This is a genomic window from Psychrobacter sp. NPDC077938 (genome assembly GCF_044542635.1).
In the GTDB taxonomy this organism is placed as follows: Bacteria; Pseudomonadota; Gammaproteobacteria; order Pseudomonadales; family Moraxellaceae; genus Psychrobacter.
On record NZ_JBITUW010000001.1, the window covers coordinates 634,386 to 749,728 of the forward strand.

Annotated in this window: 101 protein-coding genes, 2 tRNA genes and 1 riboswitch (2 of these 104 cut by a window edge); of the genes, 49 read left to right on the plus strand and 54 right to left on the minus strand. The window is 42.4% G+C overall.

Translation table 11 applies throughout. The features are described from left to right. From odhB to sdhC, 6 genes are all read right to left on the minus strand, one after another. Positions 1-390, minus strand: the beginning of a protein-coding gene (gene odhB, locus ACIGBM_RS02700) for a 2-oxoglutarate dehydrogenase complex dihydrolipoyllysine-residue succinyltransferase (protein WP_101204629.1). It extends 858 nt beyond the left edge of the window; the window shows 390 of its 1,248 coding nt (coding positions 1-390); it begins with the start codon at positions 388-390; its stop codon lies off the left edge, out of view. Between the two features lie 155 nt (positions 391-545). Beyond that, positions 546-3,422, minus strand: a complete 2,877-nt coding sequence (locus ACIGBM_RS02705) for a 2-oxoglutarate dehydrogenase E1 component (protein WP_397476666.1) — start codon at positions 3,420-3,422, stop codon at positions 546-548. Between the two features lie 913 nt (positions 3,423-4,335). Next, entirely contained in the window at positions 4,336-5,046 is a 711-nt protein-coding gene (locus ACIGBM_RS02710) for a succinate dehydrogenase iron-sulfur subunit (protein WP_055123743.1), read from the minus strand. 223 nt (positions 5,047-5,269) lie between these two features. Further along, entirely contained in the window at positions 5,270-7,120 is a 1,851-nt protein-coding gene (sdhA, locus tag ACIGBM_RS02715) for a succinate dehydrogenase flavoprotein subunit (protein ID WP_057757857.1), read from the minus strand. A 331-nt stretch (positions 7,121-7,451) separates the two neighbouring features. Continuing rightward, positions 7,452-7,856: a succinate dehydrogenase, hydrophobic membrane anchor protein gene (gene sdhD / locus ACIGBM_RS02720; RefSeq protein ID WP_057762261.1), complete on the minus strand. Its 405-nt coding sequence runs from the start codon at positions 7,854-7,856 to the stop codon at positions 7,452-7,454. Positions 7,857-7,858: 2 nt separating this feature from the next. Beyond that, positions 7,859-8,245, minus strand: a complete 387-nt coding sequence (gene sdhC / locus ACIGBM_RS02725) for a succinate dehydrogenase, cytochrome b556 subunit (RefSeq protein ID WP_082624524.1) — start codon at positions 8,243-8,245, stop codon at positions 7,859-7,861. Between the two features lie 1,016 nt (positions 8,246-9,261). Here sdhC and gltA point away from each other — a divergent pair. Then, a complete protein-coding gene (gltA, locus tag ACIGBM_RS02730) occupies positions 9,262-10,542 on the plus strand; it encodes a citrate synthase (RefSeq protein WP_057757851.1) in 1,281 nt (426 codons plus the stop codon). 132 nt (positions 10,543-10,674) lie between these two features. Here gltA and ACIGBM_RS02735 read toward each other — a convergent pair whose 3' ends face one another. Both ACIGBM_RS02735 and ACIGBM_RS02740 read right to left on the minus strand, forming a co-directional pair. Continuing rightward, on the minus strand, positions 10,675-11,598 hold the full coding sequence (locus tag ACIGBM_RS02735; protein WP_397476667.1) for a hypothetical protein: 924 nt from the start codon (positions 11,596-11,598) through the stop codon (positions 10,675-10,677). Between the two features lie 219 nt (positions 11,599-11,817). Further along, positions 11,818-12,351, minus strand: a complete 534-nt coding sequence (locus tag ACIGBM_RS02740) for a type IV secretion protein Rhs (RefSeq protein ID WP_397476668.1) — start codon at positions 12,349-12,351, stop codon at positions 11,818-11,820. Between the two features lie 451 nt (positions 12,352-12,802). Between ACIGBM_RS02740 and ACIGBM_RS02745 the strand changes: the two genes are divergently transcribed. Then, complete coding sequence (locus tag ACIGBM_RS02745) at positions 12,803-14,092, plus strand: replication-associated recombination protein A (protein ID WP_397476669.1); 1,290 nt, start codon at positions 12,803-12,805, stop codon at positions 14,090-14,092. Between the two features lie 366 nt (positions 14,093-14,458). Continuing rightward, positions 14,459-15,571 (plus strand): bifunctional 3,4-dihydroxy-2-butanone-4-phosphate synthase/GTP cyclohydrolase II, encoded by a 1,113-nt coding sequence (ribBA, locus tag ACIGBM_RS02750; RefSeq protein WP_397476670.1) that lies wholly within the window; start codon positions 14,459-14,461, stop codon positions 15,569-15,571. Positions 15,572-15,713: 142 nt separating this feature from the next. On the opposite strand, the gene ACIGBM_RS02755 is transcribed toward ribBA, so the two are convergent. The 6 genes from ACIGBM_RS02755 to ACIGBM_RS02780 form a co-directional block, all read right to left on the minus strand. Then, the gene (locus ACIGBM_RS02755; protein WP_397476671.1) at positions 15,714-16,205 is read right to left on the minus strand and encodes an acyl-CoA thioesterase; all 492 of its coding nucleotides are present in this window, start codon (positions 16,203-16,205) and stop codon (positions 15,714-15,716) included. Between the two features lie 52 nt (positions 16,206-16,257). After that, on the minus strand, positions 16,258-17,292 hold the full coding sequence (locus ACIGBM_RS02760; protein ID WP_397476672.1) for a hypothetical protein: 1,035 nt from the start codon (positions 17,290-17,292) through the stop codon (positions 16,258-16,260). Between the two features lie 60 nt (positions 17,293-17,352). Continuing rightward, the gene (locus ACIGBM_RS02765; RefSeq protein WP_397476782.1) at positions 17,353-18,345 is read right to left on the minus strand and encodes a uroporphyrinogen-III synthase; all 993 of its coding nucleotides are present in this window, start codon (positions 18,343-18,345) and stop codon (positions 17,353-17,355) included. 119 nt (positions 18,346-18,464) lie between these two features. After that, positions 18,465-19,499 (minus strand): hydroxymethylbilane synthase, encoded by a 1,035-nt coding sequence (gene hemC / locus ACIGBM_RS02770; protein ID WP_397476673.1) that lies wholly within the window; start codon positions 19,497-19,499, stop codon positions 18,465-18,467. A gap of 228 nt (positions 19,500-19,727) precedes the next feature. Next, on the minus strand, positions 19,728-20,465 hold the full coding sequence (locus ACIGBM_RS02775) for a LytTR family DNA-binding domain-containing protein (protein ID WP_102078269.1): 738 nt from the start codon (positions 20,463-20,465) through the stop codon (positions 19,728-19,730). Positions 20,466-20,794: 329 nt separating this feature from the next. Next, positions 20,795-21,727, minus strand: coding sequence for a histidine kinase (locus ACIGBM_RS02780; protein ID WP_397476674.1), 933 nt, complete (start codon positions 21,725-21,727; stop codon positions 20,795-20,797). 332 nt (positions 21,728-22,059) lie between these two features. Between ACIGBM_RS02780 and argH the strand changes: the two genes are divergently transcribed. Together argH and ACIGBM_RS02790 are read left to right on the plus strand one after the other, a co-directional pair. After that, positions 22,060-23,433, plus strand: a complete 1,374-nt coding sequence (gene argH, locus ACIGBM_RS02785; RefSeq protein ID WP_290178316.1) for an argininosuccinate lyase — start codon at positions 22,060-22,062, stop codon at positions 23,431-23,433. A 317-nt stretch (positions 23,434-23,750) separates the two neighbouring features. Beyond that, the gene (locus ACIGBM_RS02790) at positions 23,751-24,041 is read left to right on the plus strand and encodes an oxidative damage protection protein (RefSeq protein ID WP_057757820.1); all 291 of its coding nucleotides are present in this window, start codon (positions 23,751-23,753) and stop codon (positions 24,039-24,041) included. Positions 24,042-24,140: 99 nt separating this feature from the next. Here ACIGBM_RS02790 and phoU read toward each other — a convergent pair whose 3' ends face one another. The 5 genes from phoU to pstS form a co-directional block, all read right to left on the minus strand. Further along, entirely contained in the window at positions 24,141-24,923 is a 783-nt protein-coding gene (phoU, locus tag ACIGBM_RS02795) for a phosphate signaling complex protein PhoU (RefSeq protein WP_397476675.1), read from the minus strand. Between the two features lie 119 nt (positions 24,924-25,042). Then, a complete protein-coding gene (gene pstB, locus ACIGBM_RS02800; protein ID WP_101204716.1) occupies positions 25,043-25,879 on the minus strand; it encodes a phosphate ABC transporter ATP-binding protein PstB in 837 nt (278 codons plus the stop codon). 172 nt (positions 25,880-26,051) lie between these two features. After that, a complete protein-coding gene (pstA, locus tag ACIGBM_RS02805) occupies positions 26,052-26,957 on the minus strand; it encodes a phosphate ABC transporter permease PstA (RefSeq protein WP_102078265.1) in 906 nt (301 codons plus the stop codon). 61 nt (positions 26,958-27,018) lie between these two features. Further along, positions 27,019-27,972: a phosphate ABC transporter permease subunit PstC gene (gene pstC, locus ACIGBM_RS02810; RefSeq protein ID WP_191114511.1), complete on the minus strand. Its 954-nt coding sequence runs from the start codon at positions 27,970-27,972 to the stop codon at positions 27,019-27,021. 209 nt (positions 27,973-28,181) lie between these two features. After that, positions 28,182-29,348, minus strand: a complete 1,167-nt coding sequence (gene pstS, locus ACIGBM_RS02815) for a phosphate ABC transporter substrate-binding protein PstS (protein WP_397476676.1) — start codon at positions 29,346-29,348, stop codon at positions 28,182-28,184. 292 nt (positions 29,349-29,640) lie between these two features. After that, positions 29,641-29,785, plus strand: a riboswitch (TPP riboswitch). Positions 29,786-30,033: 248 nt separating this feature from the next. Between pstS and thiC the strand changes: the two genes are divergently transcribed. Further along, a complete protein-coding gene (gene thiC / locus ACIGBM_RS02820) occupies positions 30,034-32,148 on the plus strand; it encodes a phosphomethylpyrimidine synthase ThiC (RefSeq protein ID WP_397476677.1) in 2,115 nt (704 codons plus the stop codon). A gap of 124 nt (positions 32,149-32,272) precedes the next feature. Here thiC and ACIGBM_RS02825 read toward each other — a convergent pair whose 3' ends face one another. Together ACIGBM_RS02825 and ACIGBM_RS02830 are read right to left on the minus strand one after the other, a co-directional pair. Next, positions 32,273-33,163, minus strand: a complete 891-nt coding sequence (locus ACIGBM_RS02825) for a fructose bisphosphate aldolase (RefSeq protein WP_397476678.1) — start codon at positions 33,161-33,163, stop codon at positions 32,273-32,275. Positions 33,164-33,340: 177 nt separating this feature from the next. Next, complete coding sequence (locus tag ACIGBM_RS02830) at positions 33,341-34,189, minus strand: EamA/RhaT family transporter (RefSeq protein WP_397476679.1); 849 nt, start codon at positions 34,187-34,189, stop codon at positions 33,341-33,343. A gap of 369 nt (positions 34,190-34,558) precedes the next feature. Here ACIGBM_RS02830 and ACIGBM_RS02835 point away from each other — a divergent pair, with 369 nt between their 5' ends. From ACIGBM_RS02835 to ACIGBM_RS02845, 3 genes are all read left to right on the plus strand, one after another. Further along, on the plus strand, positions 34,559-36,475 hold the full coding sequence (locus tag ACIGBM_RS02835; protein WP_397476680.1) for an ABC transporter ATP-binding protein: 1,917 nt from the start codon (positions 34,559-34,561) through the stop codon (positions 36,473-36,475). Between the two features lie 81 nt (positions 36,476-36,556). After that, positions 36,557-37,447: an alpha/beta fold hydrolase gene (locus ACIGBM_RS02840; RefSeq protein WP_397476681.1), complete on the plus strand. Its 891-nt coding sequence runs from the start codon at positions 36,557-36,559 to the stop codon at positions 37,445-37,447. 20 nt (positions 37,448-37,467) lie between these two features. Continuing rightward, on the plus strand, positions 37,468-38,085 hold the full coding sequence (locus ACIGBM_RS02845) for an alpha-ketoglutarate-dependent dioxygenase AlkB family protein (protein WP_397476682.1): 618 nt from the start codon (positions 37,468-37,470) through the stop codon (positions 38,083-38,085). A gap of 32 nt (positions 38,086-38,117) precedes the next feature. Here the strand turns inward: ACIGBM_RS02845 and ACIGBM_RS02850 are convergent, their stop codons facing one another. From ACIGBM_RS02850 to ACIGBM_RS02865, 4 genes are all read right to left on the minus strand, one after another. Continuing rightward, positions 38,118-38,990, minus strand: a complete 873-nt coding sequence (locus tag ACIGBM_RS02850; RefSeq protein ID WP_397476683.1) for an EcsC family protein — start codon at positions 38,988-38,990, stop codon at positions 38,118-38,120. Positions 38,991-39,185: 195 nt separating this feature from the next. Then, the gene (locus ACIGBM_RS02855; protein ID WP_397476684.1) at positions 39,186-40,217 is read right to left on the minus strand and encodes an NADP-dependent oxidoreductase; all 1,032 of its coding nucleotides are present in this window, start codon (positions 40,215-40,217) and stop codon (positions 39,186-39,188) included. A gap of 186 nt (positions 40,218-40,403) precedes the next feature. Beyond that, positions 40,404-41,159, minus strand: coding sequence for an endonuclease/exonuclease/phosphatase family protein (locus ACIGBM_RS02860; protein WP_201568151.1), 756 nt, complete (start codon positions 41,157-41,159; stop codon positions 40,404-40,406). 193 nt (positions 41,160-41,352) lie between these two features. Beyond that, positions 41,353-42,465, minus strand: coding sequence for a hypothetical protein (locus tag ACIGBM_RS02865; protein ID WP_191114503.1), 1,113 nt, complete (start codon positions 42,463-42,465; stop codon positions 41,353-41,355). A 496-nt stretch (positions 42,466-42,961) separates the two neighbouring features. Here ACIGBM_RS02865 and ACIGBM_RS02870 point away from each other — a divergent pair, with 496 nt between their 5' ends. The 4 genes from ACIGBM_RS02870 to ACIGBM_RS02885 all read left to right on the plus strand — a co-directional run bounded on the left by ACIGBM_RS02870 (position 42,962) and on the right by ACIGBM_RS02885 (position 46,704). Then, positions 42,962-45,157 carry a M3 family metallopeptidase gene (locus tag ACIGBM_RS02870; protein ID WP_397476685.1) on the plus strand — a complete coding sequence of 732 codons (2,196 nt, stop codon included), beginning with the start codon at positions 42,962-42,964 and terminating at the stop codon, positions 45,155-45,157. Then, the gene (locus ACIGBM_RS02875) at positions 45,158-45,415 is read left to right on the plus strand and encodes a YheV family putative metal-binding protein (protein WP_397476686.1); all 258 of its coding nucleotides are present in this window, start codon (positions 45,158-45,160) and stop codon (positions 45,413-45,415) included. Between the two features lie 142 nt (positions 45,416-45,557). Continuing rightward, positions 45,558-46,106 carry a hypothetical protein gene (locus ACIGBM_RS02880; protein WP_397476687.1) on the plus strand — a complete coding sequence of 183 codons (549 nt, stop codon included), beginning with the start codon at positions 45,558-45,560 and terminating at the stop codon, positions 46,104-46,106. A gap of 34 nt (positions 46,107-46,140) precedes the next feature. Continuing rightward, a complete protein-coding gene (locus tag ACIGBM_RS02885; protein ID WP_160023631.1) occupies positions 46,141-46,704 on the plus strand; it encodes a hypothetical protein in 564 nt (187 codons plus the stop codon). Between the two features lie 119 nt (positions 46,705-46,823). Here ACIGBM_RS02885 and pnp read toward each other — a convergent pair whose 3' ends face one another. The 14 genes from pnp to tpiA form a co-directional block, all read right to left on the minus strand. Continuing rightward, the gene (gene pnp, locus ACIGBM_RS02890) at positions 46,824-48,926 is read right to left on the minus strand and encodes a polyribonucleotide nucleotidyltransferase (protein WP_201547499.1); all 2,103 of its coding nucleotides are present in this window, start codon (positions 48,924-48,926) and stop codon (positions 46,824-46,826) included. 689 nt (positions 48,927-49,615) lie between these two features. Further along, entirely contained in the window at positions 49,616-49,882 is a 267-nt protein-coding gene (gene rpsO, locus ACIGBM_RS02895) for a 30S ribosomal protein S15 (RefSeq protein WP_045443035.1), read from the minus strand. A gap of 379 nt (positions 49,883-50,261) precedes the next feature. Next, the gene (locus ACIGBM_RS02900) at positions 50,262-50,438 is read right to left on the minus strand and encodes a hypothetical protein (protein ID WP_185156578.1); all 177 of its coding nucleotides are present in this window, start codon (positions 50,436-50,438) and stop codon (positions 50,262-50,264) included. A 113-nt stretch (positions 50,439-50,551) separates the two neighbouring features. After that, complete coding sequence (locus ACIGBM_RS02905) at positions 50,552-50,713, minus strand: hypothetical protein (RefSeq protein WP_397476688.1); 162 nt, start codon at positions 50,711-50,713, stop codon at positions 50,552-50,554. A gap of 97 nt (positions 50,714-50,810) precedes the next feature. Next, on the minus strand, positions 50,811-51,335 hold the full coding sequence (locus ACIGBM_RS02910; protein ID WP_397476689.1) for a type 1 glutamine amidotransferase domain-containing protein: 525 nt from the start codon (positions 51,333-51,335) through the stop codon (positions 50,811-50,813). A 400-nt stretch (positions 51,336-51,735) separates the two neighbouring features. After that, positions 51,736-52,827 (minus strand): tRNA pseudouridine(55) synthase TruB, encoded by a 1,092-nt coding sequence (truB, locus tag ACIGBM_RS02915; protein ID WP_397476690.1) that lies wholly within the window; start codon positions 52,825-52,827, stop codon positions 51,736-51,738. A 9-nt stretch (positions 52,828-52,836) separates the two neighbouring features. Next, a complete protein-coding gene (locus ACIGBM_RS02920; protein ID WP_102078739.1) occupies positions 52,837-53,226 on the minus strand; it encodes a ribosome-binding factor A in 390 nt (129 codons plus the stop codon). 201 nt (positions 53,227-53,427) lie between these two features. After that, the gene (gene infB / locus ACIGBM_RS02925; RefSeq protein ID WP_057757754.1) at positions 53,428-56,154 is read right to left on the minus strand and encodes a translation initiation factor IF-2; all 2,727 of its coding nucleotides are present in this window, start codon (positions 56,152-56,154) and stop codon (positions 53,428-53,430) included. A gap of 148 nt (positions 56,155-56,302) precedes the next feature. Continuing rightward, positions 56,303-57,787, minus strand: a complete 1,485-nt coding sequence (nusA, locus tag ACIGBM_RS02930; protein WP_057757751.1) for a transcription termination factor NusA — start codon at positions 57,785-57,787, stop codon at positions 56,303-56,305. A gap of 134 nt (positions 57,788-57,921) precedes the next feature. Next, positions 57,922-58,422 carry a ribosome maturation factor RimP gene (rimP, locus tag ACIGBM_RS02935; RefSeq protein ID WP_102092655.1) on the minus strand — a complete coding sequence of 167 codons (501 nt, stop codon included), beginning with the start codon at positions 58,420-58,422 and terminating at the stop codon, positions 57,922-57,924. Positions 58,423-58,874: 452 nt separating this feature from the next. After that, positions 58,875-58,951 (minus strand) — tRNA-Met (locus tag ACIGBM_RS02940). Positions 58,952-59,074: 123 nt separating this feature from the next. Beyond that, positions 59,075-59,158, minus strand: a tRNA-Leu gene (locus tag ACIGBM_RS02945). Positions 59,159-59,299: 141 nt separating this feature from the next. Further along, positions 59,300-59,608 carry a preprotein translocase subunit SecG gene (gene secG, locus ACIGBM_RS02950; protein ID WP_191114493.1) on the minus strand — a complete coding sequence of 103 codons (309 nt, stop codon included), beginning with the start codon at positions 59,606-59,608 and terminating at the stop codon, positions 59,300-59,302. Between the two features lie 214 nt (positions 59,609-59,822). Further along, complete coding sequence (gene tpiA, locus ACIGBM_RS02955; protein WP_397476691.1) at positions 59,823-60,635, minus strand: triose-phosphate isomerase; 813 nt, start codon at positions 60,633-60,635, stop codon at positions 59,823-59,825. 384 nt (positions 60,636-61,019) lie between these two features. Between tpiA and pilB the strand changes: the two genes are divergently transcribed. The 4 genes from pilB to coaE all read left to right on the plus strand — a co-directional run bounded on the left by pilB (position 61,020) and on the right by coaE (position 65,900). After that, positions 61,020-62,735 carry a type IV-A pilus assembly ATPase PilB gene (gene pilB, locus ACIGBM_RS02960; RefSeq protein WP_397476692.1) on the plus strand — a complete coding sequence of 572 codons (1,716 nt, stop codon included), beginning with the start codon at positions 61,020-61,022 and terminating at the stop codon, positions 62,733-62,735. Between the two features lie 222 nt (positions 62,736-62,957). Beyond that, entirely contained in the window at positions 62,958-64,181 is a 1,224-nt protein-coding gene (locus ACIGBM_RS02965; protein WP_134292256.1) for a type II secretion system F family protein, read from the plus strand. Positions 64,182-64,188: 7 nt separating this feature from the next. After that, on the plus strand, positions 64,189-65,088 hold the full coding sequence (locus tag ACIGBM_RS02970; protein ID WP_296209785.1) for an A24 family peptidase: 900 nt from the start codon (positions 64,189-64,191) through the stop codon (positions 65,086-65,088). A 125-nt stretch (positions 65,089-65,213) separates the two neighbouring features. Next, entirely contained in the window at positions 65,214-65,900 is a 687-nt protein-coding gene (gene coaE / locus ACIGBM_RS02975; RefSeq protein WP_394124653.1) for a dephospho-CoA kinase, read from the plus strand. Here coaE and rlmB read toward each other — a convergent pair. Both rlmB and ACIGBM_RS02985 read right to left on the minus strand, forming a co-directional pair. Next, a complete protein-coding gene (gene rlmB / locus ACIGBM_RS02980) occupies positions 65,863-66,633 on the minus strand; it encodes a 23S rRNA (guanosine(2251)-2'-O)-methyltransferase RlmB (RefSeq protein WP_102078746.1) in 771 nt (256 codons plus the stop codon). The genes coaE and rlmB overlap by 38 nt on opposite strands. Before the next feature lie 221 nt (positions 66,634-66,854). Continuing rightward, positions 66,855-67,190 (minus strand): pyrimidine/purine nucleoside phosphorylase, encoded by a 336-nt coding sequence (locus ACIGBM_RS02985; protein WP_057757729.1) that lies wholly within the window; start codon positions 67,188-67,190, stop codon positions 66,855-66,857. 765 nt (positions 67,191-67,955) lie between these two features. Between ACIGBM_RS02985 and recN the strand changes: the two genes are divergently transcribed. The 7 genes from recN to ACIGBM_RS03020 all read left to right on the plus strand — a co-directional run bounded on the left by recN (position 67,956) and on the right by ACIGBM_RS03020 (position 73,410). Beyond that, on the plus strand, positions 67,956-69,635 hold the full coding sequence (gene recN, locus ACIGBM_RS02990; protein ID WP_201568133.1) for a DNA repair protein RecN: 1,680 nt from the start codon (positions 67,956-67,958) through the stop codon (positions 69,633-69,635). 167 nt (positions 69,636-69,802) lie between these two features. After that, positions 69,803-70,366, plus strand: a complete 564-nt coding sequence (locus ACIGBM_RS02995; RefSeq protein WP_101204671.1) for a YqgE/AlgH family protein — start codon at positions 69,803-69,805, stop codon at positions 70,364-70,366. A gap of 50 nt (positions 70,367-70,416) precedes the next feature. Continuing rightward, on the plus strand, positions 70,417-70,998 hold the full coding sequence (ruvX, locus tag ACIGBM_RS03000) for a Holliday junction resolvase RuvX (RefSeq protein ID WP_397476693.1): 582 nt from the start codon (positions 70,417-70,419) through the stop codon (positions 70,996-70,998). Between the two features lie 86 nt (positions 70,999-71,084). Then, entirely contained in the window at positions 71,085-71,579 is a 495-nt protein-coding gene (locus ACIGBM_RS03005) for a hypothetical protein (protein ID WP_298809005.1), read from the plus strand. Between the two features lie 83 nt (positions 71,580-71,662). After that, positions 71,663-72,007, plus strand: coding sequence for a sulfurtransferase TusA (tusA, locus tag ACIGBM_RS03010; protein WP_397476694.1), 345 nt, complete (start codon positions 71,663-71,665; stop codon positions 72,005-72,007). 66 nt (positions 72,008-72,073) lie between these two features. Further along, on the plus strand, positions 72,074-73,012 hold the full coding sequence (gene xerD / locus ACIGBM_RS03015) for a site-specific tyrosine recombinase XerD (protein WP_114701433.1): 939 nt from the start codon (positions 72,074-72,076) through the stop codon (positions 73,010-73,012). Positions 73,013-73,080: 68 nt separating this feature from the next. Then, positions 73,081-73,410 carry a DUF3817 domain-containing protein gene (locus ACIGBM_RS03020; RefSeq protein WP_397476695.1) on the plus strand — a complete coding sequence of 110 codons (330 nt, stop codon included), beginning with the start codon at positions 73,081-73,083 and terminating at the stop codon, positions 73,408-73,410. Positions 73,411-73,474: 64 nt separating this feature from the next. Here the strand turns inward: ACIGBM_RS03020 and ACIGBM_RS03025 are convergent, their stop codons facing one another. Then, positions 73,475-73,918, minus strand: coding sequence for a PH domain-containing protein (locus ACIGBM_RS03025; protein WP_397476696.1), 444 nt, complete (start codon positions 73,916-73,918; stop codon positions 73,475-73,477). A 241-nt stretch (positions 73,919-74,159) separates the two neighbouring features. On the opposite strand from ACIGBM_RS03025, the gene ACIGBM_RS03030 reads away from it, so the two are divergent. Continuing rightward, complete coding sequence (locus ACIGBM_RS03030; RefSeq protein ID WP_101204678.1) at positions 74,160-74,768, plus strand: class I SAM-dependent methyltransferase; 609 nt, start codon at positions 74,160-74,162, stop codon at positions 74,766-74,768. 119 nt (positions 74,769-74,887) lie between these two features. Here ACIGBM_RS03030 and lptG read toward each other — a convergent pair whose 3' ends face one another. Both lptG and lptF read right to left on the minus strand, forming a co-directional pair. Further along, entirely contained in the window at positions 74,888-76,096 is a 1,209-nt protein-coding gene (lptG, locus tag ACIGBM_RS03035) for an LPS export ABC transporter permease LptG (protein WP_397476697.1), read from the minus strand. Further along, complete coding sequence (lptF, locus tag ACIGBM_RS03040) at positions 76,096-77,412, minus strand: LPS export ABC transporter permease LptF (protein ID WP_397476698.1); 1,317 nt, start codon at positions 77,410-77,412, stop codon at positions 76,096-76,098. The genes lptG and lptF overlap by 1 nt, the downstream gene beginning before the upstream one ends. Before the next feature lie 493 nt (positions 77,413-77,905). Here lptF and ACIGBM_RS03045 point away from each other — a divergent pair, with 493 nt between their 5' ends. The 4 genes from ACIGBM_RS03045 to sstT all read left to right on the plus strand — a co-directional run bounded on the left by ACIGBM_RS03045 (position 77,906) and on the right by sstT (position 82,441). Continuing rightward, complete coding sequence (locus ACIGBM_RS03045; protein ID WP_397476699.1) at positions 77,906-78,523, plus strand: cysteine hydrolase family protein; 618 nt, start codon at positions 77,906-77,908, stop codon at positions 78,521-78,523. Between the two features lie 225 nt (positions 78,524-78,748). Next, the gene (locus tag ACIGBM_RS03050; protein ID WP_397476700.1) at positions 78,749-80,404 is read left to right on the plus strand and encodes a leucyl aminopeptidase; all 1,656 of its coding nucleotides are present in this window, start codon (positions 78,749-78,751) and stop codon (positions 80,402-80,404) included. A 7-nt stretch (positions 80,405-80,411) separates the two neighbouring features. Beyond that, on the plus strand, positions 80,412-80,909 hold the full coding sequence (locus ACIGBM_RS03055) for a DNA polymerase III subunit chi (protein WP_397476701.1): 498 nt from the start codon (positions 80,412-80,414) through the stop codon (positions 80,907-80,909). Between the two features lie 329 nt (positions 80,910-81,238). Continuing rightward, on the plus strand, positions 81,239-82,441 hold the full coding sequence (gene sstT, locus ACIGBM_RS03060; RefSeq protein WP_057757687.1) for a serine/threonine transporter SstT: 1,203 nt from the start codon (positions 81,239-81,241) through the stop codon (positions 82,439-82,441). Between the two features lie 81 nt (positions 82,442-82,522). On the opposite strand, the gene ACIGBM_RS03065 is transcribed toward sstT, so the two are convergent. Both ACIGBM_RS03065 and ACIGBM_RS03070 read right to left on the minus strand, forming a co-directional pair. Next, positions 82,523-82,846 (minus strand): chaperone modulator CbpM, encoded by a 324-nt coding sequence (locus ACIGBM_RS03065; protein WP_102083164.1) that lies wholly within the window; start codon positions 82,844-82,846, stop codon positions 82,523-82,525. Positions 82,847-82,946: 100 nt separating this feature from the next. Further along, positions 82,947-83,972 carry a DnaJ C-terminal domain-containing protein gene (locus tag ACIGBM_RS03070; protein WP_397476702.1) on the minus strand — a complete coding sequence of 342 codons (1,026 nt, stop codon included), beginning with the start codon at positions 83,970-83,972 and terminating at the stop codon, positions 82,947-82,949. Positions 83,973-84,656: 684 nt separating this feature from the next. Between ACIGBM_RS03070 and ACIGBM_RS03075 the strand changes: the two genes are divergently transcribed. After that, positions 84,657-85,019, plus strand: coding sequence for a septal ring lytic transglycosylase RlpA family protein (locus ACIGBM_RS03075; RefSeq protein ID WP_057757673.1), 363 nt, complete (start codon positions 84,657-84,659; stop codon positions 85,017-85,019). A gap of 72 nt (positions 85,020-85,091) precedes the next feature. Here the strand turns inward: ACIGBM_RS03075 and ACIGBM_RS03080 are convergent, their stop codons facing one another. After that, entirely contained in the window at positions 85,092-87,113 is a 2,022-nt protein-coding gene (locus ACIGBM_RS03080) for an ATP-binding cassette domain-containing protein (protein ID WP_397476703.1), read from the minus strand. 660 nt (positions 87,114-87,773) lie between these two features. On the opposite strand from ACIGBM_RS03080, the gene erpA reads away from it, so the two are divergent. From erpA to ACIGBM_RS03120, 8 genes are all read left to right on the plus strand, one after another. Beyond that, positions 87,774-88,154 (plus strand): iron-sulfur cluster insertion protein ErpA, encoded by a 381-nt coding sequence (erpA, locus tag ACIGBM_RS03085; protein ID WP_057757666.1) that lies wholly within the window; start codon positions 87,774-87,776, stop codon positions 88,152-88,154. Between the two features lie 353 nt (positions 88,155-88,507). Further along, complete coding sequence (gene gshA, locus ACIGBM_RS03090) at positions 88,508-90,082, plus strand: glutamate--cysteine ligase (RefSeq protein WP_397476704.1); 1,575 nt, start codon at positions 88,508-88,510, stop codon at positions 90,080-90,082. 105 nt (positions 90,083-90,187) lie between these two features. Further along, positions 90,188-90,700: a disulfide bond formation protein B gene (locus ACIGBM_RS03095; RefSeq protein WP_057757661.1), complete on the plus strand. Its 513-nt coding sequence runs from the start codon at positions 90,188-90,190 to the stop codon at positions 90,698-90,700. Positions 90,701-91,142: 442 nt separating this feature from the next. Next, entirely contained in the window at positions 91,143-91,781 is a 639-nt protein-coding gene (locus ACIGBM_RS03100) for a copper resistance protein NlpE N-terminal domain-containing protein (protein ID WP_397476705.1), read from the plus strand. Between the two features lie 261 nt (positions 91,782-92,042). Continuing rightward, positions 92,043-93,524, plus strand: a complete 1,482-nt coding sequence (mpl, locus tag ACIGBM_RS03105; RefSeq protein ID WP_397476706.1) for a UDP-N-acetylmuramate:L-alanyl-gamma-D-glutamyl-meso-diaminopimelate ligase — start codon at positions 92,043-92,045, stop codon at positions 93,522-93,524. A 375-nt stretch (positions 93,525-93,899) separates the two neighbouring features. After that, on the plus strand, positions 93,900-94,154 hold the full coding sequence (locus ACIGBM_RS03110; protein WP_057757652.1) for a GlsB/YeaQ/YmgE family stress response membrane protein: 255 nt from the start codon (positions 93,900-93,902) through the stop codon (positions 94,152-94,154). Between the two features lie 254 nt (positions 94,155-94,408). Continuing rightward, the gene (gene def / locus ACIGBM_RS03115; protein ID WP_057757649.1) at positions 94,409-94,963 is read left to right on the plus strand and encodes a peptide deformylase; all 555 of its coding nucleotides are present in this window, start codon (positions 94,409-94,411) and stop codon (positions 94,961-94,963) included. A gap of 147 nt (positions 94,964-95,110) precedes the next feature. Next, the gene (locus ACIGBM_RS03120; protein WP_397476783.1) at positions 95,111-96,286 is read left to right on the plus strand and encodes a type III PLP-dependent enzyme; all 1,176 of its coding nucleotides are present in this window, start codon (positions 95,111-95,113) and stop codon (positions 96,284-96,286) included. 83 nt (positions 96,287-96,369) lie between these two features. Here ACIGBM_RS03120 and ACIGBM_RS03125 read toward each other — a convergent pair whose 3' ends face one another. From ACIGBM_RS03125 to dnaJ, 3 genes are all read right to left on the minus strand, one after another. Further along, the gene (locus ACIGBM_RS03125; protein WP_397476707.1) at positions 96,370-97,305 is read right to left on the minus strand and encodes a hypothetical protein; all 936 of its coding nucleotides are present in this window, start codon (positions 97,303-97,305) and stop codon (positions 96,370-96,372) included. 69 nt (positions 97,306-97,374) lie between these two features. After that, a complete protein-coding gene (gene dapB, locus ACIGBM_RS03130; protein ID WP_397476708.1) occupies positions 97,375-98,205 on the minus strand; it encodes a 4-hydroxy-tetrahydrodipicolinate reductase in 831 nt (276 codons plus the stop codon). A 173-nt stretch (positions 98,206-98,378) separates the two neighbouring features. After that, entirely contained in the window at positions 98,379-99,515 is a 1,137-nt protein-coding gene (gene dnaJ / locus ACIGBM_RS03135; protein ID WP_057757637.1) for a molecular chaperone DnaJ, read from the minus strand. Positions 99,516-99,770: 255 nt separating this feature from the next. Between dnaJ and ACIGBM_RS03140 the strand changes: the two genes are divergently transcribed. After that, positions 99,771-100,589 (plus strand): DUF2939 domain-containing protein, encoded by an 819-nt coding sequence (locus ACIGBM_RS03140; RefSeq protein WP_397476709.1) that lies wholly within the window; start codon positions 99,771-99,773, stop codon positions 100,587-100,589. 153 nt (positions 100,590-100,742) lie between these two features. On the opposite strand, the gene ACIGBM_RS03145 is transcribed toward ACIGBM_RS03140, so the two are convergent. Beyond that, on the minus strand, positions 100,743-101,807 hold the full coding sequence (locus tag ACIGBM_RS03145) for a disulfide isomerase DsbC N-terminal domain-containing protein (protein WP_397476710.1): 1,065 nt from the start codon (positions 101,805-101,807) through the stop codon (positions 100,743-100,745). Between the two features lie 377 nt (positions 101,808-102,184). Continuing rightward, a complete protein-coding gene (locus ACIGBM_RS03150; RefSeq protein WP_057757631.1) occupies positions 102,185-102,889 on the minus strand; it encodes a pseudouridine synthase in 705 nt (234 codons plus the stop codon). A gap of 197 nt (positions 102,890-103,086) precedes the next feature. On the opposite strand from ACIGBM_RS03150, the gene ACIGBM_RS03155 reads away from it, so the two are divergent. From ACIGBM_RS03155 to ACIGBM_RS03170, 4 genes are all read left to right on the plus strand, one after another. Further along, positions 103,087-103,689 carry a YigZ family protein gene (locus ACIGBM_RS03155; protein ID WP_397476711.1) on the plus strand — a complete coding sequence of 201 codons (603 nt, stop codon included), beginning with the start codon at positions 103,087-103,089 and terminating at the stop codon, positions 103,687-103,689. 259 nt (positions 103,690-103,948) lie between these two features. Further along, positions 103,949-105,034 carry a YheT family hydrolase gene (locus ACIGBM_RS03160; RefSeq protein ID WP_397476712.1) on the plus strand — a complete coding sequence of 362 codons (1,086 nt, stop codon included), beginning with the start codon at positions 103,949-103,951 and terminating at the stop codon, positions 105,032-105,034. A 243-nt stretch (positions 105,035-105,277) separates the two neighbouring features. Then, the gene (locus ACIGBM_RS03165) at positions 105,278-105,829 is read left to right on the plus strand and encodes an acyl-CoA thioesterase (protein WP_057757622.1); all 552 of its coding nucleotides are present in this window, start codon (positions 105,278-105,280) and stop codon (positions 105,827-105,829) included. Between the two features lie 177 nt (positions 105,830-106,006). After that, positions 106,007-106,384: a DsrE family protein gene (locus ACIGBM_RS03170; protein WP_102078217.1), complete on the plus strand. Its 378-nt coding sequence runs from the start codon at positions 106,007-106,009 to the stop codon at positions 106,382-106,384. 157 nt (positions 106,385-106,541) lie between these two features. Here the strand turns inward: ACIGBM_RS03170 and ACIGBM_RS03175 are convergent, their stop codons facing one another. Continuing rightward, entirely contained in the window at positions 106,542-107,297 is a 756-nt protein-coding gene (locus ACIGBM_RS03175; RefSeq protein WP_397476713.1) for an HNH endonuclease, read from the minus strand. A 224-nt stretch (positions 107,298-107,521) separates the two neighbouring features. Between ACIGBM_RS03175 and ACIGBM_RS03180 the strand changes: the two genes are divergently transcribed. Next, the gene (locus tag ACIGBM_RS03180; RefSeq protein ID WP_397476714.1) at positions 107,522-108,565 is read left to right on the plus strand and encodes an NAD(P)H-dependent flavin oxidoreductase; all 1,044 of its coding nucleotides are present in this window, start codon (positions 107,522-107,524) and stop codon (positions 108,563-108,565) included. Positions 108,566-108,590: 25 nt separating this feature from the next. Here ACIGBM_RS03180 and ACIGBM_RS03185 read toward each other — a convergent pair whose 3' ends face one another. Beyond that, positions 108,591-109,310 carry an aspartate/glutamate racemase family protein gene (locus ACIGBM_RS03185; RefSeq protein ID WP_397476715.1) on the minus strand — a complete coding sequence of 240 codons (720 nt, stop codon included), beginning with the start codon at positions 109,308-109,310 and terminating at the stop codon, positions 108,591-108,593. 340 nt (positions 109,311-109,650) lie between these two features. On the opposite strand from ACIGBM_RS03185, the gene ACIGBM_RS03190 reads away from it, so the two are divergent. From ACIGBM_RS03190 to ACIGBM_RS03210, 5 genes are all read left to right on the plus strand, one after another. Further along, positions 109,651-109,905 carry a DUF2798 domain-containing protein gene (locus ACIGBM_RS03190; protein ID WP_102078218.1) on the plus strand — a complete coding sequence of 85 codons (255 nt, stop codon included), beginning with the start codon at positions 109,651-109,653 and terminating at the stop codon, positions 109,903-109,905. A 402-nt stretch (positions 109,906-110,307) separates the two neighbouring features. Beyond that, positions 110,308-111,285 (plus strand): zinc-binding dehydrogenase, encoded by a 978-nt coding sequence (locus ACIGBM_RS03195; protein ID WP_397476716.1) that lies wholly within the window; start codon positions 110,308-110,310, stop codon positions 111,283-111,285. 174 nt (positions 111,286-111,459) lie between these two features. Further along, positions 111,460-112,464 carry a YhdH/YhfP family quinone oxidoreductase gene (locus ACIGBM_RS03200; RefSeq protein WP_397476717.1) on the plus strand — a complete coding sequence of 335 codons (1,005 nt, stop codon included), beginning with the start codon at positions 111,460-111,462 and terminating at the stop codon, positions 112,462-112,464. Between the two features lie 215 nt (positions 112,465-112,679). Then, entirely contained in the window at positions 112,680-114,332 is a 1,653-nt protein-coding gene (locus ACIGBM_RS03205) for a site-specific DNA-methyltransferase (RefSeq protein WP_397476718.1), read from the plus strand. Then, a protein-coding gene (locus ACIGBM_RS03210; protein ID WP_397476719.1) for a DEAD/DEAH box helicase crosses the window boundary here: on the plus strand, positions 114,323-115,343 show its beginning. It continues 1,628 nt past the right edge of the window; only the first 1,021 of its 2,649 coding nucleotides appear in the window; it begins with the start codon at positions 114,323-114,325; its stop codon lies off the right edge, out of view. Before ACIGBM_RS03205 ends, ACIGBM_RS03210 begins: the two co-directional genes overlap by 10 nt.

Consider the following 115,343-nt stretch of genomic DNA (forward strand, 5'->3'; position numbering starts at 1 on the left):
AACTGCTGGGCTTTGATCTTTATGATCAGCTTCGCCTTTTTTATCTGTTGCTTGAACAGGCTCGCCACCATCAGCAGCTTGCTTTGCTTGAACTGGCGCAGCTGGTTGGTCTGGATCTACTGCTGGCGCTTCTTCTGCGCTAGCACCAGCACTTGCACCGGCTTCAAACTGAGCGATAAGCTCATCAGACAATACAGTATCGTCAACTTGCTTTACGATTTTGGTCAATACACCATCATCAGGTGCTACAACTTCTAATACAACTTTATCAGTTTCAATTTCAGCCAATAGGTCATCACGATTAACTTGTTGACCTTCAGTGACATGCCACTCAACGATTGTGCCATCGGCAACCGATTCTGGAAAAACGGGGGCTTTGATGTCAGCCATCGATATACTCCTTAGATTTGGATATTCATACTTATTATTAAGTCGTGATAGGCAGTCAGTAGTTTTCTAATAACTTTGCTTATATTTTATTAAAAAGCACTGACTGTCATCGCCTGATTCATCTATCTTCTATAATCTTTTGATTAGACAAGGTGTTACTGAGCTAATTCATCAACACTTATGCCAAGGCCACCAGCAATGAGTGCTTGCTGTTGTTGAGCGTGCAGTTTCGGTGATCCTGTTGCAGGGGCTGCACTAGGAGGACGCGCTACTGGCTCCATGACTTTTGCTTTGGTTGGATGCGGTACGACAATACGGAACATATGCGGTGCTAAATAGTACCAAGCGCCTTGGTTCAATGGCTCTTCTTGCGTCCATACGATTTCAGTTAAGTTGCTGTATTTTTCGATTTCAGCGATTAAGCGAGTCTCTGGTAATGGATACAATTGCTCAATACGAACGATAGCCACATGATCAAGACCTAATGCGCGGCGCTGCTCTAACAAATCATAATAAACCTTACCACCACACAGAACCATACGGGTCACTTTATCTGCGTTGTGATCGTCCATCTCTGACAATACCGTCTCAAACTTACCATTCGCAAGCTCTTCTAAATTAGAAGTTGCTAGCTTATGACGTAATAAGCTCTTTGGTGACATGACAATCAATGGCTTACGAATAGGACGTACTGCCTGACGACGTAATGCATGATAAATTTGCGCAGGAGTCGTTGGCGTAATAACCTGCATATTGTCTTCAGCACATAGCTGTAAGAAACGTTCTAAACGTGCAGATGAATGCTCAGGGCCTTGACCTTCAAAGCCATGTGGTAACAACATTGTCAAACCACAAACACGCTGCCATTTGGTCTCACCGCTTGAGATGAACTGGTCAATCACAACTTGAGCACCGTTAACGAAATCACCAAACTGTGCTTCCCAAACGATCAATGCGTTCGGTACGGTGGTCGCGTAACCATATTCAAAGGCTAGTACCGCTTCTTCTGATAACAATGAGTTGTAAGTAGCAAAGCGTGCTTGGTTCTCACTTAAATGAGACAACGGTACATACATGCTACCATCATTGACATTGTATATTTCGCTATGACGATGTGAGAAAGTACCACGGCCAACATCTTCACCAGTAATACGTACTAATACGCCGTCGTTATCGACCAATGATGCATAAGCCAATGTCTCAGCTGCACCCCAGTTAAGAGGCTCTTCGCCAGTTTGCATCGCTAGACGCTGCTCAACGACTTTTTGAACCTGACGTTGTAACTTGTAGCCCTCTGGCATTTCGGCCATACGGCGTCCATAACCTTTGAGCTTTTCGATATCAACACTGGTATCCCAGTCATCAACCAAGTCATGACCTAGATAAGGTTTCCAATCTACGAACAACTGCTCGTTAGGCTCTTGAACCAATGAGCTAACAACATAATCACCACGGTCTAACGACTCACGATAATCATCTTCGTACTGTTTCTCTTCTTCGGCATTCAAGATACCTTCTGCGATAAGTTTTTGCGCATACAGAGTACGAGTAGTCGGAAGCTTCTTAATAACAGCATACATCAATGGCTGAGTTGCAGATGGCTCATCTGCCTCATTATGGCCATTACGGCGATAGCAGAACAAATCAATGATGATGTCTTTGTCAAACTTATGACGATAATCTAATGCTAACTGAGCGGCAAATACGACTGCTTCAGGATCATCACCGTTTACATGTAGGATAGGAGCATGAACCATTTTAGCAACGTCAGTACAATATTCAGTTGAACGAACATCTTCTTGACGGCTAGTAGTAAAGCCAACTTGGTTATTAATCACGATATGCACAGTACCGCCAGTGGTATAAGCACGGGTCTGTGACATTTGGAAAGTTTCTTGAACCACACCTTGACCAGCAAAAGCAGCATCACCATGAATCACAATAGGTAATACTGAGTTGCCACCAGTATTGTCTAGTAGTGGCTGATCGTTACGGCGTACTTGACGGGCGCGTACTGAGCCTTGTAGTACTGGCGCGACAATTTCAAGATGCGATGGGTTAAATGCTAAAGCCAAATGCGCTTCGCCACCCGGTGTCATCACATTAGATGAAAAACCATTGTGGTATTTAACGTCACCTGAACCTTTTTCTGGCTGTACTTTACCATCAAACTCGTCAAATAAGTCTGCAGGATTTTTACCTAAGATGTTGACTAGTAGGTTTAAGCGGCCACGGTGAGCCATACCAATAACCATTTCTTTTGTGCCATATCCGCCAGCACGTTGAATGATTTCATTGATAGCAGGAATGAAGCTCTCACCACCTTCCAAACCAAAACGCTTAACACCCGTGTATTTACGAGCAAGGTATTTTTCTAGACCTTCAGCAGCCGTCAAGCGCTCAAGAATAGATAAACGTTTTTCTTTATCGAATTTGATATAGCCTAGATTAGTCTCTAGGTATTCTTCCATCCAGCGTTTTTCTGTACTGGTGGTAACATGCATGTACTCGACACCGATATGGCCACAGTAAACACGTTCCATGATTTCGATGATTTCGCGCAATGTCGCTTCATCTTTACCAATAACTAAATCATTGGTTGGGAATACGGTATCGAGATCAGCTTCTGACAAATTATGATAAGCAAGCGTCAAATCTTCTACTTCTGCACGTGGATGCAAATTTAAAGGATCAAGTTTGGCACGGCGATGACCGCGACGACGATATGCTGAGATTAGTTGCTGCACGCCCATCTGCTTAGGATCACAGTTGGCAGAGCTGCTAGATTCCGTATCAGTACTGTTACCCTTATTTGCCGTTTGATTACGAGCAAGTAGTAAGAACTGATCTTTGATAGCATTATGCTGAGCATCGTTCTGTGACTTATACTGTTCAAAGTACGTTTGCCAGTCAGTATCAACGCTATCAGGGTCTGTTAGGTATTGCTCGTAGAGAGCTTCTATATAGTTGGCGTTATCGGCAGCCAGTTCGGTATGTACTTGGCCAGATTTTTCTTTGGTTATACTATTCATAATAATCGTCTATTTGATAGATAAATGAATGGAATCGTGCTTATTATTGTGTCAGTCGTTGTATGCTCAGGTAGTTAGACAATGTGTCATATCCTGTTAAATACTATTCGATAAAACACTTTTATCCCTAAGTATTGCCATCACCATAGAATATTGCTGTCATTGTCTACAAGAGCAAGTGATGCTAAATAGTGGTAACAAGTCTTATTGCAATACCCGTCTAAAAATAAAACTATTTGTGAACGCTCAGTTTTCTTATCTAGCTCGTTTCACAACATTAATTTATATATACTTCTTTGAGTCATAACCAATCCATTAATGATAAGCTATTAATAGATAATTATATTTTCAGCTAACCTATAAACTGGTTATTGATGCTGAATTACCCTAAATTTGCTGATAAATCCTGCCTTTTCAGACAGACATACATTGCTGTATAGATTATCATGCCCATTTTTTGCGACATAGTTTGTTTGTTCAATACTAGGTATTTATGTAATGAATATCTATCATCAATTATAAACGCATAATCATTGTGCGCATAGTATTTTAGCCTGATAATGTCATATTCTGCTCAAACGGCACATATTAAGCGTCAAAAAGACGCTTTGATCATCTCATCAAATACTAAATACAATTATACCAAAATTCGACTATGTCTATATTCGATTATATAGGGTGATTGTCTATATATTATTTCTTCTTACATACAACCAACGTATTGACCATACAGTTTTACTTTAAAATCATTCAATACCTACTTTTTAATAGGCTAAATCCACCATATTTTTTAAATGACAAGTTAGTTATAAAAGTAGTAAACCTATATATCAGCTTTTTAACTAACAAAAACACCACCTAATGAATAGGTGGTGTTTTTCGTATAGTAACTATAAAGATCAATTACTTATGCTTAACCAGCTTGATCAATCAACATATTACGCAAGTGACCGATCGCTTTGGTTGGATTCAATCCTTTTGGACAAACTGATACACAGTTCATGATACCGCGGCAACGGAACAAGCTAAACGGATCGTCTAAGCGAGCTAAACGTGCTTGAGTATCACCGTCACGGCTATCAGCAACGAAGCGATAAGCATGTAGTAATGCTGATGGACCTAGGAACTTATCAGGATTCCACCAGAAAGATGGGCAACTGGTTGAACAACAAGCACATAGAATACATTCGTATAGGCCGTTCAGCTTTTCACGCTGTTCAGGCGACTGTAGACGCTCAGTTGGCGGTGCTGGCTGATCATTGATCAAGTACGGATGTACTTTTTCATACTGCTCATAGAACTGGTTCATATCGACAACCAAATCACGAACCACTGGCAAACCAGGTAGCGGACGAACCGTTACTTTTTCTGGTAGCGTGTTCATGTTGATTAGACATGCCAAACCGTTCTTACCATTGATGTTCATGCCGTCAGATCCACAAATACCTTCACGGCAAGAGCGACGGAAAGTAAGCGTTTCATCTTCTTTCTTTAGGCGTAATAATACGTCAAGCAACATACGATCTGAATCAAGTAGCTCAATCGTATAAGTTTGCATGCGTGGCGCTGCGTCCAGATCAGGATCGTAGCGATAGATTTCGATGGTGCGAGTACCTCGGCTCATAATGCTAAACTCCACACGTAGGTGATGGCGGGCATACAAAGATTGCAACATATTTGCGCTAGCTATTAATCAGTACTGATAACCAATATCGAATACCAATTAATAGCATAGTAGCGCTGGCATGAGCATGTAGCTGGCGGTCACCTTTTTAATAAATTAATAAGGGATAAAACGTTAACACTGCTGTTATCTATCAACTATATATAAAGTATGCAGTCTAGAATTAGTAGACGCGAACTTTTGGTTCGATATAATCAACGGTTAATGGCACTTTACGTACTGGCTTATAAATGATGCGATTGCCTTCAGAGTACCATAAGGTATGCTTCATCCAATCATGGTCATTACGGCCGTTAGGTGCGTAATCATCATCTTCTGGACGATCATAATCGGATACACTGTGCGCGCCGCGGCTTTCATGACGCTTCGCTGCAGATATCATTGTCGCTTTTGCTACTTCATACAAGTTAGCAACTTCGAATGCTTCAATACGTGCTGTGTTGAACACTTGTGATTTATCGCCAAGATGGATCTTGTCGATCTTTTCACCTAGCGCTAAAATTTTCTCAACGCCTTCGTCCATCATCGCTTGCGTACGGAATACACTAGCGTGTTTTTGCATCGTAGCACGAATCTCATCAGCCACGTCTTGCGCGTTGTAGCCTTCAGTAGACTGTTGCAACTTGTCTAAACGCTTCACTGTGAAGTCAAGTACGCGTGGGTCAAGTGGCTTATAGTTATGATCTGCATGATGGAATTCATCAACGATATGCTTACCAGCTGCACGGCCAAATACCAATAGATCTAGTAGAGAGTTCGTACCTAGACGGTTAGCACCATGTACACTGACACAAGCACACTCGCCGATTGCATAAAGACCTTTAACCACATTGCCTTTAGCATATAAGCCGTCTTCATCAGTACCCGCTTCTAGATCCGGTACAATCACTTGACCATGAATAGTGGTTGGAATACCACCCATCATGTAGTGAATGGTTGGGATTACTGGAATTGGCTCTTTAGTGATATCAACGTTAGCGAAGTTTTTACCGATCTCAAATACTGATGGTAGACGCTTCATAATGGTTTCAACACCTAGATGCGTCATATCCATTACGATATGATCAGCATTAGGACCACAACCACGGCCTTCTTTAATTTCTTGGTCCATTGAGCGCGATACAAGATCACGTGGTGCCAAGTCTTTCACGGTTGGTGCATAACGCTCCATGAACGCTTCGCCATCTTTGTTACGCAAGATAGCGCCTTCACCACGGCAACCTTCAGTCAATAGTACACCTGCACCATGAACACCAGTTGGGTGGAACTGCCAGAATTCCATGTCTTGCAATGGAATACCAGCACGTACTGCCATACCAATACCGTCACCAGTATTGATATAAGCATTGGTAGAAGCTGCGAAGATACGACCAGCACCACCTGTCGCTAGGACAGTAATTGGTGACTGGAATACTGCAATCGTACCCGTCTCTTGCTCAAGTGCGACGACACCGTTGATGTTACCAGCTTCGTCTTTGATCAAATCAAGGGCGATCCACTCGATAAAGAACTCAGTGCCCTGCTCTAGGTTTTTCTGATATAGCGTGTGTAGTAGTGCGTGACCTGTACGGTCAGCAGCGGCACAAGCACGTTGTACTGCTTTTTCGCCATAGTTAGATGTATGACCACCGAACGGACGCTGATAAATCGTACCATCTTCGTTACGGTCAAACGGCATGCCCATGTGCTCAAGCTCATAGACTACTTTTGGCGCTTCACGACACATATATTCGATAGCGTCTTGGTCACCTAACCAATCTGATCCTTTAACGGTATCATAAAAGTGAAAGTGCCAATTGTCATTACTCATGTTACCCAAACTTGCACCGATACCACCCTGAGCAGCAACCGTGTGCGAACGCGTTGGGAATACTTTGGTAAGGACTGCAACCTTCATGCCTGCTTCCGCTAAATGCAATGAAGCACGCATACCTGAGCCGCCGCCACCAACGATAACTGCATCGTAGTTTAGGGTCTTGATATTACTAATGGTATTGTCTTGTCTAGTTGCCATTACGGTTTTCCTAATGCCTGTTAATGCGTAAAAGTAAATCAAAGACTTTTTGAGACATCTCTATTACAGCTATAAAGGCTTACTATTTGGCCATTTCATACGCTTATAAAATAAAGAGTCTCAATAGTCGTTAACCACTTAATTTGCATATCTATCGTTATACTGAACTAAGCCTACTCAACTATAATCAGATTAGCTGATCAGTAATGCTAGTCCAATGCTATGACTATTCTTGGCTATCAACGGATGACTCTATAATACTGTGTCAACTAATGTAGCAGTTGAATGCATCCGTCGTTATATATAGATATCAGAGCTTTTTATGAGATGGTTAAACGGCAGCGATACCGAAACCGTTACCCCAAAAAATCATGATGCCCCAAAATAGAAATACTAAAATAGCGATAATCATCAATGACTGTAGTACTAAACGTAAACCTGCTGCGCTTGAGCCCAGTTTGCCTGTTGTAATATAGTCAGTAAATACTGTCCACATTCCAACCCACGCATGACCAGCTAGTGCAAGTACTGCAACCAAGCTGAATAGACGCATTGGTAGGCTGGTCATAAATGATGACCATTCAACAAAAGTGACATCGCCATGAGTCAAAAAGAAGCCCAGCAACACCACACTATAAACGGCTAAAACAACAGCACTAATACGCTGAATAATCCAATCACGTGAGCCTGAACCTGTCAGACCAGTAGCACTTTTGATTCCTGAATCATTTTTTATCATTAGAACATCACCCATACAAATGACGCGACAACTAAAATCGCTGCAATCACAAAACTGACCATAGAGGCAGTGCGGCCAGATTTTAGCTCTTCGTTCATACCCATATCAGCAAATAAATGTTTGATACCCATTACAAAATGATATGCAATGGCGGCAACAAATATCCATGCTAAAAAGCGCACAAGTACGTTGTCAAATACGGTCGCAAAACTCTCAGGCGATGCCAATGAGTTCTGTAGTATCCATAACATGACAGGAATCAATAAAAATAAAATAATGCCAGAGATACGATGCAAGATAGAGGCGATCGCGATCGGTGAGCGATTAACGCTAATCACTTGGCTTAAAGGCAGATCAATAGGTCGGTTGCTTTTCACAGCGGGCATCCTTTTGCGGTTATACTCCTGTATCTGCTATCAACGCCTGACATAAATAGTGCCAATTGAGCATTGAGCAACACACGAGACGAATAAAGTAAGGAAGAGCTAGCTGACTTCGTTTAGTTTGCGCTAAATATGAAGAAAGGATCATGTATATAAAGGTATTGATAGACTGTTCAATGTCGCTTGTCGAATCGACAGGCCTATCAAACAACCTATCTATTATACAACAAAGAGAATAAACATGAGTAACATCGACTAACCAGTCTATTTTAGAGGTCGTATGAATAGTAAGACAACGTTACTATGTCTTCTATATCAGAGCAGACCTTATATTAGGCACTTGAAATCTTGTGCCAAACAAATAAAAAGATTGGTTAAGAAGAAAATTCAAACCATAGAATGCGGTTTGGTCTATCGTAACACCAGACAATCGTAAATAAGCATGAATAGAAGACGCTCTGAACGACACTATAACATGGTCATTTATTAATTCGCGCAAAGCTAGTGCCAGTTAATTCCTACAATTATAAAATGCCTGAGCAATAATTACAAATTTATCCATTCAGTAAGAATATATACATATTTAATCAATAAATGAATGGATAAGAATAATGCTAGTTTTAACAGTGATTATTATGACAAACTTTAATCCGCTTACTAGGCATAGTCTGCCAGTTTTTGGTGTCATTATTTATGAGTTTTGTCTCTAAAATATATTTACAAACCCAAAATACTAGTCCGATAATGCTGCTATAAACTTGCTCAAAAACAGAGGAAATTTAAGCAAAATAACCTGACAGACATATTTTGATACAAAAATTACAGCGAATAACTACCGCCACACCGCGCCAATTGGACACATGGTCCATAAAAGTTTTTTCAAATCATCAAGAATTGCTGCTAATATACCCTGCGTACTAAATGAGTTGAATGCACTTTTACCGTTCAACCGACAATGACGCGAGGGTATGCGTCTGTAGTAATTTATTCTAACAAGTCAAACCAATGGAGAGCAATTTATGGCTGATACTAATGCCAAACTAACCGTGAATGGTGAAGAATACGAACTTCCTATTATTAAAGGTACTTTAGGGCGCCCAGTTATCGATATTGCTGCTTTACAAGAATCAGGATTTTGGTCTTATGACCCTGGTTTTAAAGTAACTGCTCCTGTTGAATCAAAGATTACTTATATTGATGGTGGCAAAGGCGAGTTATTACACCGCGGCTACCCTATCGACGAGCTAGCGAACAATGCTGAATACCTAGAAGTTGCTTATGCACTTCTACATGGTGATCTACCTACTGCTGAACAAAAAGCAGAATTTTTTGAAAAAATCCGCGAGCATACTCCTGTTCATGATCAATTGCGTAAGTTCTTTGAAGGCTTCCGCCGTGACGCGCATCCAATGGCTATTATGGTTGGTGTTGTTGGTGCCTTATCAGCGTTCTATCATGAAGACCTAGACGTGAGCAATGAAGAACATCGCGAAATCACAGCTATTCGCTTGATTGCTAAGATGCCTACGCTTGCTGCGATGAGTTATAAATACTCACAAGGCGAACCGTTCATGTATCCGCGTAATGACTTCAACTACGCAGAAAACTTCTTATACATGATGTTTGCAACGCCTGCTGACGTAGACTACGAGAAAAACGACGTTATCACTCGCGCGATGGACAAAATCTTTACCTTGCACGCTGACCATGAGCAAAACGCTTCTACCTCAACGGTACGTTTAGCTGGTTCTACTGGTGCAAACCCTTATGCATGTATCGCTGCTGGTATCGCAGCCCTTTGGGGACCATCACATGGCGGCGCGAACGAAGCTGTTCTTGAGATGTTAGACGAAATCGGTACTGTTGAAAACGTGCCTGAATTTATGGAAAAAGTGAAGAGCCGTGAAGTGAAGCTAATGGGCTTTGGTCACCGTGTTTACAAAAACTTCGATCCACGCGCTCAAGTAATGAAAGAGACTTGTGATGAAGTACTAGAAGCACTAGGTATCAACGATCCTAAGCTTGAATTGGCAATGGCATTAGAGAAAATTGCGTTAGAAGACCCGTTCTTCATCGAGCGCAACCTATATCCAAACGTTGATTTCTACTCTGGTATCATCTTGAAAGCCATTGGTATCCCAACGTCAATGTTTACCGTAATCTTTGCATTGGCTCGTACTTCAGGTTGGATCAGCCATTGGTTAGAAATGCACAGCGCTCCGTTCAAAATCGGTCGTCCACGTCAGTTATACACTGGTGAAACGCGCCGTGATTTTGTAAAAGTTGAAGATCGCAAGTAAGCAAAAATAATATTTATCCAATAAAAAATCCCGCCATCGTGCGGGATTTTTTATTGTTTTAACTCTCTTTATTCGATAATGACTACTTTATAAAAATTGACTAACTAAATAAGTTTATAAAAGTATAGTCAGTTACTGAAACTCTTTTAACGTTTGCTCATATTTGGCAATCTGCTCATCGTATCCTTCGATGGTTTCATTAAACTTAGTCATTAAAGCTTCAAACTCTTGTTGCTGCTTCTGTTTCATTTGCTGCATATCAACCACTTGCTGAGCTTCTATTTGTTCCCATACCTGATGCTGAATAATTAAACGAGCAAGTGCCGGACTTTTTGCACTTACTCTACCAGCAATCTCTGCATGCTCAAATAACTGCGGAACCAAGGTCGCCACATTGATTAATGTATCAGAATCCTCTGCGCTCAGCGGTGTTGTCACCGGTTGATATAAAGCGTCCATCGTTTGCTGATAGCGCTCTATGATTTGGTCCTCGGTCAACATAACAGGTTTACGCGGCTCAAGACTGATACGTTTTAAAACCGTTAAGTCACGCTCACCAACTTCAGTGCTAGTATTGACGTCAACCTCTGCATCTACATCTTTCGTGTCAACTTCTGAACTACCCGATGGCACCACTTCTTCAGGACTGGTAGCGGTAGTATTTGCGTTAGGAGCGGTATTATCGGTCGCTACTTCGTTATTACTATCTGTATTTTCACTATTATTAGTATTCAGTAATAAAAGCTCCTCACTGTCTGACGCATCTGCCGCTTGCAATGACTCATACTCTGCTTGCAATCGTCTCTGTAAACTCTGTGCTTGTGCGACATATATCGGCTGGAATTGTTTTATGCGCGCCGCAGCTGAGTCACTTTTTGGCATAGGCTGACTGTCTTCTACGCTTGTTTTTTCACTGGTTTGACTGTCATCAGCTACAGGTGATGTGTCAGACTGCTGACAGCCTGTCAAAAACAAAACTCCTGACAGTGTGGCTACAAGCAAGGTCGGTGGATATCGAGTATCAACATTAGGCTTTACTGACAAAAATTTAAACATGAGAGTACATATCCTTTGGTAAAGCAAAATTATTAAAGGGTAAATTACAATTGCGGTTCATCATTCTTTGATTTTTAGCAATACAACTGACTGTTAAATCGTCCAATATAGTTATCCAGTATTTATCCAACTGACCTGTATCTCAATTACTATATAACTCAATCGTTCTATAATTCGGTTATGACTTATCATAGCCAAGCTTAATCTTATTCTTGAAAACTAGATGACTGATGGATCATCAGTACCTGTTGCCTTAACAATAGGCTGCTCTGTCAAAAACGGAATACAAGCTTCCCACTCTTGGCAGTTCTGACCACGCTGACGACGTACAAAATAGTCTTGTACCATGCGTGCCTGCTGCTCGATACCATACTTAAAAAATGATTTGCCTGTTTCTAACACGTAGTCGTATTTTCGGTTGATGATCGCTCCGCGTACCACTTTTAAGCCTTGCTGTAACTGCCATACGTGCGTTAGCTCGTGTATGAGCCAGCTTTGTTTACTCAGTGGAGCTTCGCTAAAATCCGTAATCCAATCGACTGAATTAAAGTAAATATTGCCATTGGGGCTAACGGCATAATGTTTTAGTACCCACCACGCTGTCTTTAACTGCACTTCATCAAGTTTGATACTATTACCAAATACTGAATGCGCCAATGCTATTTCGCCAGCTGTCAGATAACGTGACTGCTGCTTGCCCGTATCACTACGCAAGTAACGATTGAATAAGCGTTTAAGAGTCGGTTCAGACATCGTTAATGCAATACCTTATATTTGATAAGCCATTTTTAGTGTTTAATAGTTAATAGTTAACAGTCGCAATTGGCCAACCTTTGCCATCGATACGGTAAAACTGTTAATAGTAGAGCCGTTAATATAGATGAATGATGAAAACTAAAGTGCTCGGGACACAAGCTATACGCTTAGTTAGCTTTCATTAACATATTTTTGCGCTAACCTAGCGCGTATGACTTATAACAAGTACCCTCCTTATAAACTAGCCTACTTCTACTGCTGATGTCTAATACTCATTGCTATTATAAAATTGCTGCGAAAATCATGCCAAACGTATATGAGTGTCGAAACTCAATAAAAATGATAAAGGTAGCCTAGCATGCTGTTATTTGGATTTAACTATAGAGACCTTGCCATTACTACCATTGCAGCAAGTAGATAGCTTTTTCATTTTCCGATAGAGAGTCTTATGCCACCTAACTTCCATGCTGATACCCCACTTGCTCAGCGTATGCGCCCTACTTCTCTTACTGATATTATTGGTCAAGAGCATCTGTTGGCAGCTGGAGCACCGTTACGACGTTTGGTAGAGCAAGGCCACCTGCCATCTATTATCCTGCACGGTGAAGCAGGTATTGGCAAAACAACCATTGCGATGTTGTTAGCTGATGCCGTTAATCGACCTTTTCATGCGCTCTCCGCGTTAAATACTGGGGTCAAACAGTTACGCGAAGTCTTAGATAGTAAAGATTCATTGGCATTTGAATCACCTGTAGTCTTTATTGATGAGATTCATCGCTTTAACAAAGCACAGCAAGATGCACTTTTGGGTGCGGTAGAGTCTGGTGATATTACTTTGATTGGTGCTACCACTGAAAACCCATCATTTAGTGTCAATAACGCTCTACTATCACGTTGCCAAGTATATCGTTTAGAGCCGTTAACACCTGAGCAGATAAGTGCCGTGCTACAACGAGCGCTTTCAGAAGACAATATACTCAAAAAGTTAACCGTCGACTTACAAGCAAAAGATACCATTAGTCAGCTGGCTCATGGTGATGCTAGAAAAGCGCTAAATTTATTAGAGTTAGCCATTCAGACTGCTGATACCAAGCAGTCGCCAGTGATTATCGATGATGAATTGGTTAGCCGAGTGGCACAGACTGCTTTGGTAAGATATGACAAAGATGGTGAGCAGCATTACGATATTATCTCAGCAATGATAAAATCAGTCCGTGGCTCCGATCCGGATGCGGCATTGTATTGGATGGCACGTATGCTGGTAGGCGGCGAACCTGCTGATTTTATTGCACGGCGATTGGTGATTTTGGCCAGTGAAGATATCGGTAATGCCAATCCTAATGCCTTACTCCTAGCTGATGCGGCATTACGTAGTGTGCAATCTATTGGTATGCCAGAAGCGCGTATTATTTTAGGTCAAGTCGTGGTGTACCTAGCGACCAGTGCCAAAAGCAATAGTACTTACAAAGCGATCAATGCTGCGATGGCGTTGGCTGAAAAAGATGCCTCACCTGTACCGCTACATTTGCGCAATGGCGTGACCAAACTGATGCGTAGTCAAGGCTACGGTCAAGGTTATGCTTACCCGCACGATTATCCTAACCATTACTATCCTCAAAGCTACTTACCAGATAATTTGGTTGGTACCAGTTTTTACGAGTTTGCAGATAATCAGCGTGAGCAGCATAGCAAGCAATTTATGAATTGGTTAAAAAGCCAAGCAGCGAGCAATGACTAACTTCGATACAGATTAATAAAAATATAACGCACAGATTTATGAGTCAGTTTTAATGTTCATTGATAATATTTATGACTATTTTTGACATACTGAACGATATAGTGGGAAGATGGCGCAGCACGTGACGCTGAAAAGCGTTAAAATAACCTCATAATGATATATACAAGCAATTAAGCGAGTCACTTTTATATCAAATTATATTGCTTATAGCGCGATTTACTTAACCGTAGTAGCGCTTTGCTTGACCGTAACAGCGCTTTGCTTGACCGTAACAGCGCTTTGTATTATCTACTGCTACAATAAGCAGATAGAGCCCTATATTCCAAATGACACCTATTTATAAATAATAAAATATTGAGATTTACTATGAGTTTAAATGCAATCCCTGAGATTATCGAAGATATTCGTGCTGGAAAAATGGTCATCTTGATGGATGATGAAGACCGCGAAAACGAAGGTGACATCATCATGGCAGCGACGCATGTGCGCCCTGAAGATATTAACTTTATGATTACTCACGCGCGTGGTCTAGTTTGTTTGACCTTATCACAAGCGCGTTGCCAGCAATTGGCATTGCCACTAATGTCAGATCGTAACGAGGCTAAATTTAGCACCAATTTTACTGTCTCGATTGAAGCGGCTGAAGGCGTCACTACGGGTATTTCTGCTGGTGATCGTGCACGGACTATTCAAGCGGCGGTATCTTCATCAGCAAAGCCTGAAGACATCGTTCAGCCTGGACATATTTTTCCAATTATGGCACAAAACGGCGGTGTTCTGCACCGTGCAGGCCATACAGAAGCGGGTTGTGATTTAGCACGTTTAGCAGGTCTAGAGCCTGCAGCGGTGATTGTAGAGATTATTAATGCAGATGGTACGATGGCGCGCCGTGACGACCTTGAAATATTTGCAAAAGAGCATGACATTAAGATAGGCACGATTGCTGACCTTATCAACTACCGTATCGCTAATGAGCAGACGGTAGAAGAGATTGAGTCACATCCGTTTGAAACTGAACATGGTACTTTTACGCTACATCGCTTCCGTGAGTTTGGCGCTGAAGAAACACATTTAGCCTTGGTAAAAGGTGATGTTAGCGAAGGCGTCAGCACTGTACGTGTACACGGTTTCCACCCATTACGCGATTTGTTTGCAGCTAAAAACGATATGACTGGCCGTAGTGGCTGGAGCGTACAGTCAGCACTAGAAGAAATCAGTGCTTCAGATCGCGGTGTGCTCGTATGGATTGGTAGCAATCAGCCAGTTGATTTGGGAGATGCGTTGGATAAAGCCGCGGACAACGAGTCGCAATCAACCATCACGCAGCAACCTTATCGTAGTATCGGCGTTGGTGCACAGATATTACGTCATTTAGGTGTTCGTGATATGCGCTTATTGTCATCACCAATGAAGTTTTTTGCATTGTCAGGTTTTGATCTAAACGTGGTTGATTTTATTCATGCGCCGCAGCAAGACTAACGACTGTTTAAGAAAATAGTTGCAGAATGAGTGATAAAAAAGGCACGCTAACATAATGTTAGCGTGCCTTTTTTTGTTTTTAGCTTTTAATTCAGGATAGTTTTTTTCAAGAAATGAATCATCGACTCATATAGAAACCAATCTAAAGCTCAGGTGTATGACCAAACTTGGCTTCCAGTGCTAGCAGCTGTTGACGCTCTGCTGCCGTCCATGGCAATTTACCTTTTCCCTCACTATCCAGACGCACTACGACTGCCTCTGCCGTAGCAACAATTGTTCCTTGTGCGGTACTATAGTAACTATATTCCATCGCCATACTTGTATTGCCCAAACGCTTACAACGAACTCCTAACAATAACATATCAGGATAAGTGACTGGACGTAAATACTGGCAGCTAGACTGAGCTAGAACGGTGACCATACTGCCGTCAAACATACCGAGCGTATGCAGATAACTTATGCGTGCTGACTCAGCGTAACGATAGTAAACCACATTGTTCAGATGATTGAAGGCATCCATCTCGCCCCACTGTATCGGCTGATGATGAATAACAGGATAATGAGCTAATAATTCAGGTCGGTGTTCGTTTGCTGTATCAGATATAGATGTTGAGCTTTCATTAAAATGGGTCATTGCTTACCTTACATTTTATATTTTCTGTATTAACTATTACGACTAGCTTTCGTTAGCGTTGAGGCTTATCCAAGACTTCTGTCGTTAATAATGGCGTTGGTTTGGGTGCATGAGCAATCAACTGATTTAGCCATACAATTACTTCTGGTATGTCACTCGGTGCTTTCATTGTCTCAAGATTACTTTGACCAGCGATTGGTTTTTTATCGGCTTGTACAATGCCAATCGCGCCAGCTTGTGCTGACTTTTTATTGTCGCTAGTTGAGGTCTTAGGCACCAACGTTTTTAACTGTTTACGTGCTTGCGTCAAATAGCTGACAAGTTGATCCTGCTTACGCATATTGCTGGCTTGGCTTGCTAGATTCAGCGTCATGATGACTTCATGGATAGTAAGCTGACGACGCGTTAAATTTGTACCACTAGTCGCTGAGGTATCAGTAGCATTGGTTACTTTAGGCTGCTGTTTATTTTCAGTAGCCGCATCCACCAGATCTCGACGCTGTAAATCCGTACCTTCATAGCTGCCAAGACGCTCATGACTGTGCAAAAATTCCTGAATATTTTGAATCGCCAGATTTTGTATTTGCCATGGGCTTGGCTGCGAGCTTTGCGCTTGCAGACGCTCAATATCTTTGAGCAAACTTTGCTTGATAACGATGGTTAACGCAGGCGCAATCTCATTACTGCTTTGCGATAACTGCCAATGTAGACCTCGCAATAACTCAATCGCGGCACTGTCATTACTATCCGCCAACAGTCTATCAGCAGCTTTGATTTGGATACGCAACAGGTCCAACTGATTCTGAGCTTGGCTACTCGCTTTAACTCTAGGTTCTGGCAGCGTCTGCTGACTCATAGCAAATAGACGATCGTCCATTTCGTTTAATCGACTGATTACTTGCTCATTACTTTGCAAACGATCGTTGACACTATGCTGAAAGCGCTGCTGACTAATATATAGCCACAATAATGCAGCGATCAGTAATAAGATAACCAGCCATTGCATCCGTAGCAGCAAAATATTTGCTTGCCGGCGCTGCTGAACAGTAGAAGGATCCTTAGATAAGGACTCAGAATTCATTGACATAAGGCAGTACCATTATTGGTATAGATAAACATGTTTAAAGCAAATGGAAAGTTTAAAGTATTATATTTTAGAGTGAATGGCTGAGAGAATCGTATCTGGCGACAAATCTTCTACTCGCCAGTAGCTCAACTGCTGTGCTGCAACCATATTGGCCAAACGCTTGCCCAGTACAACGTAAAAAAAATCATTTAACGTAAGCGAAAGCCGCTGTGCTATATCAGCCACTGCATCAGAACTTTGCTCTTTTTTTAACGTCTTTGATTGGCCATTATTGACGATACTTGACCAATGCTCAAAAGCTGCCGCACTGCTGATTACGACAATTGGCTTTGGCTGCTTCAGTAGGGCAATATCTGACGCAGTACTATGAGTAAGAAATGCTTGTTGCCACTGCTGATACTGAGTCAATGCATCGATAGGCATCGTACGCTCGTACCAAGCAATACTATCGATATGTACACCGCGCGCCTGCAATGTATCAACCAATAATCGTCGACCACCAAGCCCGCGCCATATCAGTAATTTATCGCCTGCTTGTAAGCTATCGATTTCAGGCATTGCTAGCATGCCCTCATTATTGGCAGTCTCAGGCTGAAGTATTTGATAGTCTGTTGTATCTATACGCACCTGACTAAACTCTGCCGCTGTTGCTTCACCAACTGCAATTAGAGGACTAGATAGTAACAAACCTTCTGATAATCTCTGCACATACTTGTCATTACTGTCTGTCGTTTTGTATTTACGCTTTTCATGTTCAAGTGATTGCCAAGCGACTAGCCCTGAAGCTGCCGCAGTTGGACTTACGATAACAAGCGCTTTGTACTCCCCCGCCATCCACTGATGCATTAATGCAATATCTAGATCAGTTGTTTGACGTGGTCGTAGCGTCAACATTGGCATCTCAACCACTAACAATCCTGCCGCTTGCAAATGCTGAGTCAATGGTGCTGCTCGCTCTACTGGGCGAGTATTGATGACAACTTGCGGCATTACTTTTGACTTCTCATTAGCATAATTCTTATGAGAAGTTATGTATGTAGATTGAATTGGCATTGATGACATAGGTCTACCATGACAAAAAACGAATGAAAAAGGCTTAAGTCTACAAAAATGGCTGATGCTTAGATCAGCCTATCTTACGGTTAATCAAACCTATAGCGACTGTACTTTTACTACTCAGGCTGATAGATCGCTGACAAAATAGCTCCTGCGCCATCAGCAAGTAGCATTTCTGCGACATCGATACCCAATTGGTTGGCTTGGGCTTCTTGCTCGGCTTGCGTCCCAACCAACGTAGCTCGTTTGTCTGCCTTCAACAATTCGCTACCATCGGCTTGACCCACTCGACCGCGTAGCCACAGCACATTCCCACTATCGTTATTGCCGTTATCACCATTGTTGTCATTATTAACACTGGTTTCTTCAGCTGTCTGCAGAACTGCATAAGCGGCGATCGGTACTTGGCAACCGCCTTCTAGGTGACGGTTCAGAGCACGCTCAGCGATAAGTCGAATACGGGCTTTATCATCATTGAGTGGTGCAAGTAATTTGAGTACTTCTTCATCGCCTTTACGGCATTCGATTGCTAAGGCACCTTGCCCAACTGCAGGCAAGCAAGCTGCGATATCAAGCTCACCGCGTATTCTCTCGTCCAGCTCAATACGTTGCAAGCCGCTCGTTGCCAGAATAATGGCATCATACTCACCAGCATCTAGCTTGCCCAAACGAGTGCCAACATTGCCACGCAACGTTTTGATTTGCAGGTCAGGACGATAGGCTTTGATCTGGCATTGACGACGTAAACTTGACGTCCCAACGACCGCACCCTGTGGTAACTCGTCGATACTATTATAAGTGTTTGAGACAAAGGCATCTGTTGGTGAGGCGCGTTTGCAATAGACACCTAATGTTAGGCCTTCAGGAAGCTGCATCGGAACATCTTTTAGCGAGTGCACTGCAATATCGGCTTGTTTTTCATACAGCGCTTGTTCAAGCTCTTTTACAAACAATCCTTTGCCACCGATTTTGGCCAAAGGTGTGTCCAAAATCTTGTCACCCTTAGTAACAATTTTTAGTAAATTAATCGTCAGATTAGGATACAACGCCAATAAACGATCACGAATATGCTCGGCCTGCCATAAGGCTAAAGGACTTTGACGTGTAGCGATATTTAGAGTAGTCAAAACAGGTTGCTGCGGATTGCTCATAAAGGGCCTCAATAAGTTCGATACTAATACTATAGTGGCTATAGTCCCTATGTCAGTACCATTCATATTTATACTGAATAGTATCGATATTACTCGATAGGGTAAGTTTGCCAAAGCATAGGCGACTCAAATTATTAATAGTAGATGCTGACGCAAAAAAATACCCCTATTTAAGCATAAATAAGGGTTTGATGATATGGAATGATTGGTCGCTATCAGGACAGCCTATTACATACTTTGAATTTTATCACGTAAGGCAGGTAAGTGACGACGACTGACCGCTAGCGTCTCATCAATACCTTTAAAACGTATCTGATACTGGCCTGCGTCTAGAGTTTCTAGAAAGTCCAAATAACTAAGGTTGATAATGGCATTGCGATGTACTCGGAACAGACGATCATCAAACTCTTGCTCTAATTCTTTTAGCGTTTCATCAATCAATACCATGCCATCTTTGTGACGCACTTTGACGTATTTTTGATCTGCTGCAAAATAGTAGATATCTTTTAGCTTAATCAGTTCAACACCGCGATGTGTACGAGCAGCGATATGTTCACGTATTGGACGTGCTGTCGGATCTTCAAGCTTGCGAATTTCGTTTAGTTGAGCGGCATTTAGGTTCTTTGCTTTGTTTAAAGCTTCTAGTAGCTCATCTTTGTTTGCAGGTTTCAACAAGTAGCCAATTGCATTGGCTTTTAATGCTGCGATCGCATAATGGTCGTATGCCGTCACAAATATAATCGCTGGTGGATGCTCAAGTTTGGCAAGTTCTTGAGCACAGCGTACTCCGTCCATTTCAGGCATTCGGATATCTAATAATATAATATCTGGCTGCTGGGTTTTTACAGCGACGATAGCTTCTGCACCTGTTGTGGCCTGAGCAACTACCTCATGGCCTGACTCCTGTACAATTCTCACCAAGCGCTCACGCGCTAGGGGCTCATCATCACAAACTACGATACGCATGCAAACTCCCATCCAAGGACATACTTAATATTTTTTTCAATAGTATTACGGCTATATTAGCACTCATTATCAATCACTTAGAATATAAAATCTAAATTATTTAATAAAGTTCTGACGAAAACTACCAGTTTTTATAGCGGACAATATACTCCTGCTATAGGTAGATTTTATATGGTGTAATTGTGTTTCACGGTAGTTATGATATTACTGATTCGTAATCATTATTTATCAAATACAAATTGTGATACCTATGCATGGTTATGCAATAAGTATGCCACATAGGCTTTTAAGAGTTGAAAAAATGGAGAAAGCTAATAAAGAACAGTAAGTTATAAACCGACGTCTTGTAGAGGATAGTCGATGATGGTGATAATCTGCGTACTGGCTACTGAGCTCTGGATATCAGCACTTTGTCCAAAATGGGCGCGCAAACGATCAGCTTGAATATAGAAATTCATATGTTGGCGCAAGTCATGGTTGATAATTAGTGTCTTTTTGGGAAGCGCAACATCAATCATGATTTTGACTTGGTGTTGTTCCCACGTGACTTCGATATTAATGCAGATAGTTTCTGTGGTCATCTCTACCACATTGAGGAGTATTTTCTCTAGCACGCTCTGTAGCGTCAGCGCAGTGATAACCATGTCATACATGATATCTTCTTCAGGTAGCTTCCAATTGACTTCGAGCTTGTCTGCTAAACGACTAGATTCGATTGCCAAATAATGCTCACAAAGATCGACCTCTTCTTCAAAGCTAATCTCGCGTGTACCACTAAAACTAGCACGGAATAGTGCAGAGACGTGCTGTAATAAGTCAGCGGCTTTAGGCGGGTTCGATTCAATCAGAGATACAAGTGTATTGATAGTATTAAAGAAAAAGTGCGGGGCCGTACGGGCTTTTATTAGATCATTTTGCGCAGTCAATTTATATTCAAAGGACAACTTAAGCGCATTAAGCTCACGGTAGCTACGCAAAAAATATAACAGAAACACAGTTGTAAAACCGCCAGATAACACTGTATTAAGCACAATATTTACTACAAACGTGCGACTATCATATGCTAGCCAACCGAAATTAATCATAGACAACGTTACTAACGCCATCGAAACTGCAGCAGCAAACATCAGTAACAGCACTATTCGCATACTTACGCTAAGAATACTGGCATTTTTAAATGCAGGGCGTAGGTAGTCAACTAAATACAGTGAGGGAATAACTGTTAGAGCGTTTTGAATGAAACTACGTAGAAACTGAATCATGAAATCTGACCAAGTGGCTAAGCTATGGCGCTCCATTACCGTTAGGAACAAGGACCAAAAAAAGATATATGTCAGCCACTGCCAAGGCCTCATGATTTCCATGAGTTTAGGAATAAAAAACTCTAAGCGTGTAGCTAGTAAGGCAACCTCATCATTTGCTATACTCGAGTTCTTATTCTTTTGACTTGTCTTGTAACGATATGAACGCCAATTCTTCAAAACCTAGTAATCCTGAATCAAGTAAAAGTTCATCTGACTCTGATTTTAGCACAGATGCTCCTATAACAAGTACCACAACGCAGACTACGCCTGCTAGTAGCCAAGGCCAACAAATGTGGGGCGGGCGCTTCAGTGAAGCGACAGATAGCTTCGTTGCCGCCTTTACTGCCTCTGTAGGCTTTGACCAACGCTTTGCTCGTCACGATATTCAAGGCTCGATTGCTCATGCAACGATGCTAAAAGAATGTGATATTTTAACTGCTGATGAAGTTGCCACCATTATCGATGGCCTGCAGCAAGTATTGCGTGAGATTGAGGCGGGTGAGTTTAACTGGTCGATCGCCCTTGAAGACGTGCATATGAACGTCGAGTCACGTTTGACTGACATTATAGGCGCCGTTGGTAAAAAGCTACACACTGGTCGTAGCCGTAACGATCAGGTAGCCACAGACATTCGCCTATGGTTGCGCGAAGAGACTGATAATATTATTGAGTTATTAGTACGTTTGCAAAGTGGTCTACTTGATTTGGCTGAGCAACATACTGATACTATCATGCCAGGCTTTACTCATTTGCAAACAGCACAGCCTGTTAGCTTTGGGCATCACGTGATGGCTTGGTTTGAGATGTTGTATCGCGATACTGAGCGTCTTGTCGATGCACGTCGCCGTATCAATCAGATGCCACTTGGTAGCGCAGCGCTTGCTGGTACGACTTTCCCAATCGATCGTACCATCACTGCCGAACTACTAGGTTTTGAAGGTATCTGTCAAAACTCACTCGATGCTGTTTCAGACCGTGATTTTGCGATTGAGTTTACTTCAGCGGCTTCTATCTTGATGATGCATATGTCGCGTATGAGCGAAGAGATTATTCTTTGGATGTCAGCGCAATTTAATTTCGTGCAGATACCAGATCGCTTCTGTACGGGCTCATCGATCATGCCGCAAAAGAAAAATCCTGACGTACCTGAGTTGGTACGCGGTAAAGCGGCACGTGTCTTTGGTCAGTTGATGACTTTGCTTAGCCTAATGAAGAGCCAGCCGCTCGCCTACAACAAAGACAACCAAGAAGACAAAGAGCCTTTATTTGATTGCGTTGATACTTTGACAGGTTCGCTGCTTGCCTTTGCTGATATGCTACCGAATATCACACCAAACAAAGAAAGCATGCGTGCTGCTACGATGAAAGGCTATGCAACTGCAACTGACTTGGCAGATTACTTAGTACGTCAAGGCGTGGCATTCCGTGATGCCCATGAAGTGGTTGGTAATGCTGTTGCTTTAGGCATCAAAGAAGGTGTTGATCTAAGTGATTTATCATTGGCACAGCTACAGCAATTTAGCGATGCTATCGGTGAGGATGTCTTTGATTATCTAACGCTAGAAGGCTCATTAGCAGCTCGTGACCATTTGGGTGGCACTGCGCCAAACCAAGTCAAGCAAGCGGTGGTTAATGGCCGTGCCCGCTTAAAAGCCTTTGCTTAATCATTAATTTGCAAATAACAGCCAACTTGCTAATTTAAACTTAACACCCGCTACTTATGCGGGTGTTTTTATTTGTCTTATGACCTCTACTGGTTTGGCCAATGTCATTTTCAAAATATCACTAGCTTTGAAAATCTTAATAAAAAGGTCAAACATAGTTAGTACTTGTCATACAACAACTACTAAAGGCTTTATAACAAATAGATAGAGGTCTAACGATATACATTAGTACCCTTTGCTAAATCTACCAAGACCGTTATCATAGACTCATATGATATTTGACTTAATCACTTAATATAATGAATAAGGAATGCCTTATGACTGAGACTTTTAACCCTCAAGCAAATACTGTGTTTTGCCGTAAATATAAGCAAGATTTGCCAAAGATGCCGCATCCACCCTTCCCTAATAAAAAAGGTCAAGAGCTGCAAGAGACCGTATCGGAAAAGGCGTGGAAAGAATGGCTTGAGCATCAAACGATGCTTATTAATGAGAATCATCTAAGCATGATGGATCCTGCTGCTAAAAAGTTTTTAACAGAGCAGCGTGATAAGTTCTTAGACAACGAAGACTATGAGCGCGCACAAGGTTGGACACCAGAAAGTTAGAATTTACTTACCTTCTACTAGGTACATTTAGTAGTTATAAAAAAACGCGCTTACTATAGCGCGTTTTTTATTATAAGATGAAAATCAATGTCTTTCTTATCAGCCTTCATCACTATCTGACGTTTCAAGCTCATTGGCTGGCAATGTACTAACTTGACGAGCAGCCAATCGGTCATTGGCTTCTTGCACCGCTTTTTCGACCATCGCATAGTCTGAATGTCGCACGTCCTGCCCACTGATATAGTTAATGACTAGCTCTGCGACATTTTGTGCATGGTCACCGATACGCTCAAGCGATCGTAATATCCACATGATATTGATGACTTTTGATACGTGGCGCGAGTCTTCCATAATATAGGTCATCAAGGCACGAATGGCTGACTGATATTCGGTATTGACCGCGCTATCATTACGCATCACTTCAAACGCTTGCTCCGCATTCGATTGACTAAAAGCTTCTAGCGAGTTGTTTAGCATCAGACGAACTTGATTGCTCAGATGCTGAACTTCAGCGTAACCGTATGCTGATTTACCTTCTGCCGCAATTTTACTGGCCATTCGCGCAATTTTTACCGCTTCATCGCCGATACGTTCCAAATCAACCACACCTTTACTGATCGACATGACTAAGCGCAAATCACTGGCAGCTGGCTGGCGCTTGGCGACCAATAATAAAATGTGCTCGTCGAGCTCGACTTCCATTCGATTGATATCGAAGTCCATATCGATGACTTCTTGTGCCAGTGTTTCATCTTTATCGATCAGAGCATGAATAGCTTTGGCCACTTGGTTAGCCGCGCTATCACCCATGAATAAAAATAAACGGATGGCTTCATCAAGATCTTGGTCGAAACTTTTGGAGATATGCTTATCACTTTGCATGAGAGGTATTCCCTAGAATCTATATTTTAATAGCGCAGTGTGCTTGTAAAGTTAGAAAGTCGGCTTATGACATGCTAATCAGCTTTGTCTGTTTGTACCGATTTCAATCTCAATCAACGTTAGCCATAACGACCTGTAATATAGTCTTCTGTCGCGGTTTGGGTAGGTTTGGTGAATATCTGATCGGTCTCACCCATCTCAATCATATCGCCTAGATACATATAGACCGTATAGTCAGATACGCGTGCCGCTTGCTGCATATTGTGAGTGACGATAGCGATGGTATAGTCGTTTTTCAGATCTTCGATCAAATCTTCGATAGCACCCGTCGAGATAGGATCCAGTGCTGATGTCGGCTCATCAAGCAACAGTACTTCAGGCTTGGTCGCTACACTACGGGCGATACACAGACGCTGCTGCTGACCACCTGATAACGACAGTCCTGATGCTTTTAGCTTGTCTTTCACTTCTGGCCATAGCGCTGATTTTTTCAAAGCCCACTCTACACGATGATCCAGCTCGTCTTTGCTTAATTTTTCATACAGTCGTACGCCAAAGGCGACATTGTCATAGATTGACATCGGAAATGGCGTTGGCTTCTGAAAAACCATACCAACTTGTGCACGCAGTAAGTTCACATCGATGTCTTTACCCAAGATGTTTTTGCCGTCTAAATTGATGTTGCCCTCTGCACGCATACCTGGATATAGATCGTACATACGATTAAAGGTACGTAGTAGCGTAGACTTACCACAACCTGAAGGACCAATAAAAGCGGTCACTTTTTTATCGGCGATATCGATATTGATGTTTTTTAATGCCTGAAAATCATCGTAATAGAAGTTTAGATCTCGAACTTCCATTTTGGCAGCAGGCATATTCTTAGGAATATCTTGAATCGTTTGCTTATTAAAATCAGCAGTGTTTGGTTGCTGAGCTTGGGCGCTAGTAGACATGGGTCTATTTAATAGGCTGCCTGTTGCCGTATTAAAGTTGTCAGCAGTCGTGTTCGTACGGACGTTGCTTAGGACATCATTCATAATATTTCAACCTAGCTCAATTAATTTCATATAAGTTTAAGTAAATGCTTAGCGTGTAGCGTGCTACGGTCTGGTCTGCTCTCAGCCCTTATTTGGGCTGACCTCTACCACCGATAAATCTTGCCAAAATATTCAACACTAGGACAGACGCGGTGATAAGTAGTGCTGCAGCCCAAGCCAATGTATGCCAGTTATCATAAGGACTCATCGCAAACTGGTAAATGGTATTGGGTAAGTTAGCAATAGGCTGACCCATATCTGTACTGAAGTATTGATTGTTAAGTGCGGTAAATAGTAACGGTGCTGTCTCACCAGTGATTCGAGCAAAAGCCAATAGCACACCTGTGGTCAGTCCCGCTCGTGCAGCTTTTACCGTAACCTGAGTGACCAGTTTCCATTTAGGAGTACCGAGTGCATAGGCCGCTTCACGTAGACTATTAGGTACCAGATTCAGCATGTTTTCTGTCGTACGCACGACCACTGGAATAACAATCAATGCCAATGCCAACGCGCCTGCCCAACCAGAGAAACTTTGACCTTTTACCATCAGTGCGTAGATAAATAGACCGATGACAATCGATGGCGCTGACAATAGAATATCATTTAAGAAGCGTGTGACCTTGCCAAGCATACTGCCTTTAGAAAACTCAGATAAATAAATACCGGTCATAAGACCAATAGGTGCACCGATAAACAAGCCTGAAAACGCTAGCATGACCGAACCAACAATAGCATTACGTAAGCCGCCCGCACTCATCGGTGGCGGCGTATCAGCGGTAAAGATTGGCAACTGCACCATGCCTTGGAAGCCTTCAACAAACAAAGTCACCAAAATCCATGACAACCAAAATAAGCCAAAAACCATCGCTGACATCGCAAAGCCTAAACCTAGTTTATTGGTCAAACGACGCTTGTTATACAGGCTTTGATTGTAGCGGGTAGCGCCGTTTGGCTTAGTAGGTAGTGGTGCATTGATCGCATTGTTAGCAGGCATAATATTTATTTCCCATATCTTTTATCAATATCTATCAAGGTTCAATAAATCGGTAACAGACTTATCGATTACCTGCTTTGTGATCCATGCGCATGAGCATCAGTTTTGCTAAAGACAGCACAATGAAGGTGATGACAAATAAGATTAAGCCTAGATGTAGTAAAGACGCAAGATGTAGTTCACTTGACGCTTCAGCAAACTCATTGGCCAAGGCCGAGGTAATCGTCACGCCAGAAGTGAATAGGCTTGGACTGATATTAAACGCATTACCAATCAAGAAAGTAACTGCCATGGTCTCACCCAATGCACGACCAAGACCCAAAATTACGCCACCAACGACACCAGCTTTGGTATAAGGTAGGATAATCTTGAACATGACTTCCCAAGTCGTCGCGCCCATGCCATATGCTGACTCTTTCAGTAAGTCTGGTACGACAGAGAAAACATCGCGCATGGTGGCAGCGATGAACGGTATGATCATAATGGCAAGCACTAGGGAGGCGGTAAACATACCCAGTCCCATAGGCGCACCTGCAAACAGTTTACCGATAATGGGCAAAGGGCCGACGTGCTCAATAAACCATGGCTGAATGTGATCACCAAAGAACGGCGCAAATACGAACAATCCCCACATACCATAAATGATAGATGGGATACCAGCCAACAACTCAATGGCGATACCAAGTGGCTTTTTGAGGAACTTAGGGCACATCTCGGTTAAAAATATCGCGATACCGAAACTGACTGGAACCGCGATAATAATAGCGATAAATGAGGTGACTAAGGTACCGTAAATAGGCGCTAATGCCCCGTATTCATTGGCGACTGTATCCCAGTTATTGCTGGTATAAAATCCCAAACCAAACTCTTGAATACTCGGCCATGCTCCAACAATTAGAGACACCAAAATGCCCCCTAAAGATAGGAGGACGAGTATGGCAAACGCTTTGGTAGAGTTAACAAATAAAGCGTCGTAACGTTTTTGTTTAGCCAGTTGGGACCTTAAGTCTGTCATAAGTGTCTCAGCATTGAATGGGATGAATCGAAATATTAAAAAGAGGTATATCAGGTTTTAACACAACAAACTTAAACGGTATGAGTAAGCATATTTCTCGAGATATATTCATCAAATTTGCTGTGTTAAAACCTCTCAAACAACTACCGGAGAATAATTATTCGAGAGGATAACTTGTCAGTTGCTAAATCGTATTTAGCAGAAACAAATTACTGAGCTGGCTTGTAGACAGGCTGTCCATCGCTACCTTTCACCTCGTTCCACTTCTCTTTGAACAAGGCCACTGCCGTGTCAGAGAATGGTACGTAGTCTAGTTCCATGGCGCTGTCATCACCTTGGGTATAAGCCCAGTCAAAGAAGTTCAACACGCCAGCGACTTGCTGAGGATTTTCTGGTTGCTTATGTACCAAGATAAAGGTCGCAGCAGCGATAGGCCATGCTTGGTCAGTTTCAGAGTTAGTGATGACTTTATAAAAGCCTTCTTGTTGTGACCAATCGATATCACCTGCCGCAGCAAACGTCTCAGCAGATGGCTGTACGATGTTACCAGCTGCGTTTTTCAGCGCAGTATGTGACATCTTATTTTGCTTAGCGTAAGCATACTCAACATAACCGATAGAGTTTTTCATGCGGTTTACGTAGCTTGAGACGCCTTCGTTACCTTTACCGCCTGCACCAGTCGCAGAGGTCGGCCACTTGACAGTTTTATCAACGCCAACAGTGTCTTTCCAGTCTGGTGAAACCTTGGCAAGATAATCAGTGAAGTTGAAAGTCGTACCTGAACCATCTGAGCGGAATACTGTTGTGATTGCGGCATCTGGCAAGGTCAAATCTGGGTTCATCGCCTTAATCGCAGGGTCATTCCAGTTGCTAATCTTACCCAAATAGATATCAGCCAACGTTGTGCCGTCTAGCTTTAGTGCACCAGGCTCAACACCGTCGATGTTGACAATTGGTACAACACCACCGATGACTGTTGGGAACTGAATCAAACCTGCTTCGTCTAACTCTTCAGGCGTCATTGGGGCATCAGAAGCACCAAAATCTACTGTTTTTGACTGGATTTGTTTGATACCACCAGATGAGCCAATCGACTGATAGTTGACTTGGCCGCCGGTAGCAGCATTGTAGTCATATGACCATTTCGCATAGATAGGCTGCGGGAACGACGCTCCTGCACCTGTAATATTCATAGCGATATTTTCAGCAGATTTAAAATCTGACGTAGCAGAAGATGCTGTCTGAGAGGTTGTTTCAGCTGTTGTCACAGCGCTACTGCTAGTATCAGCAGTTGGCTCCGCCGTCTCTGTTGACTTATTACACGCCGTAAGCATTAATGTACAACTGACGGCCACTGCTAATAACGAATAACGCATGTAGGACTCCTGAAGTTTAACAACGGTATAAAAAAGCATTGCTTGTGATATGCGTGTTATCTTGCCAAATCTTTATGACAGTTTAATGACAACTTCTAGAATCCTTCATTCGCTTTACATAATATTTGAATAATTTGTCTACAACCTAGCAATACTAAGCATCTTCATTTATTAACACTCAAAAAATTATTCACGAAAATATTGAACCGTGTGTTTGACACAGAATATTTGTATCCAAATACCATTAGCCGTTGGTACAGAATTTTGTTAGTATGAAGGCTGATTTACAACACTGACAGACTCGGGGTGCGGTGTATTTTTGGCTCACTTTATTAAACTTGTTTTATTAAAGTAGTCGCCTTGATACATTCGCTGAGAGATCACCCGCCGAACCTGATGCGGTTAGTACCGACGCAGGGAAGTCTTAAGCACTTTGTTATTTATGACAAAGGGCGCGTAGAAATACATTTTTATCGTCACTACTGTCTTAATATGCGTGATGCATAGCCAGATAAGAAGAGAGGATATAAAGCTGCGCCCAATATTTGATGACCACCATGCGCGACGATATTTTTTGGTCGAAGTTGTGGGTTCATAATATAAATTTGTCTAAATGATGGATGCCTACCCCCGCAGATACTGGCGGTGTTGATTTTATTCAAAAACCAACACGCTAGGACAGCATATGACTACTGCAGACACCACCTCAATTGCACCGAAAGCCCAAACGCATAACCCAGCCGACAACTCAACGCTTGCTTCAAATGCTGCTGACACGACTAACGTCAAAGCAGATAAAAAAGCAGATGCGCTAAAAACCCCTGCTCACCGTGCCGCAAGTGATGCCCGTTTCGAAGAAGATGCGCGCGACTTGCACCGTATTTTACCTGCCTCAAGAAAAGTCTATATCGAAGGCTCAAGACCTGACATCCAAGTACCGATGCGTGAAATCAGCTTGGCTGATACGCCTGTTGGCGGTACTGGAGATAAAGACGGTGAGCATAATCCACCGTTTTATGTGTATGACACCTCAGGTGTATATACCGACCCTAATATCGATATCGACCTCACACGTGGATTGCCAAAGTTGCGTGAGAACTGGATCGCAGAACGCAATGATACCGAGCAATTAAGCGGCTTATCTAGCTCATACGGACAAGCACGTGCTCGCGATATCAGCACTGCCAACCTTAGATTTGCTCATATTGATAAACCACGTCGCGCCAAAGCAGGACAGAACGTCACGCAAATGTACTATGCACGCCGTGGCATCATCACTCCTGAGATGGAATATATCGCCATACGCGAAACGCAAAAGCAGCATGAACTGACCGATATGCGTCAACATGATGGCGAGAGCTTCGGTGCCAATACGCCTCAAATCATCACCCCTGAATTTGTTCGTGATGAAGTGGCGGCTGGACGCGCTATTATCCCAAACAACATTAACCACCCTGAGTCTGAGCCGATGATCATCGGGCGCAATTTCTTGGTGAAAATTAATGCCAATATCGGTAACTCAGCGTTAGGTTCATCTATCGATGAAGAAGTGTCCAAAATGACGTGGGCCACGCGTTGGGGTGCGGATACCATTATGGACTTGTCAACAGGCAATCACATTCATGAAACCCGTGAATGGCTAATCCGTAACTCTCCTGTGCCGATTGGTACCGTACCGATTTATCAAGCACTAGAAAAAGTCGATGGCGTCGCTGAAGACCTTACATGGGAGATATTCCGTGATACGTTGATTGAACAAGCAGAGCAAGGCGTAGATTACTTTACTATTCATGCTGGCGTACTATTACGCTATGTGCCGCTCACCGCAAAGCGTCTGACAGGTATCGTCTCACGCGGCGGCTCTATCATGGCTCAGTGGTGTCTGGCACATCACAAAGAAAGCTTTTTATACACTCATTTCGAAGATATCTGCGAGATTATGAAACAGTACGATGTCGCATTTAGTCTAGGTGATGGCCTACGCCCTGGTTGCTTGCAAGATGCCAATGATGAAGCGCAGTTCGGTGAGCTACGTACGCTTGGTGAATTGACTAAAGTCGCATGGGAGCACGATGTACAGGTGATGATCGAAGGCCCTGGACACGTCGCGATGAACCGCATCAAAGAAAACATGGACTTGCAGCTTGAGCTATGTGCTGACGCGCCTTTCTATACTTTAGGGCCATTAACGACAGACATCGCCCCAGGCTATGACCATATTACTAGCGCCATCGGAGCTGCGATGATTGGTTGGTTTGGTACAGCGATGCTATGCTATGTCACGCCAAAAGAACACTTAGGTCTACCAAACAAAAAAGACGTCAAAGACGGCATTATCACTTATAAAATCGCTGCACACGCTGCTGACCTTGCTAAAGGTCATCCGGGAGCGCAGGCACGTGACAATGCGCTATCTAAAGCACGTTTCGAATTCCGCTGGGATGATCAGTTCAATCTGGCGCTCGATCCTGATACTGCACGTGAATATCATGACGAGACGTTGCCAAAAGACGCACACAAATCAGCACACTTCTGCTCTATGTGTGGCCCTAAGTTTTGTTCAATGAAAATCACTCAAAACGTGCGTGAATATGCAGCAGGGCTGGATAAAGATGCTGCTAACCAAAAAGTAACGCCGCAAACGGGCGACTTAACCGATGCTGGTCACTTAATCAAAGAGGTAGATACAGAGCTTGTCGGACAAGTTGGTGAAGCCACTGCTGAGGAAATTCGCCAAGGCATGGCCGAGATGACTAAAAAATATAACAACGAAGGACGTCAGTTATATAAAGAGGTGTAGGGTTAATAACCTATATTTTTGAAATAAGAAAAGCCCTACTATTTAAGTATTTGCGTACTTATCTAGTAGGGCTTTTTTTGGCTTATTTACTCATGATTTATGTACGAATGTTTATTTACTACGTTTACACTTTCGACGCTTCATAAATCTCCTCAATTGACGTATTAATGGTATCAGCAAACTCGCTATCGCTTTGTTGCTTACTCAAGCCTTCAGTAAAGGCACGCGAAAAGCTCGCAATCATACCTGGGTTTTGTTTGAGCTTGGCACAAGCATCGCTACGACTATAACCACCAGACAGCGCCACTACTTTGAGTACTTTAGGATGATCAATTAGCTCCCGATAAAACCCTGCCTCTTCTGGCAGGGTCAGCTTAAGCATCACTTGCTGGTCGTCACTTAAGCGTTCCAGATTGCGCAAGATATCTGCCTTTAGCAGTAGCTCGCACTCATGCTTTTGAGTGCTATCAATATTGACCTCTGGCTCGACGATAGGCATCAAACCTTTTGAAATAATTTGCTTAGCCACATCAAACTGCTGCTGTACCACAAGCTCGATACCATCGACATTTGGCTCATAGATGACTGAGCGCATTTTAGTACCGAATACGGGATAATTTTTTGCTTTATCTAATAATAGATCTAGATTCGGAATCGGCTTCATAACTTGTACGCCGCTCATTTGCTCAGCCAGACCTTTATCTACCTTTAAAAATGGTACGATATTTTTATCTTCCCACAGATAATTGGCCGTCGACTTGCCATTGACTTCGCGCTCCATGGTGTCTTCAAATAAAATTGCACCAAGTACACGCTCACTATCAAAACAGTCACACGTCATGATACGAGCACGCATTTCATGAACCAAATCAAACATGGCCTCATCATTATCATAAGCGTCGCTGCTGATACCATAAGTCTCTAACGCTTTCGGCGTGCTACCGCCACTTTGATCAAGAGCAGCAATAAAACCTGAACCATTTTTTATACGCTGTAATTGCTTATCGTATTCCATTGAGCCTGCATCCTATTTTTATTGGTTAAGTTAAATATCATAAACTAAGCTTTTTTATTCCATACAAGCCGTGTTATTTGTAGATAACCTTATCATAGGATGATTTATATGCCTATATAGGATACGTGACAATATAGCTAAAAAAGTTATGGAACCAGTACTTTTGGACAGAGTGCATTACGCCAAAAACAGTACCCCTACACAGCAGACTGCCAATACTAATCCTATTATATTAATACGGTTCAACTGCTCTTTAAACACACCTACGCCAATCAATGTCGCTACGGCAATAACGCCGACATTCATACCAGTAAAAACAATACTGGGAGAATCATGCAGCACTTGGTGTGCTCGTACATAGGCGTAGATATTACCCATGTTTAATGCGCCAAGCAGCAAACCTGTCATAAGTGCTTGTTTTTGCCAATGTACTCGCGTGGCAAGCAAATAGATTAGAAGTAATACACCTGCTACCCCGAAGCTAACCAGTAGAGTCAATGGAAAGGCCGCCCCTTGTTTGGCAACTTGTTTGAACAAAATATCAATAATGCCGTAGCCTGCCCATACCCCGAATAACCACAGTGGCGTATGCTTTGCTTGCCGAGTAATATCGTTATGCTGTGGTCGATAGACAAGCGCACCTAATGCAAGAAAACCTAACGCCAGTCCAAGTATACGTGTACCAGTCAGCACCTCACCGAATAGCAAAAAAGCCGCTACGATGGGAATAATGAGTGATAAGCGCTGAGACGCGTCGGTTGCTACCATCCCCACCGCTTCAATGGCTCGTCCGAGAATGATAAATACAGCAGGTAATAGTACTCCAAGTGCGATGATGATTCCCCAAGCGCTATCAAGCGCATGAATGGCACCTACATCAGGTTTTAGTAATACCCAAGTCAGTAAAAAAGCCACAGGATAGCCTGCCACGATGGTCTGACGAATATCTATATTTTTCTGGCGCAATATTTTCAAAAGTACGGAGACGGCGACACTGCATAGCACCGCTATTATTAAATACATCATTCACTGCTACCTTTTGAACTTCAATGTTGAGTTATTATTGTTCATCTATTTATAAAGACCATTAAATAAAATGCCTGCTAATCAGCTGATTTTTGCAATAAAATCATACTTATAAAAGCAATATTCAAACCATAAATAAGTTTGGATGTAGAATGTAACAAAATATGTTTTCTACAGCAATCTATTTATTATAGTTGTGAATAAGGCACTAAAGACACAGCTATTCTTAAGCAAATTACAATTAGCATGCAGGTATGATTAGTAATTTTGCTAAAATAGCACCTAATCCCAATCACAAAAGTAAAGATTCTAGATAACGAGTCCTCTCGTTCATCTTGACGTACTGCTATTGATGTTTTATTACTGCCTATGAATGCTCTATTTCGCTTTTTCGAAAACCGCCTACCCGCCTTTCCAGACACTCCTATGCCGTTGCCATCACCTCGCGATGGTATGCTGAAGTTTTTGTGGGCATGCACCAATGGCCTACGCGGCTGGCTACTAATCTTTATGATTTTGTCCGCTGGTATCGGTATTTACGAAGCCATGCTGTTTGCTTGGATAGGTAATATCGTTGATTGGTTGGGCGTTTATACGCCGCAAAAATTATGGGTAGAAAAAGGCGACATGCTACTCATCATGCTCGCTGTCATGATAGTAAGCCCATTATGGATTGCCCTGTCATCGTTTATCCACTTTCAAACCTTGCAAGGCGTGTTTCCCATGCAGATGCGCTGGCGTTTTCATCAGCGCATGCTTGGGCAATCCATGCAGTTCTATCAGGATGAGTTTTCGGGTCGTGTCTCAGCTAAGGTAATGCAGACAGCCCTAGCAGTACGCGATACCGTGATGACTGTCACCGATATGTTTATGTATGTCTCTGTCTACTTTATCACCTCAGGGGTGATTTTGTTTAATTTAGACAGCTTACTACTTATTCCTTTTGTCATTTGGCTGGTCTTGGTTGCCATCACCATTTGGTACTTTATCCCTAAGCTCAAGGAGACAGCGATTGTGCAAGCGGATGCTCGTGCCTTGATGACAGGACGAATCACTGATGCTTATGCCAATATCATGACCGTTAAGCTATTTAGCCATTCTCGTCGTGAGCTGGGCTATGCCAAAAATGCCATGGGACAATTCTTAGGTACGGTTCACGCACAAATGCGCTGGGTCAGCTATTTAGAAGTATCGACCCATCTTATCAGTGTGATCTTGGTCAGTAGTACCGCGGGTATTGGATTGTACTTGTGGCAACAAGGTGCAGTTGGTGTTGGTGCCATTGCTGCTGCGACCGCTATGGCATTACGTCTAAATGGTTTGACGCGTTGGATTATGTGGCAGACAGCCAGTTTGTTTGAGAGTATCGGTACAGTTCAAGATGGTATGCGTACGTTGTCAGCACCGCAAACAATCATTGATAAACCTGACGCGCCAGCGCTAGCCGTCACGGACGGACGTATCGTATTCGACCATGTTGACTTCAGTTATGAGAATGACGATGAAGACAATGGAAAAGCTGGCGAGATTGTTAATAGTACCAACATCGCTAAGCGCGCACCTAACTCATATATCAAACTGTTGGACAACTTCCACTTAGATATTAAGCCGGGTGAAAAGATTGGTTTGGTTGGGCGTTCAGGTGCTGGTAAATCGACCTTGGTTAATTTGCTACTGCGCTTCTTTGATGTCGATAGCGGTAAGATTCTGATTGATGGTCAGGCTATTGATGCCGTTACGCAAGAATCGTTGCGCCAACAGATTGGCATGGTGACTCAAGATACCTCGTTGCTACATCGTACCGTGCGTGAAAACATCGCCTATGGTCGTCCTGATGCTACTGACGAAGAGATTATGATCGCTGCCAAACAAGCTCAGGCATGGGATTTCATCAAAGATCTGTACGATGATAAAGGCAATACAGGACTTGATACCCAAGTAGGTGAACGCGGAGTCAAACTATCTGGCGGTCAACGTCAACGTATTGCTATCTCACGTGTTATGCTAAAAAATGCGCCGATTTTACTTTTAGATGAAGCGACCAGTGCGCTAGATTCTGAGATTGAATATGCCATTACCGAAAGCTTAAATGACATCATGACTGGCAAGACCGTTATTGCTATTGCCCATCGCCTGTCTACTATTGCGGCACTGGATAGACTGGTCGTTATGCATCAAGGCCGTATCATTGAGCAAGGTAGTCATGATGAACTATTGGCATTGAATGGTGTCTACGCTCGACTGTGGCAGCGTCAAAGCGGTGGCTTCTTAGGTGAAGACAACTAGGATTCATTAAGTCAGCTCAGTCATAAGAAGACAAACTGCAAAAAAATCACTCAAAATAAGTCACAAGGAAGTGTTTATTTTATGGAAGCATTCACAAACCGCATTAATCTTGGCGGAAAACAAGCACGCTACTATGACCTTAGCCAGTTTAATCAGCCGCTAGATTCAAGCTCTACTCCCCGCGCCCCAGCACATTTTTATAGTGGCAATAGTTTTACCGTCGGTACCTATACACCGCTGTTAAGTAAGCTAGCCACTGAATTTGATATCAGCTCACTTGCCCTACGTGGCTACTGGTATGATAAGCCGCACAGCCGCCGTCTGACGCGCGAGCAAGATGCCGACATGCTGATTGAGTTCTTAGAAAAGACCCAAGACAAGCCTGTCGTCGGTATTGGTCATTCGCAAGGCGCAACAGCCACAGCAATGGCCGCTGCCAAACGTCCAGAGCTTTTTTCGCATTTGTACCTGATCGAGCCTGTCACATTTACCAAACACCAAGCTACCTTATATAACCTTTTGCCACGCTCTTTCCTATTGAGCCGCGAGCCTTTTAAAAGCACGTTAACTAAGCAATCTACTTGGCCGAGCACCCGTAGTTATTATGAGAGCCTACGTGCGCAGCGTGCTTATAAGCGTATCAGCGATGAGCACTTGCAAGTATTTTCTGAGCAAAGCCTGAGCAAAAATGCAGATGGTAGCTATACGCTTATGTTTGCACCAGAACAAGAGCTGGCCAATTATTTTGGCGCGCCTCATATCGATGCCGCACTCAAAAACCTACGCTGTCCCTACACCTTGATTACAGGCAAGCCTACCCTGTTCATCAATGACAAAGTAAGAAAGCAATGGAAAAAGTTTGTCCCAGATAGCAGTCTTATTTCGCTGTCAGATTATGGTCATCTATTGCCAATGGAAGCGCCTGAACTATGCGCTCAAATCATCAACGAGCACTACCAAAGCAGTAAATAAGGATTTACAACGACTGAATTATGACCGATCTCTTTGCCCCTGCACCCACGGATAACTTACTACCCTATGATGGTAAGGTGAATGATCTAGGCGTGATTATCGACGATGCTACTGCCCTTTATAGCTTCTTGCTAAATGAGCTACCTTGGCAGCCAGACATCGTGACGTTATTTGGTAAGACCCATATAACCACTCGGAAAATTGTCTGGATGGGAGATACAGATGCAGACTATCAATACTCAGGACACGTGCGCCAAACTATTCCATGGTCAGATATAGTGTTTCACGTGAAACAGCACATCGAGCAGGCTTTAGCAGAGACTGGCATCACCGCCAATTTCAACACCTGCCTGCTTAATTACTATCCTTCTGGCGCTGATGGTATGGGCTATCACGCTGATGACGAAAAAGAGCTCTGTCATCAACCAGTCATCGCCTCCTTATCGCTTGGTGCTACACGCAAATTTGTTTTTAAGCATAAAAAAACTCAAGACAAAGTTGAACTTTATCTTGAGTCTGGTCAGCTTGTTGTGATGCATGGTGATACACAAACCTTTTGGAAGCATACGATTACTAAGACAAAGACGGTCGATACTGGGCGAATCAGTCTAACGTTTCGGCATATGCTTACATCTTGATACTATCGCTGACTTAACGAGTCATCTAATACTTACGCGAGACGATCTAAAAAACGCTCACGATAACACTGGTAAGCAGCTTCACAAACATTGGCAGTATAATTGGCATTAACACCACCTGCGACCACTGCGCCTACCGCTGGAATAATTTGCGCCGCTTTTGTCTTAACGATGTTAGTGGCTACTTTAGTCGCTGTTTGACGCAGTACACGAGACATGACTTCTTCGTTAATCTGATTGAATGCTTGAGTTTCTGGATCTTTGATCATTGCCTGAGTGTCATCTAACGCTGCTTTACGTTCCTCAACAGAGGCAGAAGTTGCTACAGCCAACAAAGACATAGCAAATAGCTGCTCGCCTTCATCATTGATATCAAAGCCATAGTACGTTGCATATTCTCCAATCGCACGTAGATTGGCTGTAATAAGCCCTACTACGTCAGCAGGGATACCTGCCCAGCCTACAACCCCTGTAGTCACCCCTTGTGCACTGGTTAGCGCTACATATTTGCTTTTGAAAAGCTTAACTTGTTTATCTACAACCGCAATGGGTAGACTTTTAATGTCAGCCAGCGTTTTGATAGAGGAATCGTTAATATCTGCTGCCTCTTGATAGCTATCGATAACGTTTTGAGTGTCCAATGTCCAGTTGGCCGCATCACTCAAAGCAGTAATCGTTTCCTCAGTTACTTTTTTTAGAGAATCGCCAAATTGTGGAGCTTCCATTAACGCATCACCTGCTGCTACCACAGGGGTATTAAGCACTGCTATCGTTTTATCCAAAATTCCTTTATCAGGGTTCTTCCATGCTTCTATTTCTTCACGGACTTTGGATTCATAAGCAATGTGGTCATCTGTTTTTTCATTGCTGGTCTTATTATTGATAGTCTTATTGTTGATAGTCATATTATTCCCTTTATTAGTATCGTTCGCTTTCTATCCTATGATAAATAAGCAAAGACTACAGGGACGTTCTGTTGTTCAAAATAAAACTTTTGTATGATTTGTTAAGTCATCAGTTAAGTTTACTGGGTTTCAACAGACATCCCCTTACTAATAAATCCTACCAAACACTATCTAATAATTAGGCAATCTTGATATTCACTCAGCAGCGGCCAAGACAATCTTGCCAAAAGCATCGCCTTTTTGTAGCTCATGGTGCGCTGCAACAACTTCTGAGAGTGGATAGGTCTTTTGGATTTTTAAAGTTAAATTACCATCGGCCACCTCCTGTAAAACACGCGCCATATCTTGACCACTACGCTGCGCTTTGTAGCCTGCTACTGCTAAGTCTTTTTGCTGACCGGCTTCTTTGAGCTTATCAACCCAAATAGTTGGCAACACATTCACGCGGGCGCCTGATTTGAGCACGCTAAGCACGCGGACACCTGCTTCATCACCGACTAAATCAAGTAGCATATCAGCTTGTAGGTCAGGAAACGCTTCATCTTTGGTATAATCTATCCAACCCGCCAGCTTAGATACGTCTATCAACTCATCAAGCTTGGCGTATTTTTCTGGTGAGCAAATTACCGTTACCTTGATGTTATCTTGCGCCACTTTATTCATGAGCAATTGGATTAGTAAATGACCGACACCGCCTGCTGGTGCATTAATCACCACATGCTCGCCTGTTTTTATATCAGCAAAATCCACAAATTGTAGTGCCGTTTGTCCGATACAGGGCAAAGCACCTGCCTGCTCTAAAGTGACATTTTCTGGTACTTTCGCAAGCAACTTGGCATCTACTGCCACATATTGCGCGTAACCACCACCGCTAAAGGTCAAAGCCGCTACTCTATCGCCGATAGCAAACTCATCGCTATTACTGCTGACTACTTCGCCTGATACATCGAATCCTAAAATAGCTGGCTGATTATTCTCAAACTTATCTTTACGAATGTTCTCTGCACCCCAGCCTTTACCTTGGCGGGTTTTATAATCGACAGGGTTGATCCCAGCATAGGCAATTTTTACCAGTACTTGATCGTCCTGTAGCTCAGGGACATCAGCACCATCTTGATATTTCATTACTTCCGGCTCACCGAACTCGCGTATGAGTACGGCGTGCTGTGTCTTAGGTACGTTGTGGTTAGCTTGCTGATTGTTATCAGTAGTAGAAGCTGTTGCCATCGTAGAATATCCTTATATTTTGTTTATTAGGCTGTACTTGTTATCTATTTTATTGAAACGTTGTGCTGCAAATAGCACTTTCAATCGAAAACATAATTAATCAATAATATGGTTAATAAAGACAATTGTTCATATATCGATAGATTGCCAATATAATACATTTAGACGAATTATTATAGTTAGGTATTAGGGCAGCATCAGCTCTGCGCTAATGGGCAGATGATCTGATAGCGATGACCAAGGTTTTCCAATGTGTACCCAAGCGTCCTTCACAAGCAAATTGCGCACATAGATACGATCTAAACTGAGTACTGGCAGTTTTGCTGGAAAGGTTGGCAACAGCTTGCCATGACAATGCTTGAACGCTTCTATCATACCGAGATCTGACGCCAGTTTGTCACAAGACATCTTTTTCCAATCATTAAAATCACCTGCCAAGATGAGCGGTTGATTCGGCGCAATCTCATTTCGCACATAATCACTAATCGCTTGATACTGCTTGATACGATCACGCTCAAACAAGTTCAAATGTGCACACAATACGACAACTGGCATCTCCCAACCGATAGGTTGTACCTCACAGTGCAAGACACCACGCTGCTCAAGCTTGTTGACCGTAATATTTACATTGTGTTTGGGGTCTAGCGGAAAGCGGCTCAATACTGCATTACCATGATGGCCGTTTTCGTATTCGGAGTTTTTACCGTAACTGTTTTGCAAATCTAAAAATTCGCCAAACCATTCATGCTGCGATTGATCTGGGTACTCGTTGTATTGCATATTGCGTTTAAGGTTTTGGCCTTGTACTTCTTGCAGGCACAGTACGTCTGAACCCACAGACTCTAGCGCCTGAGCAATACCTTGCATCTTCACTTGGCGATTCAGCGGTGACATGCCTTTGTGGATGTTGTAGCTGGTTAAAACAAAAGAGGTGGTAGTCATAGTTTGGTTAGTTGTACGCTCATTATTTATGGAGTAAAGATCAATAGCTCAGCTACTATAATACCCATAGTGATTGTAATGACAGACATAAAAAGAGCACTGGCTCGTATTGAACCAATGCTCTCATATTACACCTATGTATTATCAATGGCTAATTCATAAATGAACATCGCGCATAGGTGTCATCGTCAGATTAGTATCGAGTTACTAACGCTATTGGTTGATCTTCACCCATGATGTCTTGTGGCATAAATACAGCTTCGCCGCCATTATGAATGACGTGTTCGATGATTTCACCGATTGCATCATCTGTGATGCCTTCCGTAGTAGCATCATTGGCAGGGCTTAACGTTTGTGCCTTTTCATCAATCTTAGCGGATTGTATATAGCCACGGCGTACATAAAGTGTCTCGCCAGCCCCTTGGAAGGCACTGCGATATACTTCCTGCAAATCTGTCTGCAACATATTCGCACCGCGAGCTTTATCGATTTCACCCAATGCAGCTTTGTGCAGTGAGGTACGATACTCTTCTACGGCTTCTTGCACACTATCTACGATATGCTGAGCACTACCGTCTTCTAGATTGGTCGCATTCGATACTGTAGCGATGATATTATCTGGACGATCACAGACTTCTTTATAATAGCCAATATTTTTTGCATCACCAACTATAACAAGAGGCATTTTATGCTCGCCCCATAGCTCTTGGACACTTTTATCAACTTGGTTAAAGAACTCTTTTAAATGGCTACTCTCGTTATTTGATGAGCGATCTGAGCCACCGTCACCTGTTGTGTATAGTCCGTTGTTTTCGACAGGGAACTGAATGTTCTCCATGTTGTTTTGTGCATCGTCATCTTTATCGAATTCTCTCACAACACGGTCATTAGATGCTTCGATCAAACGAGCATTGTCACGGGTTAAGACCACCGTATAATAATGAACTGCACTTGCCATATCACGGACCAAGTCACGCGTAGCAAATCTATCTGAAATTACAACACGTTCTGTCGTATCAATTGGCATACGGATAACTTGCACATCATCTGTACTAGCAAATATAGCTAACGTATCGAGATTATAATTGTGATTGAGCTCACTGATTTTATTTTGAATGTTATCTAGAATGGTAGTCGCTGTGCGTTTATCGTACTCTTTTGTCAGACGATCTTCTGCAACCTTTAATTGGTTTTTTAGAGCGATAGGATCTTGCTCGTTAGCTGGATGTTCACGATGCGTTTTAACAAAGATACTTACGGCAGGGTTAGCTTTAGTTTCACGTAAACTTTTAAGAGTCGCTTTCATATATTGCTCCTTGTTTTATTATCGTTCATTTTTAACTTTATGTATTTCTTCACTCATACACTGTTATAAGTGTAGAAATTTCTATCCGTGTTTTTCTTGCATCCTGTCGATGCATAATATTTAGATTCCATTATCTTGATGCTAACAGCTATACCCCACTCCCTGTAGGGTTAATTTGCAAGCAAATGATAGCGCTTTGTAAGTAGAGCACTCTATATTGTTAAAAAACTGCCTTAACGAGCATAGCTACATATTCAGATAATTATCTTGAAAAGCTGAATCTAAGTATCAGAATTTCGACATTTACTTTCAGATTGCTAGCACTGTCCTAATTACTTGAATCGTATAAAAGTGCTTAGGTTGTATTTTTACCAAACGAACCCATCTTTTATATAATCTATATATAAAATAAGAACACACTGTATATTTCAATAGTAGCCAGACTTTTCTCATTCTCGTTTTGATTAATAATAATTCATTGATATCGGATACCTATATGACACCTTCTCCTTTAGATTTGCGCCTTGTCGATTTTGCCGACACTGCGCCACATACCTTACAAAACCATGTGATTGACGCCATTGATGCTGCCAATGCTTTTTTAGATACTTTAACCGTGATAGAAAGCGACAGTGCTGAAAAAATAAGCGCTGAACAAGCTTTGGCAGATGTGATGAGCTTTGACCATATTAATTTGGCATTAGATCGTAGCTGGGGTATTTTGTCGCATCTCAATAGCGTGATGAGCAACGATGAGATTCGTCATGTTCACCATGAACTGCTACCAAAGCTATCTGCTTACGGTACGCGAGTTGGACAACATCAGCCGTTGTTTAATCGCTATCAAGCTATCGTCAATGACACAGATTTCTTTGCTACGTTAGAGCCTGCTCGTGCACGTGCAATTGAACTGGCATTACGTAGCTTTGAGTTATCAGGCGTTGCGTTACCTCAAGCTGAGCAAGAAAAATTTGCCGCTATCCAAAGTGAATTATCGACCCTGTCTGCAACTTTCTCGGACAATATCTTGGATGCGACGCAAGCATTTGCCCTACCTTTAGAAGACTCTCAATTAAAGGGCTTAACAGAGAGTGGTTTGGCACTATTGGCAGATGCAGGCGAGCAATACAAGGCGCGTGAGCTTGCTAGCGGTGCTCTTGGCCAAGCTGATATAGATGCACTTCCTACTCCTTACTATGTGGCCAGTTTAAATATCCCTGTATATCTAGCGATCATGACTCATGCAGACGATCGCAACCTGCGTGAGACGCTGTATCATGCTTATGTCACACGCGCCTCTGAGTTTGATACGCATAGCAATGCAAAAGGCAACTCATTAAATAACGCTAACAATATGAGTCAAATCCTCTCATTACGTGAACAAAAAGCTAAGCTACTTGGTTTTGCAAATTATGCTGAAGTATCGCTATCGACCAAGATGGCAGACAGCGTCTTAGAAGTTGAAACATTCTTACGTGACTTAGCAACGCAAGCCACCCCTGCTGCCAAAGCAGATTTGGCACAGCTACAGAAATACGCTAGCGATTATGGCATTGACGAGTTGCAACCGTGGGATAGCGCCTACATCGCTGAAAAAGTAAAACAAAGTGAATTCAGCTTATCGCAAGAGGAAATTCGTCCATATTTCCCATTACCTAAAGTGATTAATGGCTTGTTTACTATCGTTGAGCGTCTATACGGTATCAAAGTACAAGAGCAAGGTCATAAAGATGCAGAAAGTGACTCAGTCTCTCGCTGGCATGACGATGTGAGTTTTTATCAATTATTCGACGCTGATGATCGCTTGCTCGGTGGCTTCTACTTTGACTTGTTTGCACGTAGTGGTAAGCGTGGCGGTGCATGGATGAGTGGTTTTCAATCTCGCTATAGCTACGAAGAACAGAGCCATCAGCAGCTGCCCGTTTGCTTTATGGTTGGTAATTTCACGCCAGCACTTGATGGCAAACCTAGTTTATTGACCCATGATGAAGTATTAACCTTATTCCACGAGTTTGGTCATGGCTTACATCATTTATTGACTCAAGTCACGGTCGGCGATGTCGCTGGTGTCAATGGCGTTGAGTGGGATGCGGTCGAGCTTCCTAGTCAGTTTATGGAAAACTGGGCTTGGGACGCTGAAGGTATCGCTCTTATCAGCAGCCACGTTGAGACTGGTGAGCCATTGCCTAAAGACAAGCTCGATGCACTATTAGCAGTGAAAAATTTCCAAAGCGGCATGCAAACGCTGCGTCAGATAGAGTTTGCCCTATTTGACTTACTCATTCATGCTTATACGCCAGCGCTTAGTTACGATGGCATTTTAGAGACGCTCAATACTGTCCGTCATGATATCTCCGTTATGCAAACACCTGACTATAACCGCTTTGCTAATGGTTTCAGTCATATCTTCGCTGGTGGTTATGCTGCAGGTTATTATTCATACAAATGGGCGGAACTGCTATCAGCTGATGCGTTTAGCAAGTTTGAAGAAGACGGTATTTTCAACCCAGCGACAGGCAAAGCGTTCCGTGAATCTATCTTATCTGTTGGCGGCAGTTTCCCAGCGAAAACCAACTTTGAAAACTTCCGTGGTCGTAGCGCCAGTATCGACGCCTTGCTACGTCATAATGGTTTTACTGATGCTAAAAATATTGATGCGGCAAATACTCAAACGACTCGCGAGGTCATTTAAATGCGTTATCAGTCATCTAGTCCTAAGCGCCGATTTTTAGCAGGGGTACGTTGTCCAAAATGTCAGGAGATGGACGCTGTGGTGCAAGTCAATATCGTAACCCCTACCCCAGATGAGTATATTGAATGTACTCAGTGCGGACACACAGAACACCGTCCAGATCCTGATGCCATTAGCGCCAAGAACCATTTAGAAGATCAAATGACTCGTGATGCGATGGCGACTGGTACTAGTGGCACCGTGAAATTTAAGCCTTAGTTATTTAGTTTTCATATCTAAAAACAGATTAAATACTTTATTATTTAATGGTCTATTAAGCCTATCTATCAATAGATAGGCTTTTTATTTTGAGTTTGCTATAGTATGGCTACTTATATTCTTGACATGAATCGATCATAATATGAAACGAGAAAACATTCGTCCTTTACCCACTCACGCTTCCAAGAAAAAAGCGACTAAAACACGCCGGAAAATTTGGACAGTATTTATTTTAGTACTGCTGATTATTGCCATCGGCTATTTGTTTTTGGGTAAGTCTGACACAGAATCTACTTTACCTGCTAATGCTGCCACTTCAGTACCAGTAACTGACCAATCACAGACAGAATTAGCCAAAGACAGCACTTCGGAATTAATAGATGATTCTGTGATTAACGATGGTGTGCTCATAGATGAAAACTCTGGAGCAGCAAATAATGACAGTATTGCGAAACCAAATCCTACTGCTATATTAGATGCGCCTCTACCAGAAAATGACAGCTTGGCTAAAGAAGAGATTGATCGTTTAGAAGATGAACGTCAGCGACTGGCCGAACAAGAAAAGTTAGCAGCTGAACAAGTGGCTATGAATAAGCAGTTGACTGATATGAAGGCCGAACAAATTGCACTACTTGAACAACAAATTGCTCAATTAGAAGCAAACGACTCTAATAAAGCGACGATTCAATAACCGTATACTTGATTTGGTTATAGAGAGGCTTACGATGGCGATTTTACAACTCACACATGCCTCTATTTTAAATAGCAATGCACAGTTGCTTGTTTTACCTGTCAACAATGCTGGTGTCGTTTTAGATCCTGTACTCACACGAGCAAAAACTCTCTTTCCTGATAATTATAGTCGCTATCATCGTGCGTGCCGCGATGGTAGTCTGAACGTTGGTAGCTGCTTAATTAATAAGCGTACACGTGAGCAAGTCGGACTTGGTATCAGTAGTAACGGTAACCAGCCAAACTATATTGCCAACCTCGTGATATCAAACCACCCTTATCATCCAGCGCGCACACGTTGGCTGACTGCTGCCTTGATTGATTTGCAACAGCAAATAATGCCGCTTATACGTTACCAAGGCATACGCAGAGTTGCATTACTTGCGCGGCCACTTATCTCAGGCAGACCACGTGATATCGTATCCAATGAAAGCACTACAGTAGATACCCTGCCTTTGGACTGGCATGCTGATACTTTGCCATTACTAACTGAGTACTTACAAGACCTACCAAAACTTCGTATTGATATACACCTGCCTAAAAGCATTGAGTTATAAATGGCCTTTTAGCTAGCCAGTCATCATCTTTTTGGACACATAAAAAAACCGCCTTGAATACTCATAACGAGCATTTCAAGGCGGTTTTTTATTACTTAAACCACATCAGATATTGAGTATTAGTTCTGCTCAACACCTTTCATAGTTAGTTTGATACGACCACGGTTGTCAACGTCTTGTACAAGTACTTTAACGATTTGGCCTTCTTTTAGATAGTCTGACACATTCTCTACGCGCTCTTCTGCGATTTGTGAAATATGTACTAGACCATCAGTGTTTGGCAAGACATTTACAAATGCACCGAAGTCGACGATACGAGCAACGGTACCTTCATAAGTTTTACCAACTTCAACTTCAGCAGTTAGTGCTTCGATTTTACCGATAGCTGCCTTGGTCGCTGCTTTGTTTTCACCAAAGATACGGATAGTACCTGCATCATCGATATCGATAACCGCGCCAGTTTCTTCCGTTAGCTGACGGATAGTTGCGCCGCCTTTACCGATAACGTCACGAATCTTGTCTGGGTTGATTTCGATAACCGCGTAGTTTGGTGCATGAGCATTGATTTCAGTACGGCTCTCAGGCAATACTTGGTTCATTGCTTCTAGGATATGGATACGACCTGCATGAGCTTGTTTAAGCGCTTGCTCCATGATGTCAGGGGTAATACCTTCGATTTTGATATCCATCTGAAGTGCAGTAATACCGTTTTTAGAACCAGCTACTTTAAAGTCCATATCACCTAGATGATCTTCATCACCTAAGATATCTGACAATACAGCAAAACGATCACCTTCTTTAACCAGACCCATTGCGATACCAGCAACTGGTGCTTTTAATGGTACGCCTGCGTCCATCAATGCCAAGCTTGCGCCACAAACAGAAGCCATAGAAGATGAACCGTTAGATTCAGTGATTTCTGATACCACACGAATCACATACGGGAAACGCTCACTATCTGGCAACATTGCTTGTACACCGCGGCGTGCTAGACGACCATGACCGATTTCACGACGTTTTGGAATACCTTCACGGCCCGTTTCACCAACTGAGAAATGCGGGAAGTTATAATGCAGCATGAAATGGTCACGAATCGTGCCACCTAGTGAGTCAATCATGTTGACGTCACGGCTGTTACCAAGTGTGGTAGTAACCAATGCCTGCGTCTCGCCACGTGTGAACAATGCTGAACCATGCGTATATGGCAATACACCAACTTGTACGTCAAGCGCACGAACTGTCTCAGGGTCACGACCATCGATACGCGGCTTACCTGACAAGATGTTGTCACGAACGGTACGATATTTAAGGTCGTTATAGATTTCTTTAAGCTCAGATACGGTATCAGCATAAGTTTCTGACTCAGCATCACCAGCAAGTGCATCAATAATTGATTGCTTAATTTCATCAAGCTTCGTGTAACGTGCTTGCTTATCAGTAATGGTATAAGCGTCAGCAACTTGCTCGCCGAACTGCTCTTTCATGCTGCTGGTAAGGGCTTGGTCACGCTCAGGAGCAGAGTATTGCTGCTTAGCAGTACCGATTTCTTCAGCCATTGACGCAATGTTATCGATAACAATTTGTTGTTGCTGATGGCCGTACAATACTGCACCTAACATCTGGTCTTCTGACAGCTCTGCCGCTTCAGATTCAACCATTAATACCGCAGACTTAGTACCAGCCACAACCAAATCTAGGTCACTGGTTTCAAGCTGCTCAGACGTTGGGTTTAGAACGTATTCGCCGTTAATGAAACCAACACGAGCGGCAGCAACAGGACCATTAAATGGTGCATCAGAAATAGCCAATGCTGCTGAAGCACCGATTAGTGCAGCGATATCTGCAGACTGAGTTTTATCTGATGACACAACTGTTGCGGTGATTTGGATTTCGTTTACATAGCCTTCTGGGAATAGTGGACGAATCGGACGGTCAATCAAGCGTGAAGTTAAGGTTTCAAATTCGCTCGCACGGCCTTCACGTTTGCCGTAAGCACCTGGAATTTTACCCGCTGCATACATTTTTTCTTGATAATTAACCGTTAGCGGAAAGAAGTTTTGACCTTCTTTAGCTTCTGATTTTACGACTGCTGCAACTAATACGGTTACGCCGCCCATGTGTACTAAAATAGAGTTTGCTTGACGGGCAATACGGCCTGTCTCGATAACAACCTGCTGGTTGCCATATTGAAATTCACGCTTAATGGTGTTGAACATTGTCATATAATCTTCCTAATGTTGACTGACAAAACTGATATCAGCGTTAAAAAAAGCTGATATCTGTCATTAAAATTCTGTGTATGTAGCTATCAGTTGACATGCTTTCTATCAGAAATCATCTCAACCAATGCTAATAACGTTACTTGGTTATCTCATATATTTGTCTGAGTTAGACATCGTACTATTATGTATATTCGGTCGTGCAATTTTGGCTTTACTATAAATACTATCAAAAAGACATTAAGTCAAAAGACTTCGATGCTAAAAACCCTACAGGCTATTTTCTAGGTTTCAAATATCAGCTATCTGCGCCGATTACCAAGCCAAATAATGAATATCTTATTAATAATCGCCATATCTGTAGCAGATGCGCTATCAAACTCACAAGGCATTATTTTACAGTGATTTATAGCCATTGACCAATTAATTGCACAGTAGCGCAATTATCGTTAGAAAATACCGTATTTGAGACTTGGTTGGTACAGTTTATACCAATATTCCTCTTAGCTGTTCTATAGAAGGAGTTATACCTCTTACTATTTGAACACTGTATCTAAAACGAATAAGCATAAAAAAACGGCGTGAAACTATTCCACACCGTTTTTAGAAAAATCTATTTTATCGATAATAACAAACAATTTCCAAGCGATTTAGCAAAAAATTCAGCATCCACTCGTACTATTGTCGTTAGATTAACGACGTAGACCTAACTGGCTGATTAGAGTAGTGTAACGACCAAGGTCTTTACCTTTTAAGTAATCAAGCAGTTTACGACGCGTGTTAACCATACGGATAAGACCGCGACGGCTATGATGGTCAGCTTTGTGTGCTTTAAAGTGGTTCTGCAAATCATTGATACGAGCACTCAACAAAGCTACTTGAACTTCTGGAGAACCAGTGTCATTTTCGCCACGTTGGTATTGAGCGATGATTTGTTCACGATCGGTATTAGTTAGCATAAATATCTCCGGCAATGCTAAAAACTTTAAAAAGCGGACTGCAATTTGAGTCAGTATTAAAGCAATAGAATAATAAATAAAATAACCTGTACGCCATTCAGGACAACCCTGCATTACTAGAGTTGACCTAGTGTACGACAAGCTCAGTTAACAACCATTTAGCATGTTTTGAATCGTACATTGTAGTTAACTATAGCACTACTTAATCAAAGTAATGGGCTAACTACAGTACATCATTCAAAACCTAATTTAAATGTGGGGGTAATTATAACAAAAAACTGCTGAACTAGCAGCAGTTTTTCATAATACTTGTAAAGCGACATTTAATTTCTAGTAGCTAGTATTCTATAGATAACTATCTATTAAGTGCCTACCTAGGCTACTTACTAACGTCAGACTCTGTCGCATTGCCGCCTAGTTCATCATCTTCAAGAGGCGCGGCAGTAGTTACTTCCGCTAAGCTGTCTGGGGCAGTATGCTCACTTGGATTGATTTCTTCTGCAAGCTTTTCAATCTCTTTTTCCTGCTCGTCCATATTATTCGGTGAATTACTCATATTAGCTCCTGAATTATTATTTTGTGGACTAACTGTCGTTGCACTCATCGATCATAAGACGTGCAAACTATAAACATATCAATGCCACCTATTACAGGTGGCATATTAAAAACTTACTTATTTTCTTTCGCGTTTTCTAAGTTAGCTGCGATGCGTTCTGCTGCTGCTTCGCTGTTTTCACTATGATTATCTTCAGTTTGACCTTTAAGTGCTGCTTCTGCTGAATCAGAACGTTGTTGCTCAAGCTTAGTATCGTTTGGATTAGAGTTTGACATAGTATCTTCCTTAGTTATGGTTATAAATGTTAGTTATAAAAATTCGAAATTTAATAGTACTTAATTAATTGAAATTGTTTAGTTAGGATTCAAAATTCTAAGATAAAGCTTTGTCTATGGCATCAACAAAATTGGGTATATCGTCTGGGTTACGCGAAGTAATAAGATTACCATCTACTTGTACTGTCTTGTCTACGTAGTTTGCTCCAGCGTTTTCTAAATCTAGTTGCAACGTAGGGTAAGCGGTAAGGGTTTTGCCTTTAGCAATACCTGTATTTATAAGAACCCAAGGAGCATGACAAACAACAGCTAATGGCTTTCCTGCTTCATTAATAGCATTGATAATTTGATGAGCCTTTTCATTACCACGAATAGTATCAGCGTTCACAGTACCACCTGGTAACACCAATGCATCATAGTCAGAAACGTTAGCATCTTCTACAAAGATATCAGCAGTAAAAGTATCACTCTTATCTACGTCTTGCTGCATGGCTTGCACTTCTTTTTTATCATTTGTTGTTATGAGAAGTGTTTTATAGCCTTTGTCTTTTAGCTGATTATTGACGTCTTCATACTCTGCTTGTTCGAAGTGATTATGTAGTAAAAAAGCGATCGTTTTCATAAATTTCCTTCTTCTTATCTATTAGTTTTTGTGAGCCAGTATATTTTTATAAGCTAATTTTATTATTATTCGGTAGTACATTTTCCTTTGAACTACTTTGTTTTTATTTAAATGCGTCCTTTTTGCATTGGTTTTTACTTTTGATTGGCTATTTCTAATTGTCTGTTATTTTAATTATTTGCTTCATAGCAATTTTTTATTTTTATAATATTTATCCATTTTATTTTTTAGCTCAGCATTCCCTATCTGATGAATCTAGAGTACAAAAAAAACAGGTTTCACCATAGGCGAAACCTGCAATAAAATGTGACGGTATGTGATTAGTGTAAACTATTAGTAAATCAGGCCAATGTTAGGTGGTAGTTTCTCTATTTAAGTAACATTGATGAAAACGTTACTATTAGCGCTGAATCAATTTCTTAGGTTGTAGACGTCCGTTTAAGCTCACAGACCCCAAACCAAGAAACTCTCCCTGCTCATTAAGTAGACGTATATCAACAGGTATTTCGTGCCCTAGGAGCTGAGGTACATCAAGATCAGTATCAGCTTTACCATTGGTACTAGCGTCATCATTGATACCGACAGAACTATTATTAGATAGTTGGTCAGAAACTATATTAGCAACATAATCTTTAAGCTTACCTGTTAGCTCATCAAATACGTTTAGGCGCTGCCCCATATGTACGCGGGCGCATTGTTCCTCTGTCAGCGTCAGTTCAGCATCGATATCAATACAAGCATCGATAGGCAGCAGCCAAGACTGACGCTCCTCTAAACTATGCTCTTCTAATGATGATAAAGCGAGCGCATCATCAATGCTAAAGCTCCCTACTTGTGTACGACGCAATGCCGTCAAATGTCCTAGCGTACCTAGCTGCTTCGCAATATCTTCCGCTAACACACGTACGTAAGTACCTTTCGTACAAGTAACCGTTAGAGTAATCTGGGAATCGTCTATCATCTGTAGATTGATTGCTTTAATCGTGATATCTCTGGGCGGTCTATCAACCTCAATACCAGCGCGAGCATATTCATACAATTTTTTGCCATCTTTTTTTAGCGCTGAATACATCGGTGGTATCTGCTGCTGAGCGCCCAAAAACTGCTGGGCAATAGTCGCTAATGAGGCTTCATCAAATTCTGGGATAGAAGTCTGCGTTACGATTTGGCCATCAGCATCACCAGTATCGGTTTGACTACCTAGCAAGATAGTCGCTTGGTAAGATTTATCAGCATCCAGTTGATAATGGCTAAACTTGGTGGCTTCACCCAAGCAAATAGGCAACAGGCCAGTTGCCATTGGATCAAGCGTCCCTGTATGCCCAGCCTTTTTACTATCGTGTATCGGTGATTTAAATAAATACTTCACTTTTGACACGACTTGCTGCGAGGTCATACCTTTGGGTTTATCCACCAATATGACACCTGAAACTTTTACTTTTTCAGGTACTTTACTGGCTTGTTTATCAACTTGCTTAGACGCTATAGACATAATAATAATTTACTCGTCATTCTCGTTTTGCTCAGTTTTAGTCACGGCCTTGCTAATCAAGTCCATCATATAGTTACCACGAGCAGTCACTTCATCGTAATGAAAACGTAGGCGCGGCGTAGTACGTGTCTTTAAGCTATGGCTTAATTCCGTACGCAAGAATCCTGCCGCTTTATTCAATACTTTGATGCTTTCTTCATGGTTGGTCTTGTTCATAGCATCATTGAGCTCAGGCTCCATGATAGTGACATAGACATCCGCATAGCCTAAATCTGGGCTAACTTTGACGCTAGAGATCGTGACAAAGCCTGTTAGACGAGGGTCATTGACTTCATCGCGAATAAGAACAGCAAGCTCACGCTGAATTTGATCGGATAAGCGTTGTAAACGTTGGTTCATGTTATTACCTTACTTTAATGGGCTTATTTTATTACTGTATAAGTCTGCTGACTAATAGGTGTTGCACTGATATGTGCTAAAAAAGGCCTAGCAGGATGTACCTGTTAGGCCTAAGTACAGCTGAATATTAGCAAAGTATCTAAACAGCTCAGCGGGTTACGCATATTGCATTGATACCTACTCTGCTATCGAACAACAGCTTTAGATAGTACGTGCGAACTCTTGGATTTCAAAGACTTCGATCTTATCGCCAGCTTCAACATCATAGCCACGAACGGCCAAACCACATTCCATACCAGTACGTACTTCATTAACGTCTTCTTTATAGCGACGCAACGATTGCAATTGACCAGTAAAGATGACTTGATCATCACGCAATACGCGGATAGGTTTGTTGCGATAGATTGTACCTTCGACCACCATACAACCAGCAGCAGCACCGAACTTACTAGAACGGAATACTTCACGAACATCTGCAACACCAAGGATTTTCTCACGATGTTCAGGCGCAAGCATACCGCTCATTGCTGATTTAACATCATCGATCAAACCATAGATTACACTATAGTAGCGAATATCCATATTAGCAGTATCTGCTTTACGGCGTGCGGTAGCATCTGCACGAACGTTGAAGCCTAACAGTACCGCTTCACTAGATTCTGCAAGGGTTACGTCGGACTCAGAGATAGGACCAACGCCTGAACTGATCACTCTGACTTTTACTTCATCAGTAGACAATTCGTTTAGGGCAGCTAGTAGTGCTTCAAGTGAACCACGTACGTCTGTTTTTAGTACGATATTCAAGAATGACACATCGCCTTGGCCCATCTGGTCAAACATGCTTTCTAAACGCATCGCATTTTGACGCTCAAGTTGACGCTCACGCTCACGGTTGGTTCTAAAGTCCGCAACTTCACGAGCTTTTTTCTCATCCGTCACAACTAGGAACTCACTACCAGCAGCAGGTGTTTCAGGCAGACCTAAAATCTCTACAGGGATAGAAGGGCCAGCTGACTTGATACGTTGGCCATGCTCGTCAGTCAATGCGCGAACTTTACCATAATGTTCACCAGCTAGAACCAAGTCGCCTTGTTTCAATGTACCTTTTTTCACTAGGACACTAACAACAGGACCACGACCTTTTTCAAGTCTTGACTCAATAACCACACCCTGAGCAGCACCGTCTAATGGCGCTTCTAGTTCCATTAACTCAGCTTGCAAGCTAATGAATTCTAGTAGGTCTTCGATACCTTCGCCTGTTTTGGCTGAGATACGAGCCATTGGTGTATCGCCACCCCATTCTTCTGAAACAACTTCTTTCGTCGTTAATTCATTAAGAACACGGTCAGGATCAGCGCCCGGCTTATCCATTTTATTGATAGCAACAATAATCGGCGTACCAGCTGCACGTGCATGATCAATCGCTTCTGCTGTTTGTGGCATCATGCCATCATCAGCTGCAACAACCAATACAACGATATCAGTCGCTTGAGCACCACGTGAACGCATTGCGCTAAACGCTGCGTGACCTGGAGTATCAAGGAAAGTAATAACACCGCGATCAGTTTTTACGTGGTAAGCACCGATATGCTGTGTAATGCCGCCCGCTTCACCATTCGCAACTTTCGTTTCACGAATTTTATCTAGTAGTGAGGTCTTACCATGATCGACGTGACCCATGATAGTCACTACTGGTGGACGAGTCTGGATGTTGCTGCTACGCTCATCAACTGCGTACTGTAAGTCATCTTCGACTTTAGTATCACTAACTGGTACTGGGTTGTGACCCATTTCTTCAACAAGCAAGCTTGCGGTTGCTTGATCAATCGTATCTGACTCACGAGCCATTTCACCCATTTTCATAAGTAATTTGGTTACTTCGCGAGCTTTAACCGCCATACGCTGAGCAAGATCGGCAACTGAAATTTGCTCACTAATCTCGACATCATAGACGATTTTTTCAACAGGTTTTTCAAACTTATGCTGTGATGCTTGAGTTGAACGCAAACCGTTTTTGCGGTTTTTGATTTCGCGCTCATCTTGGTTCTTACGACGACGACCACGAGTACCAGTACTGTTCGAACCGCGTTTGATTTCGCGACGCTCTTTTTCGAACGACTCTTCTAGTGCATCACCGACCAAACCTTCAGCCAATGGCTCATCTTTACGTACTTCAGTAACAGGCTCACGATCTGTATATTTACCAGCCATTTTGCGCATTTGCTCAAGTGTACGCTTTTGCGCTTCTTCAGCTTGTGTGCGGCGGGTTTCTAGTTCAATTTCACGCAGACGCGCTTCTTCTTTCTCACGAGTCTCGCGAGCTTTACGTTCAGCAGCGGTTTCAACTTTAGGCTTTGTTGCAGCAACTTTTTTCTTCGGCTGTTCTTTAGGCTTAACTTCAGCAGTCGCTTTACCGCCTTTTTTGACAACAACTGATGTAGAAATATCATCATTCTTGTCATCTGATTTTTTGCTAGAGCCTAAGCTTGCGCGCATTGCTGCTAGCGTTGCTGCTTGACGCTCTTCCGCTTTTTTCTTAGTAGCGGCGCGTTCTTCAGCTTCTTTTGCTGCACGTTCTTGAGACTCAATTAGAGCCTGCTCACGAGCGGCTAACTCTTCAGCCATTTTTTCTGGATCAGGCTTTTCGAATACTTTCTTTTTACGCACTTCTACGTTGACGCTCTTAGATTTACCAGAAGAGCCGGTCACACGTGCAGTACTGGTCGTCTTAGATTTAAGACTAATACGACGCTTTTCTTGTTGACCATGACTTTGCTTTAAATACGTCACCAGCTTTTCTTGCTCAAGCTCGGTGACTAGGTCATCCTCTGCGCGAGCAGGCAGGCCAGCATCTACTAATTGCTGCTTTACAGCATCTGTAGTTTTGCCTACCATTTCTGCCAGTTCTTTGACGGTCTTATCTGCCATTTATTATCACCTACTGTCTATTATTTGCTATATGTTCAATTCAGTTGTTGGCTACAAATGATTGGGTTAAGGCTGATACTTATAAATAGATATCAGCACTTTATTCTCAATAGCATATCACCAAAAGACAGCGATATGCAGTTACCGCTTATTCATCGAACCAAGATTCCCGAGCTTTCATGATGAGTTTTCCTGCAGTTTCAGAGTCTAATCCTTCGATATCTTCTAGATCGAAGACGGCTTGTTCTGCCAAGTCATCAACAGTAATGATGTCTTTTTGCGCCATTTTATAAGCCCAACTGACTGTCATACCTTCAAGCTCTTGAAGCTCTTGACTTGGCTCTTTCATGTTCTGTTGTTTGACCAGTTCATCAGCGATGACAACTTCTTTAGCACGCTCTTGAATCATATCAATCGCTTCATCGTCTAGACCTTCGATATCATAAAAAGTCTCAACTGGTACATAGGCAACTTCTTCGATACTGGTAAAACCAATATCAACCAATGCCTGTGCTAAATCTTTATCTACTTCTAGGCGCTCATAGAATAATTCAATAAACGCTTTTGATTCGTTTTGTTGACGTTGCTGATACTCTTCTTCGAGCATCATATTAAGCTTATAGCCCGTCAACTCAGACGCTAGACGTACGTTTTGACCTTGTGAGCCAATAGCACGCGCCAACTGATCATTGGTGCTAAAGATAATATCTGCTGTTTGCGTATCTTCATCTAAAATGATACTGCTTACGTCAGCAGGCTCTAGAGAGCTGATGATGAACTGGGCCGGATCATCTGACCATACCACCACATCAATACGCTCACCGTCTAACTCTTGCTGTACTGCTTGGATACGTGTACCACGCATACCAATACAGGCACCAACTGGATCAATACGATGATCGTTGGTCTTCACGGCTATTTTAGCACGAGTACCTGGCAGACGAGCGACGTTACGAATTTCGATAATTTGTTCTGCAATCTCAGGCACTTCTTTTTGCATCAATGCTGATAGCATTTCAGGATGAGTACGAGAGAGTAATAACTGTGCACCGCGGTTTTCACGGTTTACATGGTACAAGATAGCGTTGATACGCGATTTTGCACGGAGTTGTTCGCGTGGCAACATTTGATCACGTGACAAATAACCTTCGGCATTGTCACCCAAATCAATAATATAGCCATCACGAGTCTGTTTTTTGACTTCGCCATACATCATCTCACCAACACGCGGCTCGAAAGCATCTGCAACTAGTGCACGCTCAGCTTCACGAATCTTTTGGATGATAACCTGTTTGGCTTGAGTAGCAGCAATACGACCAAATTCGATCGATTCAATTTGCTCTTCTTTAATATCACCAATTGACCATTCTTCTTGGTCAAGATCGGTGATAGCAAGCTGACAAGCTGGCATTTCATGGTCTTCATCTGCAACCACTGTCCAGTAACGATAAGTATCGTAATCGCCAGTTGCACGGTCGATTGCTACCCGTACAGCCACTTCTGGCTGCTCGGTATATACTTTTTTCTTAGTCGATACCACCAAAGCGTCTTCAATTGCTTCAAAGATATCTTCAGGATTTAAGCCCTTTTCATTACTGACAGTTTCTACTACCGTTAAGATTTCACGACTCATGCTATACCTGTCCTATCATTTTTTAATTGACTTAAATTTTATAATTTGGGTGCTGCTATTATATAGTTGCTATAAGCCACATAAGCTATTGGAAGATAAAACTGTCTATCTATAAACAGTTACCCTAGTAAAAATTAGGCATCTTCATAAATCAAATTGGCTTTATCAATATTACTTAATGCGATTTCAAACTGCTCGCCATCGCTTGACGTCAGTTTTAAAGCGTTTTCATCAATACTATCTAAAGTACCTGTGGCTTTACGACGTTTTTGATCGCCTGTACCGATAGCTTGAATCAGACGCAAGCTCACAGTTTGACCAACATACGCATGCATTTGCTCATCTGAGAAAAACGCACGGTCAAAACCAGGTGAAGATACTTCTAAAATGTACTCACCAGCGATAGGATCATGAACTTCTAAAATACCGCTTACTTGATGGTTCACTGCCGCGCAATCTTCAATCGTTACTTGTTTATCTTGGGCTTGCTCTTCTGGCAATGCCTCAATATAGATACGTAGTAAAGAGCGACGACCTTGTGGCGCAAACTCGATACCCCATAATGACACATCACAAGCGGCCACGGCAGGGGCAATAATATTAGTCAGTTCTGCAACTTTAGTCGAAAGCTTCATAATCTCTTTGTATTTTCCTATTCACTTATCTATCGTACTTAGTAAACCGTATTAAAGATTGACTCTTATCTATATATAGCAATCTTATAATGATAAGAATCACGGTCAGTATATAATTTTAAATCACAAATATATGATACATATTGTGCATTTATATAGGGACGAGCGTAAAAAACATCAAGCTCGGCCAAACAATGCTTTTATTATTTATAAAGCACTACTATCGATAAAAGTATGAGGAATAAAAGATAGTGTTGCTTAAGAAGCATCGTGCCGGTAGCGGCCGATGATGACCAGTGACGAGTAATATCGTACTCTATAGACTTAGAGCTTAGCATAAGTAGGATAGATACCGCGATAACACTGACCTTCAGATACAAAAAAACCCACAAACATAATGGTGGGCTAATCGGTACTGACAAATTTAGTGTACAAAACATCAGTATAAAAAGTGGTAGCGGGGGCTGGATTTGAACCAACGACCTTCGGGTTATGAGCCCGACGAGCTACCAGACTGCTCCACCCCGCATCAATCTAGAACGCATATTATAGGGAGGTTTCGTAGAAGTGTCAATACTTTTTTTAAATTAATTATAAACTAAGTATTATCTGCTAAAAATCCAACCTGACGCTATGCTGCGCCTGTAAAACTTGGTGCGATTGGGGGGACTTGAACCCCCACAGCTTTCGCCACCACCCCCTCAAGATGGCGTGTCTACCATTCCACCACAATCGCATTGTACTGCTCTGTTCCTATCATCCAGTCTATAATCAATGATGCTTAAGGTAGGCACCTATAGAACAGGAGTTGCGAAAACAGGAAAGCATTGTAAATCTAACCTACCAAAATAGCAAGCGCTGCCTACTTAAAAGAGGCTTACTCGGAATGTTGAGTCATTGGACGCGGCGTTTGCGGTGCTGAAACTGGCGCATCTAGACGAAACTGATCTTCTGCTTGCTTACGAGCATGAACAGCAAGCGTCATACTAGTAATAAAAAATATGACTGTTAGTACTGCCGTAGCACGTGTCAAAAAGTTAGCAGTACCTGCTGCGCCAAACACGGTACCTGATGAACCGGCACCAAAAGAAGCTCCAGCGTCTGCCCCTTTACCATGCTGTATCAGAATCAAGCCGATCATGGCAATGGCCACAATAATATGCAGGGCTAATATAAACGTAAACATGGTGGCCTCTTTTGCCGCGTAATGACGACTGATAACGAAAAATAAAACGTAAGGTTAATAGAATGACAATCGGCATGATCAAATACCAAATCGACTATATAAATAAGGCGCATTGTACACGATTGCAAGGGCAGTGTTAAACCTACTTTTACCAACCGATAAAACTATACTCTCTATAAGCTATGATCTTGATATCTGAGCGTTATTTATTCATTTAAGCATTGGCTTGGTTAAAGGCATCGGCAATCGCTAGAAAGCTCTCTGCTTTTAACGAAGCACCGCCCACTAATGCGCCATCAATCATAGCGTCAGAAGCAAAGCTATTGGCATTATCAGCATTAACACTACCGCCATACAGCACGGTAATCGTATCTGTTATATCAGCAAAGCTTGCAACCGTTTGCTTGATATACTGATGGGTTTTACTCACTTCTGCCACAGTAGGCACTTTACCTGTACCAATGGCCCATACAGGTTCGTAAGCGACGAGCAGCTTTTTAGATAACGATGATGCTAAATCTGGCTGTTGAGTCAGTAAATCCTTAATAACCGAAAGTTGCTCATTGATAACATCGAGTGTTTGACCATTATCATACTGCTCTTGCGTTTCGCCGATACAAAATACCACACCTAATTTCTGAGAAAACGCATGAGACAATTTGCTTATCAGGCATTCATGAGACTCTTTGTGATATTGGCGACGTTCAGAGTGGCCAAGTAGCGTCCAAGTGGCACCTGCATCTGCTACCTGTTGGGCTGAGCAGTCACCCGTATAGGCTCCTGTATTTGCACTATAAGTGCTAACGTCCTGTGCTGCACAAAGTATTGAGCTATCTGCTAGACGCGTACTCACTGTATTTAAATGAACACAACTGGGCGCTACCATTAATTTACAGCGGTTTTCTAATGTCTGCGAGTTGGCTTGTTCTTCAGTATTAACTTTAGTCAATAAGTCGTCCAATAGTGCATTGACAGCACTGTTAGTCGCAGGATTCTGTTTCCAATTGCCAATTACCCAAGCTTGCATACTTATTTACCTTGTCTCATATATTCATGCCAATTCGGCTAATATGCGCGTCAGTATAACAAATAATTCGTAAGTGCTATAGTAGCGTGCGACCATGAGCAGAATCACTTCTGCAAACTTATCTACAGACAATATATCGATAGACCGTTATTTTTACGAGCTAGTCGTCTAATGGTATATATAATTTTTTCAAACTAAAGTAAAGTTCTATACTACAGAGTTCATTAAATCAAATATTGTTGCTGGTTCTATATATAGATATACAGGTAGATAAGATAAACAAAGCAAGACAGTTATAGCGAGTTATCAACTAGAAACAACAAGTATATAGCGTGCAATACCAAGCAAGTCTACAGAATATTTTGTATCAAAGGAGAGGTTATAATGTCTATCGCAACCAGTAAGTACGGTGGTCTAGCGCAGCAACTGATTAGCGACGGTGTCGTTAGCGAAGCAAATATGAAGACGGCACAGATTGAGTCGCAGCAGCAGCAAATAGGACTGGTGCCTTATCTGGTAGACAACAAACTGGCTGATGCTTATCAACTTGCCCAAATGCTGTCCCAAGCTTTCGGTGACCCTCTATTTGATCTTGATGCATTAAACGTTGATGTTATTCCAAAAGACTTGGTTGATGAAAAAATCGTTCGTAAGTTTAATGCTTTACCACTCTTTAAACGAGGACAACGTCTATTTGTCGCACTAAGTGATCCCACACGCGTTGATGCTATTGATGCGATTGCCTTTAATTCTCGACTGTCGATAGAAACCATTGTTGTCGAAGAAAATAAGCTCAAAAAGCGTATTGAAAATATTTACGCGGATACGATGCAAAGTTTTGATAGCTTTTCTGATAATGATTTAAGCGTTGGTTTTGAAGATGGTGATGAAGATAAAGAGGATGGCGAAACTCAGCTGAGCGACGGCGTCGATGAAGCGCCTGTCGTAAAATTCGTCAATAAAATGCTAGTCGATGCCATTCGTATGGGTGCTTCTGATTTACATTTCGAGCCATATGAAAAGTCTTTCAGAGTACGATTTCGTGTCGATGGCGTCATGCAAAAAATGGCCAATCCACCGGTTCAACTTGCGAATAAAATTGCAGCACGCTTAAAGGTCATGTCTCAGATGGATATCTCAGAACGTCGGGTACCACAAGATGGGCGTATTAAACTAAAAATTTCTAAAAATAAAGCGATTGATTTCCGGGTAAACTCATTACCGACGTTATTCGGTGAAAAGCTTGTTTTGCGTATCCTTGACCCATCATCAGCCATGCTAGGTATTGATGCATTGGGGTATGAACCAGATCAGCAGGAAATGTTTTTAGAGGCATTACACAAACCACAAGGAATGTTGCTTATCACTGGTCCTACTGGTTCTGGTAAGACGGTATCACTTTACACTGGTATCAATATCTTAAATACTGGCGCAACCAATATCTCAACGGCTGAAGATCCAGTCGAAATTAACCTTGAAGGAATTAACCAAGTCAATGTCAATGCCAAAGTTGGTCTAACGTTTGCCAATGCGCTTAAGTCTTTTTTACGTCAAGACCCTGATATTGTCATGGTCGGTGAGATTCGTGACCTTGAGACTGCTGAGATCGCTATTAAAGCTGCGCAGACAGGCCATATGGTTCTTTCTACTTTGCATACTAACTCGGCACCTGAAACATTAACGCGTCTACGTAACATGGGTGTTGCCTCTTTTAACATTGCCACATCAGTCAACCTAGTTATTGCCCAACGATTGGCACGACGTCTCTGTAAGAACTGTAAAAAACCTATTAGCATACCGCGTCAGAGCTTATTAGAGATTGGTTTTACTGATACTGATCTAGATAACACTGATAATGTCATTTATGAACCAGTTGGCTGTAATGAATGTCGTGAAGGTTATAAAGGCCGTGTAGGTATCTATGAGGTGATGAAAGTCAGCCCTGATATTTCACGCATTATCATGGAAGATGGTAACGCAATAGATATCAAAGACGCTGCCATTAAAAACGGTTTTCGCGATTTGCGTCGTTCTGGAATTTTAAAAGTACTGCAAGGTGTCACGAGTATCCAAGAAATGATGCGGGTAACTTCTGAATAATAAATGAAATTATAGAATATATATGCTATGCCTTAACATCTTGACTTTCAGTTGCTAGAAAAGTTATAAACTAGCAATGTTCTTTATCGTATAACTTTAAAAATAAAACAGATAAACACTGGTTTTTTAAGCTAAAATAAAGTATGCCTGACTAATATTTCAAGTCTGGTATTTTGTTGTAGGTTTACAATATCTATATTGGACAATTTTGAGGGTAGTAACATGGCAAAAGCTAAGACCGATATGTTGTTGGACTTTGTTTACGACGGTGTGAATCGACGCGGGCAGAAAGTTAAGGGCGAAACTACCAGTCGTAGTTTAGAACTGGCAAAAGCGACCCTACGTAAACAAGGTATCACGGTTAAAGGGATTAAGAAAAAACCAAAACCACTTTATACCTTCAAAAAAGCCATTAAAGCCATTGATATTGCTATTTTTGCTCGGCAACTAGCAACAATGATGAAAGCAGGTGTACCGTTAACCCAGTCTTTCGAAATTGTCGCCGACTCCCTTGATAATCCAAGTATGAAAGACTTAGTATTGCAAATCAAAGCAGATATTGAGGCAGGTGGTACCTTTGCTTCCGCACTGCGCAAACATCCGCGCTATTTTGATGATTTATTCTGCTCCCTCGTCGAATCTGGTGAACAATCAGGTGCACTTGAGACGATGCTTGAACGAGTAGCTACTTACAAAGAAAAGAGTGAGCTTCTAAAAGCAAAAATCAAAAAGGCGATGAAGTACCCTATTGCTGTTATCGTAGTTGCTATCATTGTCACTATAATTTTGCTCGTAAAGGTAGTACCTGTATTCTCTGGATTATTTGAATCATTTGGAGCGGAATTACCTGCTTTTACTCAGATGGTAGTAGCGATGTCTGAATGGATGCAGGCATGGTGGTTTATTTTGATCATCGTCATTGGTGGATCAATTATTAGCTTTACTGAGGCTAAAAAGCGATCTAAAAAGTTCCGTGACTTTTTAGATCGGGCTACCCTAAAGGCTCCAATTTTTGGAAACATTGCTTATCAAGCAATTATTGCCCGTTTCGCTCGTACGCTATCTACAACTTTTGCTGCTGGTGTGCCGCTTATCGATGCCTTAGATTCTACTGCTGGTGCGACCAATAATGTTGTTTTTTACAATGCAACTCAGCAAATTAAGAGTGATGTATCTACTGGTCAGCAATTACAGTTCTCTATACGATCTACCAACTTGTTCCCAAGTTTAGCTATTCAGATGGTTGGCATTGGCGAAGAGTCTGGTAGTTTAGAAGAAATGTTAGATAAAGTCGCTGTCTACTACGAGAATGAAGTTGATAACGCTGTTGATGGTCTAACTAGCTTGATGGAACCACTTATTATGTCGGTATTAGGTGTATTAATTGGTGGCCTAGTCATTGCAATGTACTTGCCAATCTTCCAAATGGGCGCAGTAGTAGGATAATGATTTGATGCAACTTATACAGTTACTACAAGAGAACAGTACCCTAGCTTTATTCGTATTTGGCCTATTAGGTCTTTGCGTTGGTAGTTTTTTAAATGTTGTGATTCATCGCATACCGCTGATGATGGTCTATGGCTGGAGACAAGAGTGTAGCCAGTTTATGTCTGAACAGGCCGATATGCCACGCGAGCATACACTGCCCATAGCAAATATTGTCGCTACTGACCAACCAATTACCTTAAGTCGACCTGCCTCTCGCTGCCCTCATTGCGCACATAAAATTAAGTGGTATGAAAATATCCCTTTAATAAGTTGGCTATTACTACGCGGACGCTGTTCAAGCTGCAAAGCGGCTATCGATCTACGTTATCCTCTTGTTGAGCTAGTCACTGCCCTCCTGTCCGTATTAGTAATATATAAGTTTGGGGTAAATGCTACAGGCTTGTCCGCATTGGTTTTAGTATGGACACTGGTTGCTCTAACAGGTATCGACTTTGACACACAGCTACTACCTGATCGTCTAACTTTTCCTTTAGCAGGCTTAGGATTGGCGGTAAACTCACAAAGTTGGTTTGTCACACCAACACAGTCGATATGGGGATTACTACTTGGGTTTTTATCGCTATGGATAGTAGTCAAGGTGTTTTACTTAATAACTAAAAAACATGGAATGGGTCAAGGGGATTTTAAATTACTAGCAGTATTAGGTGCTTGGCTTGGACCTATGATGTTACCTTTGATTATTCTACTATCTTCTTTACTCGGCTCTATTGTCGGGCTGATCTTGATGAAAAAACAGGGTGAAAGCCGACCTTTTGCTTTCGGGCCTTATATCGCTATTGCAGGTATCGTTGCCTTATTATATGGCTCAGATATCGTCAGCTGGTATCTCGGTATGTATGTCTAATAACTGACAGCGTACATTAGATTATTGTAGTAAATTTTCGGCAGTGACTCATGAACGAAACCTTAAAGGCCGATTATGAGTTAAAAGCTGCATTCATTGTTCTAACTGTCAGATAAGCCATTATTATGTCAAAAAATACATCGCATTCTTATTCACACCAGCCACAAGCCACGCAACCAAAAAGCAAGAAGCTTGTGGTTGGTTTGACGGGTGGTATCGGTAGTGGCAAATCTGCCGCTAGTGCTTGGTTTGCTGAGCAAGGCATCGATATTATTGATGCAGACGTGATCGCCCATGAGACTGTCGCTAAAGGTAGCGTCACTCTGCAGAAAATCCAGAAAAAATTTGGTGATTGGATACTGACGGATGATGGTGTTATGGATAGGGCTGCTGTACGTACACACGTATTTGCAAATCCTGAAGCGCTGATTGAGCTTGAGGCTATCACTCACCCAGCAATACGTGAGACAGCAAAAGCACAGCTAGATGCTAGTACTTCACCGTATATAATCTTATCTGCGCCCCTACTTATAGAGGCGGCAGAAGCAGGACTGGCCAATTTATGTCAACGTATTTTGGTCATGGATGCGACCGAAGACACGCAGCTTGCACGTGCCAGTCAGCGTGATGATCAAAGCATACAAAAAATTAAGGCCATTATGACCAATCAGCTGAGTCGTGAAGAGCGTAATCGTCATGCAGACAATGTCATACTCAATGAGAGCGACCTTGCCTCTCTATATCTACAACTAGAACCCTTGCACCAAGAGTATCTTACGCTTGCCCAGCAGCTAAAGTTCGCTGGCGATTAACCTCATACAATGCCATGCCAGTAGCAACACTCACGTTTAGGCTCTGTAGATTACCATGCTCGTTTCCTGACATTGGAATATAAACCAACTCATCACAGCTTTCCATTGTCAGGCGACGCATACCCTCTCCTTCTGAACCCATAATGATAGCGGTCTTGCCAGTTAGGTCAGCGGCATGTATTGGCTTAGCCTCTTCACTAAGTGCCGTACCAAATACGAAAACGCCTGCATTTTTGATTTGCGACAACGTGCGTGCTAAGTTCGTAACGCTGACGATCGGCATCATCTCTGCTGCGCCAACTGATACTTTAGCGACTGTTGGCGTTAGGCTCGCTGCATGATGCTTTGGACAAACCACTGCATCCACACCCATAGCCACTGCGGTACGTAGGCAAGCGCCAAAGTTATGTGCATCAGTAATTTGATCTAGTACCAATAATAAGCACTGTTCACGGCCAATAATAGTATCAAGCAAACCTTCATCAGCGAAACCTAACGGACGAGCATTGAGCACCACGCCTTGATGCTGCGGACTACCACATAACTGAGTCAGCTTGTCTTTTTGGGTCGGTTGAATACTAATACCGTTTGCTTCCGCTTCGGCCATGATAGCTTGTACATGACTGTCACTCTCACGCCCTTGCTGCACAAACAAACTAAGACCATCAAGAGGACGATGTTCAAGTAACGCATCAATGGCATGAATGCCGTAAAAATAAATGGGTTTTGCCATAATAGGCCTACTAAATATAAAGTGGATATCGCACTAGGCGACGGGATAAAAGAGGATAACGTCGGCTTTAAATGTCATAGCTCATTGATGATGAGAGAACAGTAAACCAAACGTCAAAAAAGAAATAAACAATACCAATCCGATATTGTTTATTTTCTCGAAACACTAATGTGTGATAGAACAGGCGCTAGAATGAAAGCTCAAGCGACCTATTAATAGTATCAGCCTTCTAGATGACAGACATATTGAACAATCTCTTCAGTACGTAGGTTAAAACCGCTATTGCCTTCAACGACAAATGATTGACCTGCACGGTAGTAGCTGAACTCATCGTCACCATTGATCTTCACTTCACACTCACCACTGGTGATTTCGATACGCTCAGAAGTGTTGGTGCTAAAATGATAATGCTCAACCAAGTTGTCACAAGGTAAGATAACGCCTAGCGTTTTATGACGACCATCCTCAAACATAATGGTATGGCTTGAGCAGCGACCATCATAAGATACTGTCGCTTGGGCATTAACTGTTACGTTAGTAAATTGCGCCGCTGTCATAGTGGCTTCCTTATCAAATAATTATGGCAAAACTAAAAAATAAGTAACGGGTTAAAGTACTGACAGAGTTGCACTGGGCTTCAAATACGCGACCAGTAAGCAAACATGCCTGCTTTAAATACTTTATCCCTCTATAGTAGATATCTGCGCGCTAAAGGTAGCCACAGGTTCTATGAAAACGCTTTTGAATAATGATCGAGTGGCATATTTTTCACCACTATACGCCTACAATTTTACAAAATTATGACTCGTTATTAGGTTGCATAGCGCATCAAACTCATAAGAAGAGTTTATCATTATGTGAGATTATGCTACCACATTATATCTATAAAGTTTGTTAAAGCGACGAGGAAAATTCTATTCGATGACAAGTATCTACCCGTTCGTTTAATATTCATTTGGTATTTTTCTAGGCGGATGCTAGACCGTCATTTTAGGTATCTTTTTATCATTATCAGTCAAAATACTTCTTCTCATACTATGCTTATCTTTGGATACCCAATGACCCTAATGATTAATATTATAGGTATTATGTCGATGATTTATTGTCAGTTTTTAATAGTTTTATGGTAATCTCCCAATAATAAATTCTGTTATACCTCGTCTTAAAGTTTGTATTTACGCACATTTAACACCATACTATTTGCCTACAATATTTATCTAACTAGCAAGTTTAAATAGATATTTTCAATTCCTTATTTATCCTATTTATAGATGGCTTCCTAAGATTTATATGATGTCCATTGTCTGTCCTGAGAGGCGTTGATGCTAGTATCGTTAACTTTACATCAGTTTGCGTTGATTGCTCAGCATGAGCTGAGCGTGGCTGAAGGTTTTAATGTCATCACTGGTGAAACAGGTGCTGGCAAGTCGTTATTGCTAGATGCACTATCACTATGTGTTGGTGAGCGAGCAGACAGTGCGATGGTCAGGCATGGCGCTGCGCATGCAGATATCTACGCTCAATTTGATGTAGAAAATAATAGTGTCGTCGCTGAGTGGTTTGCCAAAAATGATCGACCGCTAGAAGAGCCTGAAGTACTTATTCGTCGACAATTAAGCAATACTGGCCGCTCAAAAGCATGGCTAAATGGTTCACCGGTTAGCTTAGCGGAGCTAAAGAGTTTAGGCACTTTACTGGTCAATATACATAGCCAACATGCTCAGCAAGCATTGCTCAAGCCGCAATTTGTGGTGCAATGGCTTGATGAGATGGCACAGATAACACCGTTAGCCAACCAAACTACCAGTAGCTATCAAGCCTATCAGCAGCTAAAACGTCGCGCGGATGACATCGCGAGCCGCGAAGCCCAGCGTCAAGATCGTATTCAGTTATTGCAGAGTCAATTAGCAGATATTGCGCCGTTATTGGCTGTGGACTACGCAGAAGTTGAATCTGAACACGAAGAGCTCTCCAACATTGAAGCCCTAATGCAAGAGGCCAGTCATGGTCTGCATTTGCTCGACAATGATACCGATGAGCCAGACGTCATGACCTTGCTCGGACAAGCGATCAAACTCTGTGACAATCAAGTAAGCGTCAGTCAAACGTTTGAACAAGCTTCTGAACAGCTCCATCTAGCTCAGCAGCAAATTACTGAGGTGACTGCCCTGCTATCAGACTATGCCGAACAGCAGCTACCTGATCCTGAACGCCTGCAAACACTAGACAATTTAATCAGCTTAGGACATCGTTTGTCACGTAAGCATAGCTTGCCAGCGAGTGATTTAATTGATGAAGCAAAGGGCTGGGAAGCGCAATTAGAGCAACTAGAGAACGAGCCAAGTAGTGATGCAATGGCAGCGCAAATTGAGCAGGCTTGGCAAGACTATCTCGCTCTGGCGACACAGTTAAATAAAGAGCGCACAAAAGCTGCTCCGACAATTAGTAAGCAACTCATCAAACAGCTACAACCACTTGCACTACCCAATGCTCGCTGTGAATTTGTTTTTACCAAAAAAGCCGAACCTAGTCAGTACAATGCACAAGGCTGTTTCGATATTGATTTATTGTTCAGCGCCAATGTCGGTATGCCAATGCAGCCTCTACACAAAATCGCCTCAGGTGGTGAACTGTCACGTATGGCGCTCGTGATGCAAGTATTACAAGCGACCAATGCTGATAACAATGCCGCCAAGCCTATGCTGGTATTTGATGAGGTCGATGTCGGTATCAGTGGCGGTACTGCGCAAGTGGTTGGCGAACTGCTACGCTCGCTTGGCCAAACACAGCAATTGCTAGCCATCACGCACCAAGCACAAGTCGCAGCACAAGCGCATCAACATATCTTGGTACAAAAGCATCATCAAGAACAGACTGAAAGCGAGCTACTCATACTGACCAACAGTGCGCAAGTAGACGAGTTGGCACGTATGTCTGGCGGTGTCATTATCACTGATGTCACACGCGATCATGCCCGCAGCTTATTATCCGATGTTAAATAACGCTCTATCTGACCTATCTAACGTTAAATAATCATTCGTTTTCATCAAAACGGATGGTTATTTGAATCTATATGATCGTCAGCAGCAATTGGTGTGAATCTTGCTTTTCTATTGATTATCACCATATAGTGGTCTTTCACCCTTATTATTAGGTTGCGTTTGTTTCTATGTCTAAAACCAATTTGACCCATCATTTTTTGATTGCAGCACCAGAGCTGTCAGACCCAAGGTTTGAGCAGGCACTTATATATATTTGCCGTCATGACAAGCATGGTGCGCTAGGTCTGATGGTCAATCGTCCGCTTGAGCAATCTCGCGTAGGTAAGCTGCTAGAAGATTTAGATATTGAAGTGACCAATCCGCAGGTGATGGAAGATGTGGCATTAGAGGGCGGCCCTATGTATCCTGAGGTCGGCTTTGTGCTGCATACTGGTCAGCCAGAATGGGCCTCTTCTTTTGCTATTTCAGAGAACGTTTGCATCACAACTAGCCAAGATATTCTAAAACGTATCGCTGCAGGGCAAGGTGTCGGTCACTATCAGCTGTGCCTAGGTCATGCCAGCTGGGGCAAAAAACAGCTAGACCAAGAGCTGAGTAATGGTGATTGGTTAGTTTGCCCTGCTGATCTGAATTTATTATTTGATACACCGTTTGAAGAACGCTGGCAAATTGCAGCCGACAAAATTGGTGTTAATTTCGACTATCTTAGTAGTGACATAGGTCATGCGTAATCTCATACGCTCTGCGAATTTAGATAAAGACATAAAGGACACCCATTACTATGGTAGATAGCACTTTTACAGCCAGTAGCACAGACGCTATAGATAATGACATTGATATTGGTGTTGATACTCTCGATAACGGTAGCAATAGCACTGCTGAAAATATCGAGCCAGAAGTAAAGCCGCATCTTATCTTGGCGCTAGATTACGGTGTCAAAAAGATGGGCATGGCGCTCGGTAATACCATTACGCAGACGGCGCGTGCCTTTGACATTTTGGCAATGAATAACGGTCAGCCAGATTGGGACAATTTAATTGGTATCATCAAAGTCTGGGGCGTGGCGCAAGTCGTGGTCGGTCTACCGCTTAATATGGATGGCACTAGCTCCATGCTTTCAAAACGAGCGCACAAATTCGCTCGTCGTCTGGCCCATAGAGTGATGGAGCAACATTTGCCAGTGACCGTATCACTGTGTGATGAGCGGCTGACTTCCATCGAAGCAAGAGAAATCGCATGGGACAATGGTTGGATCAAAAACGAACGCGACCCAATCGATGATATCTCCGCTTGTATCTTGATGTCGACCTATTTTGCTGATCCTAATAGCAGTATCGCTATCGATGCAATCAAAGCAGAATAAAGCAGCCAAATAGGTAAAAGACACGTGTGCGGCTATAATGTCACTTCGATACATCGTACTTCTCAACGGATAAATGACTGATTACTATGACCACTGTCTCAGACCAACCCTCGCAACATAAGTCGCAACATGGTTTTGCTCCGCTTGCTATTGCCCGTATTAAAGGCGCACAACGTGCCAACCAAATAGCGATTTATCTCATTTATGCGGCTATTTTTGCATTTGTGGTCTTTGGCACGATTGCTAGTATCAAAGCTTTCCATGATAACCAGCTACTTTATCAGCTATTTTACAACTTACCCTATGCCTTAGTAGCCCTCACGATACCCATTACTATTTATGATGCGTTGGTCGTTTATCGTTATCGCTTAAATCAACCATCGATGATTGCCATGAGTATTGGTGTATCAACCCTTATATTGGTTGGCGGATTAATTTTTGCCGATACTGCATGGTTAGGACTATCTTGTTGGCTGGGTGTGGCATTTTTATTTAAAGTAAGTTTTAAGCGATTTTTCAACTTTTTAGAAGTAGCTGATGTACCTGATGCCGACGAAGAGGCTGAAAGTATTGAAGCGTAGACGATCTACAAAGTACGTCGCAATAAGCACTTAAGCAAACTACTCATCCTCAAATTCACTTATTTAGCTTTACGATAATGACTATGACCACTTCGATACCAGACACGCCTATCCACCATCACTTAGATACTCAAGGGCTGATCTGTCCTGAGCCCGTCATGATGCTACATCGCGTCATTCGCAAAGCAGATGGCGGTGAAGTGATTGAGATATTGGCGACAGATCCTGCTACCACGCGCGACATTCCAAATTTCTGTCGTCATTTGGGTCATGAGCTAATCGGTCAAGAAACATTGGCTGAAAACGTGAGCTTAGATGCTGACCCTGATGAAATCACCATCGATAGCGATGACGATGACGATGACGATGACGATACGCCTGCAAGCGTGACACTGTATCGCTATCTGATCAAGAAAAAAATGGCATGATAAGTTTGATGTTATATTCATAACTGTCTGTCATTGCTAACTTAACCCCTACCTGAGTATCGTCCTATGAGCCGTGATCGTGCCGTGCAACAGCGTCAACCTAAAGCATTAGCGGTCGATGATGAGCCAGCTTATATGACTGAGTTTCGTCAAGCCATGCTGGCGCGCGGTCTAGCGACGCGTACTCGTAATGCGTACGTCCGTGACCTACGCTCTTGCGAGCTGACCAATCCTATCGCCCTGACACGCTGGCAGCCTGATGATGTGCTGCACTGTCTGTCACTGCTTGCTAAAGATGGCAAAACTCCACGTACCCAAGCACGCATGCTCTCAAGCTTGCGTCAGTTCTATTTATGGATGATTGCCAGCAATCTACGCGAAGACAATCCTTGTGAGCGTATTAAAAGCCCAAAGCTTGGACGTCCCCTGCCAAAGGACTTAGCTGAAGCTGATGTCGATAATCTACTTGCCGCACCTGATACCAGTACCGCGCTTGGACTGCGTGATAAAGCCATGCTAGAAGTTTTATACGCCTGCGGTCTGCGGGTGAGTGAGTTGATTAACCTCTCATTAGAGCAAGTGAATCTAAACTCAGGCTGGCTACAAATCACGGGTAAAGGGAATAAAACGCGACTGGTGCCCCTTGGCGAATATGCAGCGGATGCATTGGAAGATTATCTTTCTCATGGACGTGGCGATTTGATTGCGCATTTAAAATCGGGCAATTGCCAAGCGGTATTTTTGACGGCGCAAGGTGGATATATGACGCGGCAGAACTTTTGGTATCTACTTAAGAAGTACGCCAAAGTTGCCAGTATTGATAAAGAATTATCCCCGCATACGCTACGTCACGCCTTTGCCACGCATTTGCTTAATCACGGTGCAGACTTGCGTAGTGTGCAGTTATTGCTAGGACATAGCGATTTATCCACCACGCAAATCTATACTCATGTGGCAACGGCGAGATTGCAGAAATTGCATGCCGAGCATCATCCACGTGGGTAGCCTTGCCATATTGCCATATGGGCAGCATTGAAATCTAATATTATTGATGATTGTAAGAGGAATATATTGTGTCGCAAGCTCAACCTTCTACCTTAACGAAGCGTCAAAACTTCGCCCTCCGAAACCTTACTATCATGGGTTATTTAGAAGGCACGTCTTTTCTATTGTTACTTGGTATCGCGATGCCACTCAAATATATGTTCGATATTCCAGAAGCAGTAAGCTATGTCGGTCCAGTGCATGGGGTATTATTCGTTGCTTATGTCATGGTGCTAATCATTACGGCGAGCAGAATAAAAATGCCGCTCTGGGCACTACCTGCAGGTGTGCTCGGCTCATTCTTGCCATTCGGGCCATTTATATTTGATCATTTATTAAAGAAGAGTTTGGGGAAATAGTTTCGAAAAAAAATTCAATATCAGGAACGATGTATAGCTGAATGCGGCTAACGATGATACTATTCTATTCGCCTGCTGTATCTATCACTATTTTGGGATTACGTGCTCGTATTTCTTGATAAAAGCTTGCTCTATCTTTCGGTGATATCAATACTTCTTTGTTCCGATATTCTATTTTAATCCTATCCAATGATAGTGCTGGCGCAGAACTCATACTTCGAGTCGGCATAATATAGGTGATATCTGTAAGCTCAATTTTTTGAACAGAGAACCCACTATCTACTTGTAGTTGGTCATTCGTTAATATGTACTTAGTACTGAAAAAAGGGATGAGCATTAGTGCTGCAAAAGGTATGAGAATAACCGTCATTAATATAGTTTGTATGAGGGATTTGTGAGCATCTCGCTTCCACTGCCATAATGGAACAGACACAGTAAATAAGCTCAAACCCCAAAGTAACAGTGCAAGCCAGAAGTCTACTTTAGATACGAATATAATGTCTGGCATAAATAATACTTAGCGACTATTAGGTTAAATTCGATTCTATATTAAGCGATACCTCTTATCTAATATCTCTAACATTTTTTCTTAAAAAGTTTTGCAATATAGCAAAATGCAGTTCTAGAAATAGATAGCTGCAAACCCATCCTTTTCTAGTTACAATACCCTTATTAAAGTGCGTCATGATATACATGCTGCCTAACTGGGCTGCGCACTACCTTTTTCCTATCTATTATCCGAGAATCCCATGAGCCATAGACCACCTGCTGACCTATTAAAAAATGCCGAACACTGGCGCGAAGATATCAATTTTCGCCAAGAAGTGCTGGGTAAGCCGTTTGATTTTGCGACCACGTGGGGCATTTTTTCACCGCAAAAACTCGATGACGGTAGCTTAATGCTACTTGATTATGTGGATTTTGAGCAAGATGATGACTCGATCGATTTGGGCTGCGGTTATGGCGTACTTGGTATGACGGCAGCACGTGAATGTCCAAATGGTCAGCATACGCTGATTGATAAAGACTTTATGGCGGTAGAATACGCACGCCGTAACTGTGAGAAAAATGGTCTAAACAATGTCGATGTGCATTTATCAAATGGCTTTAATCATGTGGCAAAAGACAAAGACTTTAGCCTTGTGATGTCAAACTTGCCAGCCAAAGTCGGTAAAGAGCAGCATTATTTATACTTCCTTGATGCCTATGCACGCATGCGTAAAGGTGGCCGTTTTTATGTCGTCACCATCAACGGCTTGCGCCAATTTGTGAAGCGCTCATTTACCGAAGTTTTTGGCAATAGCGATAAAATCAAACAAGGTAAAACCTATACGATTACGATGGCGACCAAAGACTAGTTTTAGCTTTGCCTGATTGAGTTTAGGCCATTTAAACTGAGGCTTAAATTGAAATCGACATAAAAAAGCACGCTAAATTAATTTAGCGTGCTTTTTATTTTGTATGATTAACTGTCATCTTACATCTGGCGTTTTATCAAATATCCGCCTAATAGCGCGCTGCCGATAATCGGCAATAGCACCATGAGCATCGGTGAAAAACCTGTCGCCAGCGATACAAAACCGACTAAGTCCTGAATATAGCTAAATAGTAGACCAAACAACAACGCCACGACGATACGCAAGCCTAAGCTGTGCGTCCGTAGCGAGCCAAAGACAAACGAGCAGGCGACAATCACTAGCGATAGTATCGATAATGGCGATAGTAGCTTTTGCCAAAATGCGACTTCATGATCTAAAGAGCGATTGCCCTGTTGACGCATAAACGTGCGATGCTCATACAGCTGCGTCAATGACAAATCCTCTGCCTTACGCGTCAGCAGATACACAGACTCTGGGGCAAAGGGTAAGCTTAACGTATCTGATGGTGAAATAGCTTGGCTACTTTCAAATCCCTGATTGATAGAGAGCTTAACCATATCATTTAGCTGCCACTCGTAACGATACTGCTCGCTTGGCTTTTCACTGTTCACATCAATTGGTTCACGGCCAGTATACTTTCCACCTTCCGCATGGACAGCAGTTTGCAAATTACCGTTGTTGTCCAAATGCCAGCGTTTCACCTCGCCAATATTACCTGCGACATCAGCATAATCAATATATAAAACATCGCTACCATCAGGTGTGGCACTGCCATCTTCTGCGGTTTCGAATCGTGGCTGTATCGTCCAGTAGCCGCGTACTGATGTGACCAATGAGGTGCTATCTTCATCATTAATCTGTTTCGCTAATTGGTTAGAAGACGGTAGGACAAATTGATTAATAGCTAATGCCAGTAGTACAAATATCAAAGCGGGCTGTAATACCCAACCGACGATACGATAAATACTGACCCCAGCCGCGCGCATGACTACCAGCTCGCTTTTATTGGCCAGTAAGCCTAATCCTATGACAGCACCCAATAGTGCACCCGTTGGGATAAATTGTTCTAAAAAATATGGCGAACGATAAAAGATATATTTGAGCGCCTCACCCATAGTGTAGTTATCGTCTAACGAATCAAGCTCTGATAAGTAAGAGAAAATCAGCTGTAATGCCCACAAACCAATGACGGCAGCGATAATAGCCAACAGAGCATTAAGTTTGACATAACGGCTAAGGACTTTTAGATTGGCAGGTTTTTTGGCCAATGGAACAGACTTGGCTGACTTAGCAAATAAAGAGCGCATTAAGACTGCCCTCCTTGTGAGCTGTTGTTCTGATTATCGATGTCGCTAACTGAGTCAGTTGCGGCAGCGGCTAGCCTATTTTCTTGTTTGCGAAAGCGCAATCGATGTTGCACGCGGCTACCCCAATTCATATAAAGCGCCAATGCCATAAATCCTAAGATAAGCCATGCATACGCCCATACGCTGATGCTGTCTTTGCTCACCGCGTTTTTGAGCGAGATGATACCTAATGCACAGCTGACAAATAATAAGATAGAAGGAAACAGGCGCAGCCAACGTCCTTGACGCGGACGGACTTGCGCCAGTGGCACGGCCAACATAGGTGCGATAATCATCAGCCATGGTAGTGCCAAACGATAGCCAAGCTCGCCTTGTGCAGCACGCATTGCACTGTTAGTGCCTGATGGTGAGCTACTCGTAGCGGCTTGCCACAATGGTCCAATCTTTTGCGTTTCAATGTTGTCTTCGGTGATAACTTCCTGTGAAGACTCAGTCAAGGTGATGCGATAGCGATCAAAAGCGACTTGATTATATTTCAGACTGCCTGCGCCGACTTCGTAACGACGTCCTTGAAACAGATCCAACTGGGTCACGCCGCTATTGCCGGTATCCACTTGCTCAGCACGCTTAGCCAACGTAATCGTGTCTTTGCTAATGTCCTTCGCACCGCTATTTATAATATTTTTTGGGATATCAGAGATGCCAATTTTTTCGGCTGTCTCATTATCAATCGTATTATTCATATCAACAGCGGTGGCAGTAGCATCGACGTCTTCAGTAGCACTACCTTTTTTCGCAGGTTCAGATTGGATCAAGATCACATCTTGTAGTTTTTTCTTATCATCGCTGAGACTACCCACGTACAAATGATAATTGCCGCTACTGATAAACTCGTTCGGGCGAATCAAATCAAACGCACTGGTCAATGCTTGCTGCTGCCAAACAGCCTCAGACGAACGGACACCCCAAGGCTTGCCAACGATAGATAGCGCCGCCTCACCAACGAACAACGCTAATATTAATGGTGTCATTAACCGAGCAAGCCGACCTCGAGATACACCGCTAGCATTGATCACTGCCATTTCTTGATCAACATATAAGCGGCCAAATACGAGCATCAAAGCGATAAAGAATGCTAACGGTAAAATGAGCTCTAAAAAATACGGCAGGTTATACCCAATGATCGTAAACAGTAGGCTGACGTCCAAACGACCTTCAGCAGCGATGCCAAAATAGCGTATCAAACGACCGCCGAGCATCATCACTACCAAAAACCCCAACACTAAGGCAGTGGTCGAGGCAACTTGTTGTGTCATGTAGCGGCGTAATATCACAATGGGTACTCTTAAACGGTTGGTATGCGCGCGATTGATGATGAGCTTATTGACTATTTAGGTCGTACGACGACATATCATCAGCATGATATGGGTCATCTAAGTACTCAAATAACGGTGAACGTTACTAAGCGACTGGTTAGTCATACTCAATAAACACAAGCGACAGATATAACCGCTAATGCTAGCATGTTTTGCCCAAAAATGGCTGTGAAATGTGTTTGAAAACATTACCTACACCTTGCTGAAAGCGCATTATCGACAGTAAGTAACGAATATAGCAAATATTGGATGAATAATTGATAAAACCTTAAATTACATCACACTAATAGTATTTATGGCGTTAAGTTTTTGCTTTATTTATTTTAGAAAGGTTTGTTTGTCATTCGTATCATCGAACATTTATCTCTACTATTAATTGCTAGACTGACTGATAGAAAAATATACTTATATCGTCAAACGGAGAATAATACTAATGAATAAAACGACCTCTACACCTTCTACCCTACTTGAGCTCGCTGGCGGCACATTCGATGCGCTTGACTGGTCAAATTGTGCGCTCGTTCTTATTGATTATCAGAATGAATATGTCGATGGCGCTATGCCATTAGGGGACGCTGGGGCAAAAGCCATCGCCAATGCGCGCCTAGTACTCGATAAAACGCGTCAGCAAGATTTACCTATCTTTCACATTACCCATCATGGTGCCGAGAATGGCAATGTCTTTGATCCTCTATCAGCTAACGTTGAGATCGTCGAACAGTTGCAGCCGCAAGATGGCGAAACAGTGATTGCCAAAAAGCATCCGAATGCTTTTTATGATACGCAATTACAATCACTGATTTCAGCAGCAGAAAAAAAGCAGATTATTTTTGCGGGTTTTATGAGTCATATGTGCGTCAGCTCAAGCGTCCGCGCTGCATTTGATTTAGGTTTCGATAGTTTTGTCTGCCATGATGCCTGTGCCACGCGCGATCTACCTAGCGCTACAAGAAAGCCGATAAGCGCTGAAATCATGCATGATACTGCCATGGCCGCACTACAAGACAGATTTGCAGCGATGGTAACGACCGATGAATTGATCAATGGCTAATATGTTGGCATCATCGAAAAATGATAATGTAACCGCTAAACCATAGCGCAAGTTAGCACAGCATAATAATTCAAACGTATTACCTAAGGCTTGCTAACTGCGCACGATTATCGCAATATGCTACACTACTGTGATTGCTCGATAGACCAAATAATCTAATAATCTGACAGGTATAAGCAGACATACAAATCCTGCAATTTTCATAACTCTAATAAGGATAACTATATGAATATCAAATTATCTCAGCATTTACCAAAGACCCATACGCAGAAAATCCTGAAAAAAGAAGCCAAAAGTAAAGACGATGCTTGTCTGGTTGTATTGGTCGATGACAAGAAAAATATTCTGGCTGAATCTGTGCTGACCGAATATACCACTCGTATTGAGCAGCTGATTGAAGTATCACATTTTAAGGGTACTACCTGTGAGACTGTTGCTGACTATGCGCTGGCAGGTGATAAAAAAACCACTAAGCAAAACCCTGTACAACTGCTATTGGTCGGTGTAGGTAACACTGATAAGTTCAACAATACAGTACTGCAAAAAATCGCCAATACCATCTATAGCAGCACACAAAAGCGTGTGTCTTCTATCACTGTTGCCTTGGGTGATGCACTGGAAGAAAATCACTTTGGTCAATTCTCCCTTAATCTGTTGGCAGCTAGCTACCGCTTTGACAAGTATAAGTCTGAGCAAGCAAGTCCTGTATTGACCGATGTTTATCTATTAGCGGATGAGTCACTACAGCCTGCACTTGCCTTCGCTCAGTCAGTATTTGCTGGTCAGAGCCTGACTCGTGATGTAGCCAATGAGCCTGGCAATATTTGCTTCCCAGCTTATATGGCTGAACAAGCTCAAGAGCTTGCGAAAACGTATCCTGACCTATTAACCGTGAAGGTACTAGGTGAGGACGAGATGTCAGCGCTAGGTATGCATTGCTTCTTGGCCGTTGCACAAGGCTCTACCAAAGAAGGTAAGCTGGTGCTCATGGAGTACCGTGGCAAATCAGAATTTAGTTCAAATGCAGGCACTACCGAGCAAACCACTAGCAACGCAAAAGTAAGTGGTCTAAAGGCTTTAGCCGATAAACTACCAACCAAAAAGTCAGCTAAAAATGCAAGTAAAAATAGCAATGACAATGCACAAGCGGCCAATGACGACGCACCTATCGTATTAGTCGGTAAAGGGGTGACTTTTGATTCAGGCGGTATCTCAATCAAGCCAGGTGCGGCGATGGATGAGATGAAGTTTGATATGGGTGGTTCGGCGTCAGTACTTGGTACAATCAAAGCCTTATGTGAAGCGCGTCTACCAATCAACGTCGTTGGTGCGCTAGCCTGTGCTGAAAACATGCCATCAGGTGATGCAACGCGTCCAGGCGATATCGTCAAAGCGATGAATGGTAAATCAGTTGAAATCTTGAATACTGATGCCGAAGGTCGCTTGGTACTAGCAGATACCTTGTGCTATGTGCAGCGTTATCAGCCAAAAGCCATCATCGATGTTGCTACCTTGACTGGCGCTTGTGTGGTTGCACTAGGCCATGTTCGTTCAGCCGTATTTAGTAATGATGAAGACGTCCTGTTTGATTTAGAAAATGCCAGCAACCTATCAGGCGATCTTATTTGGCATATGCCTTTAGATGACGAATATCAAGCTCAGCTTGACTCACCAATCGCCGATATGCAAAACATTGGTGGTAAAGGTGCTGGTGCGGTAACTGCGGCCTGCTTCTTATCGCGTTTCATTGAAGAAGGTCAAGCATGGGCGCATTTAGACATCGCTGGTACTGCATGGAATTCAGGCAAAGACAAAGCAGCTACTGGACGTCCTGTACCATTGTTTATGCAATATCTAAAAAACAGTGTAGAGATGGCTTAATTCATTTATGAAAATTAGTTTTTATGTATTAAGTGAGAGTAAGGCCCAAGATTTCTTGGGCTTTATTTGTCAGCTGACTCAAACGGCGCTTAACAAAAGCGCTCAGTCTTTGCTGATTTTAATTGAAGATGAGACATTACTATCAAATCTAGATACGGCACTTTGGTCACAAGACTCCACGAGTTTTATACCACATCAATGTCTTTCTGATAATGACAATAAAAGTACCAATGATAGAGATACTGATGATAGCAATATCAACATTAGTACTCATAAATCATTAGCGCCTGTACTGCTAGGCAATCATATGCCAGCTGATTTTAATGGTATCGTGCTCAATACGACGACACGTCCCGTCAACGATTTTATGGCTGCTACCAATAATTCAAAACCCTCTCGAGTCCTTGAGCTGATCCAACCTGATGCTACAAGTACACAAGAAGGTCGCAATAAATATAAAGCCTACCAGCAATTAGGTTATGATTTGACCCACTTTAAGGTGTAACTCTGCCGTTTACTTTCCCTTCATCTCTTACAGCGAAATGTCTTCCTACCTATATATCACTGCCTATATCGCTGCTTTTACTCTCCTATAAATGAGGTATTCTGAGTAGCTAGCCCTTGCCTATAAGTGCTGCATTCTTTTTATACTAGTTGTATAACTCTACTACCCCTCGGTTTGCACGCAACTGCTACTGCTACTGCTACTGCTACTGCTACTGCTACTGCTACTGCTATGAGTGGTATGCGAATATGTCAAAAAATGCTACCATTCTTCGATAAATTTTCTGTTGTGACAATTCACTTACTTTTAACGGACTTGAGGGTGTACAGATGCGTTCATTAATTGCGATGTACCAGCGTATAGGGCTGGTGCCGCTTATTATTATTGGTTTGGTGTTAGGGGTATTGATTGGTTGGCTAGCGCCAAGTATCGGCACCGCCATAGGGTTGCTCGGTACACTCTTTGTCGGCGCACTAAAAGCAGTCGCTCCTATCCTAGTATTTATTCTGGTTATGGCAGCCATTAGTCAACATCGCAGTGGTAATGAAGTCTACGTAAAGCCGGTGCTTATCATGTACATGTTCGGCACTTTTTTGGCAGCGCTAACAGCAGTCGGTGCCAGCTTTTTATTCCCGACTGAGCTGGTCTTGATCAACGCCGATATCGCGCAAGTACCACCTGCTGACCTAAAAGAAGTCTTGACGAACTTGCTCATGAACTTGGTCGCCAATCCGATCAATGCAATCGCTGAAGCCAACTATATTGGTATCTTAGCATGGGCAATTATTATCGGTTTTGCATTGCGTCAAGCCAGTGATACTGCTCGTAATGTCGTTGGCGATTTCGCTGATGCCATCTCACAAGTGGTTAAATGGATTATTGCTTTAGCCCCATTTGGTATCTTAGGCCTAGTCGCTAGCACGGTTGCTGAGACAGGCTTTGCTTCTTTGGCAGGCTACGCACGTATTTTGATGGTATTAATCAGCTGCATGTTATTCATTGCGTTGGTCGCCAATCCGCTTATCGTCCTTATTAAAACGGGTAAAAATCCTTATCCACTCGTGTTCAGATGTCTACGCGAATCAGGAATTACTGCCTTCTTTACACGTAGTTCAGCGGCCAATATTCCAGTCAACATGAACCTTGCCCGTAAGCTTGGATTGCATGAAGACACTTATTCGGTGACCATTCCACTAGGTGCCACTATAAACATGGCTGGTGCTGCGATTACGATTAACGTATTAACGCTTGCTGCTGCTCATACGTTGGGTATCGAAGTGACGTTTGCATCAGCGCTGCTACTCAGTCTGGTTGCTACGATTAGTGCTTGCGGTGCTTCTGGTGTTGCTGGTGGTTCGTTGCTATTGATTCCACTCGCTGCTAGCTTATTTAGCATTCCAAATGATATCGCTATGCAAGTGGTTGCGATTGGCTTTATCATCGGTGTGATTCAGGATTCAGCTGAGACTGCCTTGAACTCTTCTACTGATGTATTATTTACAGCAGCAGCTGACCCTACTTATTCGCGTTAATTTTTGCTGAAGTGTTTTATATAGACATAAAAAAAGGGCCTTTATAGGGCCCTTTTTTTACGCGTTATCTTGATTGTTAGTTTACTTTAGATTATCTATATCGACTTCGATGACTGGTGTTTGCTGCTCTATTTGACGTTTAAGTTGGCGCAGTTGCTCAACCTCATCTAACAGCTCAAGTATCAATCCAATGGCAGGTACGCTGGCTTCAAAATCACGACTCAATCGCGATGCACGGCGCACTGTCGTCAGCTGATAACCAGTAAATTTTTCATGCTCTGGTACATCATATTCAATGATATTTTCTTCGATTAATTCGATGACCCATTGGCGCTCTTGGCCACAGGCAGAGACCAGTTCATCTAAGCTCATGATGATGTCTGTAAATTCAGTCGAGTGGTTCATAGCTATTATCCTCGTTTTCTCTTTATTTCATCGGTATCGTATTCATCTCTGCTATTCGTTTATTACTTCAGTAATAAGTAACGGTTATTCATAATCTTGTTTAACGACTAATATTGGTATCAGCAAAGGCTTGTTTTAGCTGCTCATAAGCCTGTATCGACGCATCGTTACTGACATCAGGATTGACGATATTTAAAGTTAGATACAGGTCACCTGCTTGCTTGGCAGGGATACCTTTTCCTTTGAGACGTAAATTGCTACCGGACTTGCTATTCTTAGGAATGGTCACACCAAGCGTACCTGCTGGTGTACTGACATTGATTTTTTCACCCAATGCCGCTTCCCATGGTGCAATATTCACAGTTTGATAAACGTCTGCGCCTTCTATACGAATATTGGCATCATGACGAATTTTAACCTTCAAAAACAAATCGCCATTTTTGCCATTACTGCTACCAGCAGCGCCTTGCCCTGCCAAACGAACTTGCTTACCGTCAGTGATACCTTTAGGAATTTTTATCTTAAGGGTTTTATTATCGTAGTCGACATTACCATTGGGCTGACGAACAGGGACGTTTAGCTTAATGCTGTAGTCGTCGCCACTATAGACTGAAGACAAATCAACAGTAATCTCAGCATGCTGATCCTGACCTTTGCTATCTTGCGTCCCAAAGCCACCACCAAATTGATCGAAGCCGCTGCTTTGAGAGCGACTGCCGGTTTGCCCACCAGCTGACCCACGTGCGCCGCGACCAAATGCTGAAAAAATATCATCGAAGCGAAAACCACCATCACCAAAGGCTTCACCGTCGCCAAACTGATCTTTGATATCTTCCCAGCGAAAACCACCTTGACCTGCGCCAGTTTGCCCACTGCCACCAAACCCACTTGATCTACTTTGACCTGCAAACGGATTATTTAGCATAGCATCATACTCAGCGCGCTTTTCTTTATCTCTGATCGTTTCGTAAGCGTTGTTTATTTCTGCAATTTTATTATCAGCGTCTGGATGATCACTAACATCGGGATGATACTGACGAACAAGCTTGCGGTATTTTTTTTTGATATCAGCGTCTGAGGCGTCTTTTTTGACCCCTAAAATGTCATAGTAGCTTTTCTCTGCCATGTTATTTTCCCCAAAATAAAAACATATTAGTGGTATCAGTCTGCCAACTTCAAACGATACGGTATAAACGGCTACTAGATTCTGCTATAGCAGTTTTTGTAGCCTACTTATCATCATAGCAATAATTACAACAAACACCGTTATATAAATATTACCAGTAGAGGTGCCAAGCAATATCTACAATATTCTGTAATACAGGTAAGCGAACGCTTTTACCTTGAGTTAGATTTTTTAAAAATTTAGTATTATCAGCTCTATATTGGAACTACAAGAATGCCAAAAATTTTCTATTTACAGGGTAGTAAGAATATAGCAAGGTTTTTTTACATTATATTATCTATTACTATTTGAGTTTTCATAACGATAATTATGCTATATCGATAGATTTGGTCTTTATATATTACCTATTTATATTGCGTTGTTGGCTTTCCAGTATTTTGTCGGCTTCTTTATGAGAATCACTCTTTATAAGTCTAATCTTAGTATCTACGTCATCATTATTTTTGCTAAAAAATAGTTATTTTTCCTTAAAAAACAGCTATTTGACCTCATGAGTTTTTTACACGGCAGTAATAATATGACAAGCTAGCTCTTGTAGAATCCCCTATTATTCATACTCATAGGGAGTATAGATAACGTAGGCAAGAGCATCTGTCTATTTTATTAATTGCTTAAAGGTATTAAATGTCTTATTTAATCAAGTCTTTGGTTGTCACTTTATCGCTACTACTTAGCACCACAGTTTTCGCAGCCAATACTAGTTACTACGGTAGTAAGTTTCATGGTAAGCGCACAGCTAGTGGCAGTATCTTCAATATGAACTCATTAACCGCTGCACATCGTACGTTACCGTTCGGCACGAAGGTACAAGTAACCAATCAAAAGACAAAGCAGAGCGTCGTTGTAAAAATCACGGACAGAGGACCTTTTATTAGAGGTCGTATCCTTGATTTATCAAAAGCCGCTGCTGGTGAAATAAACTGTCAGCTTTGTACGACCACGATGGAAATATTGTCGTACGGTGATGGCAAATATCGTAAGGAATAATGTAATAAAAAAGGGATGGCTTATGCCATCCCTTTTTTATGTCTGCTTATATAATTAACTATCTAGAATGCTTTATGCGAACTTAGCTTCCATCTCTTCTAAAGTCGTCATTGATAGTAGTAACTTCTCTTCATTATCACTATGCTGCTGCTGTAGTGCTGTTTGCTCATTGAGCAATACAAGCAAGTCAGACTTACGGCTCTCTTCATACAGATCTGTATCAGCCAGTTTTTCTTCAAGCGTCACGAGCTGCTTATCAATCTTAGCCAATGTCTTTTCTATTTCTTCTATCTCGCGGCGGATAGGTGCTGTCATTTTACGTTGTTCAGCGGCTAGCTTACGCTGCTCTTCTTTACTAAGTGCAGGTGTAGCAGCTTTACTATTTGATGAGTTATCAGATGCTTTATTACTTGCTTGGCTATTATCTGTTTCACGTGAAACGAACTTCTTACTCTCTTTTTTACTTTTTTTCTTACCAGTATTTTTATCTGATGCGTTCTCTTGCTTGCGCTTCTCTGCTAGCCATTTACCATAGTCACCAATGTCGCCATCGAACTCTTCGATAATACCATCGTGTACCAGATACAGCTCATCACAGACATTGGCTATCAGCTCTCGATCATGCGAGACCAGTACCACTGCACCTTTGAAACCTTGTAAGGCGATAGTCAATGCTTGACGCATTTGCAAGTCTAAATGGTTGGTTGGCTCATCGAGTACAAGGACGTTTGGACGTTGCCAGACGATCAGTGCCAAGGTCAAACGCGCGCGCTCGCCACCTGAGAATAGCTCGCTTGGTGTATCAATACGCTCACCGCGGAAGTCAAAGCTACCCAAAAACGAGCGTAGCATCGCATCAGAGGTTTTGCCCGCTAGGCGACGTAACATCTCTATAGGCGTTGCTTTGGCGTCTAGGATATCCATTTGATGCTGATTGAAATAGCCAAGCTTTAAGGTATCCGAAACACGATACTTCCCTTTTAGTACGCCAAGCTCACCGACTAATGCTTTAATCAGCGTTGATTTACCAGCGCCGTTCATACCCAATAAGCCAAGACGGGTATCAGGTGTCACCTGTACATTGGCATTGTGTAGAAGCGGTGTCTCACTATAGCCAATATCTGCGTTGGTCAGCTCAATCAGCGGTGAGCTCATGTTTGCTGGCTCATAGAATTGGAACGAGAACGGATTGTCAGCCATCATTGGTGACAGCTCTGCCATGCGCTCTAACTGCTTAATACGGCTCTGTGCTTGCTTAGCTTTACTGGCTTTAGCACGGAAACGACGAATAAAGTCATCCAAGTGAGCCTTGGTCGCTTCTTGCTTTTCAAACGCTTGCTGCTGCTGCGCCATACGCTCGTGACGGGTACGGATAAACTGCTGATAGTTACCGGTATATAGGGTAATTTTTTGTTGCTCTACATGCAGGATATGACCGACTGTCGCATCTAAGAACGCTTGGTCATGCGAGATGACGATGACCAGACCCATGTAGGCATTGATCCATGTTTCAAGCCACAGGATAGCGTCCAAGTCCAAATGGTTGGTTGGCTCATCGAGTAACATCAGATCAGCACGGCTCATCAAGGTTTTGGCGAGGTTTAAGCGCATACGCCAACCACCAGAAAACCCTTCTACTGGCAGTTCATGCTGGCTAGTCTTAAAACCAAGACCTGCCATAATTTGTGCTGCTTTGGTCGGCGTACGATATCCGTCGATTTCATCGAACTGCTGGTGTAGCACACCAATTTGCTCATCACTGACACTGCTCAAATCATTTAGTGCAGCATTAATTTCATACCACTGCTCATCACCGCTCAATACATAATCGATTGCAGACTGCGTCGTAGCACCAACTTCCTGTGCCATGTGCGCCACATGCCAGCTATCAGGAATACTGACTTCACCTTTATCAAGGGTGACCTCTGTATCGCCTGTACCCATCTGCGTCAGTAATAGCGCAAATAAGGTAGATTTGCCTGTGCCGTTGTTGCCCGTCAGTCCAACTTTGTGACCTGGATGGAGCTGAAAGCTTGCACCTGCAAACAATTCACGACCATCACGGCGAACACCAACGTCTTTAAATTCGATCATATAATTTCTTCATCTCAACAATAATATAGATATAGGGCAATAAGAAACACACATAGGGTATGCCAACTGGCGGCTATTATTTCAAACGCTTGCCCCATAGGCAAACAATTAAATAACTATTTCAAAACTAAGTATTTATTACGCTAAGCACCTTAAGTTGCACAAGCGACTCTTGAGCTCATACATGGTTGTTACTATTATAAAGGTTATGGCCGTAAAATACCGTAATATGACTAATAAGCTTTAAGACTGCCTAATATTACTAAGTAGTGTTTTATATAATCACACCCTATTATTTTCAGTCTGGTTATTGGTTTAGCCCATTGACGCAGTTATTTTAAACAACTCAACATCAAAATTAGACCACTGCTATTTATTAGTAAAATTCAGTAGTTGCATCACTCTTGACAAACGAATCAGCACCCCCATTATGATATACTGCTAAAAGATAAGTGCCCACTATCAATAGAGCCAATAAAATATTGTGGTGGCACAAATACTATTTTGAAATTGTACAAACAGCTTATAATGCACCAATAGCTTTGCCATAATGACAGCACCCAATTAAATCAAACGCCGTGCGTATCTTTATTTGCAAGTACCCTATTGCAAACCCAAACAGGACGACGACCGCATTTGATCCTAGCAACTGAGGTAGATATGAACGAATCAGCCAACCAATTTAGTCCAAGCTCAAGCCAGCCAGTAGACCCAACCGTATTAAGCCTAACTGATAGTGCGGCGCAAAAAGTACGCCGTCTACGCGAAGAAGAAGGCGATAGCGATCTTATGTTACGTGTCTATGTGACAGGTGGCGGTTGTTCTGGTTTCTCTTACGGGTTTAACTTTGCCAACGATCTAAACGAAGACGACGCCAATTTTGATAATGGTGATGTGACGTTAGTCGTCGATTCGCTAAGCTATCAATACTTGCAAGGCTCTACCGTTGACTACACCGAAGGACTGGAAGGGGCACGTTTTGTTGTGACCAATCCAAATGCCACGACCACTTGCGGCTGCGGTTCGTCATTCTCTATATAAGCTAAATAGACGCGGTCGCGCTATGATTATCAAGATAATGCGATAGTGTGCCAATACTATGTCAAATGGCTTGTAGGCATAATGAACAAAGCATCTATCTCTCAGGTAGATGCTTTTTTTATCAAACTGTCTTGATAGAATAACGCTATATTCGAGATGAATTTGTATTAAAAACAGGGTCAAAATCCTCACAAATCGTGTTGCCTAAAGCTTATCGTATTTGTAATTGTCCGTGGTTTTCAAGACAGCTTTAAGCTAAACTGACGGAATTATTAACCTAACATTTACCTATTTTATGGACAAACGCTTATCGTGTTTTGATCCGCCATAATAAATAACAATAGATGACTATTATGAGTAATTTTGCGAGTAGCTTTGTTAATTTCGAAATCCCTAATTGGTTTGATAGCCAACACTTAACGGGTATGCTCCGCGGTATTGAAAAAGAGGGCCTGCGCGTAAAGCCTGATGGTTTCTTGGCCCAGACCCCGCATCCAGCCAAACTTGGGTCAAAGCTTACCCACCCTTTTATCACTACCGATTACTCAGAAAGCCTGCTTGAGCTCATCACCGAACCAAAGTCTTCACCAAAAGAAACCCTCAATATGCTGCGCCAATTGCACGTATTGGTCTATCAAGGCATACCTGAAGGTGAGCTGATGTGGCCATTATCGATGCCATGCATGTTGTCTTCTAAAGATGAGGATATCCCACTAGCTGATTATGGTAGCTCTAATACGGGTAAGCTAAAAACCCTATATCGTAGTGGCCTTGGTATTCGCTATGGTCGCCGCATGCAGACGATTGCTGGTTTGCATTACAACCTGTCTTTTGGTGATACGTTGTTTGAAACATGGCAAGCCAAAACACCGACTGCACAAAGCCAAACGTTGACAGAGTTCAAAAACGAAAAATACCTAGGGCTGATTCGTAACTTTAAACGTCTGACCAGCCTTGTTTTATATTTGCTAGGTGCCAGTCCAAGCGTATGTCCTTGTTTCTTGGCAGGGCGTGAGCACGATTTAGAATTGCTTAATGATTCGACTTATTACAAACCTGCGGCGACTAGTCTGCGTATGGGCAAGCTTGGCTATACCAATAGCGTGCAAGAGCAGCTTGATATCCGTTATAACTATCTGCCAGAGTATGTCGATGGTCTACGCCGTGCCATCCAAACACCGCACGAAAGCTTTGCTAAGCTTGGCCTAGAAGACGAAGATGGCACTCCGATCCAAATCAACAATCATATTCTACAAATAGAAAACGAGTACTACAGCCCTATTCGTCCTAAACAAATCGCGATGAGCGGTGAAACACCGACCGAAGCGCTTGAGCGTCGCGGTATCGCCTATGTCGAGTTCCGTGCTATCGATCTTGACCCATATAGTGACGTAGGTATTCGCCTATCTAGTGCTTGCTTCTTGGAAGTGATGGCGCTGTATTGCCTGTTCAGTGACTCCCCAGACCTGCTACCTGAAGAAGAAGACACGCTCGCTATCAATCTTGAGCGGGTGGTCAATGAAGGTCGCCGTGATGACTTGCATATTATCAATAATGGCCAAGAGCAGTCACTCGAAAGCTGGATGCTCACTCATCTAGAACGTATGCAGCCGCTTGCTGCACTGCTTGATGCTCACTATGGTGGTAACGATTACCGCGCGGCCGTAGCATTGATGCAAGGCAAAGCAGGACACTCTGAGTCGACTATCTCTGCACAAGTAAATTCTGACAGTAAACGCTTAGGCAGCTTATGGCAGCTTGGATTTACGTTGGCTCAGCAGCATCGCGAGTCTTTACTACAGCAGACACTTAGTCCAAACACTCAAGCTAAATACGAAGTATTGGCAGAAAAATCTATCTTGCAGCAAGCTGAGATTGAGCAATCTGAAACAGAAGACTTTGCGGAATTTTTACAGCAGTATCGCTAAGTTGCTAGTTATTAATTGCTAAGTCCTGACTGTGACATTTTGACTGCTTAATCTTGATTGCTACCTCACATCTATTATAGATAAACCCATAAGAGTAACCGCACAATGCGACAGCTAACCACTTACCGTAACCTGCAAGTATTTTTGGTGATAATGGCCATCATAGGCATGAGTTTTGCGCTGTTCTATTTACAGCGTCATCTAGGGCTTTCACCTTGCCCGCTCTGTATTTTTCAGCGTGTTGGTCTAATCGTCATGGGCGGTTTTGCCCTCATATCAGCGTTGTTTAATCCTAAATCTAAAGTGATAAGACTACTGCTATGGCTTGGTAGTCTAGTAGGTATTGGTTGGGCAACTGCAGTAGCAGCGCGCCATGTATGGCTGCAACACCTGCCTGCTGACCAAGTACCTTCTTGTGGTCCAGGACTGAACTATTGGCTTGATACCCTCCCTATCCTACAAGTATTCAAAGAAGTATTTGCAGGATCTGGCGAATGCGCCTCTGTTGATTGGACGCTTATGGGATTAAGTATTCCTGAGCAGTCGTTGATTCTATTTAGTGTGCTGCTAATCGTACATGTGTTAATATTAATGCGTATCGTAAAGTCTGCTAATTAAGATCGTATGACTCAATAAGACGTTAAGTTTCTTTCTTACTTCTGCTTTTAAAACAGACATTGCTATCTTCGATACAATGTCTGTTTTTTTATCTACTATTAACCCGCCCTTACAAACCATATTAGCGATACCTATAGGACTTTCTACTACCAACTTATGTCTTTTAGATATATGGGCAACAACAAAAAGCCCACAGAGATATTTTTAAGCCTTTGATATCTTTACTCAGCTTACCTTATAAACGGATAAGCATTAGATATTTGTCGCTTTCTACTCATAAGCTATCTGTATTTTGAATATAAGATAATGCTATCAAGTTCTTAATTTATATTATTACTACGCGCCCATGCCTTATTATCCTTATCTTTGACAATGGCTTTACGTTGTCGATAGTATAGATGAGCTTGAAAAATACTTGTTAAAAACTGTTTTTGGTATGACCATGATATATTTTGCTCCCGTTCGCTCTACTACGCTTGCTATCGTAAAACGGTGGCGTCCTTCGTTACTTGTAGCGTCACTATGCGTGCTACTCGTAGGCTGTGATAGTGCCTCGTCCAATACCGATAAAGACATGGTATCTACGTTCGCGTCGACTGGTTCTGAATCGCAGGCGGCTTCACACTCATTGCAAGATGACAATGCTAAAAATGCTGAGCTAGCGAGTGATGATGAGACAGGCGAGATGGTGGAAGGGCAATCGCTGATTGCTGCTGCTCAGTCAAATAAGGATACCTATGCAGACAGCTCTATGGAGCGATCAGAAGCGAAAAGCAGTATGCTGCAAGCAACATTGATGGGCGATTACGGCGGCATGGTCTCTTGTACAGATTGCGACAGTATCGATGTCACATTGAACTTATTCGCCGATGGTTCCGTACTAAAAGCAAGTTATTATCATAATCCTGAAAAACCAAAAACACCCCTACTCGAATCCGGTATCTACCGACAAGACAATGACAAAATCACCATTGTCTATGAAGGAAAAAATATCGAGACCTACCATATCCAAGACAATCACTTGATACGGATTGATGAGCACGATAATTTAGAGGATGACTATACGTTATCTCGCAAATAAAAGCGTCATCATGCTAACTATTAGTTGGCGTATCGCTGCATACTAAAATAACCAAATTGTATTAGCTACATAGCGCCTACTTGTTAGGCGTTTTTTATTGGTCATCGAACAGGGTTTACTTTACAATGATTGCTTGTTTGCCCAGCTGATGTATTGGTCGTTGTTTATCAAAGTGGTTATTTTTACTGATGATAGCTAGGCACCTCATACTTTATTTTATCAGCTCTCTATTCTTTTCATTCAAGCGCGTACGGAACGTCTATGCATATTCATATTCTTGGTATTTGTGGTACTTTTATGGGCTCACTGGCATTGCTAGCACGTGCGCTTGGACATACGGTCACGGGTTCAGATGCCAATGTCTATCCTCCTATGTCCACTCAGCTCGAAAATGCTGGCGTTACTATCGAAGAAGGCTATCTGGTAGAGCACTTGCAACCAACGCCAGACTTAGTCGTCGTTGGGAACGCGATGAAGCGCGGCATGGATGTGATTGAGTATATGCTAGATAATGGCTTGCGCTATACCTCAGGTCCGCAGTTCTTATCTGAGCAAGTATTGCAGTCACGCCACGTAATCGCCGTTGCAGGGACACATGGTAAGACCACAACCACGACTATGCTTGCATGGATATTACATTATGCTGGTATCGATGCAGGGTTTTTGATTGGCGGTGTGCCATTGGTTGATACGACTGACGAGCACTTACAGCAAGTGTTTGCCCATAGCAGCTATTTGGGTGCTGATAAAAGCGATGATGATAAATCTGGTTACTTTGTGATTGAAGCAGATGAGTATGATTCTGCGTTTTTTGATAAGCGTTCGAAGTTCGTTCACTATCGTCCGCGCACTGCTATTTTGAATAACCTTGAGTTTGATCATGCAGATATTTTTGCAGATCTCAATGCAATACAAACTCAGTTCCATCATATGGTGCGCATGATTCCAAGCACTGGCAAAATCATTATGCCAGCCGCGACCATTAGTCTAGAAGATACGCTAGAAAAAGGGGTTTGGACGCCTATTTGGCGTACTGCTGTCATCGACTCTACTTTAGCTGATACCAGCGAAAATGCGCGTGCTCTGAAAGATAGTAGCGATTGGCAGGCTGAGCTGATTCAAGAAGACGGTAGCCAGTTCAAAGTCAGTTTTGCCGCTAATGAAGATGCCTCTGCTATCGTAAACTGGTCAATGAGCGGTATCCATAACGTCAATAACGCTTTAGTTGCTGTAGCTGCTGCCTATGATGTTGGTGTCAGTGTTGAGACTGCTTGTGCTGCTTTATCAGATTTCGCTGGTATCAAGCGCCGGATGGAGCTGATTGGCGACGTCAATAACATCTTAGTCTTTGATGATTTTGCCCATCATCCAACAGCTATTACGACCACATTAGATGGTGCCAAAAAGAAGCTAGCTGATAGACGTATTTGGGCCATTATTGAGCCGCGTAGCAACACCATGAAAATGGGTATTCATCAAGACAGTTTGGCTCAATCAGCGGCACTTGCTGACTACACATTATGGTACGAGCCTACTGGTTTGGAATGGGGCTTAAAAGAAGTCATCGAACAAGCTAAGGCTACTAGCGACTCTATCGGCAACCAACAAGTGTTATCAAGCATTGACGCTATTATTGAGCATATCAGCAGTCATGCAAAAGCAGGTGATGCGATTGTGGTTATGTCAAATGGCGGTTTTGAAGGGATTCATCAGCGTTTATTAACCGCATTGCATAATGGTTAATGCTTCTAGCTAAGATAAAGAAGCAGCTCTTATAAAGAAATAACTCTTATAAAGAAATTGATCTTCTTATTCCCTTATATAAAAACGCAGTTCATCTAATAGATGGCTGCGTTTTTTATTTCTAATATTTATATGTCTTCACTATATGAGTTCAGCACTACAGGCACCACATTGATAAACGCTGTTAGCACCACTGCTACCTTTGTAACCTTTCGTTTACTTATTGCCCTTACTCGATAGCAAATCGGACTTTTTCCTCACATAGCCCCTACAGTAGTAACATTTTGTGCTTACTTTTGCGTCCGAGGAGTGTTTACAATAGATTTATCAAAACTTGTAACACATTATAAATATTAATAATATTAGGAGAATAACATGAGCTTTATTTGGATGATTATTGTAGGTTTAGTCGCAGGTTTATTAGCACGTGCTATCAAACCAGGTAACGACCCTATGGGTTGGATTATGACTATCGTATTGGGTATCGTTGGTGCAATGCTAGGTGGTTTCTTAGCTGGCCTAATCGGTATCAACGCTGATGGCGGTTTTACTGGTCTTATATTCTCAGTGATCGGTGCAATTATCTTATTGTTCTTGTATGAAATGATCGTAAATAAACGCCGTGCATAATTAGTCATAAGCCATGCATAATTAGTCATAAGCCATGCATAGTTTAGTCATAAATGATTACTAGCTAATTAGAATACTATATAAACAAAGCCTTGCGTTAAGCAGGGCTTTTTTATGTCATTTATCATCGAAATTTAGTCTTTCTATATGCATATAGCATCATATGACTGCGAAAGTATTGATAAGCATTACTTTTGTCCCCATTTATCTTATAATATCAACCCTATTTTGTCCTTATCATTGAGGTGAGCGTTATGGCACTACTCCCTATCTTAAGTTACCCAGATCCTCGCTTGCGTACTATCGCCAAGCCTGTCAAGGAAGTGACTGCTGAAATCAAAACCTTAATCGCAGACATGATCGAGACGATGTATGATGCTCAAGGCATCGGGCTTGCAGCCAGTCAAGTGGATCATCATATTCAGCTTATCGTTATGGACTTGTCTGAAGACAAAAGCTCTCCTAGAGTTTTTATCAATCCAAAAGTCACGCCACTGGTAGAAGAAAAGCAACCGTATGAAGAAGGCTGCTTATCTGTACCTGATGTCTATGACAAAGTCGAACGTCCTAATAAGGTCCGTATCGAAGCGTTAGACGGTAACGGTGAGGTCATCGACGAAGTCGTTGAAGGACTGCTTGCTGTTTGTATCCAACATGAAATGGATCACTTAAATGGCGTAATATTCGTTGACTACTTGTCTCGTCTTAAACAGACTCGTGCTCGTGATAAAGTCCGCAAAGTTCTTAAAATACGTGAAAAGCAAGAAGCTCAATCAGCAGAAAAACAGACACAAGCCGTCAATTCTTAAAGCTCTACTCTTTATTCTTATCTTTTTTATTTCGTCTTTATCCTTCACATAGTTACGTCTACAGTGAGTGTTAATATTTAGCATTCACTATTTGGCGATAACTTTTATAACCGATACAGTTTCCACAAAAGGTTTACTACTATGACAATGATCAAAATTGACCAATATTTTGAACCTGCCAGCTGGCAGAAATTTACCAAGGCTGCTGAAGGTCGCGAGACGCCTTTCTTAGTAGTTGACCTTAGTCGTATCGAAACCAAATACCATGAAATGGTAAGCCTGTTTCCTAATGCAAAACTGCATTATGCAATGAAAGCTAGCCCTGCGGTGGAAGTAATCGATCTACTAGCAAACCTTGGTTCTAACTTTGACTGTGCCTCTATTTATGAGCTTGATCGTGTGCTTGGTTGCGGCGTTGAGCCATCTCGTATCTCGTATGGCAACACAATTAAAAAAGCTGAGCATGTTAAATATGCCTTTGAAAAAGGCATCGATCTATACGCGACCGACTCAGAAGCAGATCTAAAAAACATTGCCAGACACGCTCCAGGCTCTAAAATATTTGTTCGCATCTTGGTTCAAGGCTCAGAGACAGCAGAATGGCCATTATCACGTAAGTTTGGTTGCCATCCTAATATGGCCATCGACCTACTGGTTCAAGCACGTGAGTTGGGCTTGGTTCCTTATGGTATCTCATTCCATGTCGGTAGCCAGCAAAAAGACGTCGCTGCATGGGATGATGCATTATCCAAAGTTAAATATATGTTTGACTGGATGAAAAACGAAGAAGGCATCAAGCTACAAATGATCAATTTGGGCGGCGGCTTCCCGACCAATTACATTAGCGAAGTCAATCCTATCAAAGTCTATGCGGAAGAAATTACCAGCTATCTGACTGATGACTATAATGATGACGAAATGCCGGAGATTATTCTAGAGCCGGGTCGTTCGTTGGTTGGTGGTTCAGGCGTATTGGTCAGTGACGTGGTACTGATATCTCGTAAATCTGATACTGATTTGACTCGTTGGGTATATACCGACGTTGGTCTATTCCAAGGCTTAATCGAAACGCTAGGTGAAGCTATCAAGTATCCTGTGTATACGCCTAAGATGGAAACGTCTACCAGTGAAGGCACAGTAGTACTGGCAGGTCCAACTTGTGACTCAACCGATATTATGTATGAAGAAGCAGGCTATCAGCTACCAGAAGAGCTTGAGATTGGTGATAAAATCTACTGGCTCACCACTGGTGCTTATACCAACTCTTACTCATCGGTAGAGTTCAATGGTTTCCCACCGCTAGAAGTGGTTTATATTGACTAGTACTTAATATTGCTCCACAAAAAAGCGCGGCACGGTTAATACCCGTGTCGCGCTTTTTTGTGCATAATGATTTGCTTGGTGAACTAATCAATCCGCAAAGAAATAGGCACGCTATTATGGTTATTAATAGTTCGGCTACCGTTACTAGCGCTACTACTTGAGTTTTGTGAAATCTGTCCAATCGTCACCCACTGTCCACGCGGCACGATAATCGTACTGTTCAATCTTTGACTTCGAATAGCATTGCTAGCACTGTTAGTAGAATTGTTAGTAGAACTCATTTTATTATAAGGTGAATTCGGCTGCACTAAGCTTTCTTCTACTTGGGATAGTTGTACTTCCACTTGCCCGCTAGGTAGCAATCTTGGTGTGACGGCAATCCCTTGTGTCGTTGGCAGTAGTATTTGCTGCTGAATCACAATCTGTGGTTTGAAGTTATCGTTAGCTGAACGATGATAAGTTGAATAGTTATTAGCATTATAGGTTTGAGTTAGCGAATAAAGCGTACCTGTGCTGATACTCGCCGCACTGCCAGATAGTGTTTGTACTTGATATAGATTACTACCCTGCTGCTGGCTGCTACGCTGACTAATAACCCCTGCACCTTGGATACCGCGATTGGTAATAATGACCTGACCCTGCTGAATATTGCCTTGCCCGCTACTACTATTGCCAACACGTACGGCGACCGCCAATGCCTGTGGCTGACGGTCAATCTGAGACAATAACTGCTGTACCGCCTGATAATTACGTGCCGTCGTTTGCAGTACCAATTTATCTTGATACGTAGTCACTGTTCCACCGTCGGAACTACTATTTAGTTGCTGCCTAACTGCAGGTAACAAACTAGCCCCACCATAAGTATGGATAACATAGGTTTGAGAGGTGCTGGCTTGTACGGTAATTGGTAGAACCGCTAGACTCAGTGCACCAACAGACAGACAGACACGGCTCGTAAGGTTGATGGTACAAATAGCACTAATCAGTCTATGACTAATATAACGTTTGATACTATTCATACCTGCTCCCTTATTACTATTAAGTCATCAGTTATCACGTTAAACTTGACCGTCAACTATAAATAGTCGTTAGTCACTTAATCCAAGCACGTCTTGCATATTGTACTGACCTACTTCTTGCTCAACGACCCAAGTTGCGGCACGTACTGCACCAGCGGCAAATGTCATGCGCGCGCGCGCACGATGGGTAATCTCGACCACTTCGCCATCTGCGATAAACATCACAGTATGATCACCTACGATTTCGCCACCACGTACTGCGTGAATACCAATTGTCCCAGATTCGCGCTCGCCAGTTTGTCCTTCGCGGCCATAGATAGCAACGTCTTTTAGGTTCTGTCCGCGCGCTTCTGCGACGGCTTCGGCCATCATATATGCGGTACCAGAAGGCGCATCAATTTTATGCTTATGATGGGCTTCGATGATTTCTACATCAGCATCATTTCCGAACGCTTTGGCAGCCATACCGAGTAGCTTCAATGATAAATTAACGCCTGTCGAATAGTTACCCGCATATACGATAGTTATTTTCTCACTTGCTTTTGCCAGTACTTGTTCTTGCTGTTCATTGAATCCTGTCGTCCCAATGACCATAGCGACGTTATGCTCAGCACAAACTTGCATGTTTTTTTCAGTAGCGTCAGGCAAGCTAAAATCAATCAGCACATCGATATCACTAATCACAGCGGCTAAGTCATCAACGATTTGTACATTTAAATGACCGATAGCAGCAACTTCGCCTGCATCAGCACCGACTAGGCTAGAGCCTTGACGCTCAATCGCTGCTTTTAATGTAGTTTGCGGGTTATTCTGTACTGCCTCGATTAGCATACGACCCATACGTCCGCCTGCACCGATTACCCCAACGTTGATAGATTTATTATTCGCTTGTTCGCTCATGTTTTTACCTTAGATGTTTTATATTTGGTGAAACTATTTTTGACTACCATTTATCGTAAGTTTAGCAAATATCATCCCACGAAGGGCTTTTTATACCATCAATAAAAAGCCCAAAGGTTTCATGTGAAACCTTTGGGCTTAGTTCAATATTAGCTACTTAGTTAAACTATTTCTTAATCGAACAAATCACCGATTTTTTTGAAGAATGACTTCTTATGTGGCGACTGTTGATGCTTGCTGTCGTCATCCAATGTGTCTTGGAATTGGCGTAATAAGTCTTTTTGCTCACGAGTCAGATTCACTGGCGTTTCAATAACCACACGGCAAATCAAATCACCTTTCATAGTAGTACGGACTGGCGTCACACCTTTGCCGCGTACACGCAGTAACTTACCACTTTGCGTACCTTCTGCCACTTTGATTTTTACTTTGCCATCTAAGGTTGGAATTTCGACTTCTTTACCCAATGCTGCATCAGTGATGCTTACTGGCACATCCATATATAGGTCAGCGCCTTGACGGGTAAAGACATTATGCTGTTTGACACGTACTTCGACATATAGATCGCCATTTTGTACGCCAGCGCCGCCCGCTTCACCTTCACCTGCTAGACGAACGCGATCACCATCATCGACGCCTGCAGGGATAGAAACTTCTAAGGTGCGTGATTTGTCTTTTACGCCGTTACCATGACAGTCTGAACAAGGGTTTTTGATCTGTTTACCAGTACCGCCGCAATGAGGACAGGCCTGCTGTACTGCAAAGAAACCTTGCTGCATACGTACTTGACCTTGGCCATGACAAGTCTGACAGGTGACCACATCGGACGCATTTTTTGCCCCTTTACCATCACAAGTATCACAAGGCGCAGGAGCCGTGAAACTGATTTCTTTTTTGCAGCCACGTACAGCTTCTTCTAATGTAAGCTCAATCACATAACGTAAGTCAGAGCCGCGACGCGAACGCCCACCGCCGCCGCCACGCTGCTGACCGAAGATATCACCGAAGTTACCAAAGATATCGCCAAAGATATCTTGGAAGTTGCCGCCACCTGCGCCGCCGAAGCCGCCGCCACCCATCCCGTTTTCAAAGGCTGCATGGCCCATACGGTCGTAGGCCGAACGTTTCTCTTCGTCGCTCAATACTTCATAAGCCATTGAAGCTTCTTTGAATTTGTCTTCCGAATCAGGATCATCAGAGTTGCGATCTGGATGGTATTTCATGGCAAGCTTACGGTAGGCTCGCTTAATTTCTTTGCTGTCAGCGGTCTTGCTGACACCTAATATTTCATAAAAATCGCGCTTACTCATGCTCTCTCCTATCGTCTTTACAGCCACACCGGTTCGTCAAATCATCAGCTCAATTGATAGTTGTCTTAATCTTATTCGTGATTCTTAGCTGATGGATATGTATAACGTTTCACATGAAACACAATAATTCACCATGCTATAGAACCATAATGCTTAGACTTAACCAACAAATACGGTGAAGGCTGCTTAGCCAAATCAATTATAAAAAGTTTGCGCTATTTATGGAGATGGTCTGCTGATTTATCAAGCTCTTAAATGATGAAATTAGCAGTTGGCATCGCTGCGGCAAAAGCCAAACGATTCATTAAGGTTACTGCAAAGCTTTTCGTACCTGAGCGGTGCCCAGTCGTGCTAATATTTACCGCCACATCTACGGTCATTTATACTCATAGTGATGACGATTGCGACAAGGTATCAAGTCTTATGAAAAAGCTGGTTATTCTATTAATCATAATTGCGGTAGCAGTGTATGCAGGCTCGCCTTATTACAGCGCTTATCAGCTCAAAAACGCTTATGATGATAAAGACGGTGCCACTATCGCAGCGGCTATTGATTATGAGCAAGTGCGACCAAGCGTCCAAAATCAGCTAACCAGCCAATTTGCGACGACAATGACTAAGTATCCATTAATTTCTGAATTGGGCGGTGAGCCGTTGACCGAAGCCGCGAATAGTTTTATCGCGCAGGCAGTTGAAGGTGCCATCACTCCGCAGAATATCGAAAAGGTAATTAATACTCAAGGTCAAGCCAATACAGCAACTAAAGAACTAGCTGCAGCATGGGCCATCGCTAGCGATCAAGTTGACTTGAAAAACCTAATTCAGAGCTTAATCATTCAGCGCGGTGATGTCGATGCCGTGGTTAAAAGCCAAATGCAGCAAGTCATGAAAAAACAAGCGGCAGAACTTGAGCAGCAAGTCGCCCAAGGCAATGACAGCGAAAAGCCAACGCTGAGCTACTGTGGTATCAATTGCTTTAGTATTAGTGGTCAGGTAAAAGGCTACCCTCTCACTATCGAGATGCAACGTGAAGGGCTTATCAATTGGAAAATCGTTGATATCGTCTTACCATAAATTATTTAAGACAGCTTTTGAGATGTAAAAATATCTGAATAGAACCATAAAAAACCGCCTTATGAATCAGTTCATAAGGCGGTTTTTTTACGTTGTTTAGCAGTCAAATATATTAATTTTTTAAACTAAAAAACACTTAACCCTACCAGTTGATTATTCAACACCCAAGAATCCTAGAAATTCTGGACTCTCAAAACTCGCCTGATATAGCACGCCATCTTCACGATAGATGGCAGGCGTCGCCATTACCGCAAGTCCAGCTGCTTTTTCACGATTAGGTGTCACATGGTCAACCGTACAACTTGCTGATGCAGGTGTCATTTCACCTGTCAGCATCGCCTTATCAAATGCCTGACGACGACTGTCCTCATTCGCTTGGCACCAAATACCACGCATCTGCTTCGGTGACGCCTCATATATCGGATAGCCGATGACATTGACCGTCACGCCTTTTGCATTGAGTGATGGCACTTGCTGATGTAGTCGGCGGCAGTAAGGGCAGTTCACATCATCTGCCACATAGATAACGGCTCTTTCAGTAGTGGTCGCTGGATAAGTAATCAGCTGGCTTTTGTCCAATGACGCAAACACAGACTGGTTTTTGCGTTTTTCAAAGTTCTCATCAAGGCCGATAAATTGACCGTTTTCGATGACTGATATTTCACCATCGGTAATGTACTGCGCATCGTCCGATAGTAAAAACGGCACACCTTCTAGCGTTGCACCCCAGATGACACCCGGTACTGCGGTATAAAAGAATGGTGTTTTCGCGCTCATGTTCTTAAGCGCAGCCATATTTGCTAGCATGTCAGACTTGACACTCGCATTGACAGGTTCGCCTACCTGTGCACTTGTGCTACGTACTGGTGTTTTAGTGACAACTTGCTTGCTTGGGTTTTTCTGTAGCTCACCCTGTATGACGTAACGACCATCTTCGGTGATGTGCAGCGGCAGTTGTCCGGCCAAATTCACTTGATACATATTAGGAAGTTTGGATGGCACAATAGAGGTAATCTGTGTTTTGATGCCTGCTTGGGTCAATATTTGACGCAATCGCTTATCAACAGTCGCACTCACTGTCTGAGTTGCTTGCGAATTTGTAGTGCTTTGCGTTACGTTATTACTGTTGGCATCCGCTGAACTTGGCTGAGCGCAAGCAGTGGTTGCTAATAGTATGACGCTGATTAGGCTAGCGGACTTTAATACAGGTAATGTCACAGAGAGATTCCTATCTGGTTTTTAATAATGACGATTTTCGATATTAAGACCAATTCCAAAGCTATTACTAACTCAAAGGTAGCAATACATTTTCTGATTAGTCAGATTTTTGGAATTGGTTTAAGGGTTGTCTGTCATAAAAATATAGATAAAAAAGACTGTAGCATATGAGATAGTTTTGCAAAGTATTAAATGGCTAATGTCGCAAAACTGCTACTTAGCTTTAAGAGATAGGCAACACAGGTAGGTAGTAGACATAAATACAATATAGCAGACCGCAAAAAGCAGCACACTGGGTAGCGGCTGCTAATGGGTTTAAAACGGTAATTTCAAGACAAACACTAATGCCAAAGCTTAATAGTTTCAGTGCTTATTTCTTAAAACTTGGCAACTTCTTCTGGCGTTAAGAAACGGCTATCGCCTTTTTCTAGGCCTTCTAGATTGATATGACCGATACTAGCGCGGTGCAGCTCAGTTACTCGATTACCGAAGTAACCCATCATACGTTTGACCTGATGGTATTTGCCCTGCTCTAATGTCAGACGTGCATGTTTTTCATCAATGAACTCAAGAACAGCAGGCTTGGTTGGCTCGTAATCCCCTTCAAGCAAGATGCCTTCAGCCACTTTCTTAACGGCTTTTTCTTGTGCATCACTATCCATTGCATCTGCCAAAGTCAGCTCGTACACCTTTGCATGCTCGTGCTTAGGACTGGTGACACGGTGCAGCCAGCCGCCATCATCACTCATCAGCAATGCGCCAGTAGTATCGACATCGAGACGCCCAGCGATACGCAAGCTGCCCAATTCTGGTACAGCAATCAGTTCGGTGACAATTGGATACTCTTTAACTTTTAGCGTGCACTCAAAACCTTCAGGCTTGTACAACAAGATATAGCGATTGCCCGCAGCGACCGATAATGGCTCGCCCGCCCACATCACATCATCATTGACGACATCGACATGTAGGCCAGGATCTTTAACCACTTGATCGTTTACAGTGATTTCGCCGGCGTGCATGATCTTTTTTGACTCTTTACGCGACAGCTCGGTGGCTTTACTAATGAATTTATCTAAACGCATACTATTTACTACCATCGGTTTTATTATACCAGCCCTAAATCAGAAACTAACGACGCCAGCACTCAGCCGTGAGCGGCTCGTTATCTTCGATGGTTAGAAATGGTACTATAATGAAAAATTAAATGAACACTGTGCTCAATACAAAAGCCAGTGAAAGTCAGACCAGTTTAACATATCCAACCTAAGCCTGATGAAATATGAGCTATCAAACGCTAAAACGTGCCGTTACCACGCGCCTCGAAATTAAAAAATCTGAGTTTATCGCTTACGCCTATCCAGTGACCTCCCGTGAGCAAGCAATGTTTCACGTGGAACAACTGCGCGAGCAATATCCTGATGCACGGCATTTCTGCTGGGCATATATCATCGGTGATCCAGATAATACCACTAGTGCAGGGTTTGATGATGATGGCGAGCCTAGCGGTACAGCGGGTCGACCGATATTGAATGTACTGCAGCATAAGTCGATCGGCAACGTGATTATCATCGTGGTGCGTTACTTCGGTGGTATCAAGTTGGGTGCTGGCGGTCTCACCCGTGCTTATGCGGGCTCTGCTCAAGCGGCCATCGATGAGATGATATTAAACCCTTATGTACCGATGACCCAGATTCAGATACTGGCAGAATTTGCGACTGAAGCGCAATGCCGCTATATGATAGAGAGCCTTGGCGGTCATATCGACGATGTCGCCTATAGTAAGCAAGTAACCTTAACCGCCACACTTGCTGAAGCAGATGTCGAAAATTTAAAAGCGCGACTAGCAATGGATGGTCGAGTATTGGATAAGCCAGAAGACTAAAAATCTGACTGATTATGCTCGTCGCAAATTTTAGACATCTCTCTTTTCAATATACTTATTTACTAGCTTTTTTACAGTAACTGTTTCTCGGTAAATGATTTTGAACCAATAATTTTCAGTAGCTGTTTTCAGTAACTGCTTTTCAGTAATCATGCGTTCACTGAAAATTATTGGTTTTCACAGGTACTGGCGTTATGATGAAAAAACCTTATCACACTACTCTATTTATTTTTTCACGATCATTAAATAAGACCAATATATGTCAACTTCAACCAAACCTTTTTCTCCAGCACCTTTTAAGCCACCATTTTGGCTGACCAATCCACATATGCAAAGCATCTTGCCCAAGTTTTTTGCGCCAAAGTCACCGACCTACCGCCGCGTGGTCGAAAAAGACTCATTGGACGAGAGTGATATTGCCTATGACTTTTATGATGCGCACCCTGTAGAAGCATCAAAAGATGGTGAGCTTGAGCAAACGCCATTGATTGTTCTATTCCACGGTATGGAAGGCAGTAGTGACAGTCATTACGCTCGCGCACTAGCGTACCAAATGCACGCGCAAGGCTGGCATTTTGTGGTGGCGCATTTCCGTAGTTGCGGCGGTATTCCTGCTAGTGGCACGGTATTTTATAATGCAGGCGACACTGACGAGGTGCATCATGCGCTACAGAATTTGCGTGAGCAGTATGCCAATATCTATGCGGTTGGCGTCTCGTTAGGAGGCAATGCACTGGCCAAATATATGGGCGAATATGAGGACAAGGTTCTTTGTAAAGGTGCCGTTGTTATCTCCGCGCCAGTCGATATGTCTTCAGCTGCCATTACTATGCACAGCTTCTTGAGTCATCGTATCTATACGCCTTATCTGCTTAACCCAATTATCAAAAAAGCATTGGCAAACGATCTTACTCAAGATGAGATCAATTCTATCAAAGCTGCCAATCGTATCAGTGATTTCGATGATATCTTTACTGCGCCGCGTCACGGATATCGCTCCAAAAACGACTATTACCATACTGCATCCGCCATGCCGTATTTGCGCAATGTCACTCACCCTCTGCTATTAGTCAGTGCAAAAGATGATCCTTTCATTGGCTTTACTGCTACGCCAAATGATGTCTCTGAGAGTGTCACTATCTTAGATACTGAGCATGGTGGACACATCGGTTATCTGAGGTATCGCTCAGACAACGGGCATTCCAAAAGTAAATCGTCTATCACCAATGATAAAGAGTCCAAGACTTCAAAATTCGATATCAACTGGATACCTGAAACGGTCAGCGCTTATTTTAATTGGATTGGTGTGGCTTCTATTAGGGCGTGTCCTCAATTCAATCGATAGTTATCTAAATGGGTTAAAAATGGCTAAATCTTGCCAAACGGCGTCAAATAGCTGACTAATATCTCGATATTATCTGCACTATTTTCCTCGTTTGACTGCGATTTATCTCATTTTTATCACCATTTTTAAAATGAGGACACGCCCTAGAGAACCTTATCAAGATGCGGTCTCTGACAATAAACCATCACTGTCATCAATGACAAAATAATAACGCCAACGTTTATAACCTTTTGAGAGTGTTTTATGTACCCATTTATCCGTTATGCTAGCACCATTGCTCATGCTGCCCTAAAAGCAAAAAAGGGCGACACACTGACGTTTAAGGACACCAGTGAGATTCAGTTTCGCTGCCGCTTATCCGATATAGATAATTTTTTGGAGATGAATAACGGCCGCGTATTTACGCTTTATGATTTGGGTCGTATGGACTTTGCAGTACGGACTGGTCTTGGCAAGCAGTTATTAAAACAACGCTGGGGTTTGGTCATCGCTGGCAGCACTATTCAATACCGTAAGCGTATTCGCGCCTTTCAAAAAGTCACGCTCAAAACCAAAATCGTCGGTATCGACGCGCGCTGGCTGTATATTGAGCAATCAATGTGGGTCAAAGGGCAGCCCTGCTCATCTGGTCTACTGCGTACCGGTGTGACCAAGGGCGGTAGAGTGATCGACACGGCACAAGTATTGGCTGCACTTGGTCAATCTGACTGGGATCTACCGCCAACAGGTTACGTGGCTGAGTGGATCAAAAGTGATGCTGATCGTCCGTGGCCGCCTGTCGATACAGCTGACTAACTTAACTTTATAAGCTAGAAATCCATTACTTTTATCTTATTTAACAGATAGTACAAGCAAGCAACCTTATAGCTACTATTTCATAACAACTCATTATATAAATACATATAATAAATGTTAGGATAGTAGTGAGTACATACTCAGACAAAACAAATATAGTCTTATAAGGAGAATAATATGGCTAATACAACAGATTATGTCGGTACGTTATTTGATAATAGCGAATCAAACCCAAGCAAAATTACTTTAGCGTTTACCATGGCAGGCGTGGCATTGAAGAAAGGCCATTCTGCTACTGTGATATTAATGGTGGATGCCGTACATCTGGCAAAACCAAATGCGCTAGACAATGTAGATATCGGCGATCCGTTTGAGCCAGCTGGTGAGTTACTAGAAGCCTTTATCGAAAAAGGTGGTCAAGTATTGGTCTGTGGCGCTTGTATGAAACACAACGGTGTAGAAGAGTCAGATATTGACAAGCGCTTTGAAGTGATTAGCGGTGATGATGTGGTTGAGCTGTTGATGAATGCGAAAGGGTCGTTGCAGTTGAATTAAGGAGTAGGATTCTATGCAAATCAACTCTTAAAAGAATCTCCAAGATTGAATGTAAAATAGGAAAACTCTAGCTGAGTTTTCCTGTTTTTTTAAGTTTGTGAGGGCAATCCACTCAGCAAACCTTTCTCTATTACATATCTCTCTCTTCAAAATACCATTACCACCATGAAAAGTATTTATCTGAAGTGGTAACCTCTATATTGCTTTTGGACTTATTACAAGTTTCACAAGTTAATTGAATATTACAAGGATCATTAACTCCATACATATCTAGAGGAACAATATGATCAAAATTGCTTTTCTTATAGTGATTAATCAAGTTTGTTAGATCTGTATTACAAAATACACACCTACCCTTATCTCTATGAAAAACAGCCTTTTTCACCCATACCGGTATATGACACCTTTTAATTGTTCCTTTTTTAGTCATATATTCACTAGGATAAATTACATTCTTTTCATATATATGAGTAGAAACTATCTTATTGAATTTCAGAAGAAGCTTTCTATTATTAAATAAAACATAGAAAGCCTCTTCAGACATTTCAAAGAATAACTCATAAAATTTATCCTCATTTTCTAAGAACCATTCATATGCACATGGATCCTCTTTGTCATCATTTTCCACTATTTTTTGAATATTAATACTGTAAATATCAAATTTCTCATACCAAATTGATAGGTACTCATCATCATAACAATCTTTGTTCTTCCTAAAATCACGTCTATAAAAATTAAATGCTGTAATAACAATATACTGATGCAACAGAGTATCTTTACTAAATTTAGCTGAATGCTTTATAAAATAATCTTCATTATAGTTCCAAAACTCCGTTTCTAAGTTTATGTGTTCTTCAACAAGATTAATTAGATCATAAATACCATGAAAACTATAGTTTTGTAGCCTACTCATCTTTCTAACCTAATCATTCTTCAATAAATATATTATACAGTTAAGACGAGTCAGATTGACACTATCCCCTTAACTACAAATCCATAGCCAACTCTTTTAACTACAAAACTGTAGCCAAAATCAATCACCCTATTCAGCAACTAAATAAACACTATCTCACATACCATTTACTCAGCTCTGTTAAAGTAAGTCATGCAAACACCCTACTAAAAAGGCAGCCAGTCATGAGCTTACTTGATACTCTGAATTTAACCTACCCTGTCGTCCAAGCACCCATGGCAGGAGCAACCACACCTGAACTGGCAGCGACGGTCAGTAACTTTGGTGGACTGGGCTCATTAGGGTCTGGTATGACCGCGCCAAATGTTTTGACTAGCCAAATTGATACCATTAAATCGCTCACCGACCGTCCGTTTATGATCAATCTCATGGTATTGTCTGAGCAAGAATCCACGACCTTTGATACCGAAATTCCCGCTTGGCTAAGTCAATACTATCAAGACAATAATATTGAATTTGCACTACCTGAACGCCCAGCGCAGATCTTCGCAGAGCAGCTACAAGTGCTCTATGACAATCCCGTTCCTGTTGCCAGTTTTACCTTTGGCATTATCAGTGCTGAGCAAGTTCAGCGTCTGCAAAGTCTCGGCACACGCGTCATCGGCACTGCCAATCATCCACTAGAAGCGAAAGCATGGGCAGATATTGGCGCAGATGCGGTATGTGTACAAGGGGTCGAAGCGGGTGGACATCGCGGTGGTTGGTTACCGCAAAGTGAAAGCGATCCATTAGGATTATTGACTTTGATTGGCCAGACGCGCGCCTGTACTGATATTCCTTTGATTGCAGCAGGTGGCATTATGACGGGACAGGATATAAAGGCAGTACAAGCGGCAGGTGCTGAGCTTGCACAGATGGGGACGGCGTTTTTGACCACTGACCAATGCGGTATCAATGATACTTATAAACAAGCCTTACTCGATGCCAGTCACAGCAGGCGCAGCTCAGAGACACGCTTAACTCGATTATTTTCAGGTAAGCTCGCTCGTGGTTTATTAAACGATTATCTACGTGATTTTGCTCAATTTGAAAGCGCTGATGAGCTACCGCCCTACCCGCAATTAAATGCCATGTCCAAATCTATGCGAGCTCATGCGTCTCAGAATATGGATGCAGAACATCAATCTTTATGGGCAGGACAAGGGATAACTTTGGTCAAACAAGAGAGCACGTTTGAACTGCTTGAGCGACTGGTAAAAACGTTATAGGCTTAAACATTTTTATCAGTCCGCACTACTCTAATAAAAAATCTACCGCCGCAGCTGCATGAATAGCTGTGGTATCAAATACAGGTATGGGGCTGTCGGCTTGTTTGATAAGTAAACCAATCTCTGTGCAGCCCAAGATCACACCCTCTGCCCCTTTCGCTGCCAAATCTTTAATCACTTGACGATAATACTCTCGTGAGCTGTCTTTAAACTCACCGACACACAGCTCTTTTTTGATAATGCGATGTACTTCTGCTCTCGCCTCATCTTCTGGTATCAATACTTGTAAATCCGCATCAATAAGACGCTGCTTATAAAAATCTTGAGTCATCGTAAACTGAGTACCAAGTAAGGCTATTTTGGTGAGATTTTGTTTTTTGATAGCATCAGTAGTCGCATCAGCGATGTGAGTCAATGGCAAGTCTGTGGCGGAGCGCACGTCATCGACCAGTTTGTGCATCGTGTTAGAAGCAATCATGATTCCTTGTACGCCAGCTACTTGTAGACGCTGAGCACTGTTAGCCATTATCACACCTAGCTCGTCCCATCTGCCTTGCTCCTGTAACGTATTGATCAACGCAAAATCCACACTATGAATCAACAAATCTGCTGAATGTAGTCCACCAAGCTGATGCTTGACACCTTCGTTAATCAGACGATAATAGCTCTCGGTACTCTCCCAGCTCATACCACCGATGATTCCTAATGTTTTTTGTTGAGACCCTCGTTGTTCTTGAACTGCCATACTATACTCCTAGTTGTTTTTGGTCTTAGTTATAGTAAGTTATCGTAGCAAAATCGACTGTTGAGAACGTGCTGTTTTTAGAGATACTCCTTTTAGCAATAACCTCTTCAAAAAGCTTTAAAATGCTGCCTTAAAGACAATAATCATATTAATAACATATCGCAAACCCTACCATTGATAATAACGATTTTACCCGTTTGACCTCACGGAGTATGATGAACACTGGTAGCCAATACCTTATCCATTTATTATGCCTGCTCACCACCTAACTATTAACTTACAACGTATGCCCGCATCATAGGCTGGGCGTAGCTAACATCAAGTAGGACAACCGAATACTATGGCCAACTTCCCCACTATCAGAATACGTACGCGCCGCAAATATTACCGCCTTATCTTTACAGGTCTGATGGCGATGATGATGTCACTGATTATCTCAACAGCCCTGTTGGTGGTCAAACAAGGCTTTATCGACGGATTTTTTATGGAGTTGATGCATTCGTGGGGACTGGCCTTTATGTTTGCGTGGCCAAGCGCATATATCTGCGCCTATCTAGTACAAGAGCATGTACTTAGTAGAATAGAGTTTTATTAAACAGTATCGATAGCTATCATAATTCTGAGTCATCGTCGTTATAAGATAGTTTAGATATAGGGCAAGCAAGTCAAGGTTCTATAGAGAATAGACTGAACTGGCCTAATGCCGTATTCCATATATATGCGATTGACTATCTAACGCTAGAGAATATTACTGATGTAAGCCAAGCTTTCTATAACAAAATCCCGTTAGCGCAAATGTATCCAACGTCTAGACGACCAGTCTATTTTTGAGTATAGTGTCTTTGTTAGTTGATAACCTATCAGCATCATTATCATGGTATCGTTTCTACTAGAAGAAAAAATACATTGGTGAATGACCTTGATGACATGATGTTTATAGTCGGTTATTCATACACTTATAAATAAGTTAAATCATAAATACATAAAGGAAATTATTATGCGTAGTGCTATTCATCACAGCTTTGGCAAACCTTCTGACGTGTTGAGCGTGGGCGACAGTCCTATGCCGCAGCCTGCTGCCAACGAAGTCCGTATCAAAACCATTCTCTCACCTATTCACAACCATGACATGCTGACAGTGAGTGGACAATATGGCTATAAGCCTGAGATGCCAGCCATCGGTGGTAGTGAAGCGCTAGGTATTATCGATGCGGTAGGCGCTGACGTGACAGACTTTAGTGTTGGTCAGCGTGTGGCGTGTGCCAGTGTGCATGAGACGTGGGCGGAGTATTTTGTCGCCCCTGCCAGCATGGTATTTAACATGCCTGATAGTATCGAAGACGAGCTGGCTGCCCAGCTGATTGCTATGCCGTTGTCTGCCTTAATGCTATTAGAATTCTTAGAAGTAGATAGCGGTCAATGGATCATCCACAACGCGGCAAACGGCGCTGTCGGTAAAACCCTTGCCATGCTCGCAGCAGCACGCGGCGTGAATACGATTAACCTCGTCCGTAGCAAAGACGCGATAGAAGAGCTGACCTCACTCGGTATCAAAAACAATGTGGTCACTGCTGATGACGACTGGAAAGACCAAGTCCGCGCCATCATTGGCGATGACAAAATCACAGCAGCCGTTGACTCAGTCGGTGGTGAGTCGAGCAATGAACTGCTATCACTACTGGGTAGCAAAGGAACGCTGGTCTCATTTGGCATCATGTCAGGCAAGCCAATGGCACTGGACGCTGGCAGCTTGATCTTTAAGCAAGCAACTGTCAAAGGCTTCTGGGGTAGCAAAACCAGCCAAGAAATGGATCTAGACAACAAACAGCGTCTGATTACTGAGTTGCTAGAACGCGCATCGAATGGCGATTTAAAGCTACCGATTGAAGCTATTTATAGTCTGGACGATATCGCAACCGCCGTCTCTGGAAAAGTACAATCTAGTAAAAAAGGCAAGGTTCTTTTAAAACCTTAATTCCTGCACTCGTCTCGTAATCTCGTAATGAGTGCAAAAACTAGCGGTGTTAGAAAAAATAAGAAAGCCCATGTGTATTAGCGATAAGATACGGTGGGCTTTTTTAACCATTCTGCAGTAATAATATCGCTAAGTTAATGAACACAAATAATAAAATTTAATAAGGATATAACCATGTCAAACGATACAACTTTTAAAGCCTTAGTCGTCGAAGAAACCAGTGATGGTGAATTCAAAAAAAGCATTCAAGAACGCAAAGTTAGTGACTTGCCAGAGAATGACTTGCTCATCGAAGTACATTATTCATCGTTAAACTTTAAAGACGCGATGTCAGCATCGGGTAATAAACGAATCACCAAACAGTACCCACATACTCCTGGTATCGATGCAGCAGGCGTGGTGATTAGTGACAAGTCAGGCACGTTTAGTGCAGGGCAAGAAGTATTGGTATTCGGCTATGATCTCGGTATGGATACCGATGGTGGTCTCGGTCAGATGATCTCAATCCCTGCAGACTGGGCGCTGGCTTGTCCAAAAACGCTGACGCTAAAAGAAGCGATGACCTATGGTACTGGCGGCTTAACCGCAGCGCTAAGTGTCCAAAAATTAGAAAAAATGGGTGCAAAACCAAGTGATGGCCCAGTTGCTGTGACTGGTGCAACAGGTGGCGTCGGTACGATCAGTATCGCTATCTTAAAGCAGCTCGGCTATGAGGTGATTGCGTTCTCAGGTAAGCCAGAGCAAAGCGAGCACTTAAAGGCATTGGGCGCAAGCGAAGTACGTCATCGCGATACTATCAATGAAATCGGTAACAAGCCTGTCGGCCGTGAACTATGGGCAAATGCCATTGATACCATCGGCGGTGACTACTTACCCAACCTACTCAAGCAAACCAAAGCTGGCGGAGCAGTGACCAGTTGTGGTCTAGCAAGCGGCGCTGATTTTTCGATGTCAGTGATACCTTTTATCACCCGCGCGGTGTCATTATTGGGCATCGACTCGGTCTATATTCCACTGGCTGACAAAGAGGCCATTTGGAAACGTGTCGCTACCGATATGAAACTGCCCAATCTTGAAAGCTATGGCGAAGAGATTACGCTAGAGCAAACACCAGAATACCTAGATCGTTTTATGTCTAGCAAAGTGGTTGGGCGTTATGTGGTGAATGTGAAGGGTTAGGGTTTAGTTTGGAAGTCTAATTTTTTAGAAAAATGGTAGTATTCTTTTTGGGGTGCTGCCTTTTTCTAGTTTTGGGAGATTAAATTTGCGTTCGCTTGCGATTATTCAAAACTCTAAAGTACTCCTGCAATTAGACAAAGATAGTATTAAAATGTTCTGAGACATATACTAACCATATCAAATAGAAACAATCTTAGACGACTAAAGGGATACAAATGCCAACACTCAATTGGATTGGTAAAGAAGCAGTAGAAAAGCATCATAAGGAAGTACCATTTCGTCTATTAGAGCCTGTAGAAGCGTTATCTTGCGGGGATGCTGATAGTGGAAATCTTATCGTACAAGGTGATAATTTAGATGCTCTAAAAGCATTATTGCCGCGTTATGCTGGAAAAGTAAAATGTATCTATATCGACCCGCCTTATAACACGGGTAATGAAGGTTGGGTTTATAACGATAATGTGAATAGTCCAGAGATTAAAAAATGGCTAGGCGAAGTGGTCGGTAAAGAAGGTGAAACCTTAGACCGTCACGACCGTTGGTTATGTATGATGTATCCAAGGCTATTGTTGTTAAAACAGTTTCTGAAAGATGATGGTGTTATTTTTGTCTCTATAGATGATACAGAAGTAGGATCCCTAAGGTTACTTATGGACGAAATATTTGGTACTGGAAATTTTATTGCAAATTTTGTTTGGGAAAAAAGAAAAAACAGAGAAAACAGAAAAGTAATATCTATGAGACATGACTACATTATTTGCTACGGTAAAAATAAGTTTGATGCAATCAAAACTTTTAATCAACTGCCAATGAATGCTGAAGCTTTAGCTCGCTACGTCAACATAGACAACGACCCAAGAGGCTTGTGGAAATCAGATCCTGCTACAGCACAGTCAGGACATGGAACTAAATCACAATTTTATACATTAACTGCACCAAATGGGAAAAAGCACGAGCCACCAAGTGGTAGATGTTGGATTTATACTGAAGAAGTAATGAATGAAGCAATAAAAGATAATAGGATTTTTTTTGGAAAAACAGGAAATAATGTACCTAGAGTGAAAACATATTTAGATGATAAAGAACGTGGTTTAACTCCTGAGTCAATCTTATTTGCTAAAGACGTGTCCACAAACGAAGAGGCTAAAAAATCTCTTAAAGAGATGTTTGATGGAAAGACACCATTTGAAACTCCAAAGCCTATGGAGTTGATTCATCATTTGATAACTATTAGTACTAGCAAGGATAGTATAATAATGGACTCATTTGCAGGCTCTGGAAGCACTGCACACGCAGTTTTAAAACTGAATAGTGAAGATAATGGCAATCGTAAGTTTATAATAATTGAGATGGATAAAAACATAGCAAAAAATGTAACTGCTGAGAGAGTCAAAAAAGCTGTAAATGGTTATACATCTTTAAAAGGTAAGAAAACCGAAGGTTTAGGTGGAGGTTTTCAATATTTTAACTTGTCTTCTGAACCTCTATTTAAGGCCGACGGCCCTATTCGTTCCGACGTCACCTTTGAGCAGCTAGCCGAATTTGTTTGGTTCATGGAAACAGGAACTGGTTTAAATGAATCTGATTTGAAATCTATAGATAAGAAAGACAGTACGCCCTATCTAGGACAATACAAAGATAGAGCGATATTTTTGCTTTATAACGATATCCTAAAAGATAAATCTGACGCTGGTGGCAATGTGCTTAATGGTAGAACTCTTGACCTACTAGAAGAGGCTTTGCCAGACTTTGAAGGACAGAGGATTGTCTATGGTGCACGCACGCGATTTGATAAAACAAAACTAGCCAGACTCAATATTACTTTTCACCAACTCCCTTACGAATTGGCGGTTAAAACATGGTTCTAAATAATAAATCACTAAAAAATTACCAGGAAACTTTACTTGAAGAATACTCAAGTTATCTGTATCGCTGTAGAGAATTAAAAGATCCCGCTGCCGCTTTTGCAGAATCTACCAAACTGACGACTTCAGGTTTAGCCCAACCTTACTATCCATTACCAGATATGGATCATGTTCCTTATGTTTGCCTTCGAGTACCTACAGGTGGTGGGAAAACTCGTATTGCAGGACAGTCTATTAAATGTGTTAACGATGCGTTCTTAGCTACAGAGCATTCGTTAGTACTCTGGCTAGTTCCCTCAGATCCTATACGTGAACAGACATTATATGCGCTCAAAACTGAGGGAGAGCTACTTCATCAAGATATGCGCGACCTATTTGGTGCAGTTAACGTATTAGATATCAATGAAGCACTGTATATGCAGCCTGCTACGCTGAATACTGGCAATACTATCATTGTTGCTACTATGCAAAGCTTTAAGCGTGATACAGCGGATGGGCTACGAGTTTATCGTCAGAACGGTGCACTTATGCCACACTTTGAAGGTGCAAGTACCGAACAAAAAGGTGAGCATTCGTTAGTAGACGTTATTCGCTTGAGAAGACCCTTCGTTATTGTGGACGAAGCGCATAATCAAGGCACTCAATTAGCATCTGATACTCTTAAACGCTTTAATCCTAGCTGCATTTTAGAGCTTACCGCCACACCAGATAGATCTCATCAGCCCTCTAATGTATTACGTAGCGTTTCTGCCGCTACTCTACAGTCAGAAGACATGTTGAAGCTGCCATTAGAGTTGGCTATTCATCCAGAATGGCGCGTTTCATTGACAGAAGCAATCGCACGGTTACGCCGACTAGAAAAACATGCTGAACAAGAGAAACAACTCACGGGAGAAATCATAGACCCAGTAGTTATGCTGATTCAGGCTGAACGAATTGCTAAAGAGAAAGAAACCTTTACGCCAGACAAAGTAAAGAAGCATCTCATTGACGACTTTAATATTCCTGAAGAGT

What these genes read in the sequence shown, in the direction of transcription:
- ACIGBM_RS02840 (WP_397476681.1), top strand. Translation starts at nt 36,557, where the DNA reads ATGGAAGCATTCACAAACCGCATTAATCTTGGCGGAAAACAAGCACGC.
- erpA (WP_057757666.1), top strand. Translation starts at nt 87,774, where the DNA reads ATGAACGAATCAGCCAACCAATTTAGTCCAAGCTCAAGCCAGCCAGTA.
- tpiA (WP_397476691.1), bottom strand. Translation starts at nt 60,635, where the DNA reads ATGCAAGCTTGGGTAATTGGCAATTGGAAACAGAATCCTGCGACTAAC.
- ACIGBM_RS03005 (WP_298809005.1), top strand. Translation starts at nt 71,085, where the DNA reads ATGACCACTGTCTCAGACCAACCCTCGCAACATAAGTCGCAACATGGT.
- nusA (WP_057757751.1), bottom strand. Translation starts at nt 57,787, where the DNA reads ATGAGTCGTGAAATCTTAACGGTAGTAGAAACTGTCAGTAATGAAAAG.
- ribBA (WP_397476670.1), top strand. Translation starts at nt 14,459, where the DNA reads ATGAGTTTAAATGCAATCCCTGAGATTATCGAAGATATTCGTGCTGGA.
- secG (WP_191114493.1), bottom strand. Translation starts at nt 59,608, where the DNA reads ATGTTTACGTTTATATTAGCCCTGCATATTATTGTGGCCATTGCCATG.
- ACIGBM_RS02865 (WP_191114503.1), bottom strand. Translation starts at nt 42,465, where the DNA reads ATGAAAGCGACTCTTAAAAGTTTACGTGAAACTAAAGCTAACCCTGCC.
- tusA (WP_397476694.1), top strand. Translation starts at nt 71,663, where the DNA reads ATGACCACTTCGATACCAGACACGCCTATCCACCATCACTTAGATACT.
- rlmB (WP_102078746.1), bottom strand. Translation starts at nt 66,633, where the DNA reads ATGGCAAAACCCATTTATTTTTACGGCATTCATGCCATTGATGCGTTA.
- ACIGBM_RS02845 (WP_397476682.1), top strand. Translation starts at nt 37,468, where the DNA reads ATGACCGATCTCTTTGCCCCTGCACCCACGGATAACTTACTACCCTAT.
- ACIGBM_RS03075 (WP_057757673.1), top strand. Translation starts at nt 84,657, where the DNA reads ATGTCTTATTTAATCAAGTCTTTGGTTGTCACTTTATCGCTACTACTT.
- ACIGBM_RS03170 (WP_102078217.1), top strand. Translation starts at nt 106,007, where the DNA reads ATGGCTAATACAACAGATTATGTCGGTACGTTATTTGATAATAGCGAA.
- ACIGBM_RS02735 (WP_397476667.1), bottom strand. Translation starts at nt 11,598, where the DNA reads ATGTTTAAATTTTTGTCAGTAAAGCCTAATGTTGATACTCGATATCCA.
- ACIGBM_RS02765 (WP_397476782.1), bottom strand. Translation starts at nt 18,345, where the DNA reads ATGCCAATTCAATCTACATACATAACTTCTCATAAGAATTATGCTAAT.
- pnp (WP_201547499.1), bottom strand. Translation starts at nt 48,926, where the DNA reads ATGACAATGTTCAACACCATTAAGCGTGAATTTCAATATGGCAACCAG.
- argH (WP_290178316.1), top strand. Translation starts at nt 22,060, where the DNA reads ATGTGGGGCGGGCGCTTCAGTGAAGCGACAGATAGCTTCGTTGCCGCC.
- ACIGBM_RS02790 (WP_057757820.1), top strand. Translation starts at nt 23,751, where the DNA reads ATGACTGAGACTTTTAACCCTCAAGCAAATACTGTGTTTTGCCGTAAA.
- recN (WP_201568133.1), top strand. Translation starts at nt 67,956, where the DNA reads ATGCTAGTATCGTTAACTTTACATCAGTTTGCGTTGATTGCTCAGCAT.
- ACIGBM_RS02830 (WP_397476679.1), bottom strand. Translation starts at nt 34,189, where the DNA reads ATGATGTATTTAATAATAGCGGTGCTATGCAGTGTCGCCGTCTCCGTA.
- ACIGBM_RS02740 (WP_397476668.1), bottom strand. Translation starts at nt 12,351, where the DNA reads ATGTCTGAACCGACTCTTAAACGCTTATTCAATCGTTACTTGCGTAGT.
- ACIGBM_RS03045 (WP_397476699.1), top strand. Translation starts at nt 77,906, where the DNA reads ATGAATAAAACGACCTCTACACCTTCTACCCTACTTGAGCTCGCTGGC.
- ACIGBM_RS02855 (WP_397476684.1), bottom strand. Translation starts at nt 40,217, where the DNA reads ATGGCAACAGCTTCTACTACTGATAACAATCAGCAAGCTAACCACAAC.
- ACIGBM_RS03100 (WP_397476705.1), top strand. Translation starts at nt 91,143, where the DNA reads ATGATATATTTTGCTCCCGTTCGCTCTACTACGCTTGCTATCGTAAAA.
- pstB (WP_101204716.1), bottom strand. Translation starts at nt 25,879, where the DNA reads ATGTCTACTAGCGCCCAAGCTCAGCAACCAAACACTGCTGATTTTAAT.
- thiC (WP_397476677.1), top strand. Translation starts at nt 30,034, where the DNA reads ATGACTACTGCAGACACCACCTCAATTGCACCGAAAGCCCAAACGCAT.
- ACIGBM_RS03180 (WP_397476714.1), top strand. Translation starts at nt 107,522, where the DNA reads ATGAGCTTACTTGATACTCTGAATTTAACCTACCCTGTCGTCCAAGCA.
- ACIGBM_RS02775 (WP_102078269.1), bottom strand. Translation starts at nt 20,465, where the DNA reads ATGCGTATCGTAGTTTGTGATGATGAGCCCCTAGCGCGTGAGCGCTTG.
- ACIGBM_RS02850 (WP_397476683.1), bottom strand. Translation starts at nt 38,990, where the DNA reads ATGACTATCAACAATAAGACTATCAATAATAAGACCAGCAATGAAAAA.
- sdhC (WP_082624524.1), bottom strand. Translation starts at nt 8,245, where the DNA reads ATGCCCGCTGTGAAAAGCAACCGACCTATTGATCTGCCTTTAAGCCAA.
- ACIGBM_RS02885 (WP_160023631.1), top strand. Translation starts at nt 46,141, where the DNA reads ATGGCGATTTTACAACTCACACATGCCTCTATTTTAAATAGCAATGCA.
- ACIGBM_RS02755 (WP_397476671.1), bottom strand. Translation starts at nt 16,205, where the DNA reads ATGACCCATTTTAATGAAAGCTCAACATCTATATCTGATACAGCAAAC.
- ACIGBM_RS02995 (WP_101204671.1), top strand. Translation starts at nt 69,803, where the DNA reads ATGTCTAAAACCAATTTGACCCATCATTTTTTGATTGCAGCACCAGAG.
- coaE (WP_394124653.1), top strand. Translation starts at nt 65,214, where the DNA reads ATGTCAAAAAATACATCGCATTCTTATTCACACCAGCCACAAGCCACG.
- ruvX (WP_397476693.1), top strand. Translation starts at nt 70,417, where the DNA reads ATGGTAGATAGCACTTTTACAGCCAGTAGCACAGACGCTATAGATAAT.
- ACIGBM_RS03205 (WP_397476718.1), top strand. Translation starts at nt 112,680, where the DNA reads ATGCCAACACTCAATTGGATTGGTAAAGAAGCAGTAGAAAAGCATCAT.
- ACIGBM_RS02835 (WP_397476680.1), top strand. Translation starts at nt 34,559, where the DNA reads ATGAATGCTCTATTTCGCTTTTTCGAAAACCGCCTACCCGCCTTTCCA.
- ACIGBM_RS02875 (WP_397476686.1), top strand. Translation starts at nt 45,158, where the DNA reads ATGCGTTATCAGTCATCTAGTCCTAAGCGCCGATTTTTAGCAGGGGTA.
- pstA (WP_102078265.1), bottom strand. Translation starts at nt 26,957, where the DNA reads ATGCCTGCTAACAATGCGATCAATGCACCACTACCTACTAAGCCAAAC.
- xerD (WP_114701433.1), top strand. Translation starts at nt 72,074, where the DNA reads ATGAGCCGTGATCGTGCCGTGCAACAGCGTCAACCTAAAGCATTAGCG.
- ACIGBM_RS03050 (WP_397476700.1), top strand. Translation starts at nt 78,749, where the DNA reads ATGAATATCAAATTATCTCAGCATTTACCAAAGACCCATACGCAGAAA.
- lptF (WP_397476698.1), bottom strand. Translation starts at nt 77,412, where the DNA reads ATGACACAACAAGTTGCCTCGACCACTGCCTTAGTGTTGGGGTTTTTG.
- ACIGBM_RS02905 (WP_397476688.1), bottom strand. Translation starts at nt 50,713, where the DNA reads ATGTCAAACTCTAATCCAAACGATACTAAGCTTGAGCAACAACGTTCT.
- ACIGBM_RS03065 (WP_102083164.1), bottom strand. Translation starts at nt 82,846, where the DNA reads ATGAACCACTCGACTGAATTTACAGACATCATCATGAGCTTAGATGAA.
- def (WP_057757649.1), top strand. Translation starts at nt 94,409, where the DNA reads ATGGCACTACTCCCTATCTTAAGTTACCCAGATCCTCGCTTGCGTACT.
- ACIGBM_RS02970 (WP_296209785.1), top strand. Translation starts at nt 64,189, where the DNA reads ATGCAACTTATACAGTTACTACAAGAGAACAGTACCCTAGCTTTATTC.
- sdhA (WP_057757857.1), bottom strand. Translation starts at nt 7,120, where the DNA reads ATGGCAACTAGACAAGACAATACCATTAGTAATATCAAGACCCTAAAC.
- ACIGBM_RS03150 (WP_057757631.1), bottom strand. Translation starts at nt 102,889, where the DNA reads ATGCGTTTAGATAAATTCATTAGTAAAGCCACCGAGCTGTCGCGTAAA.
- rimP (WP_102092655.1), bottom strand. Translation starts at nt 58,422, where the DNA reads ATGAAGCTTTCGACTAAAGTTGCAGAACTGACTAATATTATTGCCCCT.
- ACIGBM_RS03125 (WP_397476707.1), bottom strand. Translation starts at nt 97,305, where the DNA reads ATGAATAGTATCAAACGTTATATTAGTCATAGACTGATTAGTGCTATT.
- truB (WP_397476690.1), bottom strand. Translation starts at nt 52,827, where the DNA reads ATGTCTATAGCGTCTAAGCAAGTTGATAAACAAGCCAGTAAAGTACCT.
- ACIGBM_RS03175 (WP_397476713.1), bottom strand. Translation starts at nt 107,297, where the DNA reads ATGAGTAGGCTACAAAACTATAGTTTTCATGGTATTTATGATCTAATT.
- ACIGBM_RS02900 (WP_185156578.1), bottom strand. Translation starts at nt 50,438, where the DNA reads ATGAGTAATTCACCGAATAATATGGACGAGCAGGAAAAAGAGATTGAA.
- dapB (WP_397476708.1), bottom strand. Translation starts at nt 98,205, where the DNA reads ATGAGCGAACAAGCGAATAATAAATCTATCAACGTTGGGGTAATCGGT.
- lptG (WP_397476697.1), bottom strand. Translation starts at nt 76,096, where the DNA reads ATGCGCTCTTTATTTGCTAAGTCAGCCAAGTCTGTTCCATTGGCCAAA.
- ACIGBM_RS03160 (WP_397476712.1), top strand. Translation starts at nt 103,949, where the DNA reads ATGTCAACTTCAACCAAACCTTTTTCTCCAGCACCTTTTAAGCCACCA.
- ACIGBM_RS03190 (WP_102078218.1), top strand. Translation starts at nt 109,651, where the DNA reads ATGGCCAACTTCCCCACTATCAGAATACGTACGCGCCGCAAATATTAC.
- ACIGBM_RS02920 (WP_102078739.1), bottom strand. Translation starts at nt 53,226, where the DNA reads ATGAACCAACGTTTACAACGCTTATCCGATCAAATTCAGCGTGAGCTT.
- ACIGBM_RS02705 (WP_397476666.1), bottom strand. Translation starts at nt 3,422, where the DNA reads ATGAATAGTATAACCAAAGAAAAATCTGGCCAAGTACATACCGAACTG.
- ACIGBM_RS02870 (WP_397476685.1), top strand. Translation starts at nt 42,962, where the DNA reads ATGACACCTTCTCCTTTAGATTTGCGCCTTGTCGATTTTGCCGACACT.
- pstC (WP_191114511.1), bottom strand. Translation starts at nt 27,972, where the DNA reads ATGACAGACTTAAGGTCCCAACTGGCTAAACAAAAACGTTACGACGCT.
- ACIGBM_RS03080 (WP_397476703.1), bottom strand. Translation starts at nt 87,113, where the DNA reads ATGATCGAATTTAAAGACGTTGGTGTTCGCCGTGATGGTCGTGAATTG.
- ACIGBM_RS03155 (WP_397476711.1), top strand. Translation starts at nt 103,087, where the DNA reads ATGAGCTATCAAACGCTAAAACGTGCCGTTACCACGCGCCTCGAAATT.
- ACIGBM_RS03140 (WP_397476709.1), top strand. Translation starts at nt 99,771, where the DNA reads ATGATGAAATTAGCAGTTGGCATCGCTGCGGCAAAAGCCAAACGATTC.
- ACIGBM_RS03195 (WP_397476716.1), top strand. Translation starts at nt 110,308, where the DNA reads ATGCGTAGTGCTATTCATCACAGCTTTGGCAAACCTTCTGACGTGTTG.
- ACIGBM_RS03070 (WP_397476702.1), bottom strand. Translation starts at nt 83,972, where the DNA reads ATGGCAGAGAAAAGCTACTATGACATTTTAGGGGTCAAAAAAGACGCC.
- ACIGBM_RS03095 (WP_057757661.1), top strand. Translation starts at nt 90,188, where the DNA reads ATGCGACAGCTAACCACTTACCGTAACCTGCAAGTATTTTTGGTGATA.
- ACIGBM_RS02745 (WP_397476669.1), top strand. Translation starts at nt 12,803, where the DNA reads ATGCCACCTAACTTCCATGCTGATACCCCACTTGCTCAGCGTATGCGC.
- ACIGBM_RS02965 (WP_134292256.1), top strand. Translation starts at nt 62,958, where the DNA reads ATGGCAAAAGCTAAGACCGATATGTTGTTGGACTTTGTTTACGACGGT.
- ACIGBM_RS03110 (WP_057757652.1), top strand. Translation starts at nt 93,900, where the DNA reads ATGAGCTTTATTTGGATGATTATTGTAGGTTTAGTCGCAGGTTTATTA.
- ACIGBM_RS02760 (WP_397476672.1), bottom strand. Translation starts at nt 17,292, where the DNA reads ATGTCAATGAATTCTGAGTCCTTATCTAAGGATCCTTCTACTGTTCAG.
- ACIGBM_RS02860 (WP_201568151.1), bottom strand. Translation starts at nt 41,159, where the DNA reads ATGACTACCACCTCTTTTGTTTTAACCAGCTACAACATCCACAAAGGC.
- ACIGBM_RS03165 (WP_057757622.1), top strand. Translation starts at nt 105,278, where the DNA reads ATGTACCCATTTATCCGTTATGCTAGCACCATTGCTCATGCTGCCCTA.
- ACIGBM_RS02825 (WP_397476678.1), bottom strand. Translation starts at nt 33,163, where the DNA reads ATGGAATACGATAAGCAATTACAGCGTATAAAAAATGGTTCAGGTTTT.
- infB (WP_057757754.1), bottom strand. Translation starts at nt 56,154, where the DNA reads ATGGCAGATAAGACCGTCAAAGAACTGGCAGAAATGGTAGGCAAAACT.
- ACIGBM_RS03200 (WP_397476717.1), top strand. Translation starts at nt 111,460, where the DNA reads ATGTCAAACGATACAACTTTTAAAGCCTTAGTCGTCGAAGAAACCAGT.
- ACIGBM_RS03055 (WP_397476701.1), top strand. Translation starts at nt 80,412, where the DNA reads ATGAAAATTAGTTTTTATGTATTAAGTGAGAGTAAGGCCCAAGATTTC.
- ACIGBM_RS03025 (WP_397476696.1), bottom strand. Translation starts at nt 73,918, where the DNA reads ATGCCAGACATTATATTCGTATCTAAAGTAGACTTCTGGCTTGCACTG.
- ACIGBM_RS02910 (WP_397476689.1), bottom strand. Translation starts at nt 51,335, where the DNA reads ATGAAAACGATCGCTTTTTTACTACATAATCACTTCGAACAAGCAGAG.
- ACIGBM_RS02780 (WP_397476674.1), bottom strand. Translation starts at nt 21,727, where the DNA reads ATGATTCAGTTTCTACGTAGTTTCATTCAAAACGCTCTAACAGTTATT.
- hemC (WP_397476673.1), bottom strand. Translation starts at nt 19,499, where the DNA reads ATGAGCAATCCGCAGCAACCTGTTTTGACTACTCTAAATATCGCTACA.
- ACIGBM_RS02985 (WP_057757729.1), bottom strand. Translation starts at nt 67,190, where the DNA reads ATGACAGCGGCGCAATTTACTAACGTAACAGTTAATGCCCAAGCGACA.
- pilB (WP_397476692.1), top strand. Translation starts at nt 61,020, where the DNA reads ATGTCTATCGCAACCAGTAAGTACGGTGGTCTAGCGCAGCAACTGATT.
- mpl (WP_397476706.1), top strand. Translation starts at nt 92,043, where the DNA reads ATGCATATTCATATTCTTGGTATTTGTGGTACTTTTATGGGCTCACTG.
- ACIGBM_RS03030 (WP_101204678.1), top strand. Translation starts at nt 74,160, where the DNA reads ATGAGCCATAGACCACCTGCTGACCTATTAAAAAATGCCGAACACTGG.
- pstS (WP_397476676.1), bottom strand. Translation starts at nt 29,348, where the DNA reads ATGCGTTATTCGTTATTAGCAGTGGCCGTCAGTTGTACATTAATGCTT.
- ACIGBM_RS02710 (WP_055123743.1), bottom strand. Translation starts at nt 5,046, where the DNA reads ATGAGCCGAGGTACTCGCACCATCGAAATCTATCGCTACGATCCTGAT.
- ACIGBM_RS02880 (WP_397476687.1), top strand. Translation starts at nt 45,558, where the DNA reads ATGAAACGAGAAAACATTCGTCCTTTACCCACTCACGCTTCCAAGAAA.
- ACIGBM_RS03185 (WP_397476715.1), bottom strand. Translation starts at nt 109,310, where the DNA reads ATGGCAGTTCAAGAACAACGAGGGTCTCAACAAAAAACATTAGGAATC.
- rpsO (WP_045443035.1), bottom strand. Translation starts at nt 49,882, where the DNA reads ATGCTAACTAATACCGATCGTGAACAAATCATCGCTCAATACCAACGT.
- phoU (WP_397476675.1), bottom strand. Translation starts at nt 24,923, where the DNA reads ATGCAAAGTGATAAGCATATCTCCAAAAGTTTCGACCAAGATCTTGAT.
- gshA (WP_397476704.1), top strand. Translation starts at nt 88,508, where the DNA reads ATGAGTAATTTTGCGAGTAGCTTTGTTAATTTCGAAATCCCTAATTGG.
- gltA (WP_057757851.1), top strand. Translation starts at nt 9,262, where the DNA reads ATGGCTGATACTAATGCCAAACTAACCGTGAATGGTGAAGAATACGAA.
- dnaJ (WP_057757637.1), bottom strand. Translation starts at nt 99,515, where the DNA reads ATGAGTAAGCGCGATTTTTATGAAATATTAGGTGTCAGCAAGACCGCT.
- ACIGBM_RS03120 (WP_397476783.1), top strand. Translation starts at nt 95,111, where the DNA reads ATGATCAAAATTGACCAATATTTTGAACCTGCCAGCTGGCAGAAATTT.
- sstT (WP_057757687.1), top strand. Translation starts at nt 81,239, where the DNA reads ATGCGTTCATTAATTGCGATGTACCAGCGTATAGGGCTGGTGCCGCTT.